127 protein-coding genes, 1 pseudogene and 1 riboswitch (1 of these 129 only partly in view) are annotated in these 112,192 nt (G+C 50.1%); of the genes and pseudogenes, 31 read left to right on the top strand and 97 right to left on the bottom strand.

Annotated features, from left to right (window positions below):
- Positions 1-127 precede the first annotated feature (127 nt).
- Positions 128-613 (bottom strand): hypothetical protein, encoded by a 486-nt coding sequence (locus DEALDRAFT_RS01735; RefSeq protein ID WP_243441120.1) that lies wholly within the window; start codon positions 611-613, stop codon positions 128-130.
- 247 nt (positions 614-860) lie between these two features.
- On the opposite strand from DEALDRAFT_RS01735, the gene DEALDRAFT_RS01730 reads away from it, so the two are divergent.
- Positions 861-2,003, top strand: a complete 1,143-nt coding sequence (locus DEALDRAFT_RS01730; RefSeq protein ID WP_040378261.1) for a hypothetical protein — start codon at positions 861-863, stop codon at positions 2,001-2,003.
- A gap of 39 nt (positions 2,004-2,042) precedes the next feature.
- Here the strand turns inward: DEALDRAFT_RS01730 and DEALDRAFT_RS01725 are convergent, their stop codons facing one another.
- The 6 genes from DEALDRAFT_RS01725 to DEALDRAFT_RS01700 all read right to left on the bottom strand — a co-directional run bounded on the left by DEALDRAFT_RS01725 (position 2,043) and on the right by DEALDRAFT_RS01700 (position 8,587).
- Entirely contained in the window at positions 2,043-2,294 is a 252-nt protein-coding gene (locus DEALDRAFT_RS01725) for a spore coat protein (RefSeq protein WP_008514269.1), read from the bottom strand.
- Positions 2,295-2,313: 19 nt separating this feature from the next.
- A complete protein-coding gene (locus tag DEALDRAFT_RS01720; protein ID WP_008514267.1) occupies positions 2,314-2,499 on the bottom strand; it encodes a hypothetical protein in 186 nt (61 codons plus the stop codon).
- A gap of 290 nt (positions 2,500-2,789) precedes the next feature.
- On the bottom strand, positions 2,790-4,721 hold the full coding sequence (locus DEALDRAFT_RS01715; protein ID WP_040378260.1) for a DUF294 nucleotidyltransferase-like domain-containing protein: 1,932 nt from the start codon (positions 4,719-4,721) through the stop codon (positions 2,790-2,792).
- Between the two features lie 125 nt (positions 4,722-4,846).
- Complete coding sequence (locus tag DEALDRAFT_RS01710; RefSeq protein WP_008514264.1) at positions 4,847-6,490, bottom strand: nuclease-related domain-containing DEAD/DEAH box helicase; 1,644 nt, start codon at positions 6,488-6,490, stop codon at positions 4,847-4,849.
- A 164-nt stretch (positions 6,491-6,654) separates the two neighbouring features.
- Complete coding sequence (locus DEALDRAFT_RS01705; RefSeq protein ID WP_008514262.1) at positions 6,655-7,107, bottom strand: hypothetical protein; 453 nt, start codon at positions 7,105-7,107, stop codon at positions 6,655-6,657.
- 256 nt (positions 7,108-7,363) lie between these two features.
- On the bottom strand, positions 7,364-8,587 hold the full coding sequence (locus DEALDRAFT_RS01700) for a PQQ-dependent sugar dehydrogenase (protein WP_008514261.1): 1,224 nt from the start codon (positions 8,585-8,587) through the stop codon (positions 7,364-7,366).
- A 169-nt stretch (positions 8,588-8,756) separates the two neighbouring features.
- Between DEALDRAFT_RS01700 and DEALDRAFT_RS01695 the strand changes: the two genes are divergently transcribed.
- Entirely contained in the window at positions 8,757-10,034 is a 1,278-nt protein-coding gene (locus DEALDRAFT_RS01695) for a Glu/Leu/Phe/Val family dehydrogenase (protein WP_008514259.1), read from the top strand.
- A gap of 36 nt (positions 10,035-10,070) precedes the next feature.
- Here the strand turns inward: DEALDRAFT_RS01695 and htpG are convergent, their stop codons facing one another.
- Positions 10,071-11,936 (bottom strand): molecular chaperone HtpG, encoded by a 1,866-nt coding sequence (gene htpG / locus DEALDRAFT_RS01690; RefSeq protein ID WP_008514258.1) that lies wholly within the window; start codon positions 11,934-11,936, stop codon positions 10,071-10,073.
- A gap of 233 nt (positions 11,937-12,169) precedes the next feature.
- Between htpG and DEALDRAFT_RS01685 the strand changes: the two genes are divergently transcribed.
- Positions 12,170-12,634 (top strand): small multi-drug export protein, encoded by a 465-nt coding sequence (locus tag DEALDRAFT_RS01685; RefSeq protein ID WP_008514257.1) that lies wholly within the window; start codon positions 12,170-12,172, stop codon positions 12,632-12,634.
- An 82-nt stretch (positions 12,635-12,716) separates the two neighbouring features.
- Complete coding sequence (locus DEALDRAFT_RS01680) at positions 12,717-12,983, top strand: hypothetical protein (RefSeq protein WP_008514256.1); 267 nt, start codon at positions 12,717-12,719, stop codon at positions 12,981-12,983.
- Positions 12,984-13,016: 33 nt separating this feature from the next.
- Here DEALDRAFT_RS01680 and DEALDRAFT_RS01675 read toward each other — a convergent pair whose 3' ends face one another.
- From DEALDRAFT_RS01675 to DEALDRAFT_RS01605, 15 genes are all read right to left on the bottom strand, one after another.
- Entirely contained in the window at positions 13,017-13,712 is a 696-nt protein-coding gene (locus DEALDRAFT_RS01675) for a uracil-DNA glycosylase (protein ID WP_008514254.1), read from the bottom strand.
- Between the two features lie 20 nt (positions 13,713-13,732).
- Entirely contained in the window at positions 13,733-14,566 is an 834-nt protein-coding gene (locus DEALDRAFT_RS01670) for an aminotransferase class IV (RefSeq protein ID WP_008514252.1), read from the bottom strand.
- The gene (gene pabB, locus DEALDRAFT_RS01665) at positions 14,563-15,996 is read right to left on the bottom strand and encodes an aminodeoxychorismate synthase, component I (protein WP_008514250.1); all 1,434 of its coding nucleotides are present in this window, start codon (positions 15,994-15,996) and stop codon (positions 14,563-14,565) included. Before pabB ends, DEALDRAFT_RS01670 begins: the two co-directional genes overlap by 4 nt.
- On the bottom strand, positions 15,984-16,586 hold the full coding sequence (locus DEALDRAFT_RS01660) for an anthranilate synthase component II (RefSeq protein ID WP_040378258.1): 603 nt from the start codon (positions 16,584-16,586) through the stop codon (positions 15,984-15,986). The genes pabB and DEALDRAFT_RS01660 overlap by 13 nt, the downstream gene beginning before the upstream one ends.
- Positions 16,570-17,058, bottom strand: a complete 489-nt coding sequence (folK, locus tag DEALDRAFT_RS01655; RefSeq protein WP_008514246.1) for a 2-amino-4-hydroxy-6-hydroxymethyldihydropteridine diphosphokinase — start codon at positions 17,056-17,058, stop codon at positions 16,570-16,572. Before folK ends, DEALDRAFT_RS01660 begins: the two co-directional genes overlap by 17 nt.
- The gene (folB, locus tag DEALDRAFT_RS01650; RefSeq protein ID WP_008514244.1) at positions 17,058-17,411 is read right to left on the bottom strand and encodes a dihydroneopterin aldolase; all 354 of its coding nucleotides are present in this window, start codon (positions 17,409-17,411) and stop codon (positions 17,058-17,060) included. The genes folK and folB overlap by 1 nt, the downstream gene beginning before the upstream one ends.
- Entirely contained in the window at positions 17,404-18,237 is an 834-nt protein-coding gene (gene folP, locus DEALDRAFT_RS01645) for a dihydropteroate synthase (RefSeq protein ID WP_008514242.1), read from the bottom strand. The genes folB and folP overlap by 8 nt, the downstream gene beginning before the upstream one ends.
- Positions 18,238-18,249: 12 nt before the next feature.
- Positions 18,250-18,738 (bottom strand): HD domain-containing protein, encoded by a 489-nt coding sequence (locus tag DEALDRAFT_RS01640; RefSeq protein WP_008514240.1) that lies wholly within the window; start codon positions 18,736-18,738, stop codon positions 18,250-18,252.
- The gene (folE, locus tag DEALDRAFT_RS01635; protein ID WP_008514239.1) at positions 18,739-19,311 is read right to left on the bottom strand and encodes a GTP cyclohydrolase I FolE; all 573 of its coding nucleotides are present in this window, start codon (positions 19,309-19,311) and stop codon (positions 18,739-18,741) included.
- A gap of 273 nt (positions 19,312-19,584) precedes the next feature.
- Entirely contained in the window at positions 19,585-20,982 is a 1,398-nt protein-coding gene (locus DEALDRAFT_RS15750) for a methyl-accepting chemotaxis protein (RefSeq protein ID WP_008514231.1), read from the bottom strand.
- A gap of 434 nt (positions 20,983-21,416) precedes the next feature.
- On the bottom strand, positions 21,417-22,409 hold the full coding sequence (locus tag DEALDRAFT_RS01625) for an asparaginase (RefSeq protein ID WP_008514230.1): 993 nt from the start codon (positions 22,407-22,409) through the stop codon (positions 21,417-21,419).
- Between the two features lie 53 nt (positions 22,410-22,462).
- A complete protein-coding gene (locus DEALDRAFT_RS01620; protein ID WP_008514229.1) occupies positions 22,463-22,957 on the bottom strand; it encodes a permease in 495 nt (164 codons plus the stop codon).
- A complete protein-coding gene (locus DEALDRAFT_RS01615; protein WP_008514228.1) occupies positions 22,954-23,493 on the bottom strand; it encodes a permease in 540 nt (179 codons plus the stop codon). Before DEALDRAFT_RS01615 ends, DEALDRAFT_RS01620 begins: the two co-directional genes overlap by 4 nt.
- A 21-nt stretch (positions 23,494-23,514) precedes the next feature.
- Positions 23,515-24,891 (bottom strand): MATE family efflux transporter, encoded by a 1,377-nt coding sequence (locus DEALDRAFT_RS01610; protein WP_008514227.1) that lies wholly within the window; start codon positions 24,889-24,891, stop codon positions 23,515-23,517.
- Between the two features lie 13 nt (positions 24,892-24,904).
- A complete protein-coding gene (locus DEALDRAFT_RS01605) occupies positions 24,905-25,354 on the bottom strand; it encodes a MarR family winged helix-turn-helix transcriptional regulator (RefSeq protein ID WP_008514226.1) in 450 nt (149 codons plus the stop codon).
- A gap of 166 nt (positions 25,355-25,520) precedes the next feature.
- On the opposite strand from DEALDRAFT_RS01605, the gene DEALDRAFT_RS01600 reads away from it, so the two are divergent.
- Positions 25,521-26,396, top strand: coding sequence for a radical SAM protein (locus DEALDRAFT_RS01600; protein ID WP_008514225.1), 876 nt, complete (start codon positions 25,521-25,523; stop codon positions 26,394-26,396).
- Between the two features lie 45 nt (positions 26,397-26,441).
- Here the strand turns inward: DEALDRAFT_RS01600 and DEALDRAFT_RS01595 are convergent, their stop codons facing one another.
- The 3 genes from DEALDRAFT_RS01595 to DEALDRAFT_RS01585 all read right to left on the bottom strand — a co-directional run bounded on the left by DEALDRAFT_RS01595 (position 26,442) and on the right by DEALDRAFT_RS01585 (position 29,374).
- Positions 26,442-27,206, bottom strand: coding sequence for a PAS domain S-box protein (locus DEALDRAFT_RS01595; RefSeq protein WP_083798568.1), 765 nt, complete (start codon positions 27,204-27,206; stop codon positions 26,442-26,444).
- Positions 27,131-27,856, bottom strand: a complete 726-nt coding sequence (locus DEALDRAFT_RS01590) for a PAS domain-containing protein (protein WP_008514223.1) — start codon at positions 27,854-27,856, stop codon at positions 27,131-27,133. The genes DEALDRAFT_RS01595 and DEALDRAFT_RS01590 overlap by 76 nt, the downstream gene beginning before the upstream one ends.
- A 192-nt stretch (positions 27,857-28,048) precedes the next feature.
- A complete protein-coding gene (locus DEALDRAFT_RS01585) occupies positions 28,049-29,374 on the bottom strand; it encodes a multiheme c-type cytochrome (RefSeq protein WP_008514221.1) in 1,326 nt (441 codons plus the stop codon).
- Positions 29,375-29,689: 315 nt separating this feature from the next.
- Between DEALDRAFT_RS01585 and DEALDRAFT_RS15745 the strand changes: the two genes are divergently transcribed.
- From DEALDRAFT_RS15745 to DEALDRAFT_RS01565, 4 genes are all read left to right on the top strand, one after another.
- Entirely contained in the window at positions 29,690-30,136 is a 447-nt protein-coding gene (locus DEALDRAFT_RS15745) for an Hsp20/alpha crystallin family protein (protein WP_008514219.1), read from the top strand.
- 165 nt (positions 30,137-30,301) lie between these two features.
- On the top strand, positions 30,302-32,173 hold the full coding sequence (dnaK, locus tag DEALDRAFT_RS01575) for a molecular chaperone DnaK (RefSeq protein WP_008514217.1): 1,872 nt from the start codon (positions 30,302-30,304) through the stop codon (positions 32,171-32,173).
- 21 nt (positions 32,174-32,194) lie between these two features.
- A complete protein-coding gene (locus DEALDRAFT_RS01570) occupies positions 32,195-33,199 on the top strand; it encodes a DnaJ C-terminal domain-containing protein (RefSeq protein WP_008514215.1) in 1,005 nt (334 codons plus the stop codon).
- Entirely contained in the window at positions 33,196-33,486 is a 291-nt protein-coding gene (locus tag DEALDRAFT_RS01565; RefSeq protein WP_008514214.1) for a chaperone modulator CbpM, read from the top strand. The genes DEALDRAFT_RS01570 and DEALDRAFT_RS01565 overlap by 4 nt, the downstream gene beginning before the upstream one ends.
- Before the next feature lie 47 nt (positions 33,487-33,533).
- On the opposite strand, the gene DEALDRAFT_RS15740 is transcribed toward DEALDRAFT_RS01565, so the two are convergent.
- Positions 33,534-35,861 carry a PAS domain-containing hybrid sensor histidine kinase/response regulator gene (locus tag DEALDRAFT_RS15740; protein WP_008514212.1) on the bottom strand — a complete coding sequence of 776 codons (2,328 nt, stop codon included), beginning with the start codon at positions 35,859-35,861 and terminating at the stop codon, positions 33,534-33,536.
- A 150-nt stretch (positions 35,862-36,011) separates the two neighbouring features.
- Between DEALDRAFT_RS15740 and DEALDRAFT_RS01555 the strand changes: the two genes are divergently transcribed.
- A complete protein-coding gene (locus DEALDRAFT_RS01555; RefSeq protein ID WP_008514211.1) occupies positions 36,012-36,413 on the top strand; it encodes an EVE domain-containing protein in 402 nt (133 codons plus the stop codon).
- Here the strand turns inward: DEALDRAFT_RS01555 and DEALDRAFT_RS01550 are convergent, their stop codons facing one another.
- From DEALDRAFT_RS01550 to DEALDRAFT_RS01540, 3 genes are read right to left on the bottom strand one after another with little or no spacing between them, the layout of a single operon-like run.
- Positions 36,414-37,568 (bottom strand): ABC transporter permease, encoded by a 1,155-nt coding sequence (locus tag DEALDRAFT_RS01550; RefSeq protein ID WP_008514209.1) that lies wholly within the window; start codon positions 37,566-37,568, stop codon positions 36,414-36,416.
- A 3-nt stretch (positions 37,569-37,571) separates the two neighbouring features.
- Entirely contained in the window at positions 37,572-38,747 is a 1,176-nt protein-coding gene (locus DEALDRAFT_RS01545) for an ABC transporter permease (RefSeq protein ID WP_008514208.1), read from the bottom strand.
- 10 nt (positions 38,748-38,757) lie between these two features.
- A complete protein-coding gene (locus tag DEALDRAFT_RS01540) occupies positions 38,758-39,687 on the bottom strand; it encodes an ABC transporter ATP-binding protein (protein WP_040378310.1) in 930 nt (309 codons plus the stop codon).
- 122 nt (positions 39,688-39,809) lie between these two features.
- Between DEALDRAFT_RS01540 and DEALDRAFT_RS01535 the strand changes: the two genes are divergently transcribed.
- Both DEALDRAFT_RS01535 and DEALDRAFT_RS15735 read left to right on the top strand, forming a co-directional pair.
- Positions 39,810-40,301: a metallophosphoesterase family protein gene (locus tag DEALDRAFT_RS01535; RefSeq protein WP_008514204.1), complete on the top strand. Its 492-nt coding sequence runs from the start codon at positions 39,810-39,812 to the stop codon at positions 40,299-40,301.
- Positions 40,302-40,385: 84 nt separating this feature from the next.
- Entirely contained in the window at positions 40,386-41,357 is a 972-nt protein-coding gene (locus DEALDRAFT_RS15735; RefSeq protein ID WP_008514202.1) for a DJ-1/PfpI family protein, read from the top strand.
- Positions 41,358-41,439: 82 nt separating this feature from the next.
- Here DEALDRAFT_RS15735 and DEALDRAFT_RS01525 read toward each other — a convergent pair whose 3' ends face one another.
- The 9 genes from DEALDRAFT_RS01525 to thiL all read right to left on the bottom strand — a co-directional run bounded on the left by DEALDRAFT_RS01525 (position 41,440) and on the right by thiL (position 49,467).
- Positions 41,440-41,931, bottom strand: a complete 492-nt coding sequence (locus DEALDRAFT_RS01525; RefSeq protein WP_008514199.1) for an inorganic diphosphatase — start codon at positions 41,929-41,931, stop codon at positions 41,440-41,442.
- A gap of 80 nt (positions 41,932-42,011) precedes the next feature.
- Positions 42,012-43,361, bottom strand: a complete 1,350-nt coding sequence (locus tag DEALDRAFT_RS01520) for a DUF512 domain-containing protein (protein WP_008514198.1) — start codon at positions 43,359-43,361, stop codon at positions 42,012-42,014.
- Positions 43,336-44,721, bottom strand: coding sequence for a UDP-N-acetylmuramate--L-alanine ligase (gene murC / locus DEALDRAFT_RS01515; RefSeq protein WP_008514196.1), 1,386 nt, complete (start codon positions 44,719-44,721; stop codon positions 43,336-43,338). Before murC ends, DEALDRAFT_RS01520 begins: the two co-directional genes overlap by 26 nt.
- Positions 44,722-45,124: 403 nt before the next feature.
- A complete protein-coding gene (gene tsaD / locus DEALDRAFT_RS01510) occupies positions 45,125-46,153 on the bottom strand; it encodes a tRNA (adenosine(37)-N6)-threonylcarbamoyltransferase complex transferase subunit TsaD (protein WP_008514194.1) in 1,029 nt (342 codons plus the stop codon).
- Positions 46,154-46,169: 16 nt separating this feature from the next.
- Positions 46,170-46,772 carry a hypothetical protein gene (locus tag DEALDRAFT_RS01505; RefSeq protein WP_008514192.1) on the bottom strand — a complete coding sequence of 201 codons (603 nt, stop codon included), beginning with the start codon at positions 46,770-46,772 and terminating at the stop codon, positions 46,170-46,172.
- 13 nt (positions 46,773-46,785) lie between these two features.
- Positions 46,786-47,259, bottom strand: a complete 474-nt coding sequence (gene rimI / locus DEALDRAFT_RS01500; protein ID WP_243441124.1) for a ribosomal protein S18-alanine N-acetyltransferase — start codon at positions 47,257-47,259, stop codon at positions 46,786-46,788.
- Positions 47,249-47,977 carry a tRNA (adenosine(37)-N6)-threonylcarbamoyltransferase complex dimerization subunit type 1 TsaB gene (gene tsaB, locus DEALDRAFT_RS01495; protein WP_008514189.1) on the bottom strand — a complete coding sequence of 243 codons (729 nt, stop codon included), beginning with the start codon at positions 47,975-47,977 and terminating at the stop codon, positions 47,249-47,251. The genes rimI and tsaB overlap by 11 nt, the downstream gene beginning before the upstream one ends.
- A complete protein-coding gene (gene tsaE / locus DEALDRAFT_RS01490; RefSeq protein WP_008514187.1) occupies positions 47,974-48,447 on the bottom strand; it encodes a tRNA (adenosine(37)-N6)-threonylcarbamoyltransferase complex ATPase subunit type 1 TsaE in 474 nt (157 codons plus the stop codon). The genes tsaB and tsaE overlap by 4 nt, the downstream gene beginning before the upstream one ends.
- Positions 48,448-48,459: 12 nt before the next feature.
- Positions 48,460-49,467, bottom strand: a complete 1,008-nt coding sequence (gene thiL, locus DEALDRAFT_RS01485) for a thiamine-phosphate kinase (RefSeq protein ID WP_008514185.1) — start codon at positions 49,465-49,467, stop codon at positions 48,460-48,462.
- A 170-nt stretch (positions 49,468-49,637) separates the two neighbouring features.
- Between thiL and DEALDRAFT_RS15730 the strand changes: the two genes are divergently transcribed.
- Complete coding sequence (locus DEALDRAFT_RS15730; RefSeq protein WP_050780749.1) at positions 49,638-50,786, top strand: PRC-barrel domain-containing protein; 1,149 nt, start codon at positions 49,638-49,640, stop codon at positions 50,784-50,786.
- On the opposite strand, the gene thiC is transcribed toward DEALDRAFT_RS15730, so the two are convergent.
- The 5 genes from thiC to DEALDRAFT_RS01455 form a co-directional block, all read right to left on the bottom strand.
- A complete protein-coding gene (thiC, locus tag DEALDRAFT_RS01475; protein WP_008514181.1) occupies positions 50,783-52,081 on the bottom strand; it encodes a phosphomethylpyrimidine synthase ThiC in 1,299 nt (432 codons plus the stop codon). The genes DEALDRAFT_RS15730 and thiC overlap by 4 nt on opposite strands.
- On the bottom strand, positions 52,082-52,576 hold the full coding sequence (gene thiW / locus DEALDRAFT_RS01470; RefSeq protein ID WP_008514180.1) for an energy coupling factor transporter S component ThiW: 495 nt from the start codon (positions 52,574-52,576) through the stop codon (positions 52,082-52,084). It lies immediately after the preceding gene.
- Positions 52,573-53,376: a hydroxyethylthiazole kinase gene (gene thiM / locus DEALDRAFT_RS01465; RefSeq protein WP_008514178.1), complete on the bottom strand. Its 804-nt coding sequence runs from the start codon at positions 53,374-53,376 to the stop codon at positions 52,573-52,575. Before thiM ends, thiW begins: the two co-directional genes overlap by 4 nt.
- A 227-nt stretch (positions 53,377-53,603) precedes the next feature.
- Positions 53,604-53,718, bottom strand: a riboswitch (TPP riboswitch).
- Between the two features lie 21 nt (positions 53,719-53,739).
- On the bottom strand, positions 53,740-54,849 hold the full coding sequence (gene hisC / locus DEALDRAFT_RS01460; RefSeq protein ID WP_008514176.1) for a histidinol-phosphate transaminase: 1,110 nt from the start codon (positions 54,847-54,849) through the stop codon (positions 53,740-53,742).
- Positions 54,850-54,858: 9 nt separating this feature from the next.
- Positions 54,859-56,157 (bottom strand): phenylacetate--CoA ligase family protein, encoded by a 1,299-nt coding sequence (locus DEALDRAFT_RS01455; RefSeq protein ID WP_008514174.1) that lies wholly within the window; start codon positions 56,155-56,157, stop codon positions 54,859-54,861.
- A gap of 195 nt (positions 56,158-56,352) precedes the next feature.
- Here DEALDRAFT_RS01455 and DEALDRAFT_RS01450 point away from each other — a divergent pair, with 195 nt between their 5' ends.
- Positions 56,353-57,126: a polysaccharide deacetylase family protein gene (locus DEALDRAFT_RS01450; RefSeq protein ID WP_008514171.1), complete on the top strand. Its 774-nt coding sequence runs from the start codon at positions 56,353-56,355 to the stop codon at positions 57,124-57,126.
- Positions 57,127-57,161: 35 nt separating this feature from the next.
- On the opposite strand, the gene spoIIP is transcribed toward DEALDRAFT_RS01450, so the two are convergent.
- From spoIIP to DEALDRAFT_RS01420, 6 genes are all read right to left on the bottom strand, one after another.
- Positions 57,162-58,670 (bottom strand): stage II sporulation protein P, encoded by a 1,509-nt coding sequence (spoIIP, locus tag DEALDRAFT_RS15725; RefSeq protein ID WP_008514170.1) that lies wholly within the window; start codon positions 58,668-58,670, stop codon positions 57,162-57,164.
- Complete coding sequence (locus DEALDRAFT_RS01440; protein WP_008514167.1) at positions 58,667-59,296, bottom strand: DUF1614 domain-containing protein; 630 nt, start codon at positions 59,294-59,296, stop codon at positions 58,667-58,669. The genes spoIIP and DEALDRAFT_RS01440 overlap by 4 nt, the downstream gene beginning before the upstream one ends.
- A gap of 207 nt (positions 59,297-59,503) precedes the next feature.
- Positions 59,504-59,842 (bottom strand): arsenate reductase family protein, encoded by a 339-nt coding sequence (locus DEALDRAFT_RS01435; RefSeq protein WP_008514166.1) that lies wholly within the window; start codon positions 59,840-59,842, stop codon positions 59,504-59,506.
- A 3-nt stretch (positions 59,843-59,845) separates the two neighbouring features.
- Positions 59,846-60,568 (bottom strand): amino acid ABC transporter ATP-binding protein, encoded by a 723-nt coding sequence (locus tag DEALDRAFT_RS01430; protein WP_008514164.1) that lies wholly within the window; start codon positions 60,566-60,568, stop codon positions 59,846-59,848.
- The gene (locus DEALDRAFT_RS01425; protein WP_008514162.1) at positions 60,568-61,227 is read right to left on the bottom strand and encodes an amino acid ABC transporter permease; all 660 of its coding nucleotides are present in this window, start codon (positions 61,225-61,227) and stop codon (positions 60,568-60,570) included. The genes DEALDRAFT_RS01430 and DEALDRAFT_RS01425 overlap by 1 nt, the downstream gene beginning before the upstream one ends.
- 66 nt (positions 61,228-61,293) lie before the next feature.
- On the bottom strand, positions 61,294-62,052 hold the full coding sequence (locus DEALDRAFT_RS01420; protein WP_008514160.1) for a glutamine ABC transporter substrate-binding protein: 759 nt from the start codon (positions 62,050-62,052) through the stop codon (positions 61,294-61,296).
- A gap of 341 nt (positions 62,053-62,393) precedes the next feature.
- Between DEALDRAFT_RS01420 and DEALDRAFT_RS01415 the strand changes: the two genes are divergently transcribed.
- Positions 62,394-63,134, top strand: a complete 741-nt coding sequence (locus DEALDRAFT_RS01415) for a ZIP family metal transporter (protein WP_008514158.1) — start codon at positions 62,394-62,396, stop codon at positions 63,132-63,134.
- On the opposite strand, the gene DEALDRAFT_RS01410 is transcribed toward DEALDRAFT_RS01415, so the two are convergent.
- A complete protein-coding gene (locus tag DEALDRAFT_RS01410) occupies positions 63,131-63,889 on the bottom strand; it encodes a fumarylacetoacetate hydrolase family protein (RefSeq protein WP_008514156.1) in 759 nt (252 codons plus the stop codon). The genes DEALDRAFT_RS01415 and DEALDRAFT_RS01410 overlap by 4 nt on opposite strands.
- Before the next feature lie 51 nt (positions 63,890-63,940).
- On the opposite strand from DEALDRAFT_RS01410, the gene DEALDRAFT_RS01405 reads away from it, so the two are divergent.
- Positions 63,941-64,369 carry a hypothetical protein gene (locus DEALDRAFT_RS01405; protein WP_008514155.1) on the top strand — a complete coding sequence of 143 codons (429 nt, stop codon included), beginning with the start codon at positions 63,941-63,943 and terminating at the stop codon, positions 64,367-64,369.
- A 4-nt stretch (positions 64,370-64,373) separates the two neighbouring features.
- Here the strand turns inward: DEALDRAFT_RS01405 and serA are convergent, their stop codons facing one another.
- From serA to DEALDRAFT_RS01350, 11 genes are all read right to left on the bottom strand, one after another.
- Positions 64,374-65,951, bottom strand: a complete 1,578-nt coding sequence (serA, locus tag DEALDRAFT_RS01400; protein ID WP_008514154.1) for a phosphoglycerate dehydrogenase — start codon at positions 65,949-65,951, stop codon at positions 64,374-64,376.
- A gap of 313 nt (positions 65,952-66,264) precedes the next feature.
- Positions 66,265-66,963 carry a gamma-glutamyl-gamma-aminobutyrate hydrolase family protein gene (locus tag DEALDRAFT_RS01395; RefSeq protein ID WP_008514153.1) on the bottom strand — a complete coding sequence of 233 codons (699 nt, stop codon included), beginning with the start codon at positions 66,961-66,963 and terminating at the stop codon, positions 66,265-66,267.
- Between the two features lie 76 nt (positions 66,964-67,039).
- Positions 67,040-67,399: a type II toxin-antitoxin system PemK/MazF family toxin gene (locus DEALDRAFT_RS01390; protein WP_008514152.1), complete on the bottom strand. Its 360-nt coding sequence runs from the start codon at positions 67,397-67,399 to the stop codon at positions 67,040-67,042.
- Positions 67,396-67,647, bottom strand: a complete 252-nt coding sequence (locus tag DEALDRAFT_RS01385) for a CopG family ribbon-helix-helix protein (RefSeq protein ID WP_050780751.1) — start codon at positions 67,645-67,647, stop codon at positions 67,396-67,398. Before DEALDRAFT_RS01385 ends, DEALDRAFT_RS01390 begins: the two co-directional genes overlap by 4 nt.
- A gap of 38 nt (positions 67,648-67,685) precedes the next feature.
- Positions 67,686-68,825, bottom strand: coding sequence for an alanine racemase (gene alr / locus DEALDRAFT_RS01380; RefSeq protein WP_008514148.1), 1,140 nt, complete (start codon positions 68,823-68,825; stop codon positions 67,686-67,688).
- Between the two features lie 28 nt (positions 68,826-68,853).
- The gene (locus DEALDRAFT_RS01375) at positions 68,854-70,137 is read right to left on the bottom strand and encodes an aspartate kinase (protein WP_008514146.1); all 1,284 of its coding nucleotides are present in this window, start codon (positions 70,135-70,137) and stop codon (positions 68,854-68,856) included.
- A 22-nt stretch (positions 70,138-70,159) separates the two neighbouring features.
- Complete coding sequence (gene thrB / locus DEALDRAFT_RS01370) at positions 70,160-71,083, bottom strand: homoserine kinase (protein WP_008514143.1); 924 nt, start codon at positions 71,081-71,083, stop codon at positions 70,160-70,162.
- A gap of 27 nt (positions 71,084-71,110) precedes the next feature.
- A complete protein-coding gene (locus DEALDRAFT_RS01365; protein ID WP_008514141.1) occupies positions 71,111-72,403 on the bottom strand; it encodes a homoserine dehydrogenase in 1,293 nt (430 codons plus the stop codon).
- Positions 72,404-72,433: 30 nt separating this feature from the next.
- Positions 72,434-72,880, bottom strand: coding sequence for an ACT domain-containing protein (locus DEALDRAFT_RS01360; RefSeq protein WP_008514140.1), 447 nt, complete (start codon positions 72,878-72,880; stop codon positions 72,434-72,436).
- A gap of 125 nt (positions 72,881-73,005) precedes the next feature.
- Complete coding sequence (locus tag DEALDRAFT_RS01355; protein WP_008514138.1) at positions 73,006-73,221, bottom strand: LysM peptidoglycan-binding domain-containing protein; 216 nt, start codon at positions 73,219-73,221, stop codon at positions 73,006-73,008.
- A 56-nt stretch (positions 73,222-73,277) separates the two neighbouring features.
- A complete protein-coding gene (locus tag DEALDRAFT_RS01350) occupies positions 73,278-74,231 on the bottom strand; it encodes a DUF4367 domain-containing protein (protein WP_040378254.1) in 954 nt (317 codons plus the stop codon).
- On the opposite strand from DEALDRAFT_RS01350, the gene DEALDRAFT_RS16800 reads away from it, so the two are divergent.
- Positions 74,230-74,382: a hypothetical protein gene (locus DEALDRAFT_RS16800; protein ID WP_153246586.1), complete on the top strand. Its 153-nt coding sequence runs from the start codon at positions 74,230-74,232 to the stop codon at positions 74,380-74,382. The genes DEALDRAFT_RS01350 and DEALDRAFT_RS16800 overlap by 2 nt on opposite strands.
- Here the strand turns inward: DEALDRAFT_RS16800 and DEALDRAFT_RS01345 are convergent.
- From DEALDRAFT_RS01345 to DEALDRAFT_RS01290, 12 genes are all read right to left on the bottom strand, one after another.
- Positions 74,379-74,825, bottom strand: coding sequence for a CBS domain-containing protein (locus DEALDRAFT_RS01345; RefSeq protein ID WP_008514134.1), 447 nt, complete (start codon positions 74,823-74,825; stop codon positions 74,379-74,381). The two genes, DEALDRAFT_RS16800 and DEALDRAFT_RS01345, sit on opposite strands and share 4 nt — an antisense overlap.
- Positions 74,826-74,837: 12 nt before the next feature.
- On the bottom strand, positions 74,838-76,376 hold the full coding sequence (locus tag DEALDRAFT_RS01340; RefSeq protein WP_008514132.1) for a bifunctional ADP-dependent NAD(P)H-hydrate dehydratase/NAD(P)H-hydrate epimerase: 1,539 nt from the start codon (positions 76,374-76,376) through the stop codon (positions 74,838-74,840).
- Positions 76,377-76,462: 86 nt separating this feature from the next.
- A complete protein-coding gene (locus DEALDRAFT_RS01335; protein WP_008514129.1) occupies positions 76,463-76,855 on the bottom strand; it encodes a YlbF family regulator in 393 nt (130 codons plus the stop codon).
- 17 nt (positions 76,856-76,872) lie between these two features.
- On the bottom strand, positions 76,873-77,250 hold the full coding sequence (nifU, locus tag DEALDRAFT_RS01330) for a Fe-S cluster assembly scaffold protein NifU (RefSeq protein WP_008514127.1): 378 nt from the start codon (positions 77,248-77,250) through the stop codon (positions 76,873-76,875).
- Between the two features lie 11 nt (positions 77,251-77,261).
- The gene (gene nifS, locus DEALDRAFT_RS01325; protein ID WP_008514126.1) at positions 77,262-78,431 is read right to left on the bottom strand and encodes a cysteine desulfurase NifS; all 1,170 of its coding nucleotides are present in this window, start codon (positions 78,429-78,431) and stop codon (positions 77,262-77,264) included.
- 11 nt (positions 78,432-78,442) lie between these two features.
- On the bottom strand, positions 78,443-78,865 hold the full coding sequence (locus DEALDRAFT_RS01320; protein WP_008514124.1) for an RrF2 family transcriptional regulator: 423 nt from the start codon (positions 78,863-78,865) through the stop codon (positions 78,443-78,445).
- A 104-nt stretch (positions 78,866-78,969) separates the two neighbouring features.
- Positions 78,970-79,350 carry a holo-ACP synthase gene (gene acpS / locus DEALDRAFT_RS01315; RefSeq protein WP_008514122.1) on the bottom strand — a complete coding sequence of 127 codons (381 nt, stop codon included), beginning with the start codon at positions 79,348-79,350 and terminating at the stop codon, positions 78,970-78,972.
- Positions 79,351-79,397: 47 nt separating this feature from the next.
- Positions 79,398-80,108: a response regulator transcription factor gene (locus DEALDRAFT_RS01310; protein WP_008514120.1), complete on the bottom strand. Its 711-nt coding sequence runs from the start codon at positions 80,106-80,108 to the stop codon at positions 79,398-79,400.
- Positions 80,101-81,777: an ATP-binding protein gene (locus DEALDRAFT_RS01305; RefSeq protein ID WP_008514117.1), complete on the bottom strand. Its 1,677-nt coding sequence runs from the start codon at positions 81,775-81,777 to the stop codon at positions 80,101-80,103. Before DEALDRAFT_RS01305 ends, DEALDRAFT_RS01310 begins: the two co-directional genes overlap by 8 nt.
- A 96-nt stretch (positions 81,778-81,873) precedes the next feature.
- A complete protein-coding gene (locus DEALDRAFT_RS01300; RefSeq protein ID WP_008514115.1) occupies positions 81,874-82,848 on the bottom strand; it encodes a hypothetical protein in 975 nt (324 codons plus the stop codon).
- A gap of 145 nt (positions 82,849-82,993) precedes the next feature.
- Positions 82,994-83,641, bottom strand: a complete 648-nt coding sequence (locus tag DEALDRAFT_RS01295) for an HAD hydrolase-like protein (RefSeq protein WP_008514113.1) — start codon at positions 83,639-83,641, stop codon at positions 82,994-82,996.
- 14 nt (positions 83,642-83,655) lie between these two features.
- Positions 83,656-84,804 carry a THUMP domain-containing class I SAM-dependent RNA methyltransferase gene (locus DEALDRAFT_RS01290; RefSeq protein ID WP_008514111.1) on the bottom strand — a complete coding sequence of 383 codons (1,149 nt, stop codon included), beginning with the start codon at positions 84,802-84,804 and terminating at the stop codon, positions 83,656-83,658.
- 287 nt (positions 84,805-85,091) lie between these two features.
- Here DEALDRAFT_RS01290 and DEALDRAFT_RS01285 point away from each other — a divergent pair, with 287 nt between their 5' ends.
- From DEALDRAFT_RS01285 to DEALDRAFT_RS01275, 3 genes are read left to right on the top strand one after another with little or no spacing between them, the layout of a single operon-like run.
- The gene (locus tag DEALDRAFT_RS01285) at positions 85,092-85,412 is read left to right on the top strand and encodes a PadR family transcriptional regulator (RefSeq protein ID WP_008514109.1); all 321 of its coding nucleotides are present in this window, start codon (positions 85,092-85,094) and stop codon (positions 85,410-85,412) included.
- Entirely contained in the window at positions 85,405-85,980 is a 576-nt protein-coding gene (locus DEALDRAFT_RS01280; RefSeq protein ID WP_008514106.1) for an HAAS signaling domain-containing protein, read from the top strand. The genes DEALDRAFT_RS01285 and DEALDRAFT_RS01280 overlap by 8 nt, the downstream gene beginning before the upstream one ends.
- Positions 85,980-86,837 carry a DUF4097 family beta strand repeat-containing protein gene (locus DEALDRAFT_RS01275; RefSeq protein ID WP_008514105.1) on the top strand — a complete coding sequence of 286 codons (858 nt, stop codon included), beginning with the start codon at positions 85,980-85,982 and terminating at the stop codon, positions 86,835-86,837. Before DEALDRAFT_RS01280 ends, DEALDRAFT_RS01275 begins: the two co-directional genes overlap by 1 nt.
- 39 nt (positions 86,838-86,876) lie before the next feature.
- Here the strand turns inward: DEALDRAFT_RS01275 and DEALDRAFT_RS01270 are convergent, their stop codons facing one another.
- The 11 genes and pseudogenes from DEALDRAFT_RS01270 to DEALDRAFT_RS16355 all read right to left on the bottom strand — a co-directional run.
- A complete protein-coding gene (locus tag DEALDRAFT_RS01270) occupies positions 86,877-87,206 on the bottom strand; it encodes a hypothetical protein (protein WP_008514102.1) in 330 nt (109 codons plus the stop codon).
- 231 nt (positions 87,207-87,437) lie between these two features.
- Positions 87,438-88,004 carry a hypothetical protein gene (locus DEALDRAFT_RS01265; protein WP_040378253.1) on the bottom strand — a complete coding sequence of 189 codons (567 nt, stop codon included), beginning with the start codon at positions 88,002-88,004 and terminating at the stop codon, positions 87,438-87,440.
- A 131-nt stretch (positions 88,005-88,135) separates the two neighbouring features.
- Positions 88,136-89,059 carry a GerMN domain-containing protein gene (locus DEALDRAFT_RS01260; protein ID WP_008514098.1) on the bottom strand — a complete coding sequence of 308 codons (924 nt, stop codon included), beginning with the start codon at positions 89,057-89,059 and terminating at the stop codon, positions 88,136-88,138.
- Positions 89,060-89,140: 81 nt separating this feature from the next.
- The gene (locus tag DEALDRAFT_RS01255; protein ID WP_008514097.1) at positions 89,141-90,364 is read right to left on the bottom strand and encodes a reductive dehalogenase; all 1,224 of its coding nucleotides are present in this window, start codon (positions 90,362-90,364) and stop codon (positions 89,141-89,143) included.
- A gap of 93 nt (positions 90,365-90,457) precedes the next feature.
- Entirely contained in the window at positions 90,458-91,336 is an 879-nt protein-coding gene (locus DEALDRAFT_RS01250) for a DMT family transporter (RefSeq protein WP_008514096.1), read from the bottom strand.
- A 68-nt stretch (positions 91,337-91,404) separates the two neighbouring features.
- The gene (locus DEALDRAFT_RS01245; protein WP_008514095.1) at positions 91,405-91,917 is read right to left on the bottom strand and encodes a nitroreductase family protein; all 513 of its coding nucleotides are present in this window, start codon (positions 91,915-91,917) and stop codon (positions 91,405-91,407) included.
- 207 nt (positions 91,918-92,124) lie between these two features.
- On the bottom strand, positions 92,125-92,994 hold the full coding sequence (locus tag DEALDRAFT_RS01240; RefSeq protein ID WP_008514093.1) for a CPBP family intramembrane glutamic endopeptidase: 870 nt from the start codon (positions 92,992-92,994) through the stop codon (positions 92,125-92,127).
- A 101-nt stretch (positions 92,995-93,095) separates the two neighbouring features.
- Positions 93,096-93,236 carry a hypothetical protein gene (locus DEALDRAFT_RS01235; protein ID WP_008514091.1) on the bottom strand — a complete coding sequence of 47 codons (141 nt, stop codon included), beginning with the start codon at positions 93,234-93,236 and terminating at the stop codon, positions 93,096-93,098.
- A gap of 12 nt (positions 93,237-93,248) precedes the next feature.
- On the bottom strand, positions 93,249-93,638 hold the full coding sequence (locus DEALDRAFT_RS01230) for a DUF302 domain-containing protein (RefSeq protein WP_040378252.1): 390 nt from the start codon (positions 93,636-93,638) through the stop codon (positions 93,249-93,251).
- Between the two features lie 165 nt (positions 93,639-93,803).
- Positions 93,804-93,932 carry a hypothetical protein gene (locus DEALDRAFT_RS17355; protein ID WP_008514087.1) on the bottom strand — a complete coding sequence of 43 codons (129 nt, stop codon included), beginning with the start codon at positions 93,930-93,932 and terminating at the stop codon, positions 93,804-93,806.
- A gap of 69 nt (positions 93,933-94,001) precedes the next feature.
- Positions 94,002-94,097: pseudogene (locus DEALDRAFT_RS16355) on the bottom strand (helix-turn-helix domain-containing protein); the annotation flags it as partial.
- A gap of 207 nt (positions 94,098-94,304) precedes the next feature.
- Between DEALDRAFT_RS16355 and DEALDRAFT_RS17040 the strand changes: the two are divergent.
- The 11 genes from DEALDRAFT_RS17040 (at position 94,305) to DEALDRAFT_RS01190 (ending at position 97,208) form a co-directional block, all read left to right on the top strand.
- The gene (locus DEALDRAFT_RS17040; protein WP_008514086.1) at positions 94,305-94,484 is read left to right on the top strand and encodes a hypothetical protein; all 180 of its coding nucleotides are present in this window, start codon (positions 94,305-94,307) and stop codon (positions 94,482-94,484) included.
- Positions 94,485-94,539: 55 nt separating this feature from the next.
- Positions 94,540-94,764 (top strand): hypothetical protein, encoded by a 225-nt coding sequence (locus DEALDRAFT_RS17035; protein WP_008514085.1) that lies wholly within the window; start codon positions 94,540-94,542, stop codon positions 94,762-94,764.
- Positions 94,765-94,788: 24 nt separating this feature from the next.
- Positions 94,789-95,001 carry a hypothetical protein gene (locus tag DEALDRAFT_RS01215; protein ID WP_008514081.1) on the top strand — a complete coding sequence of 71 codons (213 nt, stop codon included), beginning with the start codon at positions 94,789-94,791 and terminating at the stop codon, positions 94,999-95,001.
- A 27-nt stretch (positions 95,002-95,028) separates the two neighbouring features.
- On the top strand, positions 95,029-95,184 hold the full coding sequence (locus DEALDRAFT_RS17050) for a hypothetical protein (RefSeq protein ID WP_008514079.1): 156 nt from the start codon (positions 95,029-95,031) through the stop codon (positions 95,182-95,184).
- A gap of 88 nt (positions 95,185-95,272) precedes the next feature.
- Positions 95,273-95,440 (top strand): hypothetical protein, encoded by a 168-nt coding sequence (locus tag DEALDRAFT_RS16795; RefSeq protein WP_008514077.1) that lies wholly within the window; start codon positions 95,273-95,275, stop codon positions 95,438-95,440.
- A 16-nt stretch (positions 95,441-95,456) separates the two neighbouring features.
- Positions 95,457-95,753: a hypothetical protein gene (locus DEALDRAFT_RS01210; RefSeq protein ID WP_008514075.1), complete on the top strand. Its 297-nt coding sequence runs from the start codon at positions 95,457-95,459 to the stop codon at positions 95,751-95,753.
- A 15-nt stretch (positions 95,754-95,768) separates the two neighbouring features.
- Positions 95,769-95,930, top strand: a complete 162-nt coding sequence (locus DEALDRAFT_RS16790) for a hypothetical protein (RefSeq protein ID WP_008514069.1) — start codon at positions 95,769-95,771, stop codon at positions 95,928-95,930.
- Entirely contained in the window at positions 95,931-96,215 is a 285-nt protein-coding gene (locus tag DEALDRAFT_RS01205; protein WP_008514068.1) for a hypothetical protein, read from the top strand.
- A 22-nt stretch (positions 96,216-96,237) separates the two neighbouring features.
- Complete coding sequence (locus tag DEALDRAFT_RS01200; RefSeq protein WP_008514067.1) at positions 96,238-96,528, top strand: hypothetical protein; 291 nt, start codon at positions 96,238-96,240, stop codon at positions 96,526-96,528.
- Positions 96,509-96,886: a hypothetical protein gene (locus DEALDRAFT_RS01195; protein ID WP_008514066.1), complete on the top strand. Its 378-nt coding sequence runs from the start codon at positions 96,509-96,511 to the stop codon at positions 96,884-96,886. The genes DEALDRAFT_RS01200 and DEALDRAFT_RS01195 overlap by 20 nt, the downstream gene beginning before the upstream one ends.
- A gap of 4 nt (positions 96,887-96,890) precedes the next feature.
- On the top strand, positions 96,891-97,208 hold the full coding sequence (locus DEALDRAFT_RS01190; protein ID WP_008514065.1) for a hypothetical protein: 318 nt from the start codon (positions 96,891-96,893) through the stop codon (positions 97,206-97,208).
- A 37-nt stretch (positions 97,209-97,245) separates the two neighbouring features.
- Here the strand turns inward: DEALDRAFT_RS01190 and DEALDRAFT_RS01185 are convergent, their stop codons facing one another.
- The 12 genes from DEALDRAFT_RS01185 to amrA form a co-directional block, all read right to left on the bottom strand.
- Positions 97,246-98,796, bottom strand: a complete 1,551-nt coding sequence (locus DEALDRAFT_RS01185; protein WP_008514064.1) for an L-lactate permease — start codon at positions 98,794-98,796, stop codon at positions 97,246-97,248.
- A gap of 255 nt (positions 98,797-99,051) precedes the next feature.
- Positions 99,052-100,464, bottom strand: coding sequence for a solute carrier family 23 protein (locus DEALDRAFT_RS01180; RefSeq protein WP_008514063.1), 1,413 nt, complete (start codon positions 100,462-100,464; stop codon positions 99,052-99,054).
- A gap of 270 nt (positions 100,465-100,734) precedes the next feature.
- Positions 100,735-101,463 (bottom strand): glucosamine-6-phosphate deaminase, encoded by a 729-nt coding sequence (nagB, locus tag DEALDRAFT_RS01175; RefSeq protein ID WP_008514062.1) that lies wholly within the window; start codon positions 101,461-101,463, stop codon positions 100,735-100,737.
- A gap of 16 nt (positions 101,464-101,479) precedes the next feature.
- Complete coding sequence (locus DEALDRAFT_RS01170; RefSeq protein WP_008514061.1) at positions 101,480-102,379, bottom strand: hypothetical protein; 900 nt, start codon at positions 102,377-102,379, stop codon at positions 101,480-101,482.
- Between the two features lie 3 nt (positions 102,380-102,382).
- Positions 102,383-103,201 (bottom strand): LbetaH domain-containing protein, encoded by an 819-nt coding sequence (locus DEALDRAFT_RS01165; protein WP_008514059.1) that lies wholly within the window; start codon positions 103,199-103,201, stop codon positions 102,383-102,385.
- Between the two features lie 19 nt (positions 103,202-103,220).
- The gene (gene glmS, locus DEALDRAFT_RS01160; protein ID WP_008514057.1) at positions 103,221-105,047 is read right to left on the bottom strand and encodes a glutamine--fructose-6-phosphate transaminase (isomerizing); all 1,827 of its coding nucleotides are present in this window, start codon (positions 105,045-105,047) and stop codon (positions 103,221-103,223) included.
- Between the two features lie 273 nt (positions 105,048-105,320).
- On the bottom strand, positions 105,321-106,664 hold the full coding sequence (gene glmM / locus DEALDRAFT_RS01155) for a phosphoglucosamine mutase (protein WP_008514056.1): 1,344 nt from the start codon (positions 106,662-106,664) through the stop codon (positions 105,321-105,323).
- A 476-nt stretch (positions 106,665-107,140) separates the two neighbouring features.
- Positions 107,141-108,064, bottom strand: a complete 924-nt coding sequence (locus DEALDRAFT_RS01150; RefSeq protein ID WP_008514055.1) for a CdaR family protein — start codon at positions 108,062-108,064, stop codon at positions 107,141-107,143.
- Positions 108,061-108,882, bottom strand: a complete 822-nt coding sequence (gene cdaA / locus DEALDRAFT_RS01145; protein ID WP_008514053.1) for a diadenylate cyclase CdaA — start codon at positions 108,880-108,882, stop codon at positions 108,061-108,063. The genes DEALDRAFT_RS01150 and cdaA overlap by 4 nt, the downstream gene beginning before the upstream one ends.
- A gap of 127 nt (positions 108,883-109,009) precedes the next feature.
- A complete protein-coding gene (locus DEALDRAFT_RS01140) occupies positions 109,010-110,350 on the bottom strand; it encodes an alanine/glycine:cation symporter family protein (protein WP_040378297.1) in 1,341 nt (446 codons plus the stop codon).
- 94 nt (positions 110,351-110,444) lie between these two features.
- Entirely contained in the window at positions 110,445-111,440 is a 996-nt protein-coding gene (gene amrS, locus DEALDRAFT_RS01135) for an AmmeMemoRadiSam system radical SAM enzyme (protein ID WP_008514049.1), read from the bottom strand.
- 2 nt (positions 111,441-111,442) lie between these two features.
- Positions 111,443-112,192: the 3' portion of an AmmeMemoRadiSam system protein A gene (gene amrA / locus DEALDRAFT_RS01130; RefSeq protein ID WP_008514048.1), read on the bottom strand. 618 nt of this gene lie beyond the right edge of the window; the window shows 750 of its 1,368 coding nt (coding positions 619-1,368); its start codon lies beyond the right edge, outside the window; it ends in the stop codon at positions 111,443-111,445.

The following is a 112,192-nucleotide window of genomic DNA, read 5'->3' as shown; positions in this document are numbered from 1 at the left end:
GATGTGGTAAAGATTATACCCTACGGGCAAGACATGCTTGTGTCCCAGATAAATAGCAATAATTACCTATTAATTCTTGGCTTGCAGTACGTTTCCCTCTCTGTTTGTGCAACAAAAAAAAGTGCCTTTAATGATACATGGCACTTTCCCTTTCCTGTGATTGTCGTAGTGCAGCTGTGTCCCTGATTTCCTCTGATGTATACTCTGTGGGTTGGAGATAATTATTTAGGGGCTTAGGATCAAACAGTGAAGCATGGCCCATTTTAGCCACCAGTGCTGTGGTAGTTATGCCATAAAGGGCGTGGCTGAACATGTATGCTAAATTACTTGCCGCATCTTTGGGTTTTACTTTATTGTTTGGGAAAACGCTAAGTAAGGCAGTTATTGTGGAGCCAACGGTTATTCCAGCCAGAACTCCTTTGGGAATTACATGGTCACGGCCTGTTTTAGATAGAAGATAGGTGGTTCCTATACCTCCTATTGATCCCAGGCCAAAATCAAAGAGTAGGCCCAACAACTGTCCGTTAACATTTGTAGCCTCTTTTTCTTTTGATACCCAGACACCTGCGGCGGTGGAGCGAAATGACCTTTTTGACAGCTTTTTACTGAGCATAAATTCATCCGATGCAGTTTTAATTACATTCCCAGCTAGCCCGGCAACCATGCCTAATATTATCCTGTCTCTGATTTTCATCTTTAGTTAGTTTAGTTCCTCTCCTTTTTTTTATTTTTGGCTACCAGCCAGACTTTATGCTTTTTAAAAATGGTACATATAGGTGGCCTTCCATTATCTTGGTTTTGCTAACATTTAGAATGAGTATTTGCAGTAACCACTGTACAGCAGGAGTTTTTTTCCTGAAGTGGAAAGTTTGAAAACAGGAGTGTATATGGAAAGGGTGATGCTCATGGATATGAAACTCTTTGGCTTCCTGTACAGCTATTATACCGTTGAAGTATATTTGCCATTATTAAAAAAGCATAATCCCATTATTCGGGTGGGTGACAGGGAATCGCTGAATCCGGATGTGGTGCCAATAAATTTGCGCAGGAAGTTAAGAGTTTTACATGAGATTTTGGAGCGGCCGGGCAATAATCAGGTGAATATCTTTGCTGAAGAGGGTACCGAAGTTATTCATAACGGGCATGTTGAAGCTTTGTTTGAGAAACTGGAGCAAAATGCCCGGAAATACTTGCGGGAGGGCTGGGGGTATACCATAAAGACCATCCTGGCTTTTCAGGAGCATACTCTGGTGGAAACAAAGGAGTTTCCCGGTGTACTTTTTAACTCCCTTGCTTTTTCATGCCCCGCTGGGCCTGCTGAGGATATCAGGGAATTATTAGAGGAATACGGGCCGGAGTTGGAGCAGGATCTAGCCAAAGCAGAACGATTACTTGAGGAACATGAAAAAAGGCCGATACTAAGTAAGCTGGAACAGTTAAAAAAGCTGTACGAAGAGATAAGAATTGGAGAGAAGTCTACCCGGTATGTTGATGAGATGCCGGACTTTATGGAAACAGAGATCCACAGACCGCCTAAGTTTACTGTTGGTCAGCAGTTTGATGACGGAGCCAGAAAGATTGAAGTGCTTGCTGTGGGGGACTGTCCCGATGCAGACAGTGTTTGGCATTATTTTATCAAGTTTAGTGAACATGACGGCAGTGGAATCTGGTATGAGTGCCGGGACCAGTTTCATTTGGAGTTATACCGGATTGCCGATTTGGATTGTGATCGACAGTGTTTGAATGAGACAGAACAGATTGTGCAGGATATTGTGCGTATGCATGGTGGGGCCATGTCTGAAGCTAATATGCCCTTTCCCGCAGAGCAACCGTTACAGTTGGCGCGGCCGCCCAGGTACAGGGCAAATCAGGTGGTGGGGAGAAAAAAAATCCTGGCGGTCTCCCCCTCTCTAAATTACAGCGGTTATTGGGCTTATTTTTGCAAGGAGAATGATGAGTATTTTGCAACCGATGAAGATGGAATGGCTTGGTCTCTGAGATAGTTAAAGCACGCCGGCTTGAAAACCTGGCGTGCTTTTGATTTAGCTTGGTTGGTTAAGCTGATTCTTGTATTGTTGTACCATTTGGTCGTTGGCTTGTTGGGCCGGCTGATAGAAACCTTTTTGAGTGGCTTTCTGCGCCAGTTGGAACTGGAACTGCTCATCTGAGTCCCTGATTTGCTGCAGCGCTTGCCTTAGCTGGGGATTAGAGCATTCGGAAATTGCTTTGGCGTAGTTACCTAGGCTGGCGTTAATTTGCGATAGGACATCATTTACCATATCTTTATCTTGCACTTAATTCCCTCCCTTTTGTTTAGCTTAAAAATTGCATTAACTTCTGTTTTGTCTGACGGGCACTGTTGGCAGATTGCTGGAACATTTGCTGAAACTCGGGATCTGTACACTGCTGCGCATAGCTTTCAAGCTTCTGAGCACCTGTTTCATGGGCACCGATTAGATGGCGCAGGTTCTCTAACTCCTGCTGGTTAATCTGAGCCAATCTCAAAACCCCTTTCTTTTTGTGGTGTGTTTTTCAGTAGTAGTATGCGGTAGAAATTTTTTTATATTCTTGGTGAAAAATTCTTTACAATGAAAGAAACCGCGGTCTCTGCCGCGGTTTTGAAAGGTGAGAGAACTGTGCAGGGAGGGGCACAGCCTCTAACAAGAAACTGGTTGCTTCTTGACACTCAATGTGAAGTGTAGGGACTTGCTATGTTGCTATTAATATAGCACATCCTGACGAATATTGCAATAATTTTCTGAAAATTTAGATATTAATATTTGCTTACGTTAATTGTACGCTTTAAAGGCGTGGCTGGTCAGGTTTTGCAGACGGTCTATCACGATAAAGGCTTCGCGCAAGGCCGCCTTTTCTCTTTTGGTCAGTTGGTTGGGATCGATGTAATTATCCGGCTCCTGGCCGGCGTTAAGCTGCAAAAGACTCTGCCAGATGCGAAAAGACATTAGCGTTTCATACGCCGAGGTCAGGGATTCGGCGTTGTCGGGGGAGAACACATTGCGTTTGGCCAGAGCATCTAAACGTTCCAAAGTATTGGTGGCGGTAATTTTTTCCCTGAGGGCAAAAATGCGCAGGCAATCCACCAGATGAACACTGGCCGATGCTTTCAGGTTAACCAGGCCCTGCTTCTCCCCTGTCTTCTCAGCAATAATTTGCTTAAAGAAGTTCAGGGGTACCCGGTGGCTAAGGTCATCTTGGGCCAGAAAATGCAGGACACTGGGAGATTCCTGGAATTTATTGATAACATACTTCCACAGCTTGTCACAAACTTTCTTTTCTCCGGAGATGTGGCGGAAATCCAGGAAAATGGTCATCAACCTGACGTTTTCCGGGTCCATTACATTAACCCATTTGGTGATGACTTTCATCCAGTCCCGCAGGGAACGGCACCACATGGGGTTGGAGGCCATGACATTGCCGGGGCATAAAGCAAACCCGCAGCGGTGCAGGCCGTCCACCACTTTTTCTCCCAGACGGAGAAAATAGGCGGCCACTTCCTCTTGTTTTTCCGCCGGCACGTTTTCATAAATAATACCGTTATCCTGATCGGTTTTGACAAACTGTTCCTGGCGCCCGCTGCTGCCCATGGATATCCAACTGTAGGCCACCGGCGGGGGGCCGTAGCCCTCATCTATCATCTCTTGCTCACAGATGCGGATTACCTTGCGGGTAAGTCGGTCAAAGAGTTGGGTAATAAGCTGCAGGATTTCCTTGCTGCTGGCGTTTTCCACCACCAGGCCTTCCAGTACCGCATCGGTTTTTTCACCGGTGCGAGCCAAATCTTCGATGGTATCCTGCAGTTCTATGTTTTTGGCAACCTTGAGCGCTGCGGTGCCGCGGGACTCAATCATGTCCCGGATTGTAATCATGCCGATGGCTTTGTCCTTTGCAGTGACCACCAGATGTTTAATGCTGTGCTCCACCATGGTTAACAGCGCTTCGTAATAAAAAGCATCGGATTTTACCGTCAGCAGGTTCTCACTCATAATATCCTCTGCTTTTAGTGATTTTACAAAGCAGCCTGCTGCCACCACTTTTTTTACCAGGTCTTTTTCAGTGATGATACCGATGGGTTTTTCATCCTGGTCGGTAACTATAATAGAGGAAACGTTTCTGGAGGTCATGGTGCGGGCCAAATCCGTTATCTCATTGCCGGACAGGCAGGTAATAACGGGAGCGGACATTAAATCAGCCACCCGTTTGTGCATGGGCTGGTCTATAACGTAGCCCGACGATGCTCCAGACATCTGGATATGGTAAATCAACCGCATTCTGGCGGTGAGGATTTTACTAAACTGGCTGGAGAATTCGGGGTGGCGGCTGAGGATGTTTTCAAAAATATCAAAGGGCAGTTTGAGCAGCGTGAGATCCTCCACTGCCCTTACCGAGGCAATGTAGGGGTCATCGGATAAAAAAGCGGTCTCGCCAAAAAAATCCCTGGGCTTGCGGGTGGCAACAACCGTCTCCCTGCTCTGTTCGTCCAGAATACTGATTTCAGCTAAACCACTGACCACCACAAACAAAGACTGCAGGGAATCATCTCCCTGGCGATAAACGTATTCCCCGGAGTGGAATTGCTTTACCTCCACATTTTCTACCAGGGTATTTAGGGTGTCGGTATCCAAACAGCTAAAAGGGTTTACCTGCTTTAATATCTCGGCCACATCGGTTTGTTGGCCTTTGAATAACAAAAATTTTTTCACTGCCACACGCCCCTTATAGTAATCAGAATATTCTTGCAATTATACTTTTATTATACCTGCCCAGCGGTCAACATACAAGGATAGTTTCCCAGGGAAAGAATATGGCGCGGTGAAAAGGAAACGGTTTAGGGTTTAATCTGTATGTGCTGATGGTGGAATACATACAGGAGGAAGCGGGCCCGGGAGCTGCCCACGTAGATATCGGCGGGGGTACAGGCCTGAGTCCCTTCTTTTATGCCAATAAGAAAGACAACATCTGCTTCCAGTCCTTTAAAAGAACGAATGGTGGAAAAGCGGATGGCGTTGGGGTTAACGTCGTTGATATCACCGATGGGCCAGCCTTTAAGGGACGCGGTTTCTGCCAGGCTGCTTTTTTCTTTTTTGTTGGGGGAAAGAATGGTGATGCGTTTGGGTTTTATACCCTGGCTTACCAGGCGGCCCCCCTCATCTTCGATGAGTTTCTTCTCTGCGGCAGCATCCTCCCAGACAAAAGTGCTGACTGGCATGCCGGCCTGCAGGCGGCTTTTTAGCGTCATATTTTTGGGAATAAAAGCAGCCAGCCAGTTATTGATGGCTTGAGTATTACGCAGGTTTTGCGTCAGACGGTGCCTGGACAGCGGCAGTTTATTAAGAAAAGAATTATCTTCTGTAAACAGGGATTGGCCGGGGTCGGCAAAGATATAGAAATGGCCGTCATCCTGCACCATGCTTTGCAGGCACATGAACCATTCTTCGTGAAAGTCCTGCCCTTCATCGACGATAAGGGCGGAAAACTTCTCTTGTTCAGGAAGAGAGGCGAAATAGTCGAAACCGGCTTCCGGTAATACTTCTGAGAAAAACTGTGACCATTGGGCCTGATCCTGCGGTACTGAAAGGGACGGGTTTTGCTCCTGCAGCGTACGCAGTAGGTAGTCATGGAAGTTGGCTACGGTTATTTTAGGTGAGTACAGTTCTTTGTTCATGTACCGAGCCAGATTTTTGTTAAAACAGGTCAGCAGTACCTGATGGCCGTCGGCGGCCAGTCGGTTGGCTTTTTCCATGGCCAAAAAAGTCTTGCCGGTTCCAGCGGAACCAAAAAAGATTTTTTGCCGGTCCAACTCCGTTTCGTCCAGGATGCGCTGCTGCTCTTCAGTGAGAAGCTTCTCTGCCTGACGGTTAAACTGTTCAATCTGTTGGTCTAAACGGACATAGATCTTAAAAGAAGGGCCAAGAACTTTATTAATCAGAATATCTGCCGCCTGCCGCTGCTGGACCATGCTTTCAGCATTAAACAGGATTAGTATTTTCTCCTCCATGGTGTCTAAGTCTGTCTGCAAAAAAATGCTGTTTTCATCCAGATCGGGCGGCAGAGTGCCGGAAATGGCATTGCAATGCGGAAAAGCTACGCCGTATTTAATTTTCAGGGGGAAGACTTCAGTGGGGGCGGTTTGCCTGTACTGTTCCCGGATGGCAAACATGGCGGTACGGGCCTGCTCCACCGGATTCTTAAGCGGTGCCCAGGTGCCGTTATGGTCGATTTGCCACTGGCCTTCTTTATATGCTACCTCCCCCTGCTTTACCTCCACCACCAGATAACCCAGTGCGGGATGAACAATAACAAAGTCCGCTTCCCGCAGTGCCTCGGCATGGCCGTGTTCCTCCGGGGTCAGAAACTTAAATGAGTAAAAGACAGTATACTCTTTGGGAAGACGGGCTGCGGCAGTATAGAATTGGCGCTCACCGTCATTTTCGATGGTTTGGGGGTCAAGATCGGGAATCATCCGGGCCATATGGCTCACCTCATTAAGTAATTAGGGGACGGTCCTATAAATAGGAATTCATTCCTAAGAGATTCCACATGCCGGTATTGTATCCCTTTAAGAAGTGGAGTGTTTGCAGGAAGTAAGTAAATAAGAGTACATCCCGGCTGGGTGTACTCTCATTATTAGCAGAATTATTGTGATACTTTATTATCTATCCTTTTGAGGATATAGGCCATCGTTAAGCCCCAAAGGGAAGCACTGATGAAGTTGGTCATAGCACTTTTTAGAGCAACTTCATCTAAATCCGGCAGCTGAAACAGGTAAGGAATGGAGAAGAATAATATCCAGGAAGTGGTGCCAAATAGCAACCCTTTAAAAAGGTGGCGTTGACTGTTAAGGCTGGGAAGGATATAGCGGGCAAAGATACCGCCAAGGACTCCCAGAAACACTGTTAGAACGCTTACCGCAAATACCAACTCTGCGGCTCCTTCTGTAGTCATGGACCCGAAAATAAAAAGTGCGATAAAATCTGACCAAACAATGGTAGTAAGGTCCAGGGCGCGCCCACTGAAATTAATTACCACAGGGACTATCCCTGCTAGAAATCCTGCCAGAAAACCGTTGGAAAATCTGTCTTTCATCATCTACCCCTCTTTGAAATTGTTACCTTAGTATGAATGGTTCCAGATGCAAAAGTTTTACTGGTTGAGTATCCGGAAAAGCTATAAGTGCAAATCAATTGCACAGACTGCCGGTTAATGCTCCCTGAGGGCATTAACCGGGTCATAATGGGCGAACACATTCTGTTTTCGGGCTACATAGCGAACATGCAATTCCTTTGTTGTGTGGAGACAATATGGCACAAAAGTGGGACAGTTGACCTGTCCCTCTGTCCCACTTTTATTGGTTTTGGGTTATGGTGTAGATTTTGCCGTTGTAGTCGGAGAGGTAGAGCTCGTTCTCTTCGGAGAGGCCAAAGGAAGTGATTTGCAGGTTTGTGTCGGCTAAGGTGGCGTTTATGGGGTAGGAGTTTTCGTCGTACCAGAGGGCCCAGATCATTCCGGTGACAAAGTCGCCGTAGATGTAGGCACCGTAGAGGTCCCCGAAGCGCTCACCCCGGTAGACATAGCCGCCGGTGATGGAACGGCCAATGGGGTGGTGATATTCAAAGACGGGCATTTCCAGGCCAAAGGTATCGCAATCGGTGGCCGGATCAAAACAAAGGCTGCCCTCCATGATGTTCCAGCCGTAGTTTTTGCCCTTTTCCACCAGGTTGATCTCTTCTACCCTGTCCTGGCCCACATCGGCCGCCCAGAGGTTTCCGGTGCGCTCATCAAAGCTGAAGCGCCAGGGATTGCGAAAACCGTAGGCGTAGATTTCTTCCCGGAAACCGCGGGTATTGCCGGCATACGGGTTATCCGGGGGTATGGCATATTTCTCATCTTCATCTTCGGTGTCAACATCGATACGCAGGATATTACCGTGCAGGGTGCTGCGGTCCTGGCCGTGGCCCTGGGGGTCTCCGGCGCCGCCGCCGTCGCCGGTGGCTATATAAAGGTAACCGTCGGGGCCAAAGGCCAGTTGGCCGCCGTTGTGGTTGTTGTAGGGTTGATCGAAGGTAAGGATTTGTTCTTCGCTGGCAGGGTCTGCGGCTTCGGGGTTCTCTTCGTCGATGCTAAAGCGGGCAATGACCGTATCTGTGGTATCGGTATAGTTAACATAGAAAAGGCCGTTTTCGGCAAAATCCGGGTGAAAGGCCAATCCTAAAAGGCCCTTTTCATAGGAGCTGTCATCGACACGGTCACTGATATCCAAAAACAGCTGGGATTCAGCGGCACCTTCTCCGGAAAGACTATGGATGCGGCCGCCCTGCTCCACCACAAAGATACGACCGGAGCTATCCTCGGCATTTTGAATATCCAGGGGACGGTCAAACTCTTGGCCGGAGAAAACTTCCTCCACGGTGTAGGGAAGCTCTTCTTCCGGGTACTGAGTATCCTCTTCTCCGTTTGGGGGATCGATGGGTGGGGTGGTATCTTCGGGCTCTTCGGGAGTCTGGCAGGCGCTAAGCATAGCCAGAAAAAGAAACACCACCAGCACCAGGTAGCGGGTTTTGTTGCGCATGATGCGGCCTCCTCACTTCTGTGGCAGGTTTCTGGTTAATTTATGGAGAAGTGTTGTTAAATCCTGCCTCTTTATAAAATGCAATGGTTTTTTAACATTCTGGCGATTGATGTTTGATAGGGTTAAATTATTAATTAGTTTGGCATAGCTTATTACAGGGGGGATGTACATGAAGGTTTGCGAAATTACAGGCAAGGAAAAAGTGAATACATATGAAGTGGCGCAGAGGCGGATTCGGGAAGCGGTGGCCCGGCTAGGTTTGGCAGAGGATGTGTATGAATGGCTGAAATCACCGGACAGAATTGTGGAAGCTTCCATACCGGTGGAAATGGATGACGGCAAAATCAAGGTGTTTACCGGCTACCGTTCACAGCATATGGATTTGTTGGGTCCTTATAAAGGGGGCATCCGCTTTCATCCCGATGTGGATGCCTATGAAGTAAAGGCTCTGTCCATCTGGATGACCCTTAAATGTGCGGTGGCCCGGGTACCTTTTGGCGGCGGTAAAGGGGCAGTGTCCTGCAATCCCAGGCAGATGTCGCAAAAAGAGCTGGAGCGGTTGAGTCGGCAATATATGCGCAGCATGGCTTCGTTTTTGGGCCCCCAAAGGGATATCCCGGCACCGGATGTGGGTACCAATGCACAGGTTATGGCCTGGATGGCAGATGAGTACGGCAAGATTCAGCAGTATAACGACTTTGGGGTTATCACCGGCAAACCTTTGGATATGGGGGGCTGTGTGGGCAGAAATACCGCCACGGCCCGCGGGGTGGTTTATGCCATTCGCGAAGCTGCCAAGGTTAAGGATCTTTCCATGAAAAGAGCCACTGCTGCGGTGCAGGGCTTTGGTAATGTTGGTTATTATACCGCAGTGTTTTTGGAAGATATGGGTACCACGGTGATTGCGGTTACCGACTCAGGTGGCGGAGCTTATAACCCGGCGGGACTGGATGTGGAAGCGCTGATGGAGTTTAAAAAGGAAACCGGTTCGGTCAAAGGCTTCCCTGAAAGTGAAGATATCGATTCCGATGCTTTGTTTGCCCTGGATTGTGACGTTATTGCGCCCTGTGCCATGGAAAATCAGATTACAAGGGATGTGGCCTGTAATGTCCAGGCAAAAATTATCGCCGAAGGGGCCAACGGGCCCACTACGCCGGAGGCAGATAAAGTACTGAAAGAAAACGGCGTGCTGGTGGTCCCCGATATTCTGGCCAACTGCGGCGGTGTGATTGTCTCCTACTTCGAGTGGGTACAGAACAATTACAACTACTACTGGACCGAAGAAGAAATTGAGGCGCGGCTGCAGATGAAAATGGTGGAAGCTTTCAACCATATCTACAATTACCAGTGTGAGTGTGAGGACAGTCCTGATATGCGGGAGGCAGCGTTTATGTATGCTATTCTGCGGCTGGCCAATGTGATGAAAACCAGAGGTTGGATTAACTAAATTAAGAGCCACTTTCTCAGGAAAGTGGCTCTTATGCTACATAATTTTGCAGATGTTGTTAGTGAAGCTTACCGGATCTTCTAGAGGCAGCCCTTCGATGAGCAGTGCCTGGTTGTAGAGCACGTCGGTGTAGAGTTCCAGTTTTTCCGGGTCCTGCTCGTAGGCATCTTTTAGGGATTTAAAGACCGGATGGTTAATATTGATTTCCAGGACTTTCTCTGCTTTAATGTTGGGGTTGTTGGGCATGGCGCTGAGGACTTTTTCCATTTCAATGGTTACGTCCCCTTCGGTGGCCAGGCAGACCGGATGGTTTTTCAGCCTTTGGGAGGGCTTAACATCTGTTACTTTGTCTTTTAAGAGCTCTTTCATTTTGGCAAACATGTCCTGGTGAGCCTGGTCTTCGGAATCGTTTTCTTCCTGTTCAATGCCCAGATCACCGCTGGAGACCGATTTAAACTCTTTTTCCTGGTACTGGCGCAGCATTTTAATGGCGAATTCATCCACATCATCGGTGAAGTAGAGAATTTCATAGCCTTTGTCGGCCACCAGCTCGGTTTGCGGCATCTTGTCTATTTTTTCAATGGATTCTCCCGAAGCGTAGTAGATGTATTTTTGTTCTTCGGGCATGCGGGAGACATATTCATTTAAGGTTACCATTTTCTTTTCCGTGGAGGAATAGAACATTAACAGATCCTGCAGGTCTTCTTTATTGGCGCCGAAATCGCTGTAGACGCCGTATTTTAGTTGGCGACCGAAGGCTTCATAGAATTTCTCGTACTTCTCCCTGTCGTTTTCCAGCAGGTTTTTCAACTCATTTTTGATTTTAGTTTTGAGATTTTTGGCGATGAGCTTTAGCTGCCGGTCATGCTGCAGCATTTCCCGGGAGATGTTTAAAGATAAGTCTTCTGAGTCCACCATGCCTTTGACGAAACTGAAGTAGTCGGGCAGGAGGTCTGCGCATTTGTTCATGATTAACACGCCGTTGGAGTAGAGCTCCAGACCCTTTTCGTATTCTTTGGTGTAGTAGTCAAAGGGAATTGTCTCAGGGATAAAAAGGATTGCTTTGTAGCTAATGGTGCCCTCGGCGCTGATGTGGATATAGCGCAGCGGTTTGTCAAAGCCGTAGCGCTTTTCCGTATAGAAGTTTTCGTAGTCCTCTGCACTTAATTCGCTTTTATTCTTCTTCCAGATGGGAATCATGCTGTTGACGATTTCTTCTTCGGTGTACTGTTCGTATTCGTCCTCGCTGCCTTCTTTGGGCTTGGACTTGGTCAAGTCCATCTTAATGGGGTAGCGGATAAAGTCGGAATACTTTTTAACGATGGACTTTAACCTGTACTCTTCCAGGAACTGGTCGAAGTCTTCGTCTTCGGTATTTTCTTTGATTTTTAAGATTACATCGGTTCCCACCGCTTCTTTAGCGGCGGGCTCCATGGTGTAGCCGTCAATGCCGTTGGATTCCCATTTGCAGGCCTGGTCGCTGCCCAAGGCCCGGCTGATCACAGTGACGTTGTCCGCCACCATAAAGGCCGAATAAAAGCCTACGCCAAACTGGCCGATGATATCGTAGCCTTCCTTGGCTTTGTTTTCTTTTTTAAAGGCCAAAGAGCCGCTTCTGGCGATAACGCCCAGATTTTCTTCCAGCTCCTTGTCGGTCATGCCGATGCCGGTGTCGGAAATCTTAACGATTCTGTTTTCCTTATCAATGGAAATTTTGATGTAATAATCGTCCTTGTTAAACTGCAGATTTTCATCTGTCAGGGCGCGGTAATAAATTTTGTCAATGGCATCACTGGCATTGGAGATTAACTCGCGCAAAAAAATCTCCTTATGGGTGTAAATAGAGTTGACCATCAGCTCCAGCAGTCGTTTGGACTCGGCCTGGAATTCTTTTTTTACCACTATAAACTCCCCCTTCGTCTGTTTTTTTTCTGTGGCGCTAGTATTTTATATAGCAAAAGTCTGCCACATTGTCAATATTCTGGGACACGGGGACCCTCTGCGAGGACAGGCAGGTCCAACTGTCCCACTTTTCTATTCTCTCCAACATAATTTACTTGCACTTTTTGCTGATTGGATTTATAGTACTATTTGGGCAATTCAGCAGCACTAATACTTTTTCATAGGAGTTAATAATGAACTGGCTGATTACTATTGGGGAATATTTGCTGATTTTTGTTTTGGCAGCCGTTCCCTGGTTTGAAATATTAATAGTGATTCCCATTGGGATTGTGCGGGGATTAAACCCGGTGCTGGTTGGCGTGAGCGCCTTTGTGGGTAACTTTCTCACCGTATTTCTCCTGATTGTTTTTTATGAAAAATACCGCACTTGGCGGACCGCCAAGAAAGATTCTTCCCAAGAGAAGCCGGTCTCCAAACGGGTGGTTCGCGCCCGGGAGATTGCGGCAAAATATGGTTTGCCCGGCCTGGCGCTTTTGGGCCCACTGGCCACAGGGGCGCATCTGGCGGCGTTTATCGGCCTGTCCTGCGGTTCTGAAAAGCGTGCCACCATCTATTGGATGACACTAAGCCTTTGTCTCTGGACTGTGGCCATTACCGCGGCCACGTACCTGGGATTTGATTTGTTTGGCAGCGCCTGACCATTGCCATAATATGCCATTGTCAACAGAGCTTATTGCGTGTAAAGTAAAAGAAGAACTTAGGGATGCGGAGGCGTTTTCTTTGCAGTTTGTAATCTCTGTGGCGGTGGCCATGCTGGCCTTTGGCCTAAATGTTCCACTGGGCATGTGGCGCGTGACTACCAGGAAGTTTACTGTACAGTGGTTTGTGGCCATTCATTTGGCTGTGCCCCTGATTTATCTGATTCGGAGCAGTTCCGGCATCCCTGCCTGGATGGCGCCTGTTCTTATTGCCGCCGCCGTTTTAGGCCAACTGGCGGGAGGCATTTTAAAAAATGCCCGGCCGCAGCCCCATGACAAAACTATGTAACCGCTATAAAACCCCAATCTTTTTGATTGGGGTTTACTGTTGTACCAGCTCTTTAAAGGCTTGGCGGAAACGGGTGACGCCCCCCATGGAGGGATGCGGCACCTTTTTATTTTCTATGCCGTATTTCTGCAGCGTCTGGTGAGATTGATTGCCTATGGCGATGATCTCTGCTTTTGGACAGAGTTGTTGCAGCATTTTTACATACACCAGGCCCTCTTCTTTTTCCGCTTCCTTCGGTGTGCGGTTGGTAAGGGGTTGGCCCGCTTTGTGCGGGTGAAAGGGGAAGATATTCCAAAGTATCACATCACTGGGGCTGATATTGTTGTCCCTGATTTCCCCCCACACCACAGTGGCGGTGGGCTCATTAAAGCCCAGCTTTTTTTGGGTGGCAGAGAGGTGTTTGCTATCTTTGCTGCTGGTACGCCTAAAGTGCTGAGGGTCAAAAACGGCAGCCGGTTGAACATGTTGATGGTTATTTAGCAGGATACGCTCGGAGGTCATGGCGATGCCGGAGAAACGGCCGCCCTGATACCCCAGGGCTTCAGCCACCAGGATAAAGCGGGCCTGTGGGACGCGCAGGTGCAGATAGTGCTGCAGGTGTGCGGCACGCAAAGCAGGCGCTTCCTCCCCGATATCGTATTCATGGTGATAGTCCCGCCAGGGGTTGCAGACACATTCCAGCGGTTTATGGTTTTGTAACGCCTGGATAAATTTATTGATTTCTGACATGGATCTTCCTCTGTTCTCGCTTAATTTACTATGAATGACTTAGCCAGTTGGTCGGTGATGGTGCGGTCTTTAAAAACAGTAGACTGGATTTGGGCCAGAGGCATCACACCCAGAAGAGAATTTGTCAAAAATGCTTCCTCGGCCTGCTCCAGCTGCTGGGCGGTCAGGCTTTCTTCTCCTGCGGGAATGGAAAGCGTCTGGCAAAGCTCCAGCACCTTATGGCGCATAATACCGGCAAGGGCGCCGTCTTCAACACGCGGGGTAAGAACCTGTCCGTTTTGCACGATAAAGAGGTTGCTTACCGACCCTTCGGCCACATGGCCGCTGGTGTTAACCAGAATGGCTTCATCGCAGCCGGCGGCTTGTGCCTCTTTTCTGGCCAGAATGCTGTCCAGAAAGTTGGTGGTTTTGTGGTGGGACAGCGGCGAATATTCATTGCGTCGGGTAGACTGGGCTATTATTGCCCTAAACCCTCTTTCGTAGAGTTCAGCGGCATAGGGCTCGCCGCGGCGAAAGGTCACCAAGATGTTTAAAGCGCTGCCTTCTTTGGGCAACAGGCCCTGGCTCTCCCCGGGAGAGACGGTCAGACGAAGACTGCCGGTGGTCAGGGAATTGGCGGCGATGACTTCCTGCACCGCTTCGCATAAAACATCTTTTGTGGGTGGTTGGTACTGCAGGTAGGTACAGGACGTTAACAGGCGCCGCAGGTGCTCCTGCAGGTAGACAGGCTTGCCGTCTTTAACCAGGATGGTTTCAAACAGGCCGTCCCCCAACAGATAAGAGCGGTCCGTAACACCGATGCGGCCGGTACGCGCCATGACAAGGGTACCGTTTAGGAAAATATAGTCCGTCATTTTTGCACCTCCGGAAACTGATTAACACCCAGGCTTTTTAGGAGTGCCTTGGCTTTATGCAGTGTTTCCTGATATTCGGGATAAGGCTGGGAATCAAAGACGATGCCGCCGCCGGCCTGCAGGTGGACCTTATCGTTTTTATTGATAAAGGTGCGAATAACGATGTTTAAATCGGCACGGCCGTCAAAGCCTACGTAACCGATGGAGCCGGTGTATACGCCGCGGCGTACCGGTTCCAGCTCTTCAATGATCTCCATAGCCCGGATTTTTGGCGCGCCGGTAATGGAGCCGCCGGGAAAAGATGCTTTTAAGAGGTCCACAAAATCCTTGCCGGGAGCCAGCTCACCGCGGACGGTGGAAACCAAATGAAAGACGGTGGTGTATTTTTCCAAAACGATTAATTCCGGTACGTGAACAGAACCGTAGGAGCAGACGCGGCCCAGATCATTTCGTTCCAGGTCGATAATCATCACCAGCTCCGCCCGGTCTTTTTCACTCTTTAACAGCGCTTCGGCGTTCTGCTGGTCCTCTTCCGGCGTTTTGCCGCGGGGCAGGGTCCCTTTAATGGGGCGGGTCTCCACCACATTATCTTCTAAAAGCAGGTAGCGCTCCGGGGAGGAGCTAAAAACCCGAAAGTTGTCGCCGCAGTCCAGATAAGCGGCAAAAGGCGCCGGATTGGCCTGGCGCAGGCGGCGGTAGAGCTGGTAGGGCCGCATCTTCAGGGGCGCGTCAAAGCGCTGGGTCATGTTGGCCTGATAAATATCGCCGGCGGTGATGTAGTCACGGATGCGCTCCACCGCCTGCCCGTAAGTATCGGGGGTAAAGAAGGTGCGGATTTCACCTGCTGCAATATTCTGCTCATCCCAGGGGTCATCCAGTTTTACCGGACGGCTGATTTTTTGCTTAATGGCAGCCATATCGTCCATGGCTTTGTTATAAGCTTCTTCACCCTCCAGGGGCAATCCGGAAGCGATGATATAATTGCGGTTTTCTTCATGGTCTATGGCAATGACGGTACTGTAAAAACCCAGATAAATATCCGGGGTGTTTAAGTCGTTTACTGTATCGTCGGGCAAATTTTCCACCATGCGGCCCAAATCATAAGAGAAGAAGCCCACGGCGCCGCCGATGAAGGGAAAGGGCAAATCACCCCGCTCCAGGGTGAAGCGCTTTAGCTGCTCTCGCAGCACTTCAAAGGGGTTAGCATCAAACTCCCGGGTAGCACCGTTTTCTTCCAGAATGATGCGGCGGCCGTAAGTTTTTAGCACCAAAAAGGGATTGCTGCCCATAAAAGACCAACGGCCCATCTGCCCGCCGGGTTTACTGCTGTCCAGCCAGAAAGGGTACGCCTCTTCTGTAAAGGGGGCAAAGACTTCGTCTAAGGGGCGATCCAGAGTAATCTCTGCCACCTGTGGTTTTAGCTTACGCACCGCGCCCCCTCCTTTCCATGGGCCGGGTAGCGCAGGAAATTAGCCAGCAGGTCCTTGCCGTATTCGGTGAGAATGGCCTCGGGATGAAACTGAACCCCTTCCAGGTAAGGAATCTGTTTATGGCGCAGGCCCATTATTTCCCCCTGCTCGCTTTCGGCGGTAATTTCCAGACACTGTGGCAGGGTTTTACGCTCCACCACCAGTGAGTGGTAGCGGGTGGCAGAAAACGGGGTCGGCAGGCCGGAAAAGACGCCGCGGCCGGTATGCTGAATCTGTGAAGTTTTACCGTGCACCGGCAGAGCGGCCCGGATAACACGGCCACCAAACACCTGGCCCAGGCACTGATGCCCCAGACAAATGCCCAGGATGGGGATTTTACCGGCATAGCGGCTGATTACATCCATGGAGATGCCGGCTTCGTTGGGAGTGCAGGGGCCCGGAGAGATGATAATCCGCTCCGGGGACAGGTCGGTGATTTCTGCCGGATGAATACTGCGGTTGCGAATAACCCGGATATCAGCGCCCAATTCGCCCAGAAACTGCACCAGATTATAGGTAAAGGAATCGTAGTTATCAATCATTAGAAGCATCAAAACACCCGCTTTTTCGTAATTGGTCTAAAAGCTGCCGGGCCGTGCGGCCGTCAGGGGGAATGGCCACATCCGGCGCAATTTGGGCCAGTGGAGCCAAAACGAATTCCCGCTCCCGCATGCGGGGATGGGGGATGGTCAAATCCGGCTCATCCAGGCACAGGGCATCATAGAGCAGAATGTCCACATCCAGAGTGCGCGGGCCCCAGCGGATCACCCGCACCCGCTTGGCGGCCTGTTCAATCTCCTGGGCCACCGCCAGCAGCTCATGGGGAGCCAGGGTTGTGGAGAGCTCCACCACGGTGTTTAGAAATTTATCCTGATCCAGATAACCCACCGGCTCCGTTTCCAGATACTTGGCAACTTTCAGGTCTGTGATTTGGGGATGGGCCTGCAGCCGCTCAACGGCAAAGTCCAGTTGTTTTTGCCGCTCACCCAGGTTGGAGCCCAAGCCCAGAAATGCTTTGGCCATCACCGGCTCCTCTCTATTTCCACCGCAGCAAAATCCATCTGGCCGGGGATTGGCGGATGAAGCTTTTTCACGGTGACACGTACGGTCTCTGCCCCCATGGCCAGGATACGACCGGAGATGGACTCGGCCAGTGTTTCCAATAGCTTGGCTGGCTCCCCTTCCATGATGCCTTTAACCGCGTTGTAGACTTCGGCATAATTTAAAGATTTGGTCAGATCGTCATCTGCGGCGGCAGACTTAATGTCTGTACCCAGTACAACGCTTACGGCATAGCGCTGGCCCAGAGTGTTTTCCTCCGGCAAAACACCATGATAGCCATAGAAAAGCATATTTTCCAAAATGATTTTATCCATCTAAAAACCTCCCCGCCAACATGGCGTCGGTCATGCGGGCCACACGGCTCATGGCCAAAATATCATGGACACGCACGATGCGGCAGCCCCGGGTAATACCGTAAGCCACGGTGGCCGCAGTTCCCTCCACCCGCTCCTCCACCGGCAAGTCCAAAACCTTGCCGATCATGGATTTGCGGGAAGTGCCCAAGAGCATGGGATACCCCAGCGCTGTAAGCTCGTCCAGGCGCTGCATCACCGCCAGATTATGGGCTGGCGTTTTACCAAAACCGATACCGGGATCGAGAATAATATTTTCTTTGCGGACGCCTGCTTCTTGAGCCAGGGCCACACTTTCCAGCAAATCGGCCTTAATTTCGGCCAACAGGTCCTGATATAGTGCTTCATTTCTGTTGTGCATCAGGCAGATGGGCACATCGGCTTTGGCCGCCAGTTTCAGCATATCCGGGTCACGCTTGCCGCCGTAAACATCGTTTAACATGGCCGCACCCGCTTCCAGAGCTGCTTCTGCCACATCCGCCTTGTAGCTGTCGATGGAGATGGGCACATCGGTGGCAGCAGCAATGGCGCGGATAACAGGAATTACCCGGGCCTTTTCCTCTTCGGCAGAAACTGCTGCAAAGCCGGGGCGGGTGGATTCACCGCCCACATCGATGATGTGTGCCCCCTCTTCGATCATCTGCAGGGCATGCTGCACCGCTTTTTGCGGGTCGATATAATTACCGCCGTCGGAAAAAGAGTCGGGGGTTACATTTAAAATCCCCATGATCAGGGTATGGTCTTTTAGATTATATTCTTTTTCTTTGATGGTCAGTTTGTCTGTCATGGTACCTCCCCATCAGTACCGGATACCTTTGGCCGTGGCCATCCGGTCAAATTTATAGCAGCCTTTTTGGGCCGTACAGTCAAAACAACGCCGGGATAAATCATCGGCTTCCGCTAAAACCGCAGAAAACGGGTCTTCCACCTGCTCCGGCGGCAGGCGGTGAGCAGTGATGGCGGGCAAAATGGTGCTGATTTCCGCTGCGGCAAAGCCGTGCTTAATTAAAAGCGGTTCGGCCAGACGGGCACTTTCTGCTGCATGGTCCACCGCTTTATCTTCATATTGGGCAAAACGTCCGATATCATGGAGCAGGGCAGCGGCATAAACCACCGGTTGCCCGATATCAATGCTGCGCTGCAGGCAGAGAATCCAGGCAATGCGCGCCACATCCAGCAGGTGATTGAAGTCGTGGCGGCAAAATGGCCGCTCCGTTTCGTATTGGGCGGTCACGCAAAGATACCGCCGATAATCAGGATCGGCGGTAAGTTTTTGTACGCGGTCCATTTACCGATGGGTTCCCTTAAGCAGCGAAAAGGCTTCGGCCCGGGTAAGATGGTTGGTGCGGCAGATGCCGCGCACCGCCGAGGTAACTGTGGTGGAGCCGGGCTTTTTCACACCGCGGATGGTCATACACAGATGTTCGGCTTCGATGACCACCACAACGCCCTTGGCATCCAGCTTTTCCACAATGGTGTCGGCAATCTGAGTAGTCAACCTCTCCTGCAGCTGCGGCCGGCGAGACAGTGTCTCCACCACCCGCACCAGCTTGCTCAGGCCGGTGATCTTTTCCGGATTGGGAATATAGGCCACATGTGCTTTGCCGTAAAAAGGCAACAGATGATGCTCACACATGGAGTAGATACTGATATCCTTAATCAGCACCATTTCGTCATGTTTTTCTTCGTAGAAACAGGTCTCCAGATGATCACAGGGATCACAGTGCAGTCCGGAAAACACTTCACCATACATTTTTGCCACCCGTGCCGGTGTATCCTGCAAACCCTCCCGGTCCGGATCTTCGCCGATACCTTCCAAAATCATGCGGACCGCTTTTTGAATCTTCTCCTGATCTATCACAAAAAAACCTCCAACTAGTCGAATTTTACGTATTATTCTGCATTTTCCCCCCTTATCCCTGCTTTTATCTACTATTAAATATTTCCGCAAACCGGGGACGGACCTTTTTTTGCAAAAACCATGCAATTTTTTGCACACTGAGACTCCCGGGACGGTTCTCAAAGTCTCACCCGCTCCCACATCTTGTGGTCCAAACCGCGACGGTTAGTTACAAAAGCTTAAGCAATAAAGCAACCAGCCAGGGGAACGGTCCCCGTGGCTGGCTTGCCAGGTTTAAGCGTAATCATTTTTCTGTAATACTTCAAGCAGACTGTTAACAGTTTCCTGCAATCCCGCAGCAGTATTTGCCACTTCGGTCATGGTGGCAGTTTGCTCCTCTACTGCTGCTGACAGGCTTTCGCTCCCTGAGCCGATTTCCTGAGATGATGCAGCGATATCCTGAATCTGCTCTGCTACTTGGCCAATTTCCCCAATAATGGCTTCAAAAATCTGCCCCGCATTTGTTACCACTTCAGACCCGGATTTAACCTTGGCAGCATTTTGCTCCATATTTTCCGCGGCCTTTTGCGCCTGTAGCTCCACAGATTGAATTGACTGAGAAATCTCGGCAGCAGATTGGGCGGAGTGCTCTGCCAGTTTACGCACCTCTTCTGCCACCACAGCAAATCCTTTACCCTGCTCTCCTGCCCTGGCCGCCTCAATGGCGGCATTAAGAGCAAGTAAGTTTGTCTGTTCGGCTATACCAATGATAGTCTCGGTTACGCTACCAATATTTTTTGACTGATTGTGCAGTGTAACTATTATGTCCTGCATTCCTGCAACACTGGTGTCAATCTCCTCCATTTCATTCATGGCGCTATTGATAGCCGCCCCCCCGTCCCTGGCCTTCAGGTTAATTTGGCTGCCCGTTTCCTGCATCTCCTGGGCCCGGAGAGACATATTTTGCGCATTGCCGGAGAATTCAGTTGCTGTAGCGGCAACCTCCTCCAGGCTGGCGCTTATCTCCTGAGAAGACGCTGCCAGACTTTCTCCCGCTAAATTAACCTTACCTGCCGCAGCTTGTGCTTCAGTTACAATCATTGTCATTACCTCAGCCTGTCTACTTGCTTTGCTTTGCAGTTCAATACTTTGATTTAACATTTCCCGCCCTTTATAGGAGGAAAAAGAGATGGCACAGGCAGCAATAAAAAAAGCTAACGAATTGGCAGCCATAATCGACATGTCGGCGGCCTCCATACCTCTGCCGGGAGCGGAAAAAACGAAAACGGCATTGGTCACAGTCACTGTAAGTGCTGTGACGATAGTTAGCGGAAAGTTAAAGTAAAGAACACTGAGAGCTAATGAACCAAGCCACAACGGTGACAACGACAGATTAATATCATTTGCGCCAACAATGACCCCAAAGCCTACGATAGATGTGAGAACTAAGATGTATTTTATAAATGGATGGGCAGTGAAAGAGCGTTGCAGCAAAGTGGCGATTCCTACCGGCACACCCATTCCCAGAAACATAATCAACCAAGCGGTCCAAGTGGTATCCAAAATCCCTGTCCCAATCATAATTGCAATAAGGGATATCCCACCGAGAAAAATCAGGTAGAGAACTTTAAGTACAAATAGATTTGTTTGTAATTCATTTTTACGGATAAAACTGTTCTCCTGGTTTGTCATAAGTACACCTCCAGTAGTCAATTTTCAGAAATATATAATATATTTCAACAAGAAATATTATTATCCTGCAATATTTAACAAAGTTTACTAAATATTTGAAGCGCAGACAAGAATTACGTTAGTTTCTGCAAGAAGTTTCTCCGTGCCTCTTAAGTACGCAACAGCAGGAAATGTAACCCTGGCTCCCGCTCTTTTCAGGCTGGAAATATCAGACCCTCTACTTTGAAACAGTTCCTGAAGATATGGAGTCATTAAGCTTGGTTTTTGAAACTGTTGTTTTCAGATCAGATAAGGTCTGGAAAGTGGAGGCAAAATAAAAAGCCGCGAATTCGCGGCTGTGAGACAAAATCACCTGTCCCCTTTGTCTCGCAATGGGCACGTGAAGAAAATGGAAATATATGTGTGGACAAATAAACCTGTCCCTCTGTCCACCGTTAGAGGGTGGGGATTATTTGGCCGATGGTTTGTTTGCGGTGGTTTTGCAGGTAGACTTGGTGGTGGGGGTGGAGGGTTTCCAACTCGGTTGGTGTGAGGGCGTTTAGCTTTTTTAGGGCTTCGATGATGACGGGCCCGAAGGGGCGGAAGTTGCCGTCTTCTATTTTTAGGGTCAGGCCCAGGCCCTGGTCTGTGATGCTGACGTTATAGACACCTTCAGAGCCCACTTTGGCCAGGATGCGGCCGCCGGTGGCTTCCATCAGGGCTGTGTCCAGCCGGTTGGTGCCGGCTACGTAGTGTGGATGGGCGGTCATGGCCATAGCGATGGTCTCCAGAGCGCTGCGGCGGGATTGGGGAAAGCGGTGAGGGTTGGCCAGATGGGCATAAGCGATGGCCATGTTGTAGATGGGCAGGCCAAAAACGGGAAAGCCGCAGCCGTCGATGCCGATGGTCAGGTCTTTGGGCATCAGCCCGGCCAAGTCGGCCACGGCGCGAAGCACTTCATGCTGCGCCGGGTGTATGGGCTGGGAATAGCCCTCCACCGGATAGTCACGTATTTTGGCTAACGCCAGGATTGCGGCGTGTTTGCCGGAACAGGCATTGGTGAAAACAGAAAATGAACCGCCCTCTTTTAGGATTTTATTAGCGGCGCGCCGGTACATGGGTGGGGCCGCCCCGCATTCCAGGGCATCGGCGGTCAGCCCTATTTTATCAAGGATACTCTGTACCGCTGCTACATGGGTCTCTTCTCCTCCGTGTGAGGAGGTCATCAGCGCCAGCTCCCGGCCGCTGAAATCAAAACGTTTCATCCCCTCTGCTTCCACCAGAGGAATAACCTGAAAAGGCTTGGCGGCAGAGCGCCAATATGTATGCTTTTGTGGATCGCCAATGGAAAAAACAATTTTACCTTCTGTGTCCGTCACCACCAGGTCGCCGCGGTGTATGCATTCCACCGCACCGCCCCGGGTCACGTGTGCTAAAATTTCTGACATAACTTCCTCCCGATATCATTTACCTTTGTTTATTATGCACCAAACTTTCTTGATTAGAGAATGCCGGCAAAAAAGATATGGGCAAGAAATCCGGCTATGGGCGGCATGAGAATGACAATGGTGATGCGAACCACCGTAAATTTGGGGCCCAAAACCGCCAGCTCAAAAGGCAGTTTGGAAAATGTTAACAAGGACCAACTGGTTACCAGTGCCACAACGGTACCGATGCCCGCTCCTCCCTGCATGATGGAGGCAAAAATGGGAAAGGAAACATAAGGACCTGCGGCCACCAGCATACCGGAAAAACTGCCGATGAGAATCCCGCGCCAGCCCGCTTCCGCACCTAACCAGCCGCTGATAAGCTCCGGAGGCAGGGCCACCTGGAGGAGGCCGGCAGCTAAAAAGGCCAGCAGCAGCAGGGGCAGGTATGAGTAAAAAAGTTTGGCTCCGGAGGCCAGGCCTTCTGTATGGCTGCCGTCTTTGCGGCGCAAAGCAGCAATGAACAAAGCCAAAGCCAGGGCGGCCAGGATGAGAATTGTGGTGGTCATTGTTTATCCTCCTCCATCTTTTGCACCGGCAGCATTTGCCGGGTCAGGCCGGGATAAAACCAGTAGACCAAAAGACCGGCGAGAATGGGAAATGGCAGTGTGACCAGCAGGCGAATCATGGCTGGTGTGAAACCGATGATGGCTACCTCCATGGGAATGCGGGCCAAATCCCAAAGGCTTTTGGAGACCACAAAGGCCATCAGGGTGGATGCCTGCACACCGGCGGTCGCAAAGGAAGCGCTTAAGGGATAGTACACATAGGGACCGCCGGGAATCACGCTACCGGCCACTGCTCCCAGAGTTACCCCTTTTAAACCCTTGCCCTCACCTAAAAAGTTATTGATCATTTGCGGGTTGATAAGCACCTGCACCAAGCCGCTGACGGCAAAGGCGGCAATTAGCATGGGCAGGACATCAATGAACATCAGTATTCCAGCCATAACACCGGTACCCAGCAAATCCATTCCTCCCTGGTACCAGGCGGAAATTGCCAACCCCACCACCGCCAGGGACATAATAAACATGGTCCGTTTCAAAAGATATTCCCCCTTTGCGCTTTACTGCGCGTCAAACTGCGCTCTTAGGGTGTATTCCCGCTCCTGTTGGTCCAGATAGCGGACTTCAATTACCAGACAGATGGCGGTAATTACGGATGAGAAAAAGTCGGCCACCGGTCCCACCATCCAGATTCCTGCCAGACCATAGTAGCGGGGCAGGATTAATAGTGCAGGAATGAAAAGCAGAACCTGACGGGAAAGGTTTAAAAATACGGCCTGGCGGGGTTTGCCCACCGCCTGAAAATAATTGGCGCCGGTAATCTGAAAGCCGATGATGGGCAGGAAAGCCAAAAAGCCACGCAAACCGGCACTGCCTATCGCTACCAGCTCCGCATCGGTGGAAAAGAGCGCAATGAAACGCTCCGGCACCAGGACAATGGCTACAAAGGCTGCCAGGACAATGCCCGTTGAGACCAGAATTCCCAGATACAGCGTCTGCTTAACCCGCTCGAACTTCTTTGCTCCGTAGTTATAGCCGATGATGGGCTGAATACCCTGGCTGATGCCAAAAATGGGCATCAAAATAAGTACCAGGATGCTGTGGATGGCACCGAAGGCAGAAATAGCCATATCTCCGCCGTAATGAAGCAAACTGTTATTAAGAATAACCACAATCAGGCTGGTGGCAATTTGCTTGAGAAATGCAGGAGCGCCTACGGCCACAATCTCATTTACCAGTACACGCTGCAGCCGCAGGCAACCGGGGCGGAACTTTAAAAGGCTTTTCCCCCGCAAAAAGTAGTACATAACGTAGGCCGCAGAAACTGCCTGGGAGATGATGGTGGCCAATGCCGCGCCGGCTACGCCCATATCCAGGCCGAGAATCAGCACCGCATCAAGAATAATGTTGAGCACCGCACCGATTACCATGGTAAACATGGCAATATGAGGATTTCCTTCGGCGCGGATAAAATTGTTAACGCCAAAGCTGAGGATCTGAAAAACACAGCCCCACAGGATAATCTGCATGTAGTCCCGGGCATAGGGCAATACATTGGCGCTGGCACCAAAGAGGGTCAGAAGCGGGTCAAGAAAGGCCAGGCCAAAAACAGTCAGGACCAGAGATACCAGAAGAAAGAGAGCCAGGGCATTGCCCATCACTTTTTCTGCTTCACTGTTTTTTTGCTCTCCTAAGCGAATGGAAATCAGGGCGGTGGCGCCGATGCCCACCAGCATGGACAAAGCCATGATTACCGTCATTAACGGAAACGAAACGGTTACACCTGCCAAGCCCAGCGAGCCAACGTAGCGGCCGATAAAAATCCGGTCCACCACATTGTAAATGGACATTACCACCATCCCCACAATGGCCGGCCCGGAAAACTTCATAATCAGATTGGGTATATTTCCTTCTGCCAGTTGTTTGGTCGATACCATAAAAAAGCCTCCGTCAGATTTTCTTCAGTCCGTCAACAACGTCCCGCAGCCCGTGGCGGATACGCTTAATGTCTTCGGGAGAGAGTGTAGATATAATTTCGGTAAACATATTTTCATGCCGCTTCATCATCTTTGCAAAATAGTCTTTGCCGTCTGCGGTGAGGTAGAGTAATGTCCGGCGGCGGTCATGGTCATCCGGTCTGCGCCTCACCAGTCCCATTTCTTCCAGCGAATCCAACAGGGATGTGAGGCTGCCTTTGCGCATGTCCAGACAGCGGCCCAACTCCGAAGATGTGACGTCATTGCCTTTGGCAATGAGCAAAATAGCCCGCTTTTGGTTTTTGGTGCAGCGCATGGGCAAACCGTCATCTTCACGGAAAATGGCACCAAATTTATGGTAATATAAAGGAAAAAGCTCTAAAAAGAGCTGCTCTGTCTCCTTAATTTCTTTGTTGATGTCCAAATGTGTCACCTCAAATGGTTAGATTTTGAACAATTAAATTGTACCCCGGTTATCCGGAAAAAGTCAATGACAATTTCTTAAAGAACCTGAAAGGAAAGACGGCTCATGTTACAATGATTATGATGGCAGTGATTCATATGTTCATAGTTTTTCGGGAGGTGAGTATATGCGCTATGAGGGAATGGTTTACCGTCCGCCCAGTGAGGCGGGCAGTCTGATTATTCAGGCCACGGTGGGATGCCCCCACAATCGTTGTACTTTTTGCTCCATGTACCGGCAAAGCCGCTTTCGGTTGCGCTCTGTAGACGAAATTAAAGAGGACCTTGCTATGGCCCGGGACTATTACGGTGATTCGGTACGCACTATCTTTTTGGCAGACGGCAACACCATTGTTATGAAAACGGATCATCTGGTGGAGATTCTTCGCTGCATCCGCCAATTGTTTCCTGCTGTGGAGCGCATCACATCCTATGGCTCGGCCCGCTTTATTACCAAAAAGAAACCGGCGGACTGGGTGGCGCTGCGGGAAGCGGGGCTGTCAAGGATCCATTCCGGCATGGAATCCGGTGACGATGAGGTGCTGCGGCTGCAGAATAAAGGGGTGGATGCCCAAGGCATTGTCCGGGCAGGACAGATGATAAAAGATGCGGGTATCGAGTTAAGTGAATATATTATTGTGGGTGCCGGGGGAAAAACGCTCTCTGAGCAGCATGCCCAAAACAGCGCCCGGGTGCTAAATCGCATTAACCCGGATTTTATCCGGCTGCGCACTCTAATGCCGGCGCAGGGAACACCTTTATATGACATGTTTAAAAAAGGGGACTTCAAACTGCTCTCCCCCCATGAAGCTCTGGCGGAAACACGCCTGTTCATTGAACATCTGGAGGGTATTTCCAGCACGTTGTACAGTGACCACATCTCCAACTACTGGAATGTGAGCGGTAAATTCCCCGGAGACAAAGAAGCCATGTTAAAACAAATTGACCATGCCCTCTCTCTGGATGAAAAGCAGTTTCGCGACCCGCTGCAGGTCCGCCTGTAGCTTCTGCAGCCATGCAAAACGGCCCCATGCGGGGCCGTTTCTTTTTTAGAACATATCTTCTGTTTTATATTTTTTGAATAAATCAATCATTACCGTAAAATTAAAGGTTTGGCCGTCAATTTCCAGCGGCGTCAGCGACAGGATTACCGGCTTTTTCGTGCCGTCTTTACAGGTAATTTGCAGCTCGTAGTGCTCCAGCTTACCGGCAATGGCCAGACGGGCTTTTTGGATGGCCAGCTTCCGGTCTTCTTCAACGGGGAAAATCAGGTAATACCAGCCGTGTCTGTCCACCTCTTCCCTGGTATATCCGGAAATCTCCTCCATGGCATTGTTATAAATAATCACCCGTCCCTCCGGAGTAGTTAGGGAGAAACCGTCCTGGGCTTTTTGGATGATTTCATCCAACAGCATCTCACTGCGCCGGTGGGCCTGCTCTGCCCGGAAACGGGTCAGAGCGGTACCGATACTCTTGCCGGCCAGGTTAAGAAATTCAATGTTGTCCTCACTGAATTTATGGGGTTTACGGTCATTTAACTGCAAAAGCCCCACTATTTCATCCTGTGCACGCAGGGGAATCAGGGCAATGGAACGATATCCTTCTGCACCGCAATAATTGCGAACATTAAAGTCAATATTTTTTTTACCCAGCTCAGAACAAAGTTGGTTGATGTCTCCGGTATAAAATGCACCGGAGGCAGAAAGCGATACCAGAGTTTCCTCCAAATCCTCCCGGATCACACGGCCGCACATACAGTCAAGTACAGGCACTCCGTCATCATTACGGGCCATTTCCCCGTTTTGATAGACCACAGGCTCGCCTCTCGGGTCAGAAATTTATCGGAAAATCCCACTGCCTCTGCATAGGGAAAGTCCTGGCCTTTGCGCAGCCGTATACCGGCGGCATCACAGCCTGTATAGTCCTGAATCTGCTGCAAAATTGCCTTTAGCGTGTCTTTTTCAGTGTGAGAACTGGCCAGGGTATGCAGGATATTCATCAACAGGTTACGTCTTCTCTCCTGTTGAGTTACCTCTGTAATATTCAAACCTGTACCCACCACGTACTGAACTTTTCCGTCAGGGGTCTTAATATTAGTAATGGCCCAGTGAATAAGATGTTTGGACCCGTCTTTGGCAAGCCAGTGATTCTCTATACTATAGGGGAGATTGTCCCTGGCAACTTCCTGAATCGCTTCGCTGACCCAACCCAACTCTTCCTGCGGCACCAGACCGGCAAGGGTCTTTCCCACCATCTCCTGGCGAGTGTAACCGGACAGGCGCTCTGCCGCAGCATTGAATTCCACTATCTTTTCCTCTTTGTCCATGATAACAATTAGGGCCTCGGAGACGCTAAACATCTCAGGGGGCAAGGTTTGTGTGTTTACTTGCTGTTGCTGTGGTTGAGACTTACGGTTGCGGGAGAGAAATTTAAGATAGTGCAATAATACTCCGTTTTCAGTCATAAGGCTCTCCTTCAAAAACATACTTTTCGCAAGGTATCCGGATACATCTTCGCGGGTAAGTGCTTTTATCCTGCCCTGATTGTTAAATTTAATAGTATGTAAGGCTTGATTAATAACTCTGTAATATTTAACTAATAACAATTACTGCTTTGGGAAAATTTAGTTCCCGCCCTGTCAGGGCGGGAAACTGTTTTAATTAATAACTATTGTTTCCTTTGCCATTTCCACACTTTCAATCTCCAGGTCCTCTTCGCTTAAATGATTGTTTAACGCTTCCTGGGTCGTAGTTCTGTACAAAAGCCGCACTGTGGCTGTATACGAAGAGCCCACAGCGTCAATTATATATGTTTCACTGTCGCTACCCCCGGCAGGAATGCGGCGGTCATAACCAATACCTTCCGCCAGCCAGCTTTTACTGGTTTGATTGCCGTCGCCGTCAATAAACAGTTTACGGTAAAAGACCGCATCAGGGTCAACATGATTATCGTCATCTGTGTGCCCGGATACATAGACCACTTCGCCCTGTTCGTTTTCCACCGTTAGCTCAAGCCACATTTTCCGGATATACGTAACTCCTGTGGGAATAGCATGCCCGGCACCCACATTTTCCGCCGTTACCGTCAGCTCCAGACCATTTGCTGTTACCTGACCGTCCAGGCTTAATTCTGCAGCGGACCGCAGGTTTTCTTCTGCCATTTGCGCATGCTCCTCATAGCCGCGCCGGTTTAGTGTCCAGGAGCTTCCGCCCACGAAGAAGTGGGTAGCAACATGATCTCTTTCCTGAGCATCACCGATGGTGGCAGACTTGCCGGGATTTTTCCCCACTCCCGGCGTAGGTGTCATATGGCAATTCTGACAGGTAATTCCTTCTTCGGCATAGGGGCCGTCCAGCCAGTCATCATAGGTATCAATCACCATTGTACCGCTGGTTGGGTGGCGGACATTATGGCAGGCCCCACAAAAAGCGGGGTCCGTGTGCAACTCAGAGAATACAGTGTCGTGCGCCGGTGAGACAGTATCGCCCCGCGGGCCCCTTTTTAGCCGACCCGGCTCTGATATGCTCTGCACGTTTACCGGCTCTTTTACCTCTGATACGGTATGGCAAAAATCACAGGAAACACCTTGGCGGGAAGTATCATCAAACTCACTGCCGTCCACCGGGGGGAGCTGCCCCACCCTCACCGCCACCGGCGCATGACATTCCCCGCAGAAGACATCTGTGGCCCCGTCTGTTTCCTGCGCAGCCAACAGATAATCCGGTTGGTAAAGTTCATTGGTCCAGGCTGCTGCATGCATGGAGCCGCTCCAGGCCTGATGAATTTCACCATGGCATCCGCCACAAACGGAGGGATCCTCAAAATCACCGGGGTTAAACAACACTTCTTCCTCTGATACTGGAGAGTCATTTGCCGCCTGCTCCCGGTCAGACTCTTGTGGCGACTGTTGTCCACCACAGCCCTGCAGAATAAGAAAGGTCACAATAATTGCAAGTAAGGCCAAGGTTTTTTTCATCGTCATCTCACCCTCTTTCTTTTGCTTGTGAAAAATTTATGGTTAATTATGTTCAGCACTGTTCTCCTCTTACCCTGCCTCTGGAGATTTAATTCAGACATTTGTAATATATGGAACGAGAGCGGCAAAAACATGTGAAATATAACGAAAGATTTTAAAAGACTAAGCTAATCAAATTTATCTGACCTTTCCTGACCATTGTATTTCGTTTCGGCCTAAAACGCTATTTGCCAAGTTTTTTGCTTTTATTGTAAACTAAAATTAGCACTCGTGAGGGGAGAGTGCTAAAACATAAAATTTATATAGAAGGGATGTGTTAGCATGATTTCTCTGATTCCCCGTGAACCATTTAACATCACCACACTGCGGCAGCAGATGGACGACCTCTTTGACCACTTCTTCCCGTTTAGCACATCGATGGAAGCGGTGGCACCCAATCATGGCATATCGGTGGATGTGATTGACAAGGGCAAGGCGTATCGGCTTAAGGCAAACATCCCCGGAGTAAGTGCCAAAGATCTGGATGTGCGGGTATTGGAAGACAGTGTAGTCATCAATGGCACATACCAGGAGGAAAAGGAAGAAAAACAGGAACAGTATGTTGTTAAAGAACGGCGCAGCGGCTCTTTTACCCGCACTGTGCCTTTCAGGGAACCTCTTCAGGCAGAAATGGCCGAAGCAAAGTTTAAAGACGGGGTTCTGGAATTGATGCTTCCCAAGCAGGATGTGGAGAAGCGTCAGGGACGGCAGTTGAAGATACAGGATTAATGGATTTGGCGACCGGTAAGGGCGCCATTTCTTGTATGCGGAAATTATAATGCTTTGCAGTTCGCATAGTTGCAGAGATATTTTTAAGATTTGTTTAATCGATTGCCTGGCTGGGTTGGGTATAATTGGGAAAGAGAAATAACTAAATTTTGGAGGGAATGTCAGATGGCTAAAGCTGTAGGTATTGATCTGGGTACTACAAACTCAGTTGTAGCAGTGTTGGAAGGGGGCGAGCCTCAGGTTATCCCCAATGCGGAAGGCGCACGCACCACGCCGTCGGTTGTGGGCTTTAAAGGTGACGAGCGCTTGGTGGGCCAGATTGCCAAGCGCCAGGGAGCCCTGAACCCGGAGCGCACATTATATTCAGTTAAGCGCTTCATTGGTCGTAAGTATTCTGAAGTTAGTGAGGAAATTAATCTGGTTCCCTATAAAGTGGTGGCGGGACCCGATGATGCGGTACGCTTTGATGTGGAAGGCAAGCTGTACGCTCCGGAGGAAATTGCGGCCAAAGTTCTTACCAAACTGACAAACGATGCGTCCAGTTATCTGGGCGATCAGGTTAAAGATGTGGTAATTACGGTGCCGGCCTATTTTAACGATGCGCAGCGGCAGGCCACAAAGGATGCGGCAACCATCGCCGGACTTAATCCGCTACGGATTATTAACGAGCCCACCGCCGCCGCACTGGCCTATGGTTTGGATAAAAACGAAAACGAAACCATTCTTGTCTTTGATTTAGGCGGCGGCACCTTTGACGTGTCCATCCTGGATGTGGGCGACGGAGTGTTTGAGGTTCGCTCCACCAACGGTGATACCCACCTGGGTGGCGACAACTTTGATAAGGAAATTGTGGACTGGTTGGCCAATCAATTCAAAAAGGATTACGGCATTGACCTGCGCCAGGATAAACAGGCCCTGCAACGCCTTACCGAAGCAGCGGAAAAGGCCAAGGTTGAGCTGTCCTCGGTTACCGAAACCCAGGTAAACCTCCCCTTTATCACCGCCGATGCGTCGGGGCCCAAGCATTTGGAGATGAAACTGACCCGCTCCAAGTTTAACGAACTGACACAGCATTTGGTGGAGCGCTGCCGCGGCCCCATCAAAGCAGCACTGACCGATGCCAAAATTACCGAAAATGATGTGGATCAGGTGATTTTGGTGGGAGGTTCCACCCGGATTCCGGCGGTACAGGAACTTGTGAAGGAGATGGCCGGAGGACGCGAGCCAAACAGGGGTGTGAACCCGGATGAAGTGGTGGCGGTGGGAGCTGCCATTCAGGCCGGCGTGCTTACCGGTGAGTTAAAAGACGTGGTTCTTTTGGATGTAACTCCCCTTTCATTGGGTCTGGAGACCATGGGCGGTGTGATGACAAAAATCATTGAACGAAACACCACCATACCCACCCGGCAGACTCAGGTGTTTTCCACCGCGGAAGACAACCAGCCGGCGGTAGACATCCACATCCTGCAGGGTGAGCGTGAAATGGCCAAAGACAACCGCACCCTGGGCCAGTTTAAACTGGACGGCATTCCCCCTGCTCCGCGGGGCGTACCCCAGGTCGAAGTGACTTTTGACATTGATGCCAACGGCATTTTAAATGTTTCCGCTAAGGATAAGGGCACAGGTAAAGAACAGAAGATTACCATCAGCGGCTCCACCAATCTGGAACAGTCTGAAATAGAGCGCATGGTGGATGACGCCAAGAAGCATGCGGAGGAAGATCGCAAGCGCAAGGAAGAGGCGGATGCCAGAAATGAGGCAGACGCTTTGGCCTACGCCGCAGAACGGCAGCTTAAGGAAGCGGGAGAAAACGTACCGGCTGCCGACAAAGAGCGGGTGGAAAGCCTGGTGGCCGATTTGCGCAAAGCTCTGGAAGAACAGGCTGATCTCAGTAAAATTCAAACATTAAGTTCCGAATTGCAACAGGCACTCAGCACCCTGGCAGCGGCGGGGCCGGCGGCAGAAGAAGCGGCAACCGGCCAAAGCCGGGACGATAACGATGATGATGTGGTGGATGCCGAGTTTGAAGAAAAATAAGGAGAAACGGCGGGATGAAAAATGGGTATAAAATTTCAGGATTATTATGAAGTCCTGGGCATCCCCCGGGTTGCCGGCGAAAAGGACATCAAAGCAGCGTATCGCAAGCTGGCCCGCAAATATCATCCCGACCTGCACTCCGGAGATGAAAAAGCGGCGGCGGAAGAAAAGTTTAAGCAAATCAACGAAGCACATGAAGTGCTAAGTGATCCGGAAAAAAGAGCCAAGTACGACCGGTTGGGTCAAAACTGGCAAAGCGGCGATGACTTCCGCCCCCACCCGGACATGGATGATATGCATTTCTATTCTTCGGCGGGCCAGGACAGCGGCTTCAGCGACTTTTTTGAAACAATCTTTGGCGGCTTTCGGCCCGGCTACGATGCTTTTGGCGGGCAAAGAAGCGGCCGGCAACAGCAGCGCCGCGGCTCCGATGTGGAGGCGGAGCTATCCCTGACCCTGGAAGAAGCATATCATGGCGGGGAAAAAACAATTCAGCTAAACGCTCCGCAAGCCTGCCCCCACTGCGGCGGCAGCGGCATTAGTGGTAACAATTTCTGCCCGGGCTGTGCCGGCACGGGACAGACTCAGGCGCCGCGCACACTGACGGTAAAGGTTCCTCCGGGGACCCGGGACGGCAGCAAAATAAGGCTCCGCGGCCAGGGCGACGGTCCCGAAGGTCAGCGGGGGGATTTGTACCTCAAAGTCCGCATCCTGCCCCATCAGCGCTATAAAGTAAAGGGTGAAGATCTGGAAGCAGAGCTGCCTATTTCACCATGGCAGGCAGTGCTGGGAGATAAATTGGCAGCGGAGACATTAGATGGCCGCATTACCGTCACCGTCCCACCGGGAACCAGGACGGGCAAAAAATTGCGCCTGCGGGGCAAGGGCCTGCGTAAAAAGACCGGCGGTCAGGGGGATTTGTACCTGCGGGTAGTCATTGATATCCCCCAGAACCTCAGTGAAGAGGAAACAGAGCTTTACCGCCGGCTGGCAGCAGTCCATAAAGAGCAGGAGGTGTCGGCATGAAGCGGTACTGGATTCAGACCTGCAAAGAGGATGTACTAAGTAAGCAAGGCTGGGTCAGTATTCACACTCTGGAATACCATCCGGAACTGCTGCAGCGGTTGGCCCTGCTGGGTGTGGTGGAAATCCGCCACGAGCGCATCCATACCCGGGAAATAAACAGGCTGAAAAAATTACTCTGCCTGCGGCGCAGCCTGGGCGTTAACACGGCGGGAGCCGTGATTATCCTTGATCTGCTGGAAAAAGTGGAATCCTTACAGGAACAGGTCCGCCAGCTTCAGGAAGAATAATGTGGCAATATAAAAAGGCAGGGACTTGCTCCCTGCCTTTTTTGTTATTATGCTCTTCTTAAAGCCGCACCTAATTGTTCAATGGTATACGGTTTGGGTATACAGCCGCAGAAACCATATTCTTTGTAGTGGGAAATGACCGGATCGTTGGAATATCCGCTGGATACATAAGATTTGACATGGGGATCCAGCTCCTGTAGTTTCTCTATGGTTTCCTTGCCGCCCATCCCCTCTGCCACCATCAGGTCCAAAATTACCCGTTCAAAGGGTTCTCCGTGCTCTTTTGCCTCCTGGTACAGTTTCAGGGCCTCTGTTCCATCTGCTGCGGTAACTGCGTCATAGCCCAAAAGGGACAACATTTCCTCCACCGTCTTACGAATAGCCGGCTCGTCTTCCATAACGAGAATTTTGCCGGTGCCGCTATACTCCTTTTCCTCTTCTGAGTGAGGAAGTTCCATGCTATGCATGGCCGGCAGGTAAATAATAAAGGTGGCCCCTTCTCCCTGCACCGACTCCACCGTCAAATGGCCGCCGTGTTTATTGATAATGGAATAAGCGGTGGACAGCCCTAAGCCGTCACTTTCCGGTTTTGTGGTGTAGAACGGGTCAAAAATGGTGGTCAGCTCTTCCTCGGCTATGCCGGGTCCTTCATCGGTGATGGAAATTTTCACATACAAACCCTCTTCCAGGTCAAGATGGGCAGCGCCCTCGGAGGTGATGTTTTCCGCCACAATATCCACGGCCCCGCCCTGGGGCATGGCCTGGACGGCATTGAGCATAATATCATTCATCGCCTGGCACAGCTGAGCCTCATCGGCCTCCAGCGGCAACAGATCTCCCGGAATTTTCAGGTTATAATTAATATGACCGTCATCCAGTAAATCAAGGCCGGTTTTAAACAGCAGGTTGCGCAAATTCAATGCTTTTTTTACCGGGCTTCCACCCCGGGCAAAAGTGCGCAACCGCTGTGTCAGTTCCCGGGCCTGGATGGCGGCAGCTTCCACTTCCTGCAGGATTTCTGTGGCTTTACTGTCATGGTCAGCATACATCCGGGCAATGGACAGGTTGCCAAGAATCACCGTTAACAGATTGTTATATTCATGGGCGATGCTTCCCGCCAAAGTTCCAAGGGACTGCAGTTTACTGGCTTTAAGCATTTCATACTCACTCTTTTTGCGGTCGGAAATATCCCGCACTATCACCTGGATGGCAGGCTCACCATGGTAGGTCAGCATACTGCAGGCAATATCCACATCCAACACCGTCCCGTCGTAGCAAACCACCTTACCCTGGGCGATGCACTGCTCTTTTTCACCGCTCTTCAATGTAGCCATGTTCTTCAAGAATATTTCTTTGCGATCCGGAGGCACCAATTCTTCAATGGGCTTGCCTATCAGCCAGGCCGGGTCTTTGGCTCGGAAAAGTCTGGCTGAAGCGGTATTGGCATAGATGAAGCGACCGCCCTGGTGGACGAAAATGGCATCAGGAGAGAGCTCCACCAGATTGCGGTAGCGCTCCTCGCTTTCCTTAAGAACCGCCTCTGCTTTCTTGCGCTCCGTAATATCACGGCAAATGGCCAGGCAGAAGGTTTTGTCATTGGCCTGGAAGATATGGGCATTTAGCTCAAAAGGAACCTCTCTGCCGTCTTTGGCCAACATGGTAACATCCCAGATGGTACAACCGGAATGGATGCACTTTTCTATTTCTTTGGTCTGCTGCTTTCTTTCCACAATTGGGAATGTGGTTGGAGAAAGCTTTTTGAACTCCTCTCTGGTATAGCCCAGTTTCTCACAGGCCAGGTTATTTACTTCAATGTAGGTACTAAGAGAACCGTCGGGCAGCACTTCACTGAGAAAAATAGCATCGTTTGCCCGTTCGAAAAGATTAAAAAATAACCTTTCACTGTGTTCCAGTGCTTTACGGTCCTGCTCCTGTTCGGTGATATCCGTACCGCTGCAAACTATAAACTGTACGTTGCCCTCATCGTCGGTGAGAACAGAGTTTGACCAGGAAACAAGGCGCTTTGCCCCATCCTTTGTGAGCCAGAAATTCTGATGGGTTACAGGAAACTTGACTGCTCCCGACAACAGCTTGTCCGCCACCTGCTGTACTCCTTCTCTTTCCCCGGGTAAGAGAAACATACTAAAAACATCCCGGCCTTTAACCTCGGCAAAGGTATAACCGGTAAGCCTCTCACAAGCCTGATTAAAAAGGACAATGCGCCCGTTTATGTCCAGCACAACAAGCAGCGCATCCATAATATCTAATACGGTGCTGATAAATGTACAATTTTGTTGCAAAGAATCATTTACCCAATCTGCCACAAATGACTGGGTATCCCCAACATTCCGTCGCAACCCCTGTTGTTTTGACATGCAAAACCCCCACACTTCAATGCTTATTAAGATTCTCCGCATTATTACCTTTACCTGCATCAAAATCTGTATAAGTATGTCGAACAATTTCTTTAGGACATTTGTCTCATTTTTGACCAAAACGAACTAAATTTTTGGAGGAGATTAATTATGAATTATTGGCTGTTAAAAACAGAACCTGAGGATTACAGTTTTGCGGATTTAAAACAGGCCGGTATGGATGTCTGGGACGGGGTGCGCAACCGCCAGGCACAAAAAAATATCCGTGCCATGAGCCCCGGCGACCAGGCCTTTATTTATCATACCGGCAACGAGAAAGCCATCGTCGGTGTGGCAGAAATTGTCTCCATCCCTTTTTCAGACCCCACAGATGACCAGTTTCACGCGGTAAATGTCCGTGCGCAACATGCACTGCCGCGCCCTGTTACATTAAAAGAAATAAAGGAGGCACCACAGTTTGAAAAGTGGGCTCTGGTTCGCCAGCCCCGCCTGTCTGTGATGCCGGTGTCTGCAAAACATTGGCAGCAGGTTATAGAGTTATCTAAAGAATAATCAGGCAAATTTGATGCGGCTCATACCAAGAGCAAAAAAGATGCCGGCAAAGCCCAGTAGAACAAGAAGCGGTTGCTGCAGAGCAGACCAGTCCAGGCCGGCAAACAACAGCTGTTCATAGCCCCGCATGGCCCAATACTGGGGCGTGATTCTGGCCATGGTTTGCATTAGGGGTGAAACGATGTCAATGGGCCAGAAAAGACCGCCCAGCATACTGGTGGCGGTGACCACCAGCGCAGAAACTGCCTGCTGCTGCTGGAAGGTGCGGACCATTCCGGCAATAAAGAGGCCCAGGGAGATACTGGATAATAAAAAAACCACCGTCACCACAGCCACCCCAAGGAGGTTGGGCCAGCTAACTCCCATCACAAAGCGGCTCATAATCAGAAGGATACTAAACTGCAACACACCCAGTGCAAAATAGCTCAGTAAATACCCGCCTAATATGGTGCTGCGCGGCGCCGGAGCGGCAATCATGCGCTGCCACGTTCCCTGGTTGCGCTCATCCAAAATGGCTCCGGAGGCGGAAATTACCGTAATCATCACAAACATCACCGTCATCCCCATACCGGTGCGGTCCATTTGCCGCTCGCCGTTATCCTGCACTTCACCTAAGGCACTGGTCTGCACCGTTACCGGCGGGGTTTGCCAAGCTGTCAGGGTATCGTGATAAACAGTGTCCCACTGCTCTGTATCGGCAGACAGACGGTTGGCCGTGGCCACCGCCGCTCTGGTGCGGGTCAGCTCCCGCTCAATTTCCTGTCGCGCCGCCATAAAAAGATTGTTCTCCTCATCGCGTAAAAACGTTAGTTTGGGGCCACGCCCCGCCAGCAAATCCTCGGTAAACCCCTGGGGCACCAGCACAGCCAGCAGCACATTATGCCCCATTACCAGCCGTCGCGCCTCATCCTCTGTAACGTTTGCCGCCTGCAGGCGGGGATTGTGGGCAATGTCACGGCTAAAGTCAGCGGCCAGAGAGCCTTCATCCTGAATAACCAAAGCAATGTTATATGTGGGGGTGCCGCCGCCGTCGGCCACCAACAGATTACCGAAAATAAAGGTAAAGGCCAAAGCCATGGCCATAATCATGAGCATCATGGGGATGTTGGCAAACAAAACCCGTCTGGCAATATATAAGCTTTTAATAATCAGCACCCCCTATATCCTTGTAATCCGCACGGTGGCCACACCGAGAGAAACCACGCCGACGCCCAAAAGCGGCAAAAGCAGCAGCCAGTTTAATGCCTGCCCCATCATCACCTGGGTAAAAGCCTGCAGGCCCCAGAAATTTGGCGTTACCCGGGCTACCAGCTGCATGGTGGGTGGAAACGCTGCCAGCGGTACCATGCTACCGCCTAAAGCCGAGCTGATTTGAATGCCGATGGGCCAAATGGCCATAAGTGTCTTTTCATTCTGCACCAAAGCAGAAGACATCAGCGAGAGGCCGCTTACCGCCACCCCGAAGGAGAGCGCTACAACAGCGGCTTCCCAAGGCCTGCTGCCCCAGGAAACACCGTAAAGATAACGGGTCCCCAACATTAGTACCAAAAACTGAGCAAAACAGACCGCAACGATGCCAAAAAATTTCCCCCAAACAAACTGGCTGCGGGACAACGGTGACGCTGCCAACCGGTGAAAAGTATGGTTACGGCGTTCAGCGACAATGGCCTGCAGGCCGTTCATACCGGCAAAAAGCATAAACATAACCGCCATGGCCGCTGTATAATACTGAAAAGAAGTGATGAGAGCATCCCGCTGCGACAATTCTTCTTTAATCTGCGGCATAGTTGCCTGCAGATCCAAGGCCACCGCCTCACCCAGGCTTGCCAACTCCTGTCCGTCGGCATAGCCGCCGGAAACTGCCTGCACCACCGCCAACTGACCGGCGCTCAGGGACTCAGCAAAGTTCTGCAGGAGAGACTCTGCCACCATGGGAGAAATAAAACGCGTTTGATCCGTTAACAAGGTTAACTCCACCGGTTCTCCGGCCATAAATAATTCGCTAAAGCCCGCAGGCACAATAACTGCGGCGGCCAGATTACCTGCGTTGACATGCTTCTCTGCTTCCGCCGCCGTGGTCTCCAACACGCTAAACATATCGCCAAATTCATCAGAGGATAAAAAGGAACGGACCGCCTCCCCCATCACCCCGCCGTCTTCATCCACCAGCGCAAAATCAAAGGTCATAACACCCTGTGCCGGTGCAAACTGCCCGCCAAAAGCGGAGCCCAGGATGGCTATCAGGATAAGCGGCATCACTATCAACAGCAGTAATCCTTTGCCGTCACGGACGGCCTGCAGCAGGTCTTTTAAGCAGATCCAAACTGTCTTCATTGTGCTCCCCCTAATCCCGCAGGGCCCGACCCGTTAAATGTAAAAAAACTGCTTCCAGGTTCGGCTCCTGGATGTCTACCTTTTGCATCTCCACTCCCGCGGCGGCCAGGGTAGCGGCTACCGCAGCCAGAGCATTGGCGGATTCAGTGGTGGTCACCACCAGGCGGTCCTCCTGCAGGGTAGCCTGCTTTACCTGGGGCAGCGACTGCACCGCCTCAAGAAACCCGTCTCTGCTGCCCCGCAGAACAAAACTAACCTGTCCAGCTTCACCCACAAGACTGCGCAGTTCATGTAATGTCCCCTGGGCAATCAGGCGGCCGTGGTCGATTACTCCGATACGGTGGCAGAGAAACTCCACTTCTTCCATGTAATGGCTGGTATAAATAACGGTGGTTCCCTGTGCGTTTAGGTTCTTTACCGTCTCCAGAATATAGGTCCGGGATTGCGGATCAATACCCACCGTGGGTTCATCCATAATCAAAACTTTAGGCTCATGCAACAGAGCCGCGGCAATATTTATACGCCGCTTCATTCCACCGGAGAAAGTTTCCACTTTGTCACCGCCCCGCTCGGAAAGCCCCACAATGTCCAGCACCTGCGCCACCCTGTCTTTTAGGCGGCTGCCGCCCAAATCATACATCCGGCCCCAAAACATCAGATTTTCCCTGGCCGACAAATCACCATAGAGAGCAATTTCCTGCGGCACATAACCCAACAGCTTTTTGGCCTGCAGTGGTTTTTGCCAGGCATCAAGTCCCTCCACCATTACCGTTCCGCCGTCAGGGCGTACCAGTCCAAAAATCATGCCAATGGTGGTGGATTTACCGGCACCGTTTGGGCCCAACAATCCGTAGGCTTCTCCCTCATTAAGGGAAAAGCTGATATTATCCACCACGGTTTTACCGTTATATTTCTTTATTAATCCAGTTGCTTCCAGCAGCAAAAAATCATCTCCCCTAAAGCCTTTTTGCCTAAAATTCGCCACTAATTGCAATATCCCTCTTGCCGCAGAAAGTTTTAGTAAATACAATGGTAGCAGGAAAAGATTGGAGGTTATCTTTTATGCGCATCGGTGTTCTAAGCGACACTCATATACCCGCCCGGGCAAAGCATTTGCCCCCCGTTCTGTTTGACCTCTTTGACGGGGTGGATCTGATTCTCCACGCCGGTGACCTGGTGGAGGAATCGGTATTGGATGATCTGACAGCCATTGCTCCGGTGGAGGCGGTGGCAGGCAATATGGACTCCTTTGAAGTGCATGAACGTCTGGGTGAGAAAAAAATACTGCAGCTTGCCGGGTACAATATCGGGCTGATTCACGGCAACATCGGTTCCAACCGCAGCAAAACCCCGCAGCGCTCCCTGGAAGCTTTTGCCGGGGAGGCGGTGGATTGTGTGGTGTTTGGACACAGCCACCAGCCATATAATGAACGGGTAAACGGTGTGCTGCTGTTTAATCCCGGCTCCCCCACCGACCGCCGCCGCGAGCCTCGCCATTCCTGCGGCATCATCACCCTTGGCAAAACTATTGAAGCAGAAATAATCTATCTGTAATGCAGTAAAACCTCTTTACCGGTATACTCAGTAAATGAAAATGATTAATAACATTAAACCTGACCCCCAGGATGGAGGAATTTGATGAAGATAATGATTGTTATTTTTCCTGAAGTGGAAGAGCTGGATTTTGTTGGGCCTTATGAAGTGTTTTCCTTTCTGAGCAAAGTCGGGCAGGATGTTTCTGTCTATACCGTCAGCCAGGACGGAAAAGCTGTGCGTTGTGCCAACGGGCTGAAGGTGGAGCCGGATTACTCCTTTGCTGATGCGCCCCAGGCCCACTGGCTGGTGATTCCCGGAGGCCAGGGGCGCCACAGGGAAATGCATAATCCGGCCATGCTGGATTTTGTCCGCCAGGCTGCCAACCATGCGGAAATTGTGGCCTCTGTCTGTACCGGTGCCTTCATACTGGCCAACGCCGGCCTGCTGCAAAAAGGGCGGGCCACCACCTATCATCTGGCCCTGGAAGAGCTGCAAAAGCTTAAACCGGAGCTTGATGTGACCGGCAACCGCGTGGAACGGCAGGGCAATGTGTATATGGCGGCGGGAGTTTCCGCCGGCATCGATCTGGCGCTGCAGCTCTGTGATAAAATAAAGCCCGGCTTAGGCCGGCAGGTTGCGGAAAAAATTGAGTATGCTCCTGAACAAGTGCAATCGCCGGTCCCACAGGTTTCGTCGGTGATGGGGCAGATGTGCCTGGGCCTGGAACATTTTCTCCAGCAGTCGCCGCACAAGCTGGGAACAATGGACAGCGGTGAGCTTTATAAGCGGCTGCAGGCCAAAGAGCCGCCGCTGGTGCTGGACGTGCGGGAAAAGGAAGAATTGCCGGGCGGCTATATCGAAGGAGCCATGCACATTCCGCTGCGCAGCCTGCCCCAGGAAGCAAAGCGGCTGCCCGGTGACCGGGAAAGGGAAATTGTCACCGTCTGCCGCAGCGGTGCCCGCTCCGCCTATGCCGCCCTGTACTTGCGGGCCCTGGGCTACCGCAATGTCTACAACCTGGAGTACGGCATGCTGGGTTGGCAGCAGGAAGGCCTGCCGGTGGAGCGCCCTTAAGGAAAACAAGGACCCCAAAGAGAAAGAGGTTGCTGACTTTTTTGGTCAGCAACCTCTTTGGCTTTTATGGTAGTTTTATGGTTTAGACGTCGGTGCGGTTGGCATAGCGTTCCCGGGAGGCGCGAATCACTTCCCAGGCTTTGGCTTTGCCTTCCCAGCCGCCCACTTTTACCTTCTTTTCTTCCAGGTCTTTATAAATTTCAAAGAAGTGGGAGATTTCCCGCACCAGGTTGGGGGGCAGGTCCTCATACCCGGTAATCCATCCCCACAGCGGATCTCCCAGGGAGACACAGATGACTTTTTCGTCTCTGCCCTTCTCGTCCCACATTTCCAAAACCGCCACGGGTACTGCGCGGATTTCACATCCGGGGAAAGTGGGGTCGCCGGCTAGCACCAGCGCATCCAACTCATCGCCGTCCTCAGCCAGCGTTTCCGGGATAAAACCGTAATCTGCCGGGTAATGAACGGCGGAAAACAGCATCCGATCCAAAAGAAACCGGCCTGTGGTCTTGTTGAACTCATACTTGTTGCGAGATCCTTTGGGGACCTCCACAAAGACTCTGACATAATCCATTCACATTGCTCCTTGCCTCTTGTTTTTATTAGTGTAAACAACGCAGTGTTACTTGTCAACGCCGACAGTGTATCAATTTGCTACACTGCACAAACGGGAATATTAAGGGCTGCAGTTAGCGTGCTGATATCTTCTCCGCACAAATCCACTCCGCGGTGGTCAAAGGCCTCCCGGGGAACAAGGAGTAAATCACAGTGCTGATGGGCCATGGCCTCCCGGGCGGCGGCAAGAAAATCCTGTGCGGTAAGCAGGCCGGCAGCCCGGATGGAGCCGCCAAAAAAGCGGTTCTTGACCTCCCACACCGAATTTGCAGGCAGTGACAGCAACGCCGCCACTTCTTTTAGCAATGGTCCGGCAAACTCAGAGGCCAGCAAAAGCGGAGCTTTTGCACGGTGGCGGCGGATTTCGGCGGCCACTTCGTCCATGCGCCCGGTGGCGAAATCGTAATGAATTACAAAACCGGGAGCCTGTCCCCTTTCCTTTGTCATAGAAGCGGTAAAGGTGTCCCCGCTTCTTTCCACCTTCAACCGGGGATTAGCGGCCTGTCGGGCAGCCTGATAGGCTTCCACCCGGGTACGGACCGCTTTGTCGTCCACGGCCCGGATGATGTCGCCGCTTTGCAGTCCGGCCCCGGCTGCCGGCGAGGCGGGCATGATTCCGTATATTTGTGGGAGTAAGTTGTCAGGGCAGGCCGGTTCCGGTATAACGGGCACGCCCAACTGATCAGTTTTCTTTTTGGCCCAGGTAATGATTTCAGGCCAGAGCGACAGTGGAAAGCGCAGGTTCTGCGGTGCCCGGGCGGTGTAGCCGGGCAGAAAAACACGGACAGTGCGGGCATTTTCTGCCGCCAGAAAATCCACCGTTTCCTCCATGTCCGGCCAACCGGTCAAATGGGGCATGGCCAGCAAACTGCCATGGAAAGGGACGCCGGCTAATTTCAGAGAGCGTACCGCCTCTGCTGCCCGGGCAGCATTTTTGTCGCCTAATAAAAGTTGGCGCCCGGCCGGCGTCACACTGTTTAAAGACAGAGTTATTTCCAGCGGCGCCAGTGCTTTTAGCTTACCGATGGTTTGGGCTGTTAAAAGCGTGCCGTTTGTGGTCAGGGCAAATACCGTATCCGGCAATAAGCTGCGCAGCTTTTCCAAAACGGTAATAATCTGCGGATGGGTGAAAGGCTCTCCTTCATCCAGGCGGGTAGCCGATTCTCCGATAATCACTTTCTGATTCGGGTCCAGAAACTGCGCCAACTCCAATATCTGATCCACAGAAAGGGGCGGCAGCCTGAAGGTGTTCACCTCCGGCGGGTTCTGCCGGTGGCTGCAAAAGATGCAGCCCAGGTTACATACCGAGGTAAGGGGCAGCACATTGTCCTGCGATACTGCGGTTAACAAGTAAGGGTACAGATCAGGCCGGTCCGTTGTCTTTTTCATGCAAACGCTCCGCAATGGTATGGCCCAACTCCGTCACATCGCCGGCCCCCATGGTGAGAACCATATCACCGGCCTGCAGCATGGCCAATACTTTTTCCACAATTTCATTTTCATCGTCTATTTGTTCCACATCTACACCTTGGGCACGGATTCTCTCCGCCAGTACAGAGGATGAAACTCCTTCCAGCGGCTCTTCACTGGCGGCATAGATGCGGTGCAAAAACACTTTATCGGCCTGGCCGAAAGAGCGGGCAAAATCGTCCATAAAATACTGGGTGCGTGAATAGCGATGCGGCTGGAAAACCGCAATTACCCGTCGGGGTTTATTGGATCTGGCCGCCTGCAGCGTTACCTGTACCTCGGTGGGATGATGGGCGTAATCATCTATCACCAGCAGGTCGTTTTTTTGGTACAGGAACTGGAACCGTCGGTCGGCACCGCGAAATTCGCCCAGTCCTTTTTGGATATCGGCAAAGGAAACTCCCAGCTCCAAACCCACCACCACTGCTGCCAGAGCGTTTAGAACATTATGGCTTCCCGGAACGTGCAGAAAAATTTCTCCCAGCTCCGCTTCGCCGCGCCGGACGGTAAAGCGGGTACCCCATCCCTGTGGGCGCAGGTCGGTGGCACGATAGTCGCCTTTATCCCGGCCGTAAGTAATGATTTTCGACAAATGATCCGGCACCATATCTCCCAGGTACTGATCCTCTGCATAAAGGATGGCTGTGCCTTCAGGCTTGATATTCTTTAAAAACTGCCGGTAGCCGCTTAAAAGCAGGTCGAAGTCACCTTCATAATGTTCCATGTGGTCTGCTTCGATATTGGTTACCACCGCCAGGCTGGCATTATAGCGCAGAAACGAATTATCGCTTTCATCGGCTTCCGCCACCACATATTGCGAGCGACCGATACGCGCGTTGCCGCCAAAATCGTTTAGCACACCGCCGATAAAGGCAGTGGGATCCAGGCCTCCGCTGGTCAATACTTTAGCCACCATGGATGTGGTGGTGGTTTTGCCATGGGTGCCGGCGATGGCAATGCCAAAACGACCGTTTAAAAAATGGGCCAACAGCTTAGAACGGTGCCAGATAGGCAACCCGGCCTGCACCGCCGCCGCATACTCCGGGTTGTGCCGGGGGATGGCCGTGGAGTAAATAACCAGTTCCGCCCCGTCAACATAGCTCTTGTCGTGACCCTGGTGAACCTCCGCACCTTCCCGGGCCAACTTCTCCGTAATTTTACTCTGCTTTTGGTCGGAACCACTGACGCTGTATCCCATATCCAACAGAACCCGCGCCAAAGCACTCATTCCGTATCCACCAATACCAATAAAATGAATCCTTTTAATGTTCTTCAGCAAAAGCTGACCCCTCTTTCCCATAGTCTCGCTTTTTAGTGTATTCACAAGACCATTATTCTGAACCTATTAGCACACATTTGTTAGTGAAACAGGGTTTTACACCAAGCTGCCCCGGCATTCGCCAACAACTTGTGTCGAACCACAGCCCGCTTGTGTCGAAGCTTAGTTGTCGAATTAAAGCGGATTTACTTATGAAATATTATTATGTAAATAGATGCTGCATGCGAAATCTGCGGATTTTAAACAATTTGTTGATGTTTAGCACACGGAAGTTACATAATAATCCACAGAATCCACAGGCTTATCCACAGAAAACACCCCAATTATTACGGGAACATTAATTTTTATCCACATTATCCACAGGTGGTTAACATAAACCACAGGCCTTGTTATGGTCGTAACATTAGTAGTGTAAATGCCAGTTTATGTCTAAAACGGGCGTGGCATTTAAGTCGAGTCCTGCGAATTTTTGCCTCTTAAATAAATCATACCCGGCGGCGGCCACCATGGCAGCGTTGTCGGTGCATAATTCCATGGGCGGATAGAGCAGCCGGCGGCCGTCTTGTTCCAAAGCCTGGGCCAGTCGCCGGCGTAACAGGCTGTTGGCCGCTACTCCCCCGGCCAGTAATACGGTTTGGGCTTGTTTGGACCGTGCCGCCGCCCGGGTTTTTTCCACCAATATCTCCACCACCGCATGCTGAAAGCTGGCGGCCACATCGGCAGTGTTAACAACCTCGTTTTTCTGCCGCAAATTATGCAGTGTATTGATAACAGCAGACTTTAGGCCTGAAAAGGAAAAATTAAAAACTTCGTCCTGCCCGGAAAAGGCACGGGGGAAAACAAAAGCTGAGGAATCGCCGTTACGGGCAGCACGATCCACCGCCGGGCCGCCGGGATAACCAAGGCCTAAAACGCGGGCCACTTTATCAAAGGCTTCTCCCGCTGCATCATCGCGGGTGGCGCCTAACAGAACCGCATCAAAGCGTGACGTCATATACAAAAGGCTGGTGTGCCCCCCGGAAACCACCAGACAAACAGCGGGGAATTCGATGTGGTGCACGAGAAAATTGGCGGCTACGTGGGAAAAAATATGGTTTACCGCCACCAGGGGTTTATCCAGGGCGTAGGCCAGGGTTTTGGCGGCATTTACCCCCACCAAAAGAGCTCCCACCAGGCCTGGTCCGTGGGTAACGGCAATAGCCGACAAATCAGCAAATGTTACGCCTGCCTCAGCAAGTGCCTGGGCCACCACGTCATTGATAATCTCCAGGTGTTTACGGGAGGCAATTTCCGGCACCACACCGCCAAATTTGCAATGATCTTCAATCTGGGAAGCGATGATATTGCTGTGCATTTTATTGCCGTCTGCCACCACGGCAGCGGCGGTTTCATCACAGGAGGTTTCAATTCCCAAAATCAGTGTTTCCGACATTTTTCTTCACATCCGTTCAGCGCAGGGCTTCCGTTTCCACAAGCTGCCCCAACCTGGTCTCTCCATAATAATTCTCACTTTTATCTTCTGTGAGCAAAACGTTATTTAGATCATAAAACTTCCCTCTGGCTCTGGACAGCGCTCTGTTAATAAAGGGAATTCCCCTTTCTAATCCACGCCTTGCCAGTGATATTGCTTCCTCTACATCTTCGCTTACAGCCAGGATGAAAGCATCCTCCGCTGCAAGTAACGGGCCGGCAGTTTCATCCCAGTTTCTTTGTAAATCAACCAGCCGCTCTCTGGCCTGACCTGCAGTAAGAGCGGTCTCTCCGCGCAAAAGATGATAACTCTGCAGTACATAATCACCTTCCGCCGCCGATTCCTGCACCAGGCCAAAAAGCTGCCTGCCTTGTTCCTCTCCAAACTCAGAGACAAACCGTGCTTCCAGCTCGGTGGGTTCAAAGGCCTCCACCACAGGGGGAGTGGGAATGGCCGGCGTTTCACTGAGATAAACAATTGCTATTACGGTGATGGACAGAATAAAAATCAGTGAGCTGAAAAAAGCGATGCGTGCTGCTTTAGTGTGCAGGCAAAGCCGCTTACAAAATTTTTCAAACATTATTCTCCTCCGGTTAGGGCTGTCCCTCTGCGCCTTCAAACCCGTGGCCGCGCTGCAAATCCTCCAGCCACATAATCATTGCATCTTCATCCCGATAATAATTGGGCCGGACGCCACAGGAAACAAAGCCAAATTTTTTATATAAATCCTGAGCCTTTCGATTGGAAAACCGCACTTCCAGCGTCATTCGCAGGGCACCTTTTTCTCTTGCTACCTTAATCAGGTGATACAAAAGCATTTGGCCCACACCGCGATTTTGCCTGGTGGGGCACACTGCAAGGTTAGTGACATGGGCTTCATCAAGGATTATCCAAATACCGGCATATCCCACCACTTCATCATCTTCCACTGCCACATAATACGAAGCAAAACTATTATCCACCACTTCTCCGGCAAAGGCATGCCTGGTCCAGGGGTAACGGTACACCATTTTTTCAATCTGGGCTACCCGGTCAACGTGAGAAAATTTCATCGGTTCAATTGTCACAGTCAAGCCCAGTGCCTCCTTGCTTTTTGCGGGCCAAATATTTCACTTCCGCCTCGGAACGGCGTACATATTGGGGCTCCAAATCCCGCCATGTCCGGCCGCCACCGGCCTGCAGCTCTTTTAGGCCCAGTCGGGCTACCGCCGCTGCGCGGCAGACAGAGCTCTCCGGAGGCATAAAGCAGGCCCGCCGGCCCAGAGCATCAGCTATTGTCTCCCGATGAAGGGGTACCGCATCTCCCACAAACAGCACATCCTTTTCCCCGTCTTTGAGCTCAGCCAACAGTTCACCCAAGGCCAGAGCCCGTTCCTTTTGGATATGCTCAGGCAGCTCTCCCGGCAGAAATACGGCGTTGTATACCTGGTCGCGCCGAGCATCAAGAATGGGACAGACTACTCCGGGGAAATGGGGGTGCTGTGCGGCCAAGGCCTGGAGGGTGGAGACTCCCGCCAGGGGAACAGCCAGGGCCTGGCCAAGCGATTTGGCCGTTACCATACCGATACGCACTCCGGTAAAGGAGCCGGGACCTGCAGCTACCGCCACACCGTCCAGATCGGCGGGTTTTAGGCCTGTATCACGAAGCATGGCTGCAATCAAAGGCAGCAGACGTTCCGAATGTGTTTTTTTAACCTGCAGGTTGTATTCTGCCAGTGTTTTTTCTTCCGACACCAGTGCCACACTACAGACCAGCGTAGCGCTGTCGATTCCCAGTACCCTCAACGTTTTGTACCCCCCGCAGCCAAGGCAGTGATTACCTGTTCATAGGGCCCGGCCTCTGCCCTCAGCACCAGTCGCCTTTTAGTGGCGCTTAGTACTTCTATGGTTACCTGCAGTACAGGCAGAGTAAAATACTCCGGGAACTTTTCCGCCCACTCCAACAGGCTGACGCCGTCGCCGTCTAAATATTCCTCCATGCCCAATTCAAAAAGCTCCTCTTCCGATTCCAGACGGTACAGGTCAAAATGATAAAAAGGAATGCGTCCCTGATGGGCATTCATCAAGGTAAAGGTGGGGCTTTGGATGTGGGTGGCCACACCGAGCCCCTGACCCACCCCGCGGGCAAATACGGTCTTGCCCGCTCCTAAATCACCCTGTAAAAGCACCACCGCCCCGGGAAACAAACTTTTTCCCAGCTCCGCCGCTACCTGCTCCGTCTCCTCTTCACTATGGGTATAAATTACATGTTCCAATGTTCAACCACCTTAAAAATGCTGAAAACCCTTAATCGTTAGTTTTACCCGTTTTCCCTCTTTTGTAACCATCCACAGGCCCTTTTCCCCCACCACTTTACCGATTGGCATAAGCGGCACTCCAAAGCGACTTTCATACTCCCGGGACAGGGACGCAAATCGCCGGCTTTGCACAGCCAAAAGTAGCTCATAATCTTCGCCGCCGTTTAAGGCCCATTCCGCCGCCAAACTTTGCGCCAGAGGAGCAATCTGTTGGGCAGCAGGGTGGACCGGGATTTTATCTTCCTCCAACAGCACTCCGCAGCCGCTGGCCTGGCTTATTTCACCCAAGTCCTCCAAAAGACCGTCTGAAATGTCCATGGCTGCGGTAACTGCACCGCTGTGGGCCAGAAAATCAGCTTCCCGTACCCGGGGGACGGGACGGAAGTGGGCATTCAGAGCCTGAGAACGCAGCTTTTCCGGGCAGTCCAGCTCCCTGTTTAAAAGCAGAGCCAGGCCGGCGGCAGAAGCGCCAAGGGGCCCGGTGGTACAAAGTATATCTCCGGGAGAGGCACCGCTGCGCAAAAGTGCTTTTTGCCGGTCAACTTCCCCCTGCACCGTGATACTGATCATCAGAGGGCCGGGTGAAGAAACGGTATCGCCACCGCTGATGGTGGTGCCCAATTCTGCGGCCAGCGGACCCATGCCACGGTAAAACTCCAGAATAAATTCCACCCCTGTTTCTTTGGGCAAAGCCAGCGCCACATACGCGTGGCGCGGCACGCCACCCATGGCGGCAATATCGCTGATATTTACCGCCAGAGCTTTGTAGCCCAAATCCGCAGGAGTCATGGCAGGCAGCAAAAAATGAACGCCCTCCACCAGCATATCTTTGCTGGTAACAAGCCACGCTTCTTTATTACAGGTTGTCAGAGCCGCATCATCGCCTATTCCCACAAACCCGTTGGCCGAGGCGCTTTCCCCAAGCACTTCGGTGATCTGTTTTATCAGGGCACGTTCGCCCAAATCCTTTATTTTCATGCATTACCACCTATTTTCTGATTATAGCGCTCTTTTGCCCAAAAAACAATGTACAGCGCTATTAAAAATTGTTACAGGTTGATAAAAACCTGGCATGGTTGTTTGTATGGCCGTCAGAATTAGGGTATACTGGAAATATCGCAGTAATTCAGAGAATCGGGGTGAAACCAATGAAAAAGTCGCGAGATGTTGTGGGCCTGCCTGTTATTGAGCTTAGCGAAGGAAAGCTGCTGGGGCGGATTCACAGTTTGGTGATCAATCCTGCCACCCGCAGCGTGGCTGCACTGGAGGTGGGCGAACGCTCACTCCTGAAAACAAAAACCGAGTTAATTCCCTTTGCCTCAATTCGCAGCATCGGTGGTGACGCCGTCACGCTGCAGAGCCATGATGCGGTACAGCAGGCGGATGAACAGCCGGAATTAGCTGCCCTTATGGACCGAAAAATAATAGGCACCAAGGTTGTTACGGTGGACGGGTCGCTGGCCGGCACAGTGGAGGAGCTGTCCTTTACCGCAGAGGATGGCGCCTTAACGGAAATATTTTTGCTGGTAGACAAAACCCGTGAGCACCTGGCCCTGCCGGTGGCGGTGGTGGAAAACTTTGGCCGTGATTTTATTATCGTTAATGCAGATTATCTGGTGCAGGCCCGCGAAGCGGAAGCAGTGGACACCACAGACCGGATGGGTCGTCAGATTCCCCACTCCCTGGAAGCCAAAGCGATCGAATTTGTGCTGGAAAGGGAAGCCGGTCAGGATGTGACCGATGACGACGGCAACTTTATTATTCGCAAAGGAGAAACGGTAACCATTGACGTCATCAGCCATGCCCGGGAGAAAAACCGCCTTACACAGGTATTGATTGCCGCCGGCGTCAGTGAATTGCTGGAGGGTCTGGACTTTACCAGGGAAAAGCTGGACACCGGCAGCAAAAAGCTTTTGGAAAGCTGGCAGAGCCTGCGGGACCGCTCCCATGAATGGCTGGTCCGCAGACTGGAAGATGACAGACCGGGTCCCACTTCCGAGCTGCGGGAACTCTGGTTTCAGCTGCAGGGGCGCCTGGCTCAGGGCGGCCGTGAACTGGAAGATGAAACCCGGACCAAGATTCGCCAATATGTGCTGGGTAAAAAGCTGGCACATCCGGTCTATGATAAAAACGGCATCCTGCTGGGAGGCCGGGGTGATCAGGTAACCGCCGAGATGCGTGAGGCGGCAGAAAATGCAGAACGCCTGCCGCAGCTGTTTTTGTCAGCGGCAGCAGGCGATGTACAACTGGCTCTTGACCCCATTAAAAAACAAATTAAAGATGTCTTAGGAGATTAGCAGCACTCGGCTTCGGTGCCCAGTGCTTCCGCCACAACTTTCATGGCACAAAACTCCCCGCACATGGAGCATTCCTCTCTGTGTTCGGGGTTTTTCTTTTTGCGCACCGCCGCAGCATGACCGGGGTCGATGGAAAGCTCGATCTGCTTCTCCCAGTCCAGTGCCTTGCGCGCTTTGGCCATGGACAAATCCCACTCCGCTGCTCCGGGAAGACCTTTGGCAATATCGGCGGCATGGGCGGCAATGCGGCTGGCCATTATGCCGTCACGCACATCTTTGGCATCGGGCAGGCCCAAATGTTCTGCCGGAGTTACATAGCAGAGGAAATCCGCACCGGCCCAGGCAGCCAGTGCTCCGCCGATGGCGGAAGTAATATGGTCATAACCCGGCGCCACATCGGTGACCAGCGGCCCCAGCACATAAAACGGTGCCCCTTTACACAGCGATTTCTGCAGGTCAACATTGGAGCGCACCTGATCCAGCGGCACATGGCCCGGGCCTTCCACCATCACCTGCACGCCCTTCTCCCAGGCCCGCTCCACCAGTTCGCCCAAAACAAGCAGCTCCTGAATCTGCGGGCCGTCGGTGGCATCAGCCAGGCAACCGGGTCGCAGCCCGTCACCCAGGCTAAGGGTCACATCATAGCGGGCAGCAATTTCCAATAGCTCATCGTAGCGTTCATAAAGCGGATTTTCCCGGTCATGGTGCAGCATCCAACCGGTAAGAAAGGCGCCGCCGCGGCTGACAATATCGGCCACGCGCCGGCGTTTTTTCAAGACGTCAATGACCTGGCGGGTAATCCCGCAGTGGACGGTAATAAAGTCCACCCCGTCTTTACACTGCTCCTCCACCACGTCAAAAAGGTCGTCGGCGGTCAGCTTCATCATGGCACCGTAGCGCACATTGGCTTCTGCGGTGGCCTGATAAACGGGGACCGTCCCCACCGGCAGGGGCGAGGCGCCCAGCATGCGCCGCCTGGTATCGGTAATATTGGGGCCGGTGGATAAATCCATCACCGCATCGGCGCCGGCATCCACAACCTGTCGCAGCTTCTCCAGTTCCGCCTCAGGATCGGGGAAATCGGTGGATGTACCGATATTGGCATTAACCTTTGTCTTGGTGCCTTTGCCAATGGCGCATGGCTCCAGCGACTTATGATTAACATTGGCCGGCACCACCAACGTGCCGTCAACCAAACCCTGCCGGATCAGCTCCGGTTCTACATTTTCCTTTTTGGCAGCAGCAATCATTTCCTGAGTGATAATTCCCTCTCTTGCTTTAATCAGTTGTGTCACTTATTTCCCCTCTTCTCCCAGTTGTTTTGGCGCGGCAACCGCCACGCCTTTTAATACTACAAGTCCTAATACCGCACCGGCCAGGCTGCTGGTGGCAAAGGGTATCACAAAAACAAAAGCAATGGCCTCACTTCCTAGTACCAAGCGTGCCAACGGGACTGCCGCCAGGGCTCCCAGGATACCGGTGCCGAAAACTTCGCCCACAGCCGCAGCATAATCCCGCTTAAAGAACCTAAAAGCATAACCGGCCACAAAGGCACCAATCATACCGCCGGGAAAAGCCAAAACCGTTCCGGTCCCCAACAGGTTACGCAGCAGCGCCACGGCAAAAGCCACCAGCACCGCGGGCCCGGGACCCAATAATACTGCCGCCAGCACATTAATGGCATGCTGAACCGGAAAAATCATGGCTCCTGCCACAGGAATGGAAAAAACGCCGGCTAAGGTCCCAATTGCAGTTAACAGGCCCATTGCCACTAATCTTTTTACACTCACTGGTTTATCATCCTTTCTTTGATATTTTGTCTGGTTTTAATTGTTTGCTCATCTAACCGATACAGTTCATCAAAAAGCTGAGACTTAAAAGAAGCCGGTGCATCAGAATTGCGTGCCGCCAGCTCCGCCGCCACATTAAAGGTCACAAGTGCTGCCACCGCAGCCTTAAGGGTATCTTTTTCCACCGCAGCAAAGCAGCCCATCACAGAGGCTGTCATACAGCCTGTTCCTACCACCGTAGCCATGAGGGCATTACCGTTTGTAACCTCCACCATTCTCTCTCCGTCGGTGACCCGGTCCACCGCACCGGTTACCGCCACCACAGCATTGGTATCCCGGGCCAGGGAAGCGGCCAGCTCCACCACATCACCGCTGACGTTAATGGACTCCACTCCCTTAATCTCGGCGGCACCTCCGGCCATTATGGCAACTTCTGCTTCATTCCCCTTAATGATGCTGATTTTAATTTCTTTTAATAGACGCTTGGCTGCCTCTAAGCGCAGGGAAGTGGCTCCGGCTCCCACCGGATCCAGCACCACAGGCAGGCCCAGCTCATTGGCCCGCCGGCCCGCCAGCACCATGGCATCCACCTGCGCCGGCGTCAGCGTCCCGATATTTAATACCAAAGCCCCGGCATGACTCACCATCTCCGCCACCTCTTGGGGCGCATGGGCCATAATGGGTAGCCCTCCTGCCACCAGCGTCACATTGGCACACTCACTCATGGTCACCATATTGGTAATATGATGCACCAAAGGCTTTTCCTCTCTCAACTTCTCCAACAACCCACCAATCTCCAAAACCAAAACCTCCTCACACAAAATGGGGACGGACCTTTTTTCGCAAAAACCATGCAAAATCCTGCACAAGAAAGGCGCGCTCTTTCGGTTTCCTCAGCGCGCGCCTTTCAGTACTGCTTACACTAGCAGCTTCGCTATCTGCGAAGCGTTATAATGCTAGCAGTAAACAAAAATAAGCCGCGGACCGGTTTAGTCCGCGGCTTTGCTTCTGTTACTTCTGTTGCGCTGCCACTTTTGCGGTCCTTCCCTACGCTGGTATAATCCATCTCAGGTTCGAAGGGTTGGCCGGGTTTGTCGCCCCTGCCTCTCAGCCCACACTGGTGGGCACCCCCAGGAAAGATATGCAGTTGTGTTTATCCTATTTTAGCTAAAGACGCCTTCTTCTGTCAAGACTTTCTCCAGCGCTTCGATAAACCGTTTATTTTGCTCGGAAGTACCAACGGTCACCCGGACCACATCCGGTGCGCCGAAAATGTCGCCGGTGCGCACAATGACACCCAGGCGCATCAGCTTGGCAAATGCTTTTTGACAGTCGGCTTTTATCTGAACCCAGATAAAGTTGGCATGGGTGGGCTGGTAAGGAAGGTTCATCCGCTCAAACTCTTCGTAGAGATACTTTTTGCCTTCCTCATTCATGGCCACGCTGTTTTTGACATGATCCACGTCTTCCAAAGCGGCCAGGGCTGCGCCCTGGGCAATCAAGTTTACGTTAAAGGGTTCTTTAACCCGGCTAATCAGGCCGATAAGCTCTGGCTTGGCTACGCCATAGCCGATGCGCAGGCCCGCCAAACCGTAAATCTTGGAGAAAGTACGCAGGACAATAACGTCCCGCTCCTGACGGACAAACTCCAGGGTATCGGGGTAATCCTCAGCCAGAACGTATTCGAAATATGCTTCGTCAAAAATGGTTATTACCCCTTGGGGCAGTTTATCCAAAAAGGCTTCTACTTCTTTCTTACCTACCATGGTACCGGTGGGGTTATTGGGGTTACAGACAAAAACCAGCTTGGTATTCTCTGTCACCGCCGCCGCCATAGCCTCCAGGTCGTGGGTAAGGTCTTTGGTGGGCACCATCACGGTACGTGCCCCCATGATTTTTGCCGCAAAATCATATTCGGAAAATGAAGGGTTAGCCATAATAATTTCGTCCCCTTCATCCAGAAACGCTTCGGCAATCAGTTTAATTACTTCATCGGACCCGTTGCCCACAACTAAATGGGAAAAAGTCAGGTTTAACTTTTCCGCCAGGGAATTTTTCAGATAGTAGCAGTTGCCGTCTGGATAGGTGGCAACTTTGTTGATTAGCTCCTGCATCACTTTCAATGAGGCCGGTGCCGGTCCCAGCGGGTTTTCGTTGGATGCCAACTTGATCACATCAGAGATGCCTAACTCCCGCTCCACTTCTTCCACCGGCTTACCCGGCACGTAGGGCTTAATTTCCATAATTTGTTGTCTGTGTAATTGTTTTACCATGGCCGCCTCCTATAACTCACGTTTATCGATGACACGTTTAGCTTTCCCTTCACTGCGCGGAATAGTCTTGGGCTCCACCAGGCGGATTTTTGCGCTGATGCCCAAAATGGAATCTATTTGCGAGTGAATCTTTTTCTCCAGCTCTTCTAAACGCTTAATCTTATCAGAGAACATGCGCTCTGAAACTTCCACCTGAATTTCCAGCATATCCAAGCTGCCCTTGCGGGTTACCACCAGCTGGTAGTGCGGTTCTGTTTCACCGATTTCCAGCAAGACACTTTCCACCTGGGTGGGGAAAACGTTAACGCCGCGGACAATAATCATATCATCACTGCGTCCGGTGACCTTAGCCATGCGCACATGGGTGCGTCCACAGAGGCAGGGCTCCACAGTCAATGTGGTAATATCCCGGGTCCGGTAGCGGATAATGGGCAGTGCTTCTTTGGTGACAGTGGTGATGGCCAGCTCGCCTTTTTCACCGTAAGGCAACACTTCGCCGGTGGCCGGGTCAATGATTTCGGGAATAAAGTGGTCCTCGAAGATATGCAGGCCACACTTCTCTTCACATTCAATGGCCACACCGGGCCCGATAATTTCACTGAGTCCGTAAATATCGGTGGCACGGATACCCAAACGCCGCTCAATTTCCTGGCGCATATTCTCAGACCAGGGTTCGGCGCCGAAAATTCCAGCATGCAGCTTAAATTCATCCAATGATAATCCCATCTCTTCAATTACTTCGGCGATAAACAGCGCATAACTGGGCGTGCAGGTTAAAACGTTAGTGCCAAAGTCCTTCATCACCATTACCTGACGCTGGGTGTTTCCGCCGGAAATGGGAATAACAGCTGCACCCAAAAGCTCCGCGCCGTAATGAACGCCCAGGCCCCCGGTAAACAGGCCGTAACCGTAGGCGTTTTGCACCACAGAATTACGGGTGGCGCCGGCACTTACCAAAGAACGGGCCATCAGCTCAGACCAGGTGGCCAAATCATTTCTGGTATAGCCCACAACGGTGGGTTTCCCGGTGGTTCCTGAAGAAGAGTGATAGCGTACAATTTCATTTTGCGGTACCGAAAACAGGCCAAACGGGTAATTGTCCCGGAAATCCTGTTTTACTGTAAACGGTAATCTGGACAGATCGTCCAGGCTTTGAATATCACCCGGCTCGATTCCTTCGGCCTGAAAAACGCGACGATAATGGGGAACGCTGTTGTATACCCGTTCTACCGTCTTTTTCAAGCGCTTAAGCTGCACTTCCTGCAGCCTGTCCCTCGACATGCATTCCGCTTCGCGATTCCAATACAAGGTCAAGCCCCCCTCAATACTACATACATGGTTTAGGTTATAAAGGTGAGGTTTTCGACAGGACCCTGCCAATCTCCTGCCACAAAGGCAAATTCCCTGAAAAATCCGTCAACCACTCCCCCGCTGTCATAACCTTCTCCTGTTTGGAATACCCATATAAAGACTTATACCGACAATCTCTCGAGGAGGTCTGTGATGATTAAAAGTGTGGTGATTACAAAAAGAAGCCGGTTTGTGCTGATGTTTCTGGCGACAGCTCTTTTTGTTCTGTCCCTCTTTTGGCTTTTTGGCGGTGAACGGGCCGACCCCACAGTGGGCCAGAAGCGACTGCTGCCCATCTACTATGTGGATACCGAAGAAAAGAAAGTGGCCATTTCTTTTGATGCATCCTGGGGTGCCGAGTACACCGAAACCATCTTAGGCATTTTGAAGGAAAATGATATTAAGACCACTTTTTTCCTCACCGGGTTCTGGATAGAGAAATACCCGGAATTGGTAAAAAAAATAGTGGCCGAAGGCCATGAACTGGGCAACCACACCTGGACTCATCCCCACCTGAATACCCTTGATAAAGAATCCATCAAAAAAGAGCTGCAGCGTGTGCACGCCGCCCTCACCGACCTGGGTGGCAAAGAGCCCTACCTCTTCCGCCCTCCTTTTGGTGAATACAGTGACAAAGTAATTGAAGTAGCCGATGAACTGGGTTACAAAACTATACAGTGGAGCATCGATTCACTGGACTGGAAAGACTTAGGTGCCACAACCATTACCCAGCGGGTCACAGAAAAGTTCCATCCCGGCGCCATCATTCTCTTCCACAATAACGGCCGCTATACCGCCGATGCCCTGCCGAACATAATTAAATTTGCCCAGGAAAACGATTATGAAATCATCCCCATCTCAGAGTTGTTATATAAGGAAGATTACTACATTGACTCCAGCGACGGAGCACAAAAGAAAAATCAGTGATAACAGCGAAAAACCACCCCTGAAGGGTGGTTTTTCTAACGCAGCTTATTACGGTTGGTCAACTGATTATAGAGTATTATAGCCCTCTCTTTGATGGTCAGGGCTGCTTCGTGGATTCTTTCCTGCCAGTAAACCAGTATACGGTCTCCCTCTCGGCCGGTTGCCTGGAGCGCAGCCCCCAGCGCAGTGGCGGCCTCAGGGATTTTAGCTCTCAGGGCCAGAGCATGAATTTTTTCCTGCAGCCCAGCCAGAAAACGATCCCCCTGTTGGGTATAGGGTTGCAGCTTTTCCATGTACGGTACCAGTTTAACGTGTATGTCTTCTATACTGCCGGCATTGAGGAGCATAAAGCCTACAATGATAGCCAAAGTTATCCCCAACAATCTGAAGATTTGCTGACTTGCTGCATCCTCAACCCCCTGAGTTCCCGGAGGAGTGGGGGCATCCCCGGGGCCGGGCTGATCCGGCGGCGGTTGGGTAGCCGGGGCAGGTGCGGCCTCCTCTTCTTCTTCCAGAGCATTATCCACATCTCCGTAAAAATAATACGATACCACATCGGCAAACAGAGCCGCCCCGTCTTCTGCATCTTCCCGTGAATTCTGATGCGCTCCCACCTCCAATAAGAGGTTCATGGGCGTCAGGTCCTGATTATAGTTTCCCCGGGCCATAAAAATTCCCTTTACCAGTCCGGGATGAATTTCATCGGCGGTGTTTTTTAAATCCAGGGCAAACTGTCGGGTCACATTCATGTTAGCATTTTGACGCCCCACCACAAACTGGACTTGAGTTACCGATTCGCCTTCAATCTCGGTAGCGTAAGCCGCCGCCGGCGCACCATCCCGGTGGATATCAAACATGACATCCGGCCCCTCCTCCAGCAGCTGCTCAGCGGTGACACGGGAGCGGCGGTATGCACCGCGGTCATGGGGCAAATGCAACGTTTCATCATGCATTACACGGATATTTTTTTCTTCCAGTGCCTGCCTGAAGGATTCCCCCACATCATGGATACCTCCTTCACCGTAGATACTGTCGGTACCATCGGACGGAATGAAGGATTCAGCGTTATGGGTGTGATATATCCCGATTATTCTCTGCGGTTCCGCCTCAGGCTCCAGGTTATCTCCTTCTTCTTCCTGCTCCTCTGTTTGTACCGGAACTGCCCCCCAACCACCCAGACGCTCCCGCAGCATCACAAGAATATCGGAGGGGTCTTCCTCAAAAAAAGCGCCCACCTCCCGGATAAAACGGGCATAGGCTGTCCGGCCTCCCACCCTGTAGACGCGGTACAGCCTGTTGTCTGAGGTGATATATTCATCGCCCACATGAATGATCCGCCCGGTTACCAAAATCTCTTTGCCCTTTTCGTCCACCATGGTATAGTAACGCTCTGCCAGCAAATCTTCCCTTGATATCTCCCCGGTTTCCCGGTTATCAAAGTAATCCAGCAGGGAGCGGGCGGTTAACGTGTCCCGCGGTGAGGTGGCTGACATGGCTATCAAAATCGACAGTAAAAAAATCGCTAAAAAAGCAAACCGTCTCATGCTCGCGGCCCTCCTTGCAGTCGTTCCAGAATTTCTCCTACAAGCTCTGCCAATAATACAGCACCCATACCACCGATAACCGCGGCACCAAACACGCCGGCAGAACCCAACACAATAGGCACATCAAACTGCAAATAAACAATGTTTTCAATCCAGGCCACCAAATCTGTGATGATTACACCAAGCACTCCGCCAACAAAGGCCGCACGCCTGGATCTTCCCAAAAGATAAGCTGTAACTGCAGCAATAATGGCGGGAACATACAGCGGATCAATATCAAATCCTGTGGCTCCGGGCTCCAGGGGCAATAATTTATCGGTGGCATATACTAATACGGCCACCACAGCGGCAGTCAGAAGTGCCCGCCTTTTTTCCTGTGCCTCATCGGCGGTAATAACCAGATAAAGAGCCACCCCCACCGGAATTAATGCTCCCCCCACATTAACGGCCAGCCCCCGGTAAATGGGGATATCCGGCATAAATCCTGCCACCAGCATGGCCACAAGTATCACCAGCGCTTCTGTTTTGGTCAGACGCATCCGATCCAGCACGCGGTGCAGAAATCCCAGATAGAGAAGTGCAGTAACAACAAGTAAGCTAAGCATGCTAAAATTGGTAATATACATCAACTCACATCCTCTGTGCCCTAATTTGCCTTTTTATCTTTCCCGCATCAGGCAGAAAAAAACATCCGAAAGGCACGCATATTCGATTTCCTCTGCGCGTGCCGTTCAATACTGGTTACCTTAGCAGCTTCACAAACTGTGAAGCGTTATAATTAATACCAGTGAAAAAAAAAAGATGCAGACAAATTATGTCTGCATCTTTTTATTCTATTCCCAGCTATCCCAAACATCAGGTTGGTAGCCAACGGTGGCCTGCCGGCCGTTGCGTACTATTGGTGTCTGATATAGCTTTGGATGCTTAAGCAACAGTTCTTCCCGCATTTGTGCACTGACAATCCGGTTCAGGTTTAACTTTGCATACTCTTTGGAACTGCTGTTAAACAAGTTATTTAGCCCTACAGCTTTTTTCACGCTTTCCAGTTCACCCTTGCTTAGGTTCTTTTGCGACAAATCAATGAACTGGTAGTTAATCCGACGTTCCTTAAAGTAGCGCTGGGCTTTTTTTGTGTCAAAGCATTTGTTAGTGCCAAAAATCTGGACATTCATTTATTATAGCACCTTACGCAAAAAGGCCTGGCATCTGGGGGATTTGGGTGAGGTAAAGATATCATGCGGGGTACCTTCCTCCACAATAACCCCTTCATCCATTAAAATTACCCGGTCTGCCACCTCTTTGGCAAAACCCATTTCATGAGTAACAACCACCATGGTCATACCTTCTTTGGCCAAATCCTTCATAACTTCCAGCACTTCACCCACAAGCTCCGGATCTAATGCGGAGGTGGGTTCATCAAAGAGCATTACCTTGGGCTGCATGGCCAGTGCCCTGGCGATGGCCACACGCTGCATCTGTCCGCCGGAGAGACGCTCCGGATATACATCTGCTTTATCACCCAGGCCTACCTTTTCCAGAAGTTCATGCCCCAGCTGGTTTACAGCCTTTGCTTCCATCTTTTTAACTTTAATGGGCCCCAAAGTTACGTTCTGCAGAGCCGTTAAATGGGGAAAGAGGTTAAACCGCTGAAACACCATCCCCATGTTTTGTCGTACTTTATTGATGTTGACATCAGGTGCCGTCACCTCAATATCGTCCACCACAATTTTACCCTCAGTGGGCACTTCCAGCAAATTCAGACAACGAAGCAGCGTTGTCTTACCGGATCCGCTGGGCCCGATAACACAGACAACCTCCTGGGGGTCTACTTTACAATCAATTCCCTTTAACACTTCCAACGATCCAAAGTTTTTATATAATCCTTCAACTGTAATCATTAAACATCCAACCTTCTTTCCATACGTCTCAGCACAAATGAAATTGTCAGTGTCATGGTCAGATAAAGGAGAGCCACTGTTCCCCAAATTTCAACGGAACGGTAATTAACGGCAATAATGGTCTGCCCCCGACGTGTCAAATCCGCCACAGCGATAACGGAAAGAAGAGAAGTATCTTTCAAGCTGATAATAAACTGGTTCCCCATGGGAGGAATAATCCTTTTAAAGGCCTGAGGCCAGATAATATAGCGCATGGTCTGAAACGGAGTCATACCAATGGTTCTGCCCGCTTCAGTCTGTCCTTTGTCAATGGACTGAATCCCACCTCTGACAATCTCCGCCAGGTAAGCGCCGGAGTTAATGGCAATGGCGGCGATGGCGGCGGTAATGTTGGAGATTCTTGATCCCAACAGAATAGGCATGGCAAAATAAATAAAAAAGATCTGCACCAGAATCGGTGTCCCTCTGATAATTTCCACATAAGTGGTGGATAAGGCAAAAATAATTTTGTTTTTGGAGATGCGGCCCAGGCCAAACAATATTCCTAATACAAAACCAAGGGCAACACCGCCTACAGTAATCATGATAGTCATCCACATACCCTGGAGTAGTGCAGGCATAGCCGCTACAATAACTTCTGGTCTAAATTCCCAATTCAAAACAACTAGCTCCTTTCAACACATCTTGTTTAAAAAAGGGCGTGACATATGCCACGCCCTAATCTCCTACTGAGGCATTTCTCCAAACCACTTAACATAGAGCTCTTCGTATGTGCCGTCTTCCATCATTGCTTCCAATGCTGCGTCTACATCTTCTTTGAGTTCACTGCCTTTGGGAAGACCAATACCATACTGCTGCCCCTCAAGCAATTCGCCTACCAGCTTTACCTGTCCCTCGCCCTCAGTCTGAACATAGTACTGCTGAGCCGGGGAATCCCACAGAGTGGCATCCACGCCTTCTGTCAGTAATTCAAAATAAGCGGCATCCATGTTGTCAAAAGCGATAACATCATTTTCATTAATGAAATCCAGAGACATCAGATAGTCGTAGCTGGAAGTACCAGTACGAGTAGCCACTCTTCTGCCTGCCAGATCTTCAATGCCGTTAATGTCATCGTTGTCTTCAAGCACCATGATTAACAGTCCGGCATCATAGTACGGGATGGAAAAATCAATGGTTTCCTGCCGTTCTTCGGTGATGGTCATACCGGCAAAAGCCATGTCGATGCTGTTACTGGTTAGCGCCGGAATCAAACCGCGGAATTCCATGGTCTGAATTTCATACTCAAAGCCCATCCGTTCGGACAGCTCTTCTAAGATGTCAATATCAAAACCCACCATTTCGCCGTCCTGTTCAAATTCAAACGGCACAAACATGGTATCTACACCAATTGTAAGCTGCTCGCTGTCACCACCGCCACAGCCTGCCAATACCAACATACTCACGGTTAAAACAATTAAAAACAGTTTCCACTTTGTCTTCATCTTCTCTAGAACCCCCTAATAATTTAGCTTTTCAGGTTTCCGGTTTCTCCGGTTTTCCGGTTTTACACCCCCTTACCTGTAAAGTAAAAAAATAGGCAGCTTTAAATTCTTTTAAAATACATAAATATAAGTATTCAAGATTCGTGCCTATTTTTCCTCTTTTTTCGATTCGAAATATTCTGTATCTTTAGTAGGAATTACGTTTACTGACAGAAAGACCCACTGTTTTCATACTTGAGCAAACAGTGGGTCTTTTCTTGTTATCCTCGCACACAATTCTTTTGTTATCAATATACTGTACTGCATAATCTACGGCACATCTTACACAAAGGAGGATCTCGATGTATGAGACGTTGTTGATCAGTGCCATGGCCGGCCTGGCAACAGGTTTAGGCGGCTTAATTGTAGTTTGCTTCGGCAAGCCATCGGTTAAAGTCCTCTCACTGATTTTGGGTATTGCAGCAGGAATTAATATTGTAATCGCCACGGTGGAGCTGCTGCCGGCGGCGGTTGAACACGGCAACCTTTTTTTAATGTCCGCCGGTTTTGTCTTTGGCATCGCTATAATGTCGCTGATTGACCGGGCCATTCCCAATGTCAACTTGCTAAACGGCGATAGGATCGGCCTGGATTCAGCCCGCCTTATCCGTGCAGGCATTCTAATTGCCGTGGCATTGGCTGTGCATAATCTGCCGGAAGGCTTAGCCATCGGTGCCGGCTTTGAAGCCACCCACAGCCTGGGTGCCATTATTGCGTTGGCCATTGGTCTCCACAACATTCCTGAAGGAATGGGTGCCGCGGCACCCCTTAAGATGGGGGGAATGGATAATAAGCGAATTGTGTTGATTACCTGCCTGGCCGGCCTGGCCACGCCGCTGGGAACATTTATCGGCATGCTGCTGATGAGGCTCTCTGCCGCTTTTGTTTCTCTCTCTTTGGCCTTTGGCGGCGGAGCCATAATGTATGTGGTATGTAAAGAGTTAATTCCCGAATCACAGCGGCAGCACGCCCAATATGCAATTTATGGTATGACCCTTGGTTTTTTAATTACACTGATTCTGGTTTTCGGAGAAATAATTTAGCCAGTAACCGAATTACTTAAAGCACCGATCTGGTCAATATTTACCGTAACCCGGTCACCTTCTGTAAGGGGTCCTACTCCGGAAGGTGTTCCAGTCATAATCACATCTCCCGGCTCCAGGGTCATTACCCGGGAAATCAGCTCGATTAGCTTATGGGGACCGAAAACCAGTTGAGCGGTACTGGATTGCTGCCGGATTTCACCATTTAGCTCCAGGGAAATTTCCAAATCGGCGGCGTCGATTTCGGTGGCAATCCAGGGCCCCAGGGGGCAGAATGTGTCAAAAGATTTGGCTCTTGTCCACTGGCCGTCTGTTTTTTGTAACCGGCGCCCGGTGACGTCGTTGCCGCAGGTATAGCCAAAGATATAATCCCCGGCCTGTTGGGCAGACACATTTTTTGCGGTTTTTCCCATAACCACCGCCAGTTCCGCTTCATAATCGGTGCGGCCGATCCAATGGGGGAGAACAATGGCTTCGCCGGGGCCGATAACGGCTGAAGGCGGTTTCATAAACATGATGGGTTCGGCGGGCAGTTCCATTTTCATTTCCGCCGCATGGTCCCGGTAGTTTAAGCCCACACAGATAATTTTTGACGGCCGGCACGGCGCATAGAGCTTGGCCTCATCCAAAGCAACGGTTTCGCCGGTCTCCTGCCAGTTGCCCTTAAAGTAATCTCCCTTTATTACATGCAAAATGTTTTCTCTGAGAAAGCCGGTACATTCTTTGCCCTGAAAACTAAAACGGGCCCATTTCATAAAAATCGCCTCCTGTTTTACCTGGTTAATTCAAATGCAAGGGGGGTTAACATGTTTCGCAGTATTGTTCAAATGATGAAAAATGCAGGCCAGTTTCTATCTTATCCCATTTTACAGTATATCCCTATCTCCATTAATACTCTGGCACAAAACGACCACTGGGCTAACCCCTTTAACCAGCCCAGCCCGCAGCTGTTTCTCTTTCAGGATGAAGATGCCCTGAGAAGCGCTTTAAACCGCTTTCAGATTCAGCTGCAAAAAACTCCGCCCGACGGTGATCTGTATGTATTGTGTCTTAATTTTCAGACGGAGCTGGTCCTGTTTCGTTATCTGACCTGTAAAATAATCGGAGAAGAACAGCTGGGCAGTGCCCATGTTTTTGCCATTACGAAGAAATACTTCCCCCGCCGCTCTCTCCATTTCGGATTGTTTGAGAACGACGGCAGGAAGTTAAGAGGCATTAATCAGGTTATTTATTAACCGGCTAATCCAGTTTTACAAAGCGGATGGAAACAATGGCATCCAGCTTCTCCAGTTTCTTGATCACATCTTCGGGCACCGGACAGTCTACCTGCAGAGCCATAACGGCTTCTCCGCCGATGGACTGACGGCCCACCTGCATGCCGGCAATATTAATGTTGCTTTCACCCAGGGTAATGCCAAAGCGACCAATAACGCCGGGCATATCCATGTATTTTGTTACCAACATATAACGGGACGGAACCACTTCAATGTTGTACTTATCAATTTTGACAATGCGAATATCGTCTTTGTTAAAGAGGGTGCCGGCAATGGTGCGGGTGCCCTCTGCCGTTTTAATGGTCACCGTAATCAGGTTTGTGAAGTTTTCCACCGTCTTGCTGGCCACTTCCCGCACTTTAATACCGCGCTGCTTGGCAATGACCGGTGCATTAACATAGTTTACCGTCTCCTGCAAAATAACGGACAACAGGCCGATTAAAAAGGAATTGGTCAGCGGTGTGGTGGGGTAATTGGCAATCTCGCCGCTGTAGAGAATCTCCACCGATTCCACCTGACCGTTAAAGACCTGGGTATAAAAGGAACCCAGCTTCTTCATCAGCGGAATAAAGGGCTTCACATCGGCCAGTGTTTCCGGCGGAATCACCGAAACGTTTACCGCGCTGACAAGCGGCTCTCCCTGCAGAGCATTGACTACCTGCTCCGCCACCTGTACCGCCACGTTTACCTGCGCTTCCTCGGTGGAAGCGCCTAAGTGCGGAGTTACAATCACATTGGACAGCTCACACAGCGGATTGCAGGTCACCGGTTCTTCCTCAAACACATCCAGGGCTGCTCCGGCAACTTTGCCGGATTTCAGTGCTTCATAAAGGGCTTCTTCATCTATCAGGCCACCGCGGGCACAGTTAATGATGCGCACGCCGTCTTTCATTATCGCCAGTTCATCATGGCTGATCATATGTTTGGTGGCTTTGGTCAGCGGGGTATGCATGGTGATAAAATCTGCCTTACGGTAGATTTCTTCGGTACTGGTCAGCGTCACACCCATTTTTTCCGCCCGTTCTGCGGAAATGTAGGGGTCATAGGCCAGGATATCCATACCCATGGCCTGGGCACGCTTGATAACCTCGCTGCCTATACGGCCCATGCCTACCACACCCAGCGTCTTATTGTAAAGTTCCACACCCATAAATTTACTGCGCTTCCACTCACCCGCCTTCATGGAGGCAGAAGCATTGGGAATATTTCTGGCCAGTGACGTCATCATGGCAATGGCATGCTCTGCAGCGGAAATGGTGTTGCCCTCAGGAGCATTAATAACAATAACCCCCCGCTCGGTGGCCGCCTCCACATCAATATTGTCCACGCCCACACCGGCGCGGCCCACAACCTTTAAGCGCCCGGCATTCTCCAGCACTTTGCGGGTCACCTTTGTGGAGCTGCGCACCACCAGAGCATCATATTCCCCGATAACCTGCTCCAGCTCTTCCGGTGTCAGGTCTGTCTTAACATCCACCGCTACGCTTTCTCTGAGTTTGGCCACACCCAAATCTGAGATCTGGTCACTGACTAGTACTTTCATGATTCCTTCCTCCTCCGATTATTGCGAATAAATTCACATGTGTTTTTTATCACATGCTCACTATATAACAAGAAATGTGCGCCTATTTAAGTTTCCTTAAAGCGCACTTTTCAGTACTGGCTACATTAGCCGCTTCGCAAACTGCGAAGCGTTATTTCATGCCAGTACAAAAAAACCCCTGTCCTAGAGGGTCTCCTGTAGGGATATTCATATGATACCATAAGGTATAAAATTTGTGCAAGCATTTCTTACAAATTTTATCGGGATTATTTCCAGATTGTATTACTAATTTGCCACAGTGGCAGGACAGGCATTATTGCCGTCTGCCATAGGCCAGTGCTGCCTGCTTCAGGGCGTGAAAAAGCGCCCGCCCCTGCAGGTATTTTGTCATCCATTCAGGATGCCACTGCACCCCCAGCGCAAAGGGATGTTGCACAGCTTCCACAGCTTCAATAATTCCGTCAAAAGCTTTCGCGCTGATCTGCAATTTCCCCGGCGTTTTAACTGCCTGATGGTGCATGCTGTTAACCCGCAGGGTATTTCCCCCCACAATGCGGTGCAGCAGTGACTTCTCTATAATACGTACACCATGAATGAGATAGTTTTTTGGTGCCCGTTGGTCATGCTGCACACCGGCAATATGTGCAATGTCCTGATGCAGCGTGCCGCCGGCGGCAATGGCCATGACCTGTGCTCCGCGGCAAATCCCCAACAGCGGCAGGCCGCAGCTTAAAGCCCTTTGGGCCATAAACAGCTCCATTTGGTCCCGCTCTGGCTGTACCTGGCCCTGGGCCGGTGTGGCTTCCTCACCGAAATGCACGGCGTCCGGATCTCCACCGCCGCTTAAAAGCAGGCCGTCCACATTTGCCAGCATTTGCTGCCACAGATGTTTTCCCGCACACACAGGCAAGAGCAGCGGAATTGCCCCGCTGCGGGCCACAGCCTGGGAATAAGCCAGCGACAGAGTGTTTTCTCCGTCACGAATATTGCAGGTGATACCGATTCGCGGCAAACGGACAACCCTCCCTAAAAAGCAAAATACGCAACCGGTGGTTACGTATCAAACCTTTTATTATTTTTTTAAAATGTTAAAAGTCAATTAATCCAAGAGAAATCTTCAGTGCCTGATTGACCTTTTGCATAACCCGGTCATCCAGCTCCGTTACCTTGTCTTCCAGGCGTTGTTTGTCAATGGTGCGAATCTGCTCCAGTAAAATAACAGAGTCTTTTTCCAGGCCGTAGTCTTTGGCCTGTACTTCCACATGAGTAGGCAGTTTGGCTTTTTCAATCTGAGAAGTAATGGCGGCAACAATCACAGTTGGGCTGTATTTATTGCCCACATCGTTTTGTATGACCAGTACAGGGCGCACTCCGCCCTGCTCCGAACCGACAACAGGGCTCAAATCGGCAAAAAAGATATACCCCCGCTTTACTTCTACCTTATTCACTTTTTACCCACCAACAATTCAGCGATAACATTGGCCTCGTTTTCAACTTCCAGGGCTTCATTTGCCAGTCGCAGGTTCAGTTTGGCCATTTCCATATACCCCTTTTGCATTCTCTCCCTGATTTCCTGCTTTTCCCGCTCTTCCAGATAAAGACGCATTGCTTCGCGGATAAAGTCAGAACGGCTTCTCTTTTCCGAAGCCACGATTCCGTCCACCTCTTCCAGTAAATGATGCGGCAGACTAATCATAATTCTTTTCGTTTCTGCCAAGGCAGGCACCCCCTAAACTAGTCTCCACGTAGATAAACTCTGGGTATTCGCCGGCTTATCCGGGTGACCACTTCATAGTTGATGGTATCTATCCAACGCGCCACTTCGTCCACCGACAGGAAAGCATCACCCTGCCGGCCAAAGAGCACCACTTCATCTCCCGCACTTACCTCTGCAATATCCTGCACATCAATCATGGTCAAATCCATGCAGACGCGGCCCACCACCGGTGCCCGCCGGCCGTGAATCAGCACCTGGCCACAATTGGAAAGATGGCGCGGATAGCCATCTCCATAGCCTAAAGGCAGGGTCGCAATCCGGGCGGCGCGCTCTGTGACGTACGTGCAACCATATGATACTTTCGTACCGGCCGGCACATCTTTAACAAAGATGACTTTAGCTTTTAAGGACATGGCCGGACGCAGCTTAACTTCCCGGCGGCAGACCTCATCTGCGGGATACAGGCCGTAGACACTGATTCCCAAACGGACCATATCCAGATGAGTTTCCGGATGACTGATGGCACCGGCACTGTTGGCCGCATGCTTTACCGGGATGTGGATGCCGCGTGCTTCCAAACGGGCAATAAGCTTTAAAAAGCGCTCCAGCTGCCACCGGGTATAGGTGGCATCCGGGTCATCTGCAGCTGCAAAGTGGGTGTAGAGCCCTGTAAGAGACAATCCAGGAAGAGAGGCAACATGCGAAATAAACCCATCGGCATCTTCACAGGGGAAACAACCTACCCGGCCCATGCCCGTGTCTACTTTGACATGCACGGCCAGATCATTTCCCGCACGAAGAGCAGCTTCCGCAAAGGCATCTGCTTCCTCCGGTGTAAAAACAGTGGGCGTCAGATTATACTGACAAAGATAAGGGGCATACGCTTTTGGTGTGAAACCGAGAATCAGAATTGGTGTGTCTATTCCGTTTTCACGCAGCTCCAGTGCTTCTTCCACCATACCTACGCCAAGAAATGAAACACCGGCGGCCACAGCCTCCCGGGCCACTTCTACAGCCCCGTGGCCGTACCCGTCGGCTTTGACAATGGCCATTAACCGGGTTTGAGAAGAAACATGCTGTTTAAATTGCCTGATATTATGACCTATGGCGCCTAAATCGATTTCAGCCCATGCCGGTCGCTGCGGGAACCCGCGCAAGTGATTGCACCACCTATCTTTACAGTACCTATTGTATTCCACGACACACTTGATTATTCCTGCCGGTATGGCACGATGCTATATTGCTTTTTTCTGGATGCTTATCCATCTGAAAAAATTGATGGATGGCCCGTGCCGCATCCTGTAGGCGACTTTGGGCAATCAGGCAGGAAATACGAATTTCTGAGGTGGAGATAATTTCAATATTAATATTTTCTGCAGCCAAAGCCTGAAACATACCTGCGGCCACACCGCTGTGCTGTACCATACCGGCACCTACCACAGAAATTTTTGCCACATCACTCTGAATACATAATTCGGTGGCACCGATTTCGGCCACAATTGGCTCCAGCGTGGCCCTGGCTTTAGCCAGATCATCGTCAGGAACAGTAAAGAGGATATCATTTTCGCCTTCGCGGCGAATACTTTGCACAATTAAATCCACATTAATCTGCGCCTCACCCAAAGCAGCAAAGATGCGAGCTGCCATACCGGGCTTGTCCGGCACACCCACAACAGCAATTTTTACCTGATTTTCATCGCAGGCTATACCACTTATTACCGTTCCTCTTTCCAAGTTGCTCTCCCCCTTCACCAAAGTTCCCTCTTCGCCGTGGAAGCTGGAACGAACATGGATGGTTACACAATGCAGCTTACCGCATTCCACAGCACGGGGGTGCAGTACTTTGGCACCCATGCTGGCCAGCTCCAACATTTCATCATAAGTAATTTCCGTTAATTTAGCAGCTTCCGGTACAATACGCGGATCAATGGTATACACACCGTCCACATCGGTATATATCTCACAGGTGTCGGCACCCAGGGCGGCAGCCAAAGCCACGGCGGTGGTATCTGAGCCACCCCGTCCCAGGGTATTGATTTCACCGTTACTGTCTGCGCCCTGAAAACCGGCAACAATGGCCACCTTGCCATTTTGCAGCGCATCTTTTACCCGACCGGCGTTAAATTCAATGATTCTGGAGCTTAAAGGACTGCCTTCGGTTACAACCCCCGCCTGAGCACCGGTAAAGGACATGGCAGGACAACCCAGCTCCTGCAGTGCGGTGGCTAATAAAGCAATGCTGATTTGCTCTCCCGTGGAAAGCACCATAGCCATTTCCCGCTCCGACGGATTCTGGGAGACGCTTTTAACCAAACTCACCAGCTCATCGGTGGTGTCCCCCATGGCCGAAACAACCACAGCCACCTGATGGCCGGCCTGAGCCGAGGCCATAACCCGGCGGGCCACATTATAAATTCTTTCCACACTCCCCACAGAAGTGCCCCCGTATTTTTGCACAATAATTGCCATCTTTCTTCTCCCATCTGCTAGATTAACGTAGTGAAACCGTGGAATTCAAGGCTCCCCGCCGTCCCACCGCTGTTTCAATAATACGGCAGTCGATGCCGTGGCGGCCAAACGCCCGACGCATCATTTCTCCCACCGCTTCAGAATTTTCTGTTACAAAAGATATCACCGCCGGGCCTGCTCCGCTTAACGTGGAAGCCAGGGCACCGGCATTACACGCCGCAGCAAACACTTCATCCAAACCGGGAATGAGAGGCATGCGGTACTGCTGATGCAACCGGTCCTCCATGGCATGGCGCAGCATTTCCAGATCTCCTGCGGCCAGAGCCGATACCAAAAGGCCCACCCGTCCCATATTAAACACCGCATCTTTTAGCGGGACCCGGGCAGGAATCACGGTGCGCGATTTTTTAGTGGGCAGGGTAAAAGCCGGCACCGCCACCACCACCTTCAGACTTGGCGGCGGTTCAATACGTGTATACCTGACATCGTCGCCATTCTGCGAAGCAATGACAAAACCACCAAAGAGGGCGGGAGCCACATTGTCAGGATGCCCTTCCATTTTCGCCGCCAGCATCAGCAATTCCTCTGCTGTCAGAGGATTAGGCAAAAGCAGATTGGCAGCAACCATGCCGCCGGCAATGGCGGCGGCGGAGCTGCCCATACCCCGAAAAAGAGGAATACGGTTATGCTGACGGATCCGCAACCCCCCGGGGTCAAAGGATGCGGTGTCAAATACTTTTTGCACCGCATCCACCAGCATTTTTGAACCGTTTTTGGCCAGGAAGCGGGAACCTTCCCCAATGGATTCCACCATCATTGTCCCTGAAGGCTCCACCGACATTTCCACCGTATTATAAATATCCAGCGCCATCCCCAAAACGTCGAAACCGGGACCCAGGTTTGCCGAAGTGGCAGGCACCTTAACTTTTACCGACGTAGCCAGCATTCTATCTCCCCCGCCACAGAATTTGTGCTACTCTATTACCCGCAAAATAGCGTTTATGCTGCGAATCGCCGGCATAGCCTCTATTGTATCCAGTGCTTTTTGGAAATTGCCTTCGGACACCCCGTGGGTCACCAACACAATTTCTGCCGTTTCTGCGTCACTGCGTTTTTGAATAATCATATCCAAGCTCACCTTTGTTTCGCCAAAGGCTGTGGCCAGGCTGGCAAAGACGCCGGGTTCATCCTTGGCCTTCAGGCGCAGATAAAACCGTGACTGCTGCTTCTCCATGGGTACCACTTTCTTTGTGCCGAAGGTGGCCTCCACAATGCCGTTTTCCACTTCGTGTTGCAGACAACGGGCCGCATCCATAATATCGGCACAGACGGCGCTGCCGGTGGGCAGGGAACCGGCACCGGGCCCATAAAACATAACTTCGCCCACCGCATCCCCTTCCAGGAAAATGGCGTTAAATTCATTGGCCACCGCCGCCAACGGATGGTCGGCAGGAATCAGGGTGGGATGGACACGCAGCTGCAGCCCTTCCTCCGTCTCTTCCCCGATGGCCAGAAGCTTAATGGCATAGCCCAGCTCCTGGGCATAACGGATATCCCGCAGCTTAACGTTGGTGATACCCTCAACAAAAATGTCTTTCATATCAATTTTACTGGAGAAGGACAGGGCCGCAATAATGGCCAGTTTATAGGAAGCATCCAGCCCTTCAATGTCGGAAGCAGGATCAGCCTCGGCAAAGCCTTTTTCCTGTGCTTCAGCCAACGCTTCCGAAAACTCCTTCCCTTCGCAGGACATTTGCGTCAGAATATAATTGGTTGTCCCGTTAACAATCCCCATTACCTTCTCAATATGGTTGGCAGCCAGGGAGTTTTTCAGCGGCCGGATTAAAGGGATACCCCCGGCCACGCTGGCCTCATAAAAGATATTTCGGTTCTGGTTTTTGGCAATGGCCAGCAGTTCCAAACCGTGTTGCGCCATCAGATCTTTATTGGCGGTTACCACAAATTTGCCGTTTTCCAAAGCCCGGGCAATGGCCTGACGGGCCAGGTCCACGCCTCCCATCACTTCCACCACAATATCAATGTCCGGGTCATTTACCACATGGTCGGGATGATCTACAATCAGGGAAGGATCAACCTCTATCTCACGGGGTTTATGCGGGTCGCGCACCGCAATCCGCTTTACTTCCAGGCCTACGCCCAGCTTGTGCCGAATTTCCTCGCCGTTCTTTTCCAGAATGCGCAGGACTCCGGTTCCTACAGTTCCTAACCCAATCATACCAATTTGCAGTACGTCTTTTTTCGTCACTTAGCTCACTCCTGTATTTCAGTGTCTGGTTTAGTTCTGTCCGATTAGTTCCAGCTTTTGCACGCCGGGAATGCGGGACAGGTCTGCCAGCAATTGATCGACATCATCTTTTAACTCCGCTGTTTCAAAAGAAATGGAGGCATTGGCAACGCCCTGCAGCGGGATTCCCTGATTAATGGTCAGTACATTACCGTGGGCCAGGGCAATGGTTTTCAATACTTCAGAGAGCACACCGGCGGTGTGTTCAAGTATCAGTGAAATGGTGAGAATCTTACCGTGACTGGCTTCCCGAAAGGGAAAAATATAGTCCCGGTACTTATAAAAAGCGGCGCGGCTGATACCCACTGCGGAAATAGCATCATTGGCCGTCTTTGCCTGGCCTTTTTTCAGCATTTCTTTGGCCTCTGCCGTCTTTTTCAGGACCTGTGGCAGCACGTTCTCCCTAACAAGATAGAATTTATGCTCCGTGTCTTTCATCGCCAGCCTCCTGTCTACTGCACACGTACAATGATTCACGTATGCTAAACATTATAGCACCGCCTCTGCTTTCCTGCAACAGTTTTTTAGCAAAAAAAAACTGCTGACTCCAGCAGTTAAAATAATCAAGTTTTTCGGCTCGGTTCTTTGGGCAGTGGCAGGCAAATAAATGTACCAATCTGCAGGTTTTTCGGATCCAATCCCGGGTTTAGCGCCAAGATAGCTTCCACAGTAACCCCCTGCTCCTTGGCAATTTTATACAGGGTATCTCCCGGGGCAATTTCCAGAAACAGACCCGTCGGACATGGCGGAATAACCGGAGGGTGCTTATCAAGACCCATTAAATCACTCCTTTTTTTATCCTATGCAAAAATAAGACAACGGGAACTCCGTTGTCTTAGTCGGTCTGCATTGATTCTGCCACCTGAAGCATTTCTTCCTGCGGCAGGCTTCCGGAAAGCACAAAACTTATGGTTTCATTGGACCACCAAAGAGTAGCCAGTTCATCGGAAGTATTGGGATGATAATAGCCGGTGATTCCGTTAATTACAACTTCCTGTGTAGCTTCCGAGAGGTGCGGCTGTTTTTCTGTGGAAGGAGACTGCACCACCGTAAAATGATAATCACCTTTATAAATAAACAGCAATTGCGGTATCTGGTTTTCTTCGCTCTGGGAAATCAGAAACAGAAAACTGCCCTCAGGTACATAACCCGGAGTATACACAGGATAAGGCCATGAGTCCTGCGCCTCATCCAGCGACATAGGCTCTACCAGACAATGTGATTCCAATTCCCACTGGTCTTGCGCACTAAACTGAAATAAATCCGGTGAGATTTTGTCATTTAACTGCAAAGTTGTACATTTAACCCTGCTTAATAATTGGTCATTAATAAATGTCTCCACTATTACGGGGAACCGGCTTCGCCGGTCTAACCAGAGCCGCACCAGTTCATCATCCCGGTCTCCTTTAAAAGACGCCACATAATATTTTTGACCGTCCTTTTCCTGCTGTCCTTCAAAGGAGTATTCCTCTGCCTCCAGCAGTCGGTTCAAATAGCCGGCCAGAAAGAAAGGTGGAGATACTTCGGCGGCCAAGTCGGCATCCAGGCGGTAATGGTCTTCAATACCGGGCTGATAGACATAAATTTGTGTACCGTCGCAGATAAACACCTGGGTTCCCGTTGTTGAAGTTACCTCCACACGCCAGTTTGCCGGAGCCTCCATCCACTGCTTTATCCGGTAATACTGTTCACCTTCGGTGCTGTACACCGTGGCCTCCAGCTCGGCGTAATAACTTTCTGCTTTGCCTAAGGCCTCTTCCACCTGCTCAGGCAGGCGCTCTGCAGTCATGGAACACCCACTTATAAAAAGTAGCAACACCAATAATGCTGTCAGTGCCCTGGCCACAACAGCCTCTCCCCTTTCTCCACCTGTAAATATTGCCTACTGGTGGAAGAGCGGGGAAAACAGCATTGACAGCAATACGGTCAAAGCCGGCTAAACCATGGCTTTGACCAGGTCCTGCCTGCTGACAATTCCCGTCAGTTTCCCTGCGGCATCCACCACCGGAACACGATTAACCTGTCTTTCCACCATCATGGTTGCAATATCTTCAATGGGCGTATCTTCTTTAACGGTAAATACTTTACGGGTCATAATCTCCACCACTTTTGTGGCCGTCATTTTTTCCAGATCTTTGGCCACCCGTTGCGGGTTTTCCAGATATATCACACCGCCAAGAATTTCCAGAAATGCGGGAGTATGCAGCTTTTTGTCCTGATGAATCAGGTCTCCTTCGGTCACCATGCCCACCACGCGCTGCTCTTTATCCACCACCGGAACACCGCTGATTCTGTGTTCAACCAAAATCGCTGCCACGTCGTTGATGGTGGCCTCCTGACTTACAGAGATAACATTTGTGGTCATAATTTCTTTTGCTAACATTGCGTACTCCTCCTACATATGTATTTTTTCTGTTTGCAGATATGCCAGGGAAATATGGTCAATGATGTCACCTGCAACCAGTGCCGCCTTACTGATATTTTCCACAGCCAAATCAGCTGCCAGGCCATGCAGATAAACTGCAGCACAGGCTGCTTTATGCGTACTCATCCCCTGGGCCAAAAGTGACACCAGCAGCCCGGTTAATACATCACCGCTGCCTGCAGAGGCCATACCGCTGTTGCCGGTCACATTAAGGAAAACCTCATCTTCGGTGGCAACCAACGTGTGGGCTCCTTTGAGAACAACGGTGCTTCGGTAAGCGGTGCAAAGCTCACGGGCTGCCTGCAAACGGTGGGACTCAACCTGGGAAACGGTTGTGTCAAGCAGTCGGGCCGCCTCTCCGGGGTGAGGAGTAAGGATGACAGGAGCCTTGCGCCCGTCCATAAGCTGTGGTTTTTTGGCCAGCAGATTTAAGGCGCCGGCATCCAGCACCACCGGCAGCTGACATTCAGCCATAATCCCAGCCAAAAGCCACAGGGTTTCTTCATCCTCCGCCAGTCCCGGCCCAACGGCCAACGACCGGCAGCTTTGCCATCTCTCTCTTAACAGCGGCAGAGCCGATGCATGCAGCCGCCCAGCCTCATTTTCCGGCAGCGGCATTGTGATAGCTTCGGCCACCTGGCTTGCCACCATGGGCTGCACACTCTGCGGCGTGGCGGCAAATACCAGGCCGCATCCGCCGCGCAGCGCTGCACGGGCAGAAAGGGTGGCTGCACCGGACATGCCCCGGGAGCCGGCTAATAAAAGCGCCGAACCAAAAGTACCTTTATGGGTATTAGCGGGCCGCCCCGGCAGTGCAGAGGCCACCTGCTCCTTTGTCAACATTGCCAGGCCGTGTCCTGTCAAAAGCGGCCGTGGAATGCCGATATCGGCAATTTCCAGCCGCCCGGCATGTCCTGCTCCGGGAAAAAGAAGTAATCCGCGCTTGGGAAGGGCAAAGGTGACGGTAAAATCGGCCTGCACCGCTTCTCCCAGCACTTGGCCGGTGTCGGCACTGATTCCGGAGGGGATGTCCACCGCCAATACCGGTGCCGGCGCTTTATTAATGAGGCGGATAATATCTGCATAAAAGGAATCCACTTCCCGGGTTACACCGGTACCCAAAAGAGCATCCACCACCAGGTCTGCCGCAGCCAATTCAGCTTCCAGCGCCGCCAAAGCATGGTCTTGCCGCAGATTAGTACACGGTATTTCCAGTTTATGCAGGATATTAAGATTTATCAGTGCGTCGCCCCGATATTCTGATGTGTCCGCTGTGGTCCACACGGTCAGGTTTTTGTGTGGAGACAGATGCCGGGCCACCACAAAACCATCACCGCCGTTGTTTCCTTTACCGGCCACCACCACTATCCTGGGTCCGCAACCCAGGCGATTAATGGCCTCCACCAAGCGCAGCCCCGCATTCTCCATCAGCACAACGCCGGGTATTTTGTATTCCTCAATGGCCCGGCGGTCAATCTCCTGCATCTGGGCTGCAGTAACAATATCCATAGATTTACACCCCCTGACGGTTTCTACACAGTAGAGGGAAAAAAAGGCGCAATAATTGCGCCTTTACTTGACTAACACCTCTTTTTCTAGCAGCAACCACCTGAACAGCCGCCGCCACCACCGCCACCATGGCTATGGCTATGGCCTCCGGCTTCCATTCCGGTCACACGGGAGATGGTTCCGTTTACGGCTGCCAACAGGCCTTCCACTTCTTTCTTTGCTTCCAGGTAGGCCTTAATTTCAGGATTTTCCAGCATGGTGCGCTGATGTTCACGAAGCTCGTCAACTTGCTCCTGAGAGACTTTTTTTCCACCCAGTTGGGTATCGCGTAAGGCCTGCTGCTTATCGGAGAAAGTGTTTACCAAATCCTGTGCTTCATCACTGGCTTCCATGGCTTCCTTGGCCCGGGTAAAATCTTTGTATTCATCGGAGTCCAAAATGGCCTCACCCAGCTGTTCAGCTAACTCCAAAGGCTTCATATTTTCCCTCCTGATATTTATTCGTCATTGCGTTTGTTCTTTAAATCCTCAATGGCTTTGTGCAGAGCATCGGCGGCCAGATTAGAACAGTGCATTTTGTTTTCCGGCAGACCGCCCAGCTCTTCTGCCACCTTCTTGTTGGTAATTTCCAATGCTTCATCGATGGTTTTTCCCTTTACCATCTCGGTCACCACACTGCTGGTGGCGATGGCGGCACCGCAGCCAAAGGTGCGGAATTTAACATCTTCTATAACATTCTCATCATTCACCTTAATGTATATCCGCATGATGTCGCCACACTTCATGTTCCCCACTTCGCCCACGCCATCTGCATTGTCAATTTCCCCGACATTGCGTGGATTGGTAAAATGCTCCATTACTTTTTCCGTGTACATCACTCCACCCCCTAGTTTTCAGATTTACAGGCATACACAGGAGACATGGAACGCAGGCGCTCCACAACTTCCGGTATAACTTCAAGTACATAATCAATTTCTTCTTCTGTATTGTCGCGGCCCAGCGTGAGACGCAAAGAGCCGTGAGCAGTCTGATGGTCAAGGCCCATGGCCATCAGCACATGTGAGGGATCCAAAGAACCTGAGGTGCAGGCAGAGCCGCTGGAAGCCGCAATGCCTTTTAAGTCCAGGCTGAGAATCAGGGATTCCCCCTCTACATACTGAATGGAAACGTTAACACTGCCGGGCAAACGCTCTTGGGGATGCCCGTTTAGCTTGGTATCTTCAATCTGCATCAGTCCGTCAATTAGCTTATCCCGCAGTTTTCTCACCTGTTCTGTTTTCTGTTCCAGGTCGGTGACCGCCAGCTCTATGGCTTTGCCCATCCCAATAATACCGGGAACATTTTCCGTGCCGGGGCGCATTTTGCGCTCCTGGGCACCGCCAAAGTTATAAACCTTCAGTTTCGTTCCTTTACGGACATAAAGAGCGCCCACCCCTTTGGGGCCATAAAATTTATGGGCGGACATGGATAGTAAATCACAGTTTATCTCTTCCACATTAACGGGCAGGCTGCCGATGGCCTGCACCGCATCGGTATGAAAAGTAATGCCGCGCTCCTTGGCCAGTTTGCCAATTTCCGCTACAGGCATGATGGTTCCCACTTCGTTATTGGCCATCATGATAGTAATCAGGATGGTTTGGTCGGTGATGGCCGCCTCCACATCCTTTACATTCACCATGCCATGCTCATCCACAGGGACGGCGGTAACTTCAAAGCCCTCGTCTTTTAGGGCATTGCAGGTATCAATCACCGCATGGTGCTCCACCGCACTGGTGATGATATGGTTGCCTTTTTTCCGCAGTGCCCTGGCCACACCACGAATGGCTAAATTATCGGATTCGGTGCCTCCGGAGGTGAAAATGATTTCCCGTGGCTGCGCACCAATGGCGGCGGCCACCTTTTCCCTGGCCTCCTCCACAGCTTTACGCACCTCACGTCCGAAGAAGTGAATACTGGACGGATTGCCGTAAATTTCTGTCATATAAGGCATCATAGTCTCCAGGACTTCCGGGTTCATCTTAGTTGTTGCGCCGTGGTCCAAATATATTTTTTTCATGGACAGCCCTCCTATGTCGAATCGGCCGACATCTTTATTACATCGGCCAGTGTAATATCATTTAAAACTTCAGACATTGTATCCCGCAGCTTTTCCCATATTCCGCGCGTGAGGCATGCGGCACTGCGCCCGCAGGCATCCGTATTTCCTTCCCCCACACATTCCACCGGAGCTATGGGGCCTTCCAGAGCGCGCAGGATATCGCCAACCTTAATTTCATCCGGTGGACGGGCCAGCACATAACCTCCCTTGGCTCCCCGCACCGAATCAATCAGACCGGCACGCCTGAGCGGCAGAAAAATCTGCTCCAGAAACTGATAGGAAATCCCTTCACGCTTGGCAATTTCGCGCAGGGGAATGGGCCCGGCCCGAAATTCCAGCGCCAGAATTGCCATGGCACGTACACCGTATTCTCCTTTTGCAGAAACCTTCATACACATTACCTGCCCATCAAATCCCGATAAATTTACTCGGCTTTACATTAGAGTATCAGACGGCATTTCTGCCGTCAAGTGTATTTTAACATTTATATATAGTTTTATAATTCTGTAAGAATGGCTGCCACTGCCTGCGCCACGGCATATTCCCGGGCGTGACTAAGGGATATGGAAATTTGACCCAGGCACAGCTCTTTGGCACGGCTCGCTGCCCTGCCGTGCAGATTAACCACAGGCTGTCCGCCGGCAAGAGTGAGAATCTCCACCTCTCTCCAGCCAATAGAGCCAATACCTGTCCCCAAAAGCTTAGCTACCGCCTCTTTTCCGGCAAAGCGGGCCGCCAGATGCTTTTCCACATGTTTACGTCCGGCCAGCTGAGCTTGTTCCTCTGCGGTAAAGAAACGTTTCATAAATAGCTGTGGGCGCCGGCGATAGGCGCGGGCAATCCTGGATATTTCAATAATGTCAACGCCGCATCGCAAAAAGCATCCCTCACTATCATTATGCCCAAGTAAAAATAAATTAGAAATTAAATAGAGACCGCTTCAAACTTATATCCAATCCCCCAAACGGTACGCAGATAGGTAGGGTTGGCAGGATCTTTTTCTATTTTTTCCCGGATGCGGCGAATTAACACGGTTACTGTGCCCGCATCTCCAAAATATTCATTGCCCCATACCATATCCAAAAGCTGGTCGCGGCTGTACACAACGCCGGGATTATTGGCCAAAACCCATAACAGGTCAAACTCTTTGGCTGTCAGATAGACATCTTCCCCGTTTAAACGGACTTCCCGGGTTTTGCTGTTAATATATAAACGGCCGTCATCGAAGGTGCCTTCTTTAAGGCGAGGGGCCAGCTCTTCACCGCTGACCCGGCGCAGCACTGCCTTAACACGGAGCGCCAGTTCCGAGGGGCTAAAGGGTTTGGTGACATAATCATCAACTCCCAGATTAAAGCCAAACGCTTTGTCTTCCAGCTCATCCTTAGCAGTGAGGATAATAACCGGCGTGTTATCACCACGGTTGCGCATTGCTTTGCAAACCTCAAAGCCATCCATCTCCGGCATCATTAAATCCAGAACCAGCAAATCGGGATGCTCTGTCTCCAGCTTCTGCAGAGCCTCTAATCCGTCACAGGCATGCACAACACGGTAGGCATCCTTGCGCAGACTTTGCTCCACAATGCGCCTGATTTTCGGCTCATCATCTACTACGAGAATCTTTGTTGTTTTACTCATCATTTAATCCTCCTTCTTGCTTGGCAAAGGGAATGTGGATTGTAAATGTGGTTCCTTCTCCGACTTCACTGTTAACTGAGATATTGCCATCCTGTAATTCTGCAAGCGTTTTCACCAACGCCAGGCCCAGGCCTGTGCCGTTGCGACGGCGTTTTAGTGAATCTTCCCCCTGCCGGAATTTCTCAAAGATATGCGGCATCAATTCCGGAGGAATGCCGTCCCCGTTATCTTCCACGGAAATGGCGGCAAACTCATTGTCTGCTTTGGCGTAGATGTGAACATAGCCGCCTTCCTTACTGTGTTTAACAGCATTGGCAATAAGGTTACTGAGCATTTGCCGTAACCGTTCCGGATCACCGTAAACCAGCGGCAAATCAACTGCGCTTACATCCAGGCGCACACCGTTTTGATAGGCAATGGAAGACATGGTGCGGCGAACGGCACGAAAGACATCATTTAAGTCTACATTTTCTTTATCCAGGCGCAAATGACCTGCTTCAAACTTGGCCATATCCAAAATATCATTAATCAACAGCATCAGCTGCTGGGCACTGGTTTTAATATCCATCAGGTTTTCTTGCTGCTCTTCATTAATGGGTCCGGGTATTTCATCGAGAAGTAGCTCACAGAAAGCCACAATGGAAGTTAGCGGTGTCCGCAGCTCATGAGTCATGGTGGCCATAAACTCACTCTTTAAGCGGCTGTTTTCGCTGAGCTTTTGGTTAAGCACGGCCAGAGATTTTTTTCCTTCCGTCAGCCGCAGATTGGCCGCTTCCAATTCCCTGGTACGGGACTTGACCTTCCGCTCCATATTATCATAGAGGTCTTTTATTTTGGCGACCATGTCGGAAAACTCCCGGGAAAGGGTAGCAACTTCCCCATAAGCATGGATATCGCCGAAATCGGCATTCAGATTTCCCTTACCTACCTCCAGTACCCGGTTTGTCAACTCCTGGAGGGGCCGGGCCACCAAACGGCTGGTGACAAACATGATGACGGAAAGGGTTACAACAAGCAATATAGCGCTGAATACAAAAAGGCGGTTACGGAAACTACCTAACGCAGCCTGAGTTAAATCAGTGGGAACCACAACACTTATGGCACCGCCCAGATCACCCTCCTGCAGGCCCTCGCTGGCAAAACCGGCTACATCGATGGTACCTGCCTCTCCGCCGTGACAGTCAAGACAGGACTCCTCTATGTAGAGAGGCACAATATAGCGGAACACGCTCTGCCCATCCATATCAGCTTCCTGATAGATTTCCTCCAAGCTGCTGTCCTGAGAGAAGCGCTCCAATGCTTCCCGCTCAAAAGCATCCGGCTCGTTTTGGGGATTGCGCGGATTTACCCGGACCTGTTTAATGGCATAATCTGTACGCTCCGCCAGCAGATCGCCTACCCCCCTGCCCACCGCCGCCGGATTCAAATGCTTAAATTCAAAATTGCCCTGCGAATCGTTATTAATGCGGTCCTGATTCTTAGCTATAAAAGAACGGGTGGCAATAAACTGCTCCGTTATTATCGAAGCCTTTTCCCGAACACGGTTATATTCACTTTCCCGAAAAGAAAGGGTACTCCAGATAAAGTTAATAATTACCAGCACAGCAATCACTGTACTTAGCACCCAAAAGTATCGCCATCCCAGAGAGTTGCGCCGTGGGAGATACATAAAAAACCACCTCTGTCGAATTTGCGGCATACAGAGCACTATTCGACAAAAGTGGTTCAAACCCTTTATTAACAAAGTATTACATTCTCTCTGATGTCAACGAACAGAGAAGTTTTCTCTGTAGTGGGCACCTGTTTCCTCGCCCTCATAATATAAACTGATATTGGCGTAATTCAGCTCAGAGTTGTTATTGCCCACACCGTAAATTCCAAACTCCTCCACAAGGCCATCGCGCATCATCCAGGCAAAGGTAGCCAAATCATCAATCACCGGCAGCAACCGTCCGGTTATATGCTCTTCGCGGTTTTCAAAGGATGCCTCCAGCGTTAATTCCAGTGGGTGGCCAAGTTCATCCACACGATAGGTCAGCTCAATATCCAACAGCGACACCAACTGAGAGCGACCCGGCTCATTAAACAAACGAACCTGAGTCCGGTAGTTAAAAGACTGAGAAAGCGCTTCCAGGTCACGGGTTACATCAATATTGGCGTGATCAGGCAGGTAATCCTTCTCAATCCGCTCAATCTTTTTTATTAACTCCTGGGCATCGTGCTCAATCAGTAACGGATCACTGATGCGGGTGACTGCGCCCATTCTCTTGAAGCTCTCCAGCGGGGCAACATTTTTTGCTTCCACACTGTAATCATAGCCTTCCTGCTCCCAATGAGACAGCACACTGTCACTTAAGTAGGTCTTTGGATAAAGCGCAAGTTCCTCCGGAGCAAATTCCCGCAGCCAGTTTCTCGCATCATCCGCCGATTTAAATGAATAAGGAAGTTCTACTTCATTTTCCAGCTCTTCCACAGCACCTTCAGCGCCATCAGAACCATCATATTTTATAAATTTACGCACAAACTTAGAGCCGTCATCACTTAGGCTCTCATCCAGCAGGATATAATAAGTTTGTTCCGGGACAACTTTAAAGTTAACATCGGCCAGGCTGATGATTTGGTCGCCCACATCAGCAGACATGTCCAGCTGGACAAATTCCTTTTCGTTTGGGGAAGAAGAGGAAGCACAGCCGGTAAGCATAAGTAACAGTATCAATAGCGGAAACGCATTTTTAATCATAGAATTCCCCTTCCCAGCATCTCCTTACTATCATAACAGATGCTGTACCCGCTAATGTTACTGTTTTTTTACATCGACGCCCTAATTCGTTAAGTTTTTTTAAAACATCCCACCAATATACATTAACCGGCAAACCAAGTACCGCTTATTGGCAGAGCAGCCTTGCCAGTTCCGCCACCGATGAAACAAGATAATCGGGTTCTTCATTTCTGAGCTCTGCTTCAGAACCGTAACCAAAAGTAACAGCGATAGAAGCCATACCGTGTGCCTTGGCCCCGATGATATCATACTTTCTGTCGCCGATCATCACTGCCTGCTTTTGCTCCCGGGGAGGAATCACCTCCAGTATTTCTGCTATAATTTCCCGCTTTGCGGTACGGGTACCATCTGGATTTCCGCCGATGACCAGCGAGAAAAAACCGTCCAGCTTAAAAATCTCCAATACTTGCTGGGCAAAGGCAGTCATTTTAGTGGTGGCCACATACATCTTTTTCCCTTCGCTTTGCAGGAGGGTCAAAAGCTCCACCATACCGGGCATAACCTTATTGCCAAAAATACCATCCTCTGCATAGTGGGCACGGTACAAGCAGATTGCCTCCGCCACCTGTTCTTCATTGAAGCCGTACAAGCTGCGGAAAGAATCGGCCAAAGGCGGGCCGATAAAGGCTTTAAGCTGATTTTCATCCTCTTGCTCTAAACCAAAATGCTCCAGCGTATGGCGCAGGGAACGCAAAATCCCCTCCACCGGGTCTGTTAGGGTACCGTCCAAATCAAACAGGATATGTTTAAACATTGCGTCCTCCCAATCTATTGGCTTTCTTTTTTGGGCTGTGGCTGTGGTCCGCGGTACATGTAATAATTACACTGCAGGCGGCCATTATACAGTTTCCTTTTCTTATCTGCCGGCCGGCCCAAGATTTTCTCAAACCCCAGATGGGATGAAAGGACAAAGAACGACCAGGTGGGCAAACCGTCAAATACGCTGCGCATGTCTTTATAAATGGCTTCAGCCTGCCGCACATCTCCCAGCCGTTCACCGTAGGGAGGATTGCAAATAATAAATCCGTATTCGTACCGGGAACGCAGCTTGGTAAAGGGCATCTGCTGAAAATGGATATGCTTGTCTACTCCCGCTTTTCTGGCATGGTGACGCGCCAGGCTCAGCACCTTCTCATCGATATCCGTGCCGATAATCCGCAGTTGACGATCCTGAACAATGGCGCTTTTGGCCTCCTCCCGGGCATTTCGCCACAGGCGCTCAGAAATAACAGGCCATTTTTCTGCGGCAAAACGCCGTTTCAGCCCCGGGGCAATATTTAGAGCAAGAAGCGCCGCCTCCACCGGAATGGTCCCCGAACCACAAAAGGGATCGGCCAGCACCCGGTCGGCGGGCCAGTTACTTAGCCGCACCATGGCGGCGGCCAGGGTTTCCCTCAGCGGTGCTTTGGCAGTCAGCTCACGATAGCCCCGCTTGTGCAATCCGGCGCCGCTGGTATCAATGGTGAGGGTAGCCCTGTCTTTTAGCAGACCCACTTCAATTTTATAGCGGCCGCCCGTTTCTTCAAACCAATCCTTACCGTACTTTTCCTTCATCTTCTCCACAATAGCTTTTTTAACAATGGCCTGACAATCGGAAACACTAAAGAGCTTAGATTTAACCGATTTACCGTCCACCGGAAATTCTGCATCCGCCGGAAGCCAGTCGGGCCAGGGCAGCGCTTTTGTCTGTTCAAACAACTCATCAAAAGTAGTAGCTGCAAACTCTCCCACCTTAACCAAAACCCGATCTGCCGAACGCAACCACAGATTGGTGCGACAGATGGCCTCCTCATCTCCGGCAAAAGTTACCCGTCCATTTTCCACCATCTGATCTGCATAACCCAACTCTTTTAACTCTTTGGCCACCACCGCTTCCAAGCCGAAAGCAGCGGTAGCTATCAATTCTAATTTTGCCATAGTCATCTCCTGAAATAAATGGTTTAATTGACATTTTTCCACACATTTTCTCCGTCTCCTCTTATTTTAAACCATTCTATTAGAAATAATAGGGGCCAGTTCCCAATTTTCCACCTTTCAGCCTGGCAGTGCCTTTTTGCAAATGATTAATAAGATTAAACCTGACCCCCGGTGTTCTAAAAGTTAAAAGCTGGCTGACTAAATAATGCTAGGTACCTTGCATTGTGAGGTAGCTTGTGTTATCTTGTATTCAGGAGGGAAACATTTCCGGGTGAAAGGATGTTGTTATGAATATACAATTTAAAAAGGGTGTGCTGGAGCTTTGTGTTTTAGCGCTGCTGGCACAAAAAGACCGCTATGGATACGAACTGGTTAACGAGATTTCCAAAAACATTGCCATTTCTGAAGGAACAATCTACCCTTTGCTGAAACGGCTAAAGGATGGCGGTTTTTTTACCACCTACATCCAGGAATCTCAAGAGGGGCCGCCGCGTAAATACTATCAGTTAACCGAATTGGGGCGGGAAACCAAAGAATCATTAAGCAGTGAATGGTTTTCATTTGTGGAAGGAGTTAACCGAATTATCAGGGGGAATACAGATGAATAAACATGAATTTATGACCACATTAAATAAGGCCCTGGCGGGCATAGCAACGCAAGACCGTGATGAAATAATTTTTGATTATGAAGAACACTTCCGCATCGGCCTCTCCGACGGGAAAACTGAGGAAGAAATCGCCGCATCCCTGGGAGATCCCCGCGCCATTGCCCGGCAGTTTAATGCGGACTACCACGTTCATCAGGCAGAAACCGATGCTTCTGTTAGTAACATCTTCCGGGCTGTGCTGGCCACACTGGGTCTGGGTTTTTTTAATCTTGTAATTGTTTTGGGTCCTTTCATTGCTATGCTGGCGGTACTATTTGCCTTCTATGTGGCAGGTTCGGCAATAATTTTTTCCGGTGTGGTAGTTTTCATTACCACCGTGGCCGGGCCCATTTTGCCGGTCACCAATGCATCATTAGTCCAACCCGCAGCACAGTTTTTTGCTTCCATCGGACTGATTTGCCTGGGCTTACTATTTATCATCGGCAACGTATACCTGACTAAATTCTTCTTTATCGGAACAGTAAAATATCTGCAGTTTAATCTCAAGATTATTAAGGGGGTTTCGTAATGCTTAACCTGGATATGAAAAAAATTGTTATGATTCTCTTATCACTGATGGTTGTCTCTTTTGCCCTTGCCGGAATTTTAGGAGCAGGTGCAGGACCCTGGACTGCTTCGATAGTCCCCGGCAGCCTGGAGACCATCGACGAAACCCATGTATTTGAAAGTGAAGAAGTGCAGGAAATCATTATTGAAACCATCAGCACCGATATAAACATAATTCCCACAGAAGAAAGTACAGTTAAAGTACACCTGTATGGTGAAGCAACTCCTAATTTAATCCCCTATGACTTTGCCCGGCAAAGCGGCAACAGAATTTCCGTTGATGTCCGGCCAAAACAGCAGCCGGGAATAAACTTCAATACCATCCTGCGGCTCACCCTGGATGTCTATGTACCTGGTGAATACACTGAAAAACTGCGGGCTCAGACGGTTTCAGGCGACCTGCTGGCTTCCGACCTGTCTTTACAAACACTGGCTTTCAAGTCTGTTTCCGGCAAACTGCGGGCCACCGACTTTAATGCAGAATGGGCCGACTTAAGCACCACATCCGGCAATCTGAGCATTTCCGGGTTTGCCGGAGAACTGACGTCTAAAACCGTCTCCGGGGACGTAACGCTGGATTACAAAGAGTTTGCCAATAATATTACCGTAAGCACCACTTCAGGCAACACCACGCTAATTCTTCCGGAAGACGCCGAGTTTAGCGTACAGTTTCAAACGGTTTCCGGCAAAGCAAACAGTGATTTTCCCATAACCGTAGACTCTCTCTCCGGCAACCGCAACTTTGCCGGCACCGTGGGAAGCGGGGAAAACCGGGTACAGGTCAGATCGGTATCAGGCAACCTGGAAATTAATAAATAAACAATATACAGGGCCGGGATTATCCCGGCCCTGTTCTTCTTAATGAGCGTATGAGTAACCGTAGCGCAGCAAGTCTTTTTTGGCACGCAGCAAGAGCTGCGAAATCAGAATACTTTGACCCTGCCGCCTGTCGATTTTCATAGATGAACCACAATGCTCGCTGTCTTTTCCAAGCGGGCCACACTGCAGATAACCGGCCAACCGGTCATCTTCTGTCAGAACCAAAATGTATACTTCATCTGCAGATACAGGAGTTTGCGAAATCTGTCTTGTGAACGGCTGGTCACTATATTTATCCAGCTCAACGATCATCTCCATTAGTCCCTCTGTGTGCACCGCCTTAGCATCCAAAACACGCAACCGGTACATTAGTTTCCCCCCACTGAAGTGAAAAATTTATCTGTCATATATACTATTTAGTTCTTAAGCCATTGTTTCCTGCTTAAATATAGTATATTTTTTCCTCTATATAAAAGGCACGCTTATTTTGTTACCTTTGCAGCTTGGCTAACTGCGAAGCGTTATAACACAGTATAAGAAAAATGCAACACCGGGAACTGTTCCCAGTGTTGCAATACTTGTTAGCTTTCGGGCCCCACATTAGTCCAAGACCCAGCGGCTGTTTTCGTAAATCAGATGTTGTGTGATGGTGTCATGCTCTTCATAATTGACATAAGCGGTGCCGCGGACAACAATTCTGGTGTCCTCACGTTTTTTTACATCCAAATCAATGATATTTTCCCGGTCAAAAAAGGGAAAAGCAAAGTGCATCTCGTATCCCCAGGCCCACAGTGACTCTTCATAAAACTGCTTAAACTCCTTGTCCACCAGACGCTCCGAATAGTGCTCAATAAGGGTAGGCCGTACCTCATCAAAAGGGGTGGGCTCAACACCTAAGAAGCCGTCTTCAAAGGCGGAAAAAAAGATATCCAATGCCACAGCATGTGCCTGAATCACCATCTCCACCACTACTTCATCATCCGGCTGGTCGGGCACAGATGCTTCCTTTTGTCCGTTTCTAACACTTCTCTCTTCAGCGGTGCCGGATTCACCGGATGAGACAGGCTCCTCCACAACTGTTTCATCTACTCCATTGCGGCACCCTGCCACCATAAACAGCAGCAGAACAACCAACAATATTCCCACTAAAATTCCGCTTTTTTGCATTCAATCAACCCCATAGTTCTGATATCATATAGATGGATATTTTTCTCATTCATCTTTAGTATAAACAATTTTCTGCTAAAATATGCCACAGAAATGTTAACAGTCCGGACCAAAGTTGGCCCGGACTGTTATTATTCTTCCTCAATAAGTTCTTCATTGCGCTGTACCGGTGCATCCAGTATTACGTGCTCGATATTCATCGGTTCGCCCTCCACCTGCATCAGCACATCTTCAACTTCCGGAAATTCGGTGAGGGTATTAACAATGGAAAGGATGGTCATTGTTTCTCCCGCAGCACCTCCGGTATGTTCGGTGTGCATTTCCTCTGAGAAATTCACTGTGGCGGTATTTTCCGCCACGTCCACGTTCAGCACACTGACCTCAGCAGGGATGGTTGGGCTTAAATCTTCACGCTGGGGGCCGGCAATCAATTCTTCCAGCACAAGTTCAAGCTGCTGTGCAAATTCCGCTTCCTGCGGCAATGATATTTCCCGCTCCTCCGGCACAACGGCGGTGGCATCAGGACGGGCAAAATACAGTATCACCGTTTGCTGAACTGCCGGCGGAGTTATTTCTGTGGCAAAGGGCTCCATGAACCCGCGCCGCTCACCGCTGGGAGCAATTAGTTCTTCCCCCTCAGCAAGGATTTTCACCCGTTCTATTTCTTCAAACTGAGTCAGCGTGTTGACCACAGAAGCAATGGCCACCACTTCCGCCACACTGCCGCCAAAGTTCGTAAATTCTTCGCTGAAGTTAACCAGCAATGAATCATTTTGCAAAATAGTACCGTAAACCTCTGTTTCCTCTGGGATATTTGCGGTATAGCCCTCAGTCTCCGGGCCGGCAATTAACTCTTCCAACACAACCTGGTAGCGGTCCTCACCCTCACGGTAAGATATTTCCCGCTCTTCGGTGACCAGTTCTTCATTACCCTCGCTACCGTAATATAGCGTAACGTTTTCCGTTACAGCTTCGGGTTCCGGCTCCGCCTGCTGCGGACAGCCCACTGCCACCAGGGCCAGAACAAATATCAAAGCAATTATTTTGCGCACCATATTTCAACTCCCTTTACCCTTTGCCCATAGTATGGTCTTTTTCCGGACAAAAAAAACAAGGCCGGAATAACCGGCCCGTCATTATAATCCTTTTCTTGTCAAGGGGTTTATTGTGGGTCGCTCCCACCAGTATGCATCTTTGACATAACCGTGCTTCTCCCGCAAATGGGTGGTAATGTGCAATGCACAGCCGTGGGTTGTATCACAACGGACACACTCCATGCATTGTGACCATTCATAGCCGTAGGTAAACGGACATACTGCGATGCAGTTTATGCAATCGGCACCGTTTTGCTGCCAGAAACGCAGACAGTCGCTGGAACGGACCTGCCACTTTTTCACACCAGAATTGTTGTTCTCGCAAACCCCGCTAAAGGAGGGATTTTCTTTGGTGATGGCATTTGCCGGGCAGTGAACCGCACAAAGCATGCACTGATGGCAAAACTCAGTAAGGCCCATATTAATGGGCTGATCCGGGATTAGCGGCATATTGGTAAGTACCTTACACAAACGCACATTAGAGCCAAATTCCGGAGTTATCAAAAGGCCATGCCGGCCCACTTCTCCCAAGCCAGCATCAATGGCCAGCGGTATACTCATGGTGGTGTCATTCATGCAGGGAATGGCAACATAGCCCAGAGAACGAATGAATTCAGCCAAAGAAACAGCGGTAATCCCCATCCTGGAATAGCCCACAGCAACTGAGGTGCTTGCAGTTACTTCCGGCGATGTTTCAATCATCTTTGCATCCATGGCCACAGCTATGACAATGGCACGGTTAACTGATTTGGGGATCTCAAAAGCTTCTTCTGTTTCCCGGGGCCTTGGGGTATCGGCAAAGACAAACGGTTTGGAGAGATGGTCTTCAGAATAGACCCACTTCTCGTCTAATTCAGTCACGCCCACTAAATCTGCGCCATATAGTTCTGATGTTTCCTTAACCAGCTTTGTCAGCTTTTCCGGTTCCATCTCCACCGGATGCTCTGTCATGGGCTCCGGAATATAAAGCGGATCCCATTTAAGAAAGTGACTGTTGGGAAATCCGTATTCCCCTAAAATAAGGTTAACGGTATTGGCGCCAAAGTTAACAGCGTAATCCACCACAGTTCTGCCGGACAGATTGCGCATCATATTCTTTTGCGCACTGGCCTGCATCTTTTCAATCCATCCCATGTAAACCTTTTCTCCGGTGTCTTCTTCGCTCACCGTAACAAAAGCCTGCCTATGCACAGGAAAACGGCGGTACTCTTCTTCATTTACTTCGTATCCGGGACGCTCAACAACATATTGCTTACGAGGAATCAAAGCTCTCCCTCCCAAAGTTTGATGTACCAACGCCAAACTTTGTCTGCCTCTATTATAACTGAAACGTTGCTGTTATGAAACCGTCTCTTCTTTTTAGCTGCAGTCCCGCTCCCCGCTTTCAGGGACAATTTGGCTCTGTTTGGAGTAGTAATTGAGATAAGCGCCAAACAGCACAAAGGTGACTCCCAGCAGGCTGACAATGTCGGGAAGCTCCCCGAAGATCAGCAAACCCAAAAACATGGCGGTAATGGTATTGCCGTAGGCATAAATGGACAATTCCCCTGCCTCACAATAGCGGTACGCATAGGTCATCAAAAATTGCGCAATGGTGGCAGTTATTCCCACCCCCAAAAGGGCCAGAAACTGAAACAAATCAGGCATAACAAATTCACCGAAAATTAAAAAGGGCAATGTGGCCAGGGTAGTAAAGCCGGTAAAATAAAAAACTATGGTCTGAGGCTGATCTGTCAGGCGCAAATGCCTCACTGCGGCATAGGCCGCCGCCGCCAGCACCGCCGACAAAAGACCGATAATGGCGGGAAACAGCTCATAGTCCAATCCCGGCTGCACAATCAGCGACACACCAAAGAGGGCAAAAATTATGGCCACCCACTGGGGTTTGCGTATTTTTTCCCTCAACCAGAGAAAGGCCAGAATCAGGACAAAAAACGGACTGGTCTGATTTAGGATTACCGCGTTTGCCAAAGGCAGGTTGTCAATGGCATAAAAATAAAAAACCAAGGCCACAAAGCCAAAGAAAGCCCGGATAAACAAAGCTCTTTTATCCACGCCCCAAAAACTCCCCCTGCTTCTCAAGATCAAAAATGCGGAGACGGCAAAACCCACCACATTACGAAAAAACACTTTTTCCATGGTGGGTAAATCTCCGGAAAGCCGCACCAGAGTGGCCATCAGGGCAAAAAAAACAGATGAAGCAATCATAAGTAAAATACCTTTATTTCTGTCAGTCATCTCATCTCTCCATAGGGAAAGGCGCTTCAACCGGCGCCTTTGCTGTACTGTTTACATTATCAAATCGATTAACCGGATTTATTCCACCCGTCATAATGGACCCGCTCCGGTAAAAACCGGTCTGCCGGTCCTTTCTTTTCCGCAGGATACCCCACAGGAATAAGGGAAAGGGGTATCACCTCTTCGGGCATGCCCAGAAGTTTGCGCATTGCCAATACCCGCTCCTCCCGCGGGTACATTCCCAACCAAACCGTACCCAACCCACGATCCTGAGCCGCCAGCAAAATATTCTGGGTCGCTGCTGAACAATCCTGTACCCAATATCCCGGATACTTTTCCTCCCGCAAATCGCCGCAGACCAAAATGGCCATGGGCGCTTCCCTGATCATCCCGGAATAGGGGTGAAATTCGGGGACGGCATCTAAAATCTTACGGTCCCTGATCACCACAAAATGCCAGGGTTGTGCATTTCCTGCCGACGGCGCATTCATGCCTGCCCTGAGCAGTTCATACACCACCTGCTCCGGCACCGGCTTGTCCTTATATTTGCGAATACTGCGTCTTCTTAAAATTGTATCCACGGCCTACTCCTTTCACCAGACACAAGGACGGTTCCCTTGTCTGTTTTTTTTAATACCGGTAGTAAATTATAACGCTTCGCAGTTTGCGAAGCTGCTAAGGAAACCGGTATCGAAAAGCACGCGCCTAAGGTAACTGAATAAGCGTGCTTTCCTATTATCATAACCTATATGCTTCCTTATTTTCGTTAATATTTCCTTTTGATATTATCATCTTTTATAAATCACGTCATTTTGATACTTACGGGCAATCACCAAGGTAAAGGCCACCAATATGGCAGTGGTAACCAGGCTCCCTTCAGCGCCGAACCCACCGCCGGAAAGAAGCTGAGAACCTGCGGTTTCAATCTGGATTACTGAATGCTCAATCTGCAAACCGGAAACGGCAAAGCCAAAGATATTTCCCTGAAAAAGGTTCCAGGTAAAATGGATACCCATGGGCACCCATAAACCACCGGTCACTTCCCTGGCCACACCCAAGAGCACCCCAGCCAAAAGCAAATTAATAAAGGGCACCGGGCTTTGCAGCACGTTGCTGTTCATCAAATGAAGCGCCGCAAACACAACAGAGGTACCAACAATAGCCGCCTGCGATCCAAAATCATTTTTAATCAATCCATACCAGTACCCGCGGCACAACAGTTCCTCACCTACAGCCACAACTGCAAACAAAACCACAGAGAACAACAGCGCATCAATTACACCTGATTCCAGTGTAAAGCCGGTTACCTGCAGCCCACCGAGGGCCCAGATAACCATAAAAGCCGCCGTCATGATTCCTATACCCCAAATTGCGCCTTCCTTTCCCAGCCGCCAACGTTCTCTTTGCCGCCATCCCAATGACCAGCCCCGTTTTCGTTCAAATAAGTAATACATAATAAGTACGGCCCCAATATTCACAGCAGTGGAAATAATCAGCAGCAGCCTGTTAACCAGCGGCAGCTGCACAAATTGTGCAGGATCCATCTGACCGGACAGCACCGAACCCAATAAGCCCAGCACCATTACAGCGACAAAGGTCAGGACGAAGACAACAACCACAGTCAGCACAATTTTACCTGTAATCACTAAAATCTTCATAAGCACCCCCGGGTTTGAATATAGTAACCTTTATTCAAACCCAGGCCGATTTATGTAGGGCCAGATATTAAAAAAGCCATGGCGCTTAGTCCACGGCCTAATTAATCTCGTTCCAACTCAGCCAGCCTTTCCTCCAATTCCTCCAACTCCTGCAGCATGGCCGGTTTTACAGAGTGCTTGGGCATTCTTTTTTTCAAATCCTGTATTCGCTCTTTAATCTCTGCCAGTTCTTCTTTAGCCACAACATACAGCTCCTATTTACTTTCATCAATAATCCTGAGCAAAACTTCCTCAACATCCTCCGCGAAACTTTGCAGCTCCGGCTTATTAAATATTCCTGCCAGAGAACGGGGTTTAACTGTGCTGATGACTGTTTTGCCTTCCGTTACATACACATTAATCCGACAGGGCATCAGCAGGCTGACGGTCACTTCGATTTGCAGCGCCGTATGAGCATATTTTGCATTGCAGACCTCTATAATCTTAAGCGGTTCCTGCTCAAAGTTCTTTTCTGCCAACGTAGCCTGTACATCATGAACATGAAGCACCCTGAAACCGTTTGCCTTGGTTCTTTCAATGACAGCATCCACCGCTTCGCCAAAAGACTTATTGGTGACAACTTCAAAAATTGGCTGCAAGAACATCAACTCCTTAAGACTTGTTATGGCTATTATAACAGTCTTTTCACTGTTATCAAAACCACCGTAGTTGTAGACTTCTGCTTATAGTTTACATCCATAACCATTAAACAAAAACGGTCCCGGGAACGGACTTTTCTCCGTCCCGGGACCGATATTTGTTATCCCAGGTTATTTGTTTTTTAATTTCTCAACTTCAGCTTTTAGCTCCGCCACGTCCTTTTTCAGCCGGGATGCTTCCGCAAAGCCGGCTAAACCAAAAATAAAAGCAATGGGCGCCAGAAAACTAAGAGATTCCATAACTCTCACTCCTCACAGTACAGGATAAACCACCTGTTGGGTTCTTCGCCAATAGAGTGTTGATATCCTTTACTCATCCGGCTGATATTCAAGCAAATCACCGGGCTGACAATTAAGTTCGCGACATAATGCCTCCAACGTGGAAAAGCGTACTGCTTTTGCTTTGCAATCTGTAAGGCCGGGCATGATTAATTTATGCCTTATTTAATAAAAAATCAGCATGCAGAACATTAAACTATTAACAATTTATCTTCTATTAGCATACTATGATATCGCCTAATCATGACCTAGGCACAGACATTAAACAGCAACTGATTATATCACAGAATCTATACCCGTTGTCATATTATACATTAATCAGGAGGTGAACAAATGTCCAACCAAAGACAACAAATCCCCGGCGATCTTTTTTTGGCAAGCGTAATTAATCAAAAGGCGGTAAACCAAAACGCCCAGCAAGTACTTGTATTAGTTGCAGCACAGGTGTCCAACATCATTGAGGCTCAGTTTGGTTTTGCTACCAACGACGACAGCGATATCATTAATACGTAGCTTAATAGCCACAAATAAGTTTTCGCTGTCACAACCTAAGAAAGGAGCTATATGCATGAGGAGTTTCGCGTTTCAACATCAGTACGGCAAAAAACCCAGACACGCCCACCATATCATACCTGCAAATGCCGATGTATTTCAGGCCTATGTGATTAACCAGAAAGCAGTTAACCAAAACGCTCAGCAGGTCCTGACCATCGTTGCCGCTCAGTTATCTAACATTATGGAGGCCCAGTTTGGCTTTGCAACCAACGATGATTCAGATATAGTCGGCACGTAAATCTATGAGAAAGGAGCATGTACCTTGAAAATCGGGTTTAACAAAGGCGGCCTGACCATCGACGGGAAAAAGTTTAATCCCCTGGATCTCAGCGTAGACGGTCACGGAATTGAAACCGACGATAATCTGCCAAACGCAGAACCTTTTGAGTGCCTGGAGAACTTGTCCTCAGCCAGGGGCGAAGGTGCCACCAGATTGGATCAGATTAGGGCGCTACGCAGCGTCCTGCGCAGATAAACATTTAAATTATAAGGAGGAAATAAAATGCCAGATGTATTTTTAGCCAGTGTTATAAATCAAAAAGTAGTTAACCAAAATGCTCAGCAAGTTCTTGCTTTAGTTGCAGCTCAAGTCTTAACCGTTATGGAAGCTCAGTTCGGCTACTCTACAAACCTGGATAACGACCAAATTAACGCATAAAAGTCCGGGTCCCCTGTTGCCCCGGCAACAGGGGACCTAGCCATATTTAAGACTTTTTTGGCACCAATCTGCAGAGGAGGCTGTACCAATGACTGAGAAATTAAATGAATCTAAGCAACGCTCAGGCCATGAACATGTTCATATGCAGGCCGATATTATTGATCAGTTAAATACGAACCAGCAGTCCAACATGACTCTATCAACAGGGTCGGTTATCACACAGACCGAATCTTTGGTTAAATTAAATGTCACTTGAGAAAAGAGGCGTGTATATGACAAATTGCAATAATGATGACTGGATTGTCATCAAGCGAATAAAGGGCGGTAAATTTCCGGAAACAAGAATTGATAAAAACGGCAACGTCTTTATTGACGGCAAGCTCTATGACGAAAACGATACCCGCTATAGGCATTTTTCTGTAAATGCCGAGCGCCATAATAAAATCAGCAACGGTGAGGAAACGAGGAAAATGATTGAGATGCAAAAGGAATCCCAGGAAGGAGACATAAAAACCGTCAGTGAAAACAGGGATAAAAATAAGTCTGAATCAACAACAGTTAAGTTTTAAAAGAGGTGGCTTAGTATGAATAAAGCTAAATTTAAGTGCGGAGGCTATGAGGTTGATTTGGCCTTTTCACAAAAAGATTGCTCCGGGTTATTAGAGCAGCTTTATGATCTTAGGTTAAGTGAAATGACCAACGAAGAAAAAACAGAAAAGTTGCAAGAGATTTTGAGGGATTATTAGATGAACAGAACCAGAAAAACATTTGTCAGCAACCTCTCTAATCAAGCCAACATGAATAGTACTGAAACCAGTGAACTGTACCAACTGAACGTGGTAATTGCCATCGGGCTGGAGCATCTTGATACCAGTCAGCAACTCCGCTTAAAAACTCCCCTGAGCATTTCCGTCAATCGTACCGGGGAGCTGGACATCAGCGGCCTTGATGGGGTTACTGTATCAGATGATAATATTCGCGTCCATGCAGACCGTAAAGTCACTAAAAGCCCTGATCAAGACATGGAGTAACAGGAAGGGGGAACAACAGGATATGAGCAAATGCTGTAATAAAAAAAATAACCCTAAAACCGGGCAATCATTTAATATACTTGTAAACGCTTCAAATCAGGCTAATCTGGCCGATGTCAAAGATCTCAACACTCAGCAAATTAACTCCATTTTTCTCTTGGTATCACCATACTACGTTGAGAAGTTTAATATGGAAGGCCTTGATCTGGAAATTAAAATTGACGACGACGGAATCCTCTGGGTCGGCAATCAATGCTTTGAGCCCATAGAGGTTGCGAGAGGAGTTAAAATCATTGGCATCAGTAAGCGATAAAAAAGTAACCTGCAAAGTATGTGGTGATGCAAATATTTTTACTATCAGTATGGCGGTAAACGTTTATTGCGAATGTACAAACGGACATTCCTGGCGGGAACCGTACCAGGACCAGGGCGGTATGTATTCCCGGCCCCATAAACCGGTCCAGCGCCTGGAAGACTTGCTTAACCCTAATGAAATCACGTTGTACCAAAAATTAATTACTGAAATTACCAGGGACATGAAATACTATCAAACTGCCGACCCGGCAGACAAAGCCAAAAGGCTTTCGGAAATTTGTCAAGCAGATAGCAAAGAAATTTACATTCTTTTTAAGAAAATCACCATGTATCAAAACATCATGAAGGGAGGTTAACCCTGTGAGACGCAGAGTATATTCGACCACTTCCTTTTATGAAAAAGAAAATAAAACTACCGTCCAGCAAGAAGCACCTTTACAACAACCTGCCCAGGAAGACTCCGTAGGTGCAGAAGCTATAGACCAGCCTCAGCAACCTATCCCGGACGCTGGGGAAGTTTCGCAACCGGAGATTCCACAACAGGCACCAGCACCGGAACCTGAGCTGGTGCAAGAAGAGCCCAGCCAACCAAAAGCTTCTGGCAACCAAGAGATCACGGCAGAAATCGCTCTTGAAAAAATGCTTGCAATTTATGCCAAAACAAAAAAGAACAACTAAAATCCAACAACAGGCATGGGAATGCCTGTTGTTTTTCTTAAAAAATATAGGTTGCCAAACCGGCAGCAATAGTTAAAAACAGACAGTATGGTAGAGTGCGGGCTAACAGTGTCTGCTCATCCCCGTTGTTACCAATGGCCGATGTGCCCAAAAGGATTTTGGCCGGGGCAATGGAGCTGGCCACAGATGCGGCTGCAGTGTGGCTGGCCACCAGCAAAGTGGGCGCAAAGCCAAGGTTAAGGGCTGCCTGATGCTGAAAAAGGCCAAACAGCAAATTGGAATTGGTATTGGAGCCGGTGAGAAAAGTGCCCAGCAATCCAAAAAACGGGGCCAGCACCGGGTAAAATGGTCCCGCAGCACGGGATACTCCCAAAGCAAGAATGGTGGTCATCCCCGAATCATTCATAATCATAGCCGTAGTTACCAAAACCAGCAAGGTGATTATGGCAGGGGCGGCCAGGCTTATGGTCCTTTTAAACACACCCACCGGAAATACCGGCGCACAATTTCCGCGACAACGGTACAAAATAAAGGTAAAAAGCGTGGCCAGGAAAATGGCCGTCCCTGGATGCCGCAGACTGATACGCACAAATTCCGGCTCCGCAGGAACAAGAAAACCTAAGGCGGTGGAGGCTTCAGTAAAGGAAAAAGAAAAACCCACAGTGTCTAACGTATCACGAATCGGATTAGCCTGAAATAGAATTGCTGCTACACACAAAAAACCATACGGCGCAAATGTATCAAACACAGAGAATTCTGCCTCGCCTCCTGCCGGCTCCTCTGTCTTTTTAGGATTGTCAGGCAAAAAAGCATCCACCAACAGCAGTGCACCCGCACCGGCCAGTCCCCCCAGCAAAGCGGAGAGCTGCGGGACATTTGCATAGGCACTGGCATAAAACACCAAACCCGCCACCACCCCCGCCACCAGAATGTACACCGTTCCTTCTCGCACGCCTTGCCAGCCGTGATACAAATGAGCAACAATGAAACCGGTTAGGGTAAACATCAAAGTAAATTGGGCCGCCAGAGCAAACGATAGCTCCGCAACAGGAATACGGGAGGCAAGGGCCAATGTAAACAGGGCCACACCCAGCGTTCCGTAGGTAACAGCCCAGGCATGTCCCACCAGGGTCAGTGCCACCGCCATAAACGGTGATAGGCCGCCGATTATTAAAAAAGGCGCCACCAGCACAACGGGGATACCAAAACCAATAAATCCTTCCATAAACCCGGCAAAACACCAGGCCAAAAACAGCACTTGGAGCAAAGGCCGGCCTTTTAGAAACAACAGCCGTTTGCCCATGGCCTCCATGATGCCCAACTCTGTTAGCAGATTATAAAACAAAATAGCGGTAATCAGGATAATGCCGATAAACAGAGTAAACGCAACACCTTTTCCCGTCATGGACAAGAGCATGGCAGCGCCCACACCGAAAAAAGAAGGCGCCAGTACAAACGCCAGAAAACATGTCAGCAGCGCGGCGTGCAATAGAGACCACCGCATGCGCAACAAAGCTACCGTAATGGCAATAAGCGGCAAGGCAGAAAGAAATATACTAAGGGTATTTACAGGCAATGAAGTTTCCAAAATACAGTTCCACCTTTCCCAAAACAAAAGCTGCTTTTAAGCTGTAAGTTTCATTTTAACAAAAAAGTTGTTTATTGAGTATGCTTTTTTGGTAAGAAAGGCACGCTTATTCGGTTCCCTCAACGCGTGCTTTCAATACCGGTTTCCTTAGCAGCTTCGCAAATTGCGAAGCGTTATAATTTCCTACCGGTAGAACAAAAGAGAACTCGCTCTTTTGCAAAGCGAGTTCTCTTTGATTTAGTGTTACTGTCGGACTTATTCGCCCAAAGACTGGCTGCTGGAAACTTGCACCTGTGTGTTGAGGTTTTTCTCAACCTGAGTTTCAGTAACTTCCACTTCCTGGGCAGAGTATTTCTTCTCAATGAGGAAGTAGAGGGCTATACCGGCCAACAATCCCCAGCCTGCACCGTAGACAGCAAGTACAACGGCCATCAGTCCGGCCACACCGCGCTGTGCCTGGGACTCAATAATTTCTGTTCCCACCATGATGCACAAGAACCCGGTAATCATCAGCGTCAGCGACAAAGCAATGGGCAGCACCGGCTGGAAAATACTTACCAGCGGCAGAATAAACAGGGCAATAAAACCGGCAATCCAGAAAGTACCTGCACCACTGTAGATGGAATCCATTGCCTTGCGACCGAATTTATAACGCTCGGCCACAACCGCAGTTACCGCAGTCCAGATGGGACCGGCCAACCCCGGATAGGGAGCCAGGAAAGCGTGCATAAAGTTACGGATAGAGGTAATGATGTGAGTCCGGTTAATGTCCAGATCAATCTTCTCGTCCTGTCTGAAATCATCAGCCCGGCGAATCAGCGTATGTCCCACAATAATATCACCAAAAGCAATAATATAGGCGATAATGGCGGTGGGTACCGCAAAGAGGAAGATATCCAGTCCCGGGAAACCAACGGCAAAGGGCAGGTAATTGAAGTACTCGGAAAATGCCATATTGGTAATCCCCATCTGAATGTCCGGTAGCGGGTATTCGCTGACCATCCAACCAATAAACATGGCCACCACTAAAGCGGGAACCATACCATAGTTAGCCAATGCCTTGGCAAACTTGTTAGACTTACGCCATTCTTTAAAAGACTCAGAGAATATCAGATATAGAGCAACACCTGTCCCGGCGATAATTGAATAAGGGGTTGCGGCCAAACGGCCCACATTGCCGCCCACTTCAAACTCACCCATGATGGCTGCAATACCGGCACCAATGAGAATCCCGGCCTTCATAGAAACGGGTACCAATTCAACCAGCTTGCCACCTAACTTAGTCAGGCCCAAAAACATAAAGATAAAGGCCACAATAAACTGTAGGGCAAACAAGGCACGAATTGCTTCCGGCCCCGGCTCAAAGTTGCCAAGGAATAATACTACCACCGGGATAGCCGGCGTAATCCAACCTGGAACCAGAGGGTCCCCCAAAAACGTCGGTAACATAAACCCGATACCACAAATAAATACATAAGTAAGTGCAATTTCATACGGCAAACCCAAATGGGCTGTCAGCAACGGAATCATACCCAAGCTGGTAACAAACATTATCATTGCCTGGAAAAATTCCGGCCAAGACCACTGGTAATGAATACCAGGTACACGAATCTTAAAAATACCCGCTTGCAAAAATGGTTGTTCTGCTCCGTCCGGACGATTGATCATCTACGAATTCCTCCCTTTAAATAAAGTTCTGCCCAACTTTACCTAACCCCAAATGATACCTAAACTGCCTCACCCCTCCACTCTGTAATAGTCTGTTAATAAAATCTGAACAGATTATAACACAATTTTCTGATAATTACAAATAATTTTTCTATTCTAAATTTTAAGATAAGTCCTTCTCAAAAATAGAAGCTATTAAATTATTTAAAATCGTCAAATATAACGAAATACAATAAAATAAACCCCGCAAATCTGCAGGGTAGTAGAAATCTAGGGTAATAATGCCGCCGCTTCTTCATCGAGAATTAACGTTACGTCCCCATGGAGCTGGAGAAAAGAAGCGGGCACCCGGGTGGAGACGTTGCCGCTTACCGTATCTTTTATGGCCTGAGCCTTTCCTTTGCCGCTGGCCAGAAGCAGGATCTTTTTTGCTTTCATGATTGAGCCCATACCCATGGTGACGGCTTTTTTAGGGACTTCATCCCGGGAAGCAAAAAAGCGGCTGTTGGCTTCCACCGTTTCTTCGGTTAAGTCTACCACATGAGTGCCGGCGCTTAAAAACTCATCGGGCTCATTAAAACCGATATGTCCGTTTCCTCCGATGCCCAGAACCTGCAGGTCGATGCCGCCGGCAGCGGCAATTTGTTGATCGTAGTTCCGGCAGTAAGCCGCCATATCACTTGCCTGACCCCAGGGAATATGTACATTGTTGGGGTCGGTATTGATATGGTTGAAGAGATGATGATGCATATAATGGTGGTAGCTTTGGGAATGCTCGGGATCCAGGCCCAGATATTCATCCAGGTTAAAGGACTGAATGCTGCTAAAATCCAGCGTTCCTTCCCGGTGCATCTCTACCAGACGGCTGTACATTCCTTCCGGGGTAGATCCGGTGGCCAAACCCAGAACCGAATCATTTTTTAAGATTACCTGACTGGCCACAATGTCGGCAGCCTTCTTGCTCATCTCCCGGTAATCCTCAACAACAATAATTTTCATTGAATCATCCTCCCTGTTAAAATATCTCCTCTTTTTCTTCTGTGGTTAAAAATAGCTTCATAGCCTCATCCCGGGAAAGGCTGGGGGGAGACTGCAGGAGACATTCTTCTGCTGCCTTGCGGTTCTCCACGGCTTTTTCTTCCATGGCCCTGATTTTTTCCGGAATGCCGCTTTGCTTAACCATCTCTTTAATACGGCCAAAAATGTCATGGCTGCCCCAAAGAAAATCCGCTTCGTGCAGAATTTTACTGGCCACCATGGCTTTAAAATCCTGAAATTTCAATTGCTCCCGGACCCTGGCGGTATCCTTGATAATGGAATCAATCTCTTCCCTCCATGCCGGGCTCGTCAACAAACGGTATTTTTCCCGTTGGATGGCAGCATCCAAAACTGCCACCTCTTTTTCAGGCAAACCCTCCACCACCACTATAATATCCAGATCCGATCCTTTAACCAGTTCCCCCGTGGAGATTTCTGGGCGGGGCTCCACATGGGCCATGCCGTAAACCACATCTCCAGCTATCATGAAAGCAGCAGAGTTTTTTATCTGCTCCCTACATTCCAGACCGTCCACCAACTGCTCCATGGATTTTTGTGCCAGAGAAAATTTCTCTCTGCTTATCCGCGCCAACTCAATTTGCAGTTCTTCTGCCCTGGCTTCAACTTCTTGTACCTGGTCTGCTGTACCCAAAACAGTATAATTATAGAACTCCCGCATAATTGAGGGAGACAGACGGGCATATTCATCCACCCGCATGTCAAGCCTGAGGTAGCGTCTTCCCACGATACGGCTGAAAATCTGCTCTGAGCGGCGGCAGGCCGCCCAAAGGGAAAGGTCTTCCATGGGCACTGCCCTTAAGAGTTCCTTTCCCGTCAGCGGGCCACTGTCCTTTAGGACATCCACAATCTGTTTCATGGCTTAAGCGAAGTCGAAGTCCAGTATTTCCTGGACATTTTTTGATTTTACAATCTTTTGGGCAGGATAATATCCCCGGGCGGTACTGTTGGGGTAAAGAAGGACATTTTTACTAAGCAGGGTACCGGGGGTTGTAACGCTGTTACAGCCCGTTTCTACTCCATCACCGAGGATGGCCCCAAATTTTCTCAGTCCCGTTTCATGGCTGACACCTGCGGCGCTGACTTTTACTGCCGAACCGGTAATCTTCAGGTTGGCAATTTTTGTGCCGGCACCCAGGTTAACCTTACCCAGAATACTGTCGCCGATATAGGCAAAGTGCCCTGCTTTGCTTCCTCCCAGCATAACGGAGGATTTAATTTCCGTGGTATGGCCCACCACACAGTTATCCCCCACCAGGACCTGGCCGCGGATATAGGCTCCTTGCCGAACCTCGGTATTATTGCCGATATAGGTGGGGCCGCTAATGTAGGCACCGGATTCTACCACGGTTCCCTGTCCGATATAAATAAGGTCATCCATTAAAACTGAGCCCGCATAGATGATACTGGCTCCTGCCAGTACTGCACCGTCTATTAGTACCTGAGGCTTCTTACCCGATGTGTCGATGGCAAACCCGCTCTCTAAAACCCGGCCTTCATAAAGGACCACCGTTTTGTTAATAAAAGTCTGGCCCTGACGGATATCTGCCACATTACCTTTAACTGTTGTTTTAATATATTCAGGGAGCTTTTTTAATGCGTCCCATACATACTGACAATCATTGAAGAGAGATGCAAAGGGACTATCCTGAAGCTCAAAAAAGTTTTCCGGTTTTAGCATATCTCTGCCTCCTTACTTTTTATTCCACTGTTACCGATTTTGCCAGATTCCTGGGTTTATCAACATCGCAACCACGCAAAACCGATGCATGGTAGGAAATTAACTGTAAAGGAATCACAGAGAGGATTGGAGAAAGAATCGGAATAGTTTTTGGTATTGCAAAGATTACATCTACTTCTTTTTCGGTTTCATCGTCCCCTGCGGTAACTATCCCAAAAACATAGGCATCGCGGGCCTTTACTTCCTTAATGTTACTCCACATCTTTTCGTATAGTGCAGGTTGGGTAGCCAAAGCGATTATGGGGATGTTTTCGGTAATCAAAGCCAGTGTGCCATGCTTTAGCTCACCGGCGGCATATGCTTCGGCATGAATATAGGAAATCTCCTTTAACTTAAGGGAGCCTTCCAACGCTACGGCGTAATCAAGGCCACGTCCGATAAAAAAGGCATGTTCCCAATCTTTAATATGGTTGGCAAAGTCTTTAACGGATTCTTCCTGCTCCAGTATGCGTTCCACATCAGCAGGAATGTTTTGCAGAGCCTCAGTCATGTTTTTTATCTCTTCTTCCGCCACAATCCCTGCGGTCTGGCCCAACTGCAGAGCCAGAAGGTAGAGAACAACCAACTGAGTGGTATAAGCTTTTGTGGATGCCACCGCAATTTCCGGGCCTGCCCAGGTATAGAGTACCCGGTCCGCTTCACGGGAAACGGTACTGCCCACTACATTGGTGATGGCCACCACAGGGCTTCCCTTTTGCCTGGCAAGACGCATGGCCGCCAGCGTATCGGCTGTTTCACCGGACTGGCTGATAACAACCACCAGGGTATCTTCCCCCAGCAGCGGATCGCGGTAGCGAAATTCTGAGGCCACGTCTACCTCCACCGGGAGACGCAGGAGGTTTTCAAAGACATATTTGCCTACCAAACCGGCATGATACGCAGTCCCGCAGGCAACCATCACAATTTTTCGCAGTTGCCAGATTTGGTCTTCAGCCAGATTTAGTTCTGCCAGGTTTACCAAACCGCCCTCGGTGAGCCGACCCCGCAGGGTATCACGAATTGCTTTGGGCTGCTCATGAATTTCCTTGAGCATGAAATGGTCATAGCCTTCTTTTTCAGCTGCCACAGCATCCCATTTAACATGGTAAATTTCTTTTTGCAGCTGCTTTCCGTCACTGCCTTCCACAACAACACTGTCCCGGGTTACTTCCGCCAGTTCACCGTCTTCCAGGATAATGGTATCCCGGGTATATTTCAGCAGGGCGGGGATGTCGGAGGCAATAAAATTTTCACCATCTCCCAGCCCGATGATAAGCGGACTGTCTTTACGGGCACAAATCAGGCGATCGGGATCCCTTTCACTCATAACAACAATACCATAAGAGCCGGTCACTTTCTCCAGAACCTGACGCACCGTTTGTTTTAAATCGCCCTGGAAGTAATGCTCCACCAGATGAGCCAACACTTCCGTATCTGTTTCAGAACGGAAAGTATGACCCACGGAAGTAAGCCACTCCCGCAGTGCATGATAGTTTTCGATAATTCCGTTGTGTATAACCACATATTGGCCGGAGCAGTCACTGTGGGGATGAGCATTTTCATCACAGGGACGGCCGTGGGTTGCCCACCGGGTGTGGCCGATTCCCATGGTGCCGGCCGGCACTTCATTACCAACTTTCTCTTCCAGATTCTGTAGGCGACCCACCGACTTGATAATTTCAACGCCACTGTCATCCAGCAGTGCTACCCCTGCAGAATCATATCCACGGTACTCCAGCTTTGATAAGCCCTCTATTAAAATGGGGTAGGCTTGCTGCCCCCCGATATAGCCAACAATTCCACACATTGTTTATGAATCTCCTTTAGCAGGCGCGGTCTGCGCCGACTTATTTTTAATCCCGAAAACAGGGGTTTGTTACAAACAGAAATAAGCCACCGGAAACCCCTTTGTCCCGCCGATCACTCAACGGTTTTGTAGGTTTCCTTACGGTCGTGGCAGACCGGGAGGCATCCGCCGAAAACTTCGATAAACCTCCTCCTCGTCAACACTAAAATACGTGTTCAGGCGCTTTAAATGTAATTATAGGCAGGCATCCCCTCCCTGATAGTTTGGCAATGCTTAAGCCTGTTCTTCTTTAATAATCTCCGCCAGGCCGTTTGCCATCACATTCAACTCTTCTTCATCCTGACCCTCAAGCATCACACGGATTAAAGGCTCAGTTCCCGAGGGGCGTACCAGCAACCGGCCCCGGCCCGCCAGTTTTTCTTCCACATCCTGCATTGCCTGTTTGATGCGGCTGTTTGTATCCCAACCTTCGCGGGAGCCAACACGGCAATTTACCAAGACCTGAGGATAACGGGTAAAGTGAGAAGCAAGCTGGGACAGGGACTGATTTTTTTCTGCTACCACTGCAGCCAGTTGCAGAGCAGTTAACACACCGTCACCGGTGGTGTTGTAATCCAACAAAATGATATGGCCGGATTGTTCTCCGCCGATACAATAGCCCCCCGCCTGCATTTGCTCCAGAACGTAGCGGTCACCTACTTTTGTGCGCAGCAGTTTGAAATCCTGCGCCTGTGCAGCTTTCTCCAGACCTAAGTTACTCATCACAGTGGCAACCACCGCATTATTTTTCAGAAGCCCTTTTTCCTTAAGGGACATGGCTAAGATGGTCATAATGGCATCACCGTCTACCAGGTTTCCTGCTTCATCAACGGCTAAAACCCGATCGGCATCCCCGTCAAATGTAAAACCAAGCTGAGCGTTGTTTTCGCGGATAGCCTGACCAATGGCTTCCGGATAGGTAGAGCCGCAGTTATGATTGATGTTAACCCCGTCGGGAGCGTCATTAATTGCAATTACGTCTGCACCAAGGGTTTGAAATGCCTGGGGCCCCAGGCGAAATGCTGCGCCGTTGGCACAGTCCAGGACAATTTTAATGCCGTCAAAACGACAAGGCACAGTAGATAAAAGATATTTAAGGTAGCGCTCCTCCGCGGTAGTGTCATGGCAAACCCGGCCAACATCACCGGCTTCCGGGCGCGGCAGGTTATCAACTTCCTGAAAGTAAAGGGTTTCCATTTCTTCCTCTACTCTGTCAGGGAGCTTAAAACCGTCGGCACTAAAAAATTTAATACCGTTATCCGGATAGGCGTTATGGGAGGCGGAGATCATTACACCGCCGCAACCATCCAACTCTTTGGTAAGGTAAGCTGCAGCCGGAGTGGAAATCACTCCCGCAAGATGCACATTAACTCCTACCGAAGTAAGGCCGGCAACCAGGGCACCTTCCAGCATTTGCCCGGAAACCCGGGTATCACGGGCAATAATAAAATCATTGCCGCCGTTATTATTCTTTGCCAGTACATATCCGGCTACTCTGCCCATTTTATAAGCAATTTCCGGCGTCAGTTCCCGGTTGGCAACACCGCGGATTCCGTCTGTGCCAAACATTTTTCCCATTTATGAATCTCCTTTCGATGACACACTGTTACACTGCAAAAATGATTTCACCTTAGTATTTGTAATGCAGCGTCAATAAACATAGAGGAACGAAATAATTTTCTTTTTATTGCAAACACAAATAAGCCACTGCAAACCCCTTTGTCCCGCTGATCACTCATCGGTTTTGTAGGTTCCTTACGGCCGTGGCAGGCCGGGAGGCATCCGCCGAAAAATTCGATAAACCTCCCCCTCGTCAACACGCAAAACACGTGTTCTGGCGCTTCGCTATGCAGCTGTCGATAATCATCACCCCTTTATCCCGGTAGTCATCAGCACGGACTCATTAGCCATCATATGCTACAGGACCTCTTTAGGTACTATTAGAAATGCCTGCATACTATAGGACGGCTCCCGCTGTGCAACAGCAAGAACCGTCCCCGGTGTTGCAGACAAAATCATCTTAGTATAGCATACCTGTTGATTTCTGACAAATGCTACTCCTGGTCTATTTCTATTTCCGCGTTTACAGGGCCGTCATAAAGCAGCTCCACCCCTTCCGGCGGTATCAGCGAAAGCTCAAAGGTTAGTTTGTCCGAAGCATCGGTGATATCAACCCGCTCCGTAACAACTTCATCAATTGCGGCAATGTTTTCTTCCGACCCCTGTATAGTCACTTCAGCGGGTTGCAGATTGGTCCTTTTTACCTGATAGCCCTCTGCCGGCTCTCCGTCCATAGGTACCCGGATGGGAACTGTTTTTTGCGGCTCGGAGAAGGGGATCATCACTTCCACCATGCCGGGATTTACCACCACGCCTTCTACTTCCTGACCCATAGTATCAATGGCGCGCACCGGGACCATCTGTACCCGGTCGCCGTCTGCACCATCCACATTAATAATTGCCAGTACCCGGTCCACTTCAGCCAATACTGACCGCGGCCCGCGCACAAAGACAGAATCGGGAATGATGCGCGGCTCTCCCATCACAAAGCCGGGATCCGGCGTGCCGATAATCTCCAGGACAACATTTTCCTGAGGTGATTCCACTTCCTCCAACTCCACCTGCACCTGCGAGGGATTAAAGACACTGACATGCACACCGCGGGGCACCTCCGCCCGGGGAGTCAGACTGTGCCGGCCCTCTCCCAGGTCCTGCAGATCCACATAAACGTTAAGGCTTTGCGGTGTAAGATCCTGCAGAATATTGGGCCGTCCGCGCAAAACAACGTCTATTTCTTCAGGAATTTGCATTATCGCCAACTGATCATCAAGATTGCGGTAATTAAGGGGTACGTTGCGAACCGGCAGGGTAGCATCGGGCAGCGCCCGCTCGCCGGAAACATAAAGCCACAGCATTAGCGCCAGAAAGAAAGCAAATACTTTTACGACAGTGTTGTTTTTCAGGAGGCGATCCATCATGATTCCGTCGACCTCCATTGCCAGAAGCTGAGCGTATTGGATGGCGGCTTACACAGGTTAATAAGCATCTGCTTCAGTGTTTTTTCATCCAGGTAGCGGGTCAGCTTACCATTGGTGGTCAGAGAGACAACACCCGTTTCCTCAGAAACAATAATGGCCACCGCATCGGAGTGTTCAGAAACTCCTAAGGCGGCGCGGTGCCGGGTGCCCAGCTCCTTGCTGAGATTAGGATTTTCCGTAAGGGGCAGATAGCAACCGGCGGCCATCAGGCGGTTGCCGCGGATAATGGCAGCGCCGTCATGCAAGGGGCTGCGGGATAAAAAGATGTTAATCAAAAGTTCCGCACTGATTTGCCCGTCAATGGAAATGCCGGTTTCAATAAATTCATTTAGGCCTGTCTCCCTCTCCAACACAATGAGGGCGCCCAGCTTCTTTTTCACCAGTACCTGAATGGCTTTAATCAGCTCATCGAGCATCGGTTCGAAATCTTTTTCACCGTAGAGATAACTGCTGCGGGTAAATATCTTGCCGCGGCCCAGAGTTTCCAAACCGCGCCGAAGCTCCGGCTGAAAAACAATGGGAATGGCCACCAAACCGATGGTCATCACCGATTCCAGAACCCAGTTAAAGGTAGCCAGCCCCAGCTGACCGCTTAACACCGTGGCAATAAGCAGCACAGCCAGGCCTTTAACCAACTGCTCGGCCCGGGTCCCCCGGATGAGGATAATGGCTTTATAGAAAATGAATGTAACAAGGACAATATCCAAAATATCGCGCCAACTTAACACAGTCAGCAGCTGCATAACCCGCTCCACCATCCTCACCTCCTGATTTAAAGAATTAAAACACAATCTTCAGTTTAATTCGCCAAATAGAGCAAAAAACCTGCCCCGGGTACCCGAAAAGTATCAGTGGTTCCTATATTTTAAAGAATAAAAAACAGGCTTACCGCTTCCGGAAAAAGTCACGGGTAAGCCCCATGACAATACCGCTTAGCCCCCATAACCCAATGAGGTTGGGAACAGCCATCAGGCCGTTTAGGGTATCGGCCAGAGCCCAGACCGCCCGCAACCCCCCTATGGCTCCAATGGGTATCAGGGGAATCCAGACCAACCGGTAAACATAGACCAAGCGGCTGCCCGCCAAATACTCAAAGCATTTCTCGCCGTAAAAAGACCAGGCCACCAAGGTGGAAAAAGAGAAAAACACCAGGCCAATGGCCACAATGTAGCCGCCGGGACCAGGCAGGCCCTGGTTAAAAGCTGCGGTGGTGAGCGCTGCACCTTCCAGACCTTCGGTCCAGACACCGGTCACCAGAATGGTAACTGCGGTGATGGTACATACCACATGGGTATCAAAAAACACTTCAAAAATACCCCACAGACCCTGTCGGGCAGGATGGTCGGTGCGGGCGGCGGCGTGGGCAATGGAGGCGCTGCCCAGTCCCGCTTCGTTGGTAAAGATGCCCCGGGCCACGCCAAAACGAATAGCCTGCAAAATTGTGGCTCCCGCAAAACCGCCAACGGCGGCTCGGCCGGTAAAAGCGTTGCCGATGATGGCTGCAAAAGCGGCGGGCACCTGCTCTATGGAAAGGACGATAATCACCAGGGCACCTATCATATAAAATGCAGCCATTAAGGGAACAATTTTAGCTGTTATGGCCGCCACACGGCGGATGCCGCCCAGAATCACCACAGCGGTAGCCGCAGCGAGAATAAGGCCGGTGGCCAGCGGCGGGATAGCAAAAGCCTGGTTCATGGCATCAGCTACAGAATTGGCCTGAACCATATTGCCGATGCCAAAAGCGGCCAGAGATCCAAACAGGGCAAAGAGAACCGCCAGAATGCGCATTTTCAGGCCATGCTCCAGAAAATACATGGGCCCGCCCACCACGGCACCTTCCGGATTGGTCTGCCGGTAATGAACGGCCAGCACAACTTCGGCATACTTGGTCACCATGCCAAAAAAGGCCGAGACCCACATCCAAAAGATGGCTCCGGGGCCACCCAGAGTAATGGCGGTGGCCACCCCGGCAATATTGCCGGTGCCTATGGTGGCGGCCAGAGCTGTGGTCAGAGCCTGAAACGGACTGATATCTCCTTTACTGCTCTTTTCCGACTTTAAAAGGCCAAGCACCGTTTCCTGCAGCACCGCACCGAAACGCCGCACTTGCAAAAAGTCCGAGCGCAGTGTCAGATACAGTCCGGTGGAAATAATGGCCACAATCATCACCGGTCCGCCCACAAAATCCTGCAGCCGGGCATTTACTTGTTGCAGAAACACCATCATGTCCAAAAAACAGCTCTCCTCCCGCAAACCTTGTACTCAGGCAAGTCTTCCCCTGAAAAATAGTATGCCGCAGGGAGGAGAAAAAATGATATTATTCTTCATGCACTTCAATATTCCAGCCGCACTGGGCACAATTGCCGGCTTGCAGAAGGTTTTCTACCCGGTAGCCGTCACGGCTGACAACCTCTTTTCCGCATTGCGGGCAAAAAGTATTGGCAGCCTCGCTTCCCGGCAGATTACCCAGATACACATAGTTTAATTTCTCCAGGGCCACGCTGCGGATATGCTCCATGACCTCAACGGGGGTGGGCGGCAGCTTAAATTCATGCTGAGGATAGTAACGGGAAAAGTGAACGGGGATGGCGGGGTTAATCCCTGCCACCCAATCGGTGAAGCGGCGGATATCTTCTTCCCGGTCATTTAGCGTGGGAACCACCAGATAGGTCAGCTCAACATGGGCGGATTGGGCGGCGATTTCCACATAACGCAGCACAGGCTCCAGACGCCCTTTGCAGTGTTCACGATAGTATTCATCACGGAAAGCTTTCACATCAATATTGAAAGCATCAATTAAGGGGAGCAAATGAATAAGGGGCTCTTCGTTAAGAAAACCATTGGTGACCATAATATTTTTTAATCCCTTTTCCCGGACCAGCTTTGCAGTATCCAAAACATATTCAAACCACATTCCCGGCTCCGAATAGGTATAGGCCATACCCACCGGATTTTGCGCCGCGGCTTCATCAAGGCGGGCTACAAGCTGCTTGGGGGTAAGCCGGACTGTCTGTACACCGGGCGCTTTTCTGGCCAGATGCCAGTTCTGGCAAAAACCGCAGCCCAGGTTACAACCCAAAGTTCCCACAGAAAACACCTGGCGGCCGGGCTGATAATGGTACAGCGGTTTTTTCTCAATGGGGTCCAGCGCCATCCCGGCACAGATGCCGTAATTTAAGGAATACAGCTTCCCCTCCTCTTCCTGCCGTACGCCGCAAACACCTAACTCCCCGTTTTTTAAGCGGCAAAACTGCGGGCAGAGTTCACAGTGCACTCCCGGCCTTTTCTTTTTATAAAAAAGCGCTTCATGCATAACTAGGCCCCCTGACTGTGGCGTTTTACGTGGAAACGATAAATGCTATACTTTTCACCGGGGGAAATACCGGCTTTTTGCAAAGCAATGCTTAGCTGGTGCTCCACCGTTTCCACTCCTTCCAGATCAGGCAAAAGCAGCCCCTTGCGACCACCGCTTTGGACAATGACACCGTATTTTTTCGGGTCCAGGTCATTGGGTCCCGAAACCTCTTCCGGTTCAGAAAGCACGTCCACCGAATACTCAAGGCGGGGCAGTTCTTCTTCTGTGACAGGCTTAAACCGCGGATCATAAAATCCGGCGGAAATGGCATTTTCAATGATTTCCTCTGCCAGATTCTTCTGTACCGGCTCAATGGTACCAATGCAGCCACGCAGCTGGCCATCTATTTTTAAAGAGACAAAAACGCCGGCTTTCTCTTTGCGCAAAGGAGTATCTTGGGGTGGAGGAATTATTTCTTTTTCCCGCACAAAGGTCTCCAGTGTTTTCCTGGCCAGGCGGACGTGCTCACTTTCGCCCGGGGTTGTCTGTTCTTTTTTGCGCGCCACCCCCGGCGTCAAATCGGCCACCAGATAGCCCACCCCGAAAGTCCCTTCATAAGAGAGAATCTCCGGTTGCACAGCTTTGCCGTCCAGTATTCCCAGACCGATTAAAATGGAGCGATAGCCGCATTCCCCGGCACTCTCCAGCAGGGAGTGGTTAATGGACAAGACCGCCGGCACATCATAGTCGGATAGCAGATCAACAAGCTT

Origin of the sequence: Dethiobacter alkaliphilus AHT 1 (assembly GCF_000174415.1) — a bacterium.
Lineage (GTDB): Bacteria > Bacillota > Dethiobacteria > Dethiobacterales > Dethiobacteraceae > Dethiobacter > Dethiobacter alkaliphilus.
Note: the sequence above shows the minus strand (reverse complement) of the source record. Positions and strands in the feature narration are given on the sequence as shown.

Coding starts and splice junctions, on each gene's coding strand:
- DEALDRAFT_RS01735 (WP_243441120.1), bottom strand. CDS start 613: ATGCTCAGTAAAAAGCTGTCAAAAAGGTCATTTCGCTCCACCGCCGCA.
- DEALDRAFT_RS01710 (WP_008514264.1), bottom strand. CDS start 6,490: ATGGCCCGGATGATTCCCGATCTTGACCCCCAAACCATCGAAAATGAC.
- DEALDRAFT_RS01705 (WP_008514262.1), bottom strand. CDS start 7,107: ATGATGAAAGACAGATTTTCCAACGGTTTTCTGGCAGGATTTCTAGCA.
- DEALDRAFT_RS01700 (WP_008514261.1), bottom strand. CDS start 8,587: ATGCGCAACAAAACCCGCTACCTGGTGCTGGTGGTGTTTCTTTTTCTG.
- DEALDRAFT_RS01695 (WP_008514259.1), top strand. CDS start 8,757: ATGAAGGTTTGCGAAATTACAGGCAAGGAAAAAGTGAATACATATGAA.
- DEALDRAFT_RS01685 (WP_008514257.1), top strand. CDS start 12,170: ATGAACTGGCTGATTACTATTGGGGAATATTTGCTGATTTTTGTTTTG.
- DEALDRAFT_RS01675 (WP_008514254.1), bottom strand. CDS start 13,712: ATGTCAGAAATCAATAAATTTATCCAGGCGTTACAAAACCATAAACCG.
- DEALDRAFT_RS01670 (WP_008514252.1), bottom strand. CDS start 14,566: ATGACGGACTATATTTTCCTAAACGGTACCCTTGTCATGGCGCGTACC.
- DEALDRAFT_RS01660 (WP_040378258.1), bottom strand. CDS start 16,586: ATGCTTCTAATGATTGATAACTACGATTCCTTTACCTATAATCTGGTG.
- folK (WP_008514246.1), bottom strand. CDS start 17,058: ATGGCCAAAGCATTTCTGGGCTTGGGCTCCAACCTGGGTGAGCGGCAA.
- folB (WP_008514244.1), bottom strand. CDS start 17,411: ATGGATAAAATCATTTTGGAAAATATGCTTTTCTATGGCTATCATGGT.
- folP (WP_008514242.1), bottom strand. CDS start 18,237: ATGACAGACAAACTGACCATCAAAGAAAAAGAATATAATCTAAAAGAC.
- DEALDRAFT_RS01640 (WP_008514240.1), bottom strand. CDS start 18,738: ATGGACCGCGTACAAAAACTTACCGCCGATCCTGATTATCGGCGGTAT.
- DEALDRAFT_RS15750 (WP_008514231.1), bottom strand. CDS start 20,982: ATGACAAACCAGGAGAACAGTTTTATCCGTAAAAATGAATTACAAACA.
- DEALDRAFT_RS01625 (WP_008514230.1), bottom strand. CDS start 22,409: ATGTCAGAAATTTTAGCACACGTGACCCGGGGCGGTGCGGTGGAATGC.
- DEALDRAFT_RS01620 (WP_008514229.1), bottom strand. CDS start 22,957: ATGACCACCACAATTCTCATCCTGGCCGCCCTGGCTTTGGCTTTGTTC.
- DEALDRAFT_RS01610 (WP_008514227.1), bottom strand. CDS start 24,891: ATGGTATCGACCAAACAACTGGCAGAAGGAAATATACCCAATCTGATT.
- DEALDRAFT_RS01600 (WP_008514225.1), top strand. CDS start 25,521: ATGCGCTATGAGGGAATGGTTTACCGTCCGCCCAGTGAGGCGGGCAGT.
- DEALDRAFT_RS01590 (WP_008514223.1), bottom strand. CDS start 27,856: ATGACTGAAAACGGAGTATTATTGCACTATCTTAAATTTCTCTCCCGC.
- DEALDRAFT_RS01585 (WP_008514221.1), bottom strand. CDS start 29,374: ATGACGATGAAAAAAACCTTGGCCTTACTTGCAATTATTGTGACCTTT.
- DEALDRAFT_RS15745 (WP_008514219.1), top strand. CDS start 29,690: ATGATTTCTCTGATTCCCCGTGAACCATTTAACATCACCACACTGCGG.
- dnaK (WP_008514217.1), top strand. CDS start 30,302: ATGGCTAAAGCTGTAGGTATTGATCTGGGTACTACAAACTCAGTTGTA.
- DEALDRAFT_RS01570 (WP_008514215.1), top strand. CDS start 32,195: ATGGGTATAAAATTTCAGGATTATTATGAAGTCCTGGGCATCCCCCGG.
- DEALDRAFT_RS01565 (WP_008514214.1), top strand. CDS start 33,196: ATGAAGCGGTACTGGATTCAGACCTGCAAAGAGGATGTACTAAGTAAG.
- DEALDRAFT_RS15740 (WP_008514212.1), bottom strand. CDS start 35,861: ATGTCAAAACAACAGGGGTTGCGACGGAATGTTGGGGATACCCAGTCA.
- DEALDRAFT_RS01555 (WP_008514211.1), top strand. CDS start 36,012: ATGAATTATTGGCTGTTAAAAACAGAACCTGAGGATTACAGTTTTGCG.
- DEALDRAFT_RS01545 (WP_008514208.1), bottom strand. CDS start 38,747: ATGAAGACAGTTTGGATCTGCTTAAAAGACCTGCTGCAGGCCGTCCGT.
- DEALDRAFT_RS01535 (WP_008514204.1), top strand. CDS start 39,810: ATGCGCATCGGTGTTCTAAGCGACACTCATATACCCGCCCGGGCAAAG.
- DEALDRAFT_RS15735 (WP_008514202.1), top strand. CDS start 40,386: ATGAAGATAATGATTGTTATTTTTCCTGAAGTGGAAGAGCTGGATTTT.
- DEALDRAFT_RS01525 (WP_008514199.1), bottom strand. CDS start 41,931: ATGGATTATGTCAGAGTCTTTGTGGAGGTCCCCAAAGGATCTCGCAAC.
- DEALDRAFT_RS01520 (WP_008514198.1), bottom strand. CDS start 43,361: ATGAAAAAGACAACGGACCGGCCTGATCTGTACCCTTACTTGTTAACC.
- tsaD (WP_008514194.1), bottom strand. CDS start 46,153: ATGTCGGAAACACTGATTTTGGGAATTGAAACCTCCTGTGATGAAACC.
- DEALDRAFT_RS01505 (WP_008514192.1), bottom strand. CDS start 46,772: ATGTTTGAAAAATTTTGTAAGCGGCTTTGCCTGCACACTAAAGCAGCA.
- thiL (WP_008514185.1), bottom strand. CDS start 49,467: ATGAAAATAAAGGATTTGGGCGAACGTGCCCTGATAAAACAGATCACC.
- DEALDRAFT_RS15730 (WP_050780749.1), top strand. CDS start 49,638: ATGAAAAAGTCGCGAGATGTTGTGGGCCTGCCTGTTATTGAGCTTAGC.
- hisC (WP_008514176.1), bottom strand. CDS start 54,849: ATGGTAAAACAATTACACAGACAACAAATTATGGAAATTAAGCCCTAC.
- DEALDRAFT_RS01450 (WP_008514171.1), top strand. CDS start 56,353: ATGATTAAAAGTGTGGTGATTACAAAAAGAAGCCGGTTTGTGCTGATG.
- spoIIP (WP_008514170.1), bottom strand. CDS start 58,670: ATGAGACGGTTTGCTTTTTTAGCGATTTTTTTACTGTCGATTTTGATA.
- DEALDRAFT_RS01440 (WP_008514167.1), bottom strand. CDS start 59,296: ATGTATATTACCAATTTTAGCATGCTTAGCTTACTTGTTGTTACTGCA.
- DEALDRAFT_RS01435 (WP_008514166.1), bottom strand. CDS start 59,842: ATGAATGTCCAGATTTTTGGCACTAACAAATGCTTTGACACAAAAAAA.
- DEALDRAFT_RS01430 (WP_008514164.1), bottom strand. CDS start 60,568: ATGATTACAGTTGAAGGATTATATAAAAACTTTGGATCGTTGGAAGTG.
- DEALDRAFT_RS01420 (WP_008514160.1), bottom strand. CDS start 62,052: ATGAAGACAAAGTGGAAACTGTTTTTAATTGTTTTAACCGTGAGTATG.
- DEALDRAFT_RS01415 (WP_008514158.1), top strand. CDS start 62,394: ATGTATGAGACGTTGTTGATCAGTGCCATGGCCGGCCTGGCAACAGGT.
- DEALDRAFT_RS01410 (WP_008514156.1), bottom strand. CDS start 63,889: ATGAAATGGGCCCGTTTTAGTTTTCAGGGCAAAGAATGTACCGGCTTT.
- DEALDRAFT_RS01405 (WP_008514155.1), top strand. CDS start 63,941: ATGTTTCGCAGTATTGTTCAAATGATGAAAAATGCAGGCCAGTTTCTA.
- serA (WP_008514154.1), bottom strand. CDS start 65,951: ATGAAAGTACTAGTCAGTGACCAGATCTCAGATTTGGGTGTGGCCAAA.
- DEALDRAFT_RS01385 (WP_050780751.1), bottom strand. CDS start 67,647: ATGATTAGTCTGCCGCATCATTTACTGGAAGAGGTGGACGGAATCGTG.
- DEALDRAFT_RS01375 (WP_008514146.1), bottom strand. CDS start 70,137: ATGGCAATTATTGTGCAAAAATACGGGGGCACTTCTGTGGGGAGTGTG.
- thrB (WP_008514143.1), bottom strand. CDS start 71,083: ATGCTGGCTACGTCGGTAAAAGTTAAGGTGCCTGCCACTTCGGCAAAC.
- DEALDRAFT_RS01360 (WP_008514140.1), bottom strand. CDS start 72,880: ATGAAAGACACGGAGCATAAATTCTATCTTGTTAGGGAGAACGTGCTG.
- DEALDRAFT_RS01355 (WP_008514138.1), bottom strand. CDS start 73,221: ATGGGTCTTGATAAGCACCCTCCGGTTATTCCGCCATGTCCGACGGGT.
- DEALDRAFT_RS16800 (WP_153246586.1), top strand. CDS start 74,230: ATGGAACACCCACTTATAAAAAGTAGCAACACCAATAATGCTGTCAGT.
- DEALDRAFT_RS01350 (WP_040378254.1), bottom strand. CDS start 74,231: ATGACTGCAGAGCGCCTGCCTGAGCAGGTGGAAGAGGCCTTAGGCAAA.
- DEALDRAFT_RS01345 (WP_008514134.1), bottom strand. CDS start 74,825: ATGTTAGCAAAAGAAATTATGACCACAAATGTTATCTCTGTAAGTCAG.
- DEALDRAFT_RS01340 (WP_008514132.1), bottom strand. CDS start 76,376: ATGGATATTGTTACTGCAGCCCAGATGCAGGAGATTGACCGCCGGGCC.
- DEALDRAFT_RS01335 (WP_008514129.1), bottom strand. CDS start 76,855: ATGAAGCCTTTGGAGTTAGCTGAACAGCTGGGTGAGGCCATTTTGGAC.
- nifU (WP_008514127.1), bottom strand. CDS start 77,250: ATGTACACGGAAAAAGTAATGGAGCATTTTACCAATCCACGCAATGTC.
- nifS (WP_008514126.1), bottom strand. CDS start 78,431: ATGAAAAAAATATATTTGGACCACGGCGCAACAACTAAGATGAACCCG.
- DEALDRAFT_RS01320 (WP_008514124.1), bottom strand. CDS start 78,865: ATGAAGGTTTCTGCAAAAGGAGAATACGGTGTACGTGCCATGGCAATT.
- DEALDRAFT_RS01310 (WP_008514120.1), bottom strand. CDS start 80,108: ATGAGTAAAACAACAAAGATTCTCGTAGTAGATGATGAGCCGAAAATC.
- DEALDRAFT_RS01305 (WP_008514117.1), bottom strand. CDS start 81,777: ATGTATCTCCCACGGCGCAACTCTCTGGGATGGCGATACTTTTGGGTG.
- DEALDRAFT_RS01300 (WP_008514115.1), bottom strand. CDS start 82,848: ATGATTAAAAATGCGTTTCCGCTATTGATACTGTTACTTATGCTTACC.
- DEALDRAFT_RS01295 (WP_008514113.1), bottom strand. CDS start 83,641: ATGTTTAAACATATCCTGTTTGATTTGGACGGTACCCTAACAGACCCG.
- DEALDRAFT_RS01290 (WP_008514111.1), bottom strand. CDS start 84,804: ATGGCAAAATTAGAATTGATAGCTACCGCTGCTTTCGGCTTGGAAGCG.
- DEALDRAFT_RS01285 (WP_008514109.1), top strand. CDS start 85,092: ATGAATATACAATTTAAAAAGGGTGTGCTGGAGCTTTGTGTTTTAGCG.
- DEALDRAFT_RS01280 (WP_008514106.1), top strand. CDS start 85,405: ATGAATAAACATGAATTTATGACCACATTAAATAAGGCCCTGGCGGGC.
- DEALDRAFT_RS01275 (WP_008514105.1), top strand. CDS start 85,980: ATGCTTAACCTGGATATGAAAAAAATTGTTATGATTCTCTTATCACTG.
- DEALDRAFT_RS01270 (WP_008514102.1), bottom strand. CDS start 87,206: ATGTACCGGTTGCGTGTTTTGGATGCTAAGGCGGTGCACACAGAGGGA.
- DEALDRAFT_RS01265 (WP_040378253.1), bottom strand. CDS start 88,004: ATGCAAAAAAGCGGAATTTTAGTGGGAATATTGTTGGTTGTTCTGCTG.
- DEALDRAFT_RS01260 (WP_008514098.1), bottom strand. CDS start 89,059: ATGGTGCGCAAAATAATTGCTTTGATATTTGTTCTGGCCCTGGTGGCA.
- DEALDRAFT_RS01250 (WP_008514096.1), bottom strand. CDS start 91,336: ATGACTGACAGAAATAAAGGTATTTTACTTATGATTGCTTCATCTGTT.
- DEALDRAFT_RS01240 (WP_008514093.1), bottom strand. CDS start 92,994: ATGAAGATTTTAGTGATTACAGGTAAAATTGTGCTGACTGTGGTTGTT.
- DEALDRAFT_RS01230 (WP_040378252.1), bottom strand. CDS start 93,638: ATGTTCTTGCAGCCAATTTTTGAAGTTGTCACCAATAAGTCTTTTGGC.
- DEALDRAFT_RS17355 (WP_008514087.1), bottom strand. CDS start 93,932: ATGGAATCTCTTAGTTTTCTGGCGCCCATTGCTTTTATTTTTGGTTTA.
- DEALDRAFT_RS17040 (WP_008514086.1), top strand. CDS start 94,305: ATGTCCAACCAAAGACAACAAATCCCCGGCGATCTTTTTTTGGCAAGC.
- DEALDRAFT_RS17035 (WP_008514085.1), top strand. CDS start 94,540: ATGAGGAGTTTCGCGTTTCAACATCAGTACGGCAAAAAACCCAGACAC.
- DEALDRAFT_RS17050 (WP_008514079.1), top strand. CDS start 95,029: ATGCCAGATGTATTTTTAGCCAGTGTTATAAATCAAAAAGTAGTTAAC.
- DEALDRAFT_RS16795 (WP_008514077.1), top strand. CDS start 95,273: ATGACTGAGAAATTAAATGAATCTAAGCAACGCTCAGGCCATGAACAT.
- DEALDRAFT_RS01210 (WP_008514075.1), top strand. CDS start 95,457: ATGACAAATTGCAATAATGATGACTGGATTGTCATCAAGCGAATAAAG.
- DEALDRAFT_RS16790 (WP_008514069.1), top strand. CDS start 95,769: ATGAATAAAGCTAAATTTAAGTGCGGAGGCTATGAGGTTGATTTGGCC.
- DEALDRAFT_RS01205 (WP_008514068.1), top strand. CDS start 95,931: ATGAACAGAACCAGAAAAACATTTGTCAGCAACCTCTCTAATCAAGCC.
- DEALDRAFT_RS01200 (WP_008514067.1), top strand. CDS start 96,238: ATGAGCAAATGCTGTAATAAAAAAAATAACCCTAAAACCGGGCAATCA.
- DEALDRAFT_RS01180 (WP_008514063.1), bottom strand. CDS start 100,464: ATGATCAATCGTCCGGACGGAGCAGAACAACCATTTTTGCAAGCGGGT.
- nagB (WP_008514062.1), bottom strand. CDS start 101,463: ATGAAAATTATTGTTGTTGAGGATTACCGGGAGATGAGCAAGAAGGCT.
- DEALDRAFT_RS01170 (WP_008514061.1), bottom strand. CDS start 102,379: ATGAAACAGATTGTGGATGTCCTAAAGGACAGTGGCCCGCTGACGGGA.
- DEALDRAFT_RS01165 (WP_008514059.1), bottom strand. CDS start 103,201: ATGCTAAAACCGGAAAACTTTTTTGAGCTTCAGGATAGTCCCTTTGCA.
- glmS (WP_008514057.1), bottom strand. CDS start 105,047: ATGTGTGGAATTGTTGGCTATATCGGGGGGCAGCAAGCCTACCCCATT.
- glmM (WP_008514056.1), bottom strand. CDS start 106,664: ATGGGAAAAATGTTTGGCACAGACGGAATCCGCGGTGTTGCCAACCGG.
- DEALDRAFT_RS01150 (WP_008514055.1), bottom strand. CDS start 108,064: ATGATGGATCGCCTCCTGAAAAACAACACTGTCGTAAAAGTATTTGCT.
- cdaA (WP_008514053.1), bottom strand. CDS start 108,882: ATGGTGGAGCGGGTTATGCAGCTGCTGACTGTGTTAAGTTGGCGCGAT.
- DEALDRAFT_RS01140 (WP_040378297.1), bottom strand. CDS start 110,350: ATGGTGTTTCTGCAACAAGTAAATGCCCGGCTGCAGGATTTTGTGGGC.
- amrS (WP_008514049.1), bottom strand. CDS start 111,440: ATGCATGAAGCGCTTTTTTATAAAAAGAAAAGGCCGGGAGTGCACTGT.